This is a genomic window from Streptomyces sp. NPDC037288, assembly GCF_055603265.1.
The window spans coordinates 75,215-167,447 of the sequence record NZ_JBVJVY010000011.1; the positions used below are offsets into that span (position 1 = coordinate 75,215).

At 71.5% G+C, this 92,233-nt stretch carries 87 protein-coding genes and 3 pseudogenes (1 of these 90 only partly in view); 46 read left to right on the forward strand and 44 right to left on the reverse strand.

Annotation, left to right across the window (positions count from 1 at the left end):
- A protein-coding gene (locus tag ACZ7GZ_RS15730; protein ID WP_471024467.1) for a tetratricopeptide repeat protein crosses the window boundary here: on the forward strand, positions 1-585 show its final stretch. The gene continues 2,619 nt to the left of window position 1, outside the view; the window shows 585 of its 3,204 coding nt (coding positions 2,620-3,204); the start codon falls outside the window, past its left edge; the stop codon is at positions 583-585.
- Positions 586-594: 9 nt separating this feature from the next.
- Here ACZ7GZ_RS15730 and ACZ7GZ_RS15735 read toward each other — a convergent pair whose 3' ends face one another.
- Both ACZ7GZ_RS15735 and mca read right to left on the reverse strand, forming a co-directional pair.
- On the reverse strand, positions 595-840 hold the full coding sequence (locus ACZ7GZ_RS15735; RefSeq protein WP_471024469.1) for a hypothetical protein: 246 nt from the start codon (positions 838-840) through the stop codon (positions 595-597).
- Positions 833-1,714 carry a mycothiol conjugate amidase Mca gene (gene mca / locus ACZ7GZ_RS15740; protein WP_471024470.1) on the reverse strand — a complete coding sequence of 294 codons (882 nt, stop codon included), beginning with the start codon at positions 1,712-1,714 and terminating at the stop codon, positions 833-835. The genes ACZ7GZ_RS15735 and mca overlap by 8 nt, the downstream gene beginning before the upstream one ends.
- Positions 1,715-1,828: 114 nt before the next feature.
- On the opposite strand from mca, the gene ACZ7GZ_RS15745 reads away from it, so the two are divergent.
- Positions 1,829-2,227 (forward strand): DUF4307 domain-containing protein, encoded by a 399-nt coding sequence (locus ACZ7GZ_RS15745; protein ID WP_471024471.1) that lies wholly within the window; start codon positions 1,829-1,831, stop codon positions 2,225-2,227.
- A 189-nt stretch (positions 2,228-2,416) separates the two neighbouring features.
- Positions 2,417-2,917, forward strand: a complete 501-nt coding sequence (greA, locus tag ACZ7GZ_RS15750) for a transcription elongation factor GreA (RefSeq protein ID WP_471024473.1) — start codon at positions 2,417-2,419, stop codon at positions 2,915-2,917.
- Between the two features lie 80 nt (positions 2,918-2,997).
- Here the strand turns inward: greA and ACZ7GZ_RS15755 are convergent, their stop codons facing one another.
- The 3 genes from ACZ7GZ_RS15755 to ilvA all read right to left on the reverse strand — a co-directional run bounded on the left by ACZ7GZ_RS15755 (position 2,998) and on the right by ilvA (position 6,339).
- The gene (locus ACZ7GZ_RS15755) at positions 2,998-3,855 is read right to left on the reverse strand and encodes an ABC transporter permease (protein ID WP_471024474.1); all 858 of its coding nucleotides are present in this window, start codon (positions 3,853-3,855) and stop codon (positions 2,998-3,000) included.
- On the reverse strand, positions 3,852-4,850 hold the full coding sequence (locus ACZ7GZ_RS15760; protein WP_471024476.1) for an ATP-binding cassette domain-containing protein: 999 nt from the start codon (positions 4,848-4,850) through the stop codon (positions 3,852-3,854). The genes ACZ7GZ_RS15755 and ACZ7GZ_RS15760 overlap by 4 nt, the downstream gene beginning before the upstream one ends.
- A gap of 259 nt (positions 4,851-5,109) precedes the next feature.
- Positions 5,110-6,339 (reverse strand): threonine ammonia-lyase, encoded by a 1,230-nt coding sequence (gene ilvA, locus ACZ7GZ_RS15765; protein ID WP_471024477.1) that lies wholly within the window; start codon positions 6,337-6,339, stop codon positions 5,110-5,112.
- 162 nt (positions 6,340-6,501) lie between these two features.
- On the opposite strand from ilvA, the gene ACZ7GZ_RS15770 reads away from it, so the two are divergent.
- The 3 genes from ACZ7GZ_RS15770 to ACZ7GZ_RS15780 all read left to right on the forward strand — a co-directional run bounded on the left by ACZ7GZ_RS15770 (position 6,502) and on the right by ACZ7GZ_RS15780 (position 8,080).
- Positions 6,502-7,008, forward strand: coding sequence for a MarR family winged helix-turn-helix transcriptional regulator (locus tag ACZ7GZ_RS15770; protein WP_471024642.1), 507 nt, complete (start codon positions 6,502-6,504; stop codon positions 7,006-7,008).
- Positions 7,009-7,176: 168 nt separating this feature from the next.
- Positions 7,177-7,677 carry a sigma factor-like helix-turn-helix DNA-binding protein gene (locus tag ACZ7GZ_RS15775; RefSeq protein WP_471024479.1) on the forward strand — a complete coding sequence of 167 codons (501 nt, stop codon included), beginning with the start codon at positions 7,177-7,179 and terminating at the stop codon, positions 7,675-7,677.
- Positions 7,678-7,831: 154 nt separating this feature from the next.
- On the forward strand, positions 7,832-8,080 hold the full coding sequence (locus ACZ7GZ_RS15780) for a hypothetical protein (RefSeq protein ID WP_471024481.1): 249 nt from the start codon (positions 7,832-7,834) through the stop codon (positions 8,078-8,080).
- Between the two features lie 141 nt (positions 8,081-8,221).
- Here ACZ7GZ_RS15780 and ACZ7GZ_RS15785 read toward each other — a convergent pair whose 3' ends face one another.
- Positions 8,222-9,376 (reverse strand): cystathionine gamma-synthase, encoded by a 1,155-nt coding sequence (locus ACZ7GZ_RS15785; RefSeq protein WP_471024482.1) that lies wholly within the window; start codon positions 9,374-9,376, stop codon positions 8,222-8,224.
- Positions 9,377-9,663: 287 nt separating this feature from the next.
- Between ACZ7GZ_RS15785 and ACZ7GZ_RS15790 the strand changes: the two genes are divergently transcribed.
- The 4 genes from ACZ7GZ_RS15790 to ACZ7GZ_RS15805 all read left to right on the forward strand — a co-directional run bounded on the left by ACZ7GZ_RS15790 (position 9,664) and on the right by ACZ7GZ_RS15805 (position 14,272).
- A complete protein-coding gene (locus ACZ7GZ_RS15790; protein WP_471024483.1) occupies positions 9,664-10,782 on the forward strand; it encodes a hypothetical protein in 1,119 nt (372 codons plus the stop codon).
- Between the two features lie 405 nt (positions 10,783-11,187).
- Positions 11,188-11,850 carry a hypothetical protein gene (locus ACZ7GZ_RS15795; RefSeq protein ID WP_471024485.1) on the forward strand — a complete coding sequence of 221 codons (663 nt, stop codon included), beginning with the start codon at positions 11,188-11,190 and terminating at the stop codon, positions 11,848-11,850.
- 20 nt (positions 11,851-11,870) lie between these two features.
- Positions 11,871-13,460 (forward strand): hypothetical protein, encoded by a 1,590-nt coding sequence (locus ACZ7GZ_RS15800; protein ID WP_471024486.1) that lies wholly within the window; start codon positions 11,871-11,873, stop codon positions 13,458-13,460.
- Positions 13,457-14,272 (forward strand): TIR domain-containing protein, encoded by an 816-nt coding sequence (locus ACZ7GZ_RS15805; RefSeq protein WP_471024488.1) that lies wholly within the window; start codon positions 13,457-13,459, stop codon positions 14,270-14,272. The genes ACZ7GZ_RS15800 and ACZ7GZ_RS15805 overlap by 4 nt, the downstream gene beginning before the upstream one ends.
- A gap of 74 nt (positions 14,273-14,346) precedes the next feature.
- Here the strand turns inward: ACZ7GZ_RS15805 and ACZ7GZ_RS15810 are convergent, their stop codons facing one another.
- On the reverse strand, positions 14,347-15,285 hold the full coding sequence (locus ACZ7GZ_RS15810) for a macro domain-containing protein (RefSeq protein ID WP_471024489.1): 939 nt from the start codon (positions 15,283-15,285) through the stop codon (positions 14,347-14,349).
- 74 nt (positions 15,286-15,359) lie between these two features.
- On the opposite strand from ACZ7GZ_RS15810, the gene ACZ7GZ_RS15815 reads away from it, so the two are divergent.
- A complete protein-coding gene (locus tag ACZ7GZ_RS15815; RefSeq protein WP_471024491.1) occupies positions 15,360-16,748 on the forward strand; it encodes a macro domain-containing protein in 1,389 nt (462 codons plus the stop codon).
- Positions 16,749-16,906: 158 nt separating this feature from the next.
- A complete protein-coding gene (locus ACZ7GZ_RS15820; protein WP_471024492.1) occupies positions 16,907-17,650 on the forward strand; it encodes a hypothetical protein in 744 nt (247 codons plus the stop codon).
- Between the two features lie 29 nt (positions 17,651-17,679).
- Here the strand turns inward: ACZ7GZ_RS15820 and ACZ7GZ_RS15825 are convergent, their stop codons facing one another.
- A complete protein-coding gene (locus tag ACZ7GZ_RS15825) occupies positions 17,680-18,726 on the reverse strand; it encodes an NAD(P)-dependent alcohol dehydrogenase (RefSeq protein WP_471024493.1) in 1,047 nt (348 codons plus the stop codon).
- A gap of 168 nt (positions 18,727-18,894) precedes the next feature.
- Here ACZ7GZ_RS15825 and ACZ7GZ_RS15830 point away from each other — a divergent pair, with 168 nt between their 5' ends.
- A complete protein-coding gene (locus ACZ7GZ_RS15830) occupies positions 18,895-19,788 on the forward strand; it encodes a helix-turn-helix domain-containing protein (protein ID WP_471024495.1) in 894 nt (297 codons plus the stop codon).
- A gap of 62 nt (positions 19,789-19,850) precedes the next feature.
- Here ACZ7GZ_RS15830 and ACZ7GZ_RS15835 read toward each other — a convergent pair whose 3' ends face one another.
- From ACZ7GZ_RS15835 to ACZ7GZ_RS15850, 4 genes and pseudogenes are all read right to left on the reverse strand, one after another.
- Positions 19,851-23,090, reverse strand: a complete 3,240-nt coding sequence (locus ACZ7GZ_RS15835; protein WP_471024497.1) for a S8 family peptidase — start codon at positions 23,088-23,090, stop codon at positions 19,851-19,853.
- 194 nt (positions 23,091-23,284) lie between these two features.
- Positions 23,285-23,542: pseudogene (locus ACZ7GZ_RS15840) on the reverse strand (hypothetical protein); the annotation flags it as partial.
- Positions 23,543-23,728: 186 nt separating this feature from the next.
- Positions 23,729-24,976, reverse strand: coding sequence for a L,D-transpeptidase (locus tag ACZ7GZ_RS15845; RefSeq protein WP_471024498.1), 1,248 nt, complete (start codon positions 24,974-24,976; stop codon positions 23,729-23,731).
- Positions 24,977-25,203: 227 nt separating this feature from the next.
- Positions 25,204-25,548: a hypothetical protein gene (locus ACZ7GZ_RS15850; protein ID WP_471024499.1), complete on the reverse strand. Its 345-nt coding sequence runs from the start codon at positions 25,546-25,548 to the stop codon at positions 25,204-25,206.
- A 109-nt stretch (positions 25,549-25,657) separates the two neighbouring features.
- Here ACZ7GZ_RS15850 and ACZ7GZ_RS15855 point away from each other — a divergent pair, with 109 nt between their 5' ends.
- Positions 25,658-25,978, forward strand: coding sequence for an LAETG motif-containing sortase-dependent surface protein (locus ACZ7GZ_RS15855; RefSeq protein WP_471024500.1), 321 nt, complete (start codon positions 25,658-25,660; stop codon positions 25,976-25,978).
- A gap of 42 nt (positions 25,979-26,020) precedes the next feature.
- Positions 26,021-26,779, forward strand: coding sequence for a hypothetical protein (locus tag ACZ7GZ_RS15860; RefSeq protein ID WP_471024501.1), 759 nt, complete (start codon positions 26,021-26,023; stop codon positions 26,777-26,779).
- An 80-nt stretch (positions 26,780-26,859) separates the two neighbouring features.
- Here ACZ7GZ_RS15860 and hutH read toward each other — a convergent pair whose 3' ends face one another.
- The 3 genes from hutH to ACZ7GZ_RS15875 all read right to left on the reverse strand — a co-directional run bounded on the left by hutH (position 26,860) and on the right by ACZ7GZ_RS15875 (position 30,495).
- A complete protein-coding gene (gene hutH, locus ACZ7GZ_RS15865; protein ID WP_471024644.1) occupies positions 26,860-28,398 on the reverse strand; it encodes a histidine ammonia-lyase in 1,539 nt (512 codons plus the stop codon).
- A gap of 88 nt (positions 28,399-28,486) precedes the next feature.
- Positions 28,487-29,629, reverse strand: a complete 1,143-nt coding sequence (locus tag ACZ7GZ_RS15870; protein ID WP_471024502.1) for a GGDEF domain-containing protein — start codon at positions 29,627-29,629, stop codon at positions 28,487-28,489.
- A 71-nt stretch (positions 29,630-29,700) separates the two neighbouring features.
- Positions 29,701-30,495 carry an enoyl-CoA hydratase/isomerase family protein gene (locus tag ACZ7GZ_RS15875; RefSeq protein ID WP_471024504.1) on the reverse strand — a complete coding sequence of 265 codons (795 nt, stop codon included), beginning with the start codon at positions 30,493-30,495 and terminating at the stop codon, positions 29,701-29,703.
- Between the two features lie 196 nt (positions 30,496-30,691).
- Between ACZ7GZ_RS15875 and ACZ7GZ_RS15880 the strand changes: the two genes are divergently transcribed.
- A complete protein-coding gene (locus ACZ7GZ_RS15880; RefSeq protein WP_471024506.1) occupies positions 30,692-31,363 on the forward strand; it encodes a hypothetical protein in 672 nt (223 codons plus the stop codon).
- Here ACZ7GZ_RS15880 and ACZ7GZ_RS15885 read toward each other — a convergent pair.
- The gene (locus ACZ7GZ_RS15885; RefSeq protein ID WP_471024507.1) at positions 31,338-32,444 is read right to left on the reverse strand and encodes an adenylate/guanylate cyclase domain-containing protein; all 1,107 of its coding nucleotides are present in this window, start codon (positions 32,442-32,444) and stop codon (positions 31,338-31,340) included. The genes ACZ7GZ_RS15880 and ACZ7GZ_RS15885 overlap by 26 nt on opposite strands.
- A gap of 272 nt (positions 32,445-32,716) precedes the next feature.
- Positions 32,717-33,577 carry a biotin--[acetyl-CoA-carboxylase] ligase gene (locus ACZ7GZ_RS15890; protein WP_471024508.1) on the reverse strand — a complete coding sequence of 287 codons (861 nt, stop codon included), beginning with the start codon at positions 33,575-33,577 and terminating at the stop codon, positions 32,717-32,719.
- Positions 33,578-33,687: 110 nt separating this feature from the next.
- On the opposite strand from ACZ7GZ_RS15890, the gene ACZ7GZ_RS15895 reads away from it, so the two are divergent.
- The 4 genes from ACZ7GZ_RS15895 (at position 33,688) to ACZ7GZ_RS15910 (ending at position 36,343) form a co-directional block, all read left to right on the forward strand.
- On the forward strand, positions 33,688-35,271 hold the full coding sequence (locus ACZ7GZ_RS15895) for an acyl-CoA carboxylase subunit beta (protein ID WP_471024509.1): 1,584 nt from the start codon (positions 33,688-33,690) through the stop codon (positions 35,269-35,271).
- 9 nt (positions 35,272-35,280) lie between these two features.
- On the forward strand, positions 35,281-35,490 hold the full coding sequence (locus ACZ7GZ_RS15900) for an acyl-CoA carboxylase epsilon subunit (RefSeq protein ID WP_471024511.1): 210 nt from the start codon (positions 35,281-35,283) through the stop codon (positions 35,488-35,490).
- A 72-nt stretch (positions 35,491-35,562) separates the two neighbouring features.
- Entirely contained in the window at positions 35,563-35,691 is a 129-nt protein-coding gene (gene mmpB, locus ACZ7GZ_RS15905) for a morphogenic membrane protein MmpB (protein WP_351238713.1), read from the forward strand.
- Between the two features lie 34 nt (positions 35,692-35,725).
- Entirely contained in the window at positions 35,726-36,343 is a 618-nt protein-coding gene (locus ACZ7GZ_RS15910; RefSeq protein WP_471024513.1) for a Maf family protein, read from the forward strand.
- On the opposite strand, the gene ACZ7GZ_RS15915 is transcribed toward ACZ7GZ_RS15910, so the two are convergent.
- A complete protein-coding gene (locus ACZ7GZ_RS15915) occupies positions 36,315-36,911 on the reverse strand; it encodes a hypothetical protein (RefSeq protein WP_471024514.1) in 597 nt (198 codons plus the stop codon). The two genes, ACZ7GZ_RS15910 and ACZ7GZ_RS15915, sit on opposite strands and share 29 nt — an antisense overlap.
- A gap of 380 nt (positions 36,912-37,291) precedes the next feature.
- Between ACZ7GZ_RS15915 and ACZ7GZ_RS15920 the strand changes: the two genes are divergently transcribed.
- Entirely contained in the window at positions 37,292-39,064 is a 1,773-nt protein-coding gene (locus tag ACZ7GZ_RS15920; protein WP_471024516.1) for an acetyl/propionyl/methylcrotonyl-CoA carboxylase subunit alpha, read from the forward strand.
- 96 nt (positions 39,065-39,160) lie between these two features.
- Here the strand turns inward: ACZ7GZ_RS15920 and ACZ7GZ_RS15925 are convergent, their stop codons facing one another.
- A complete protein-coding gene (locus ACZ7GZ_RS15925; protein WP_471024517.1) occupies positions 39,161-40,096 on the reverse strand; it encodes a DeoR/GlpR family DNA-binding transcription regulator in 936 nt (311 codons plus the stop codon).
- A 166-nt stretch (positions 40,097-40,262) separates the two neighbouring features.
- The gene (locus tag ACZ7GZ_RS15930; RefSeq protein WP_471024518.1) at positions 40,263-41,711 is read right to left on the reverse strand and encodes an NAD(P)H-quinone dehydrogenase; all 1,449 of its coding nucleotides are present in this window, start codon (positions 41,709-41,711) and stop codon (positions 40,263-40,265) included.
- Positions 41,712-41,807: 96 nt separating this feature from the next.
- Between ACZ7GZ_RS15930 and ACZ7GZ_RS15935 the strand changes: the two genes are divergently transcribed.
- From ACZ7GZ_RS15935 to ACZ7GZ_RS15945, 3 genes are all read left to right on the forward strand, one after another.
- Entirely contained in the window at positions 41,808-42,245 is a 438-nt protein-coding gene (locus ACZ7GZ_RS15935) for a gamma-glutamylcyclotransferase family protein (protein WP_471024520.1), read from the forward strand.
- A gap of 122 nt (positions 42,246-42,367) precedes the next feature.
- The gene (locus tag ACZ7GZ_RS15940) at positions 42,368-43,192 is read left to right on the forward strand and encodes a purine-nucleoside phosphorylase (RefSeq protein ID WP_069779055.1); all 825 of its coding nucleotides are present in this window, start codon (positions 42,368-42,370) and stop codon (positions 43,190-43,192) included.
- A gap of 117 nt (positions 43,193-43,309) precedes the next feature.
- On the forward strand, positions 43,310-44,941 hold the full coding sequence (locus ACZ7GZ_RS15945) for a phospho-sugar mutase (RefSeq protein ID WP_471024522.1): 1,632 nt from the start codon (positions 43,310-43,312) through the stop codon (positions 44,939-44,941).
- Between the two features lie 125 nt (positions 44,942-45,066).
- Here the strand turns inward: ACZ7GZ_RS15945 and ACZ7GZ_RS15950 are convergent, their stop codons facing one another.
- Entirely contained in the window at positions 45,067-45,759 is a 693-nt protein-coding gene (locus ACZ7GZ_RS15950; protein WP_471024523.1) for a PH domain-containing protein, read from the reverse strand.
- Between the two features lie 147 nt (positions 45,760-45,906).
- Here ACZ7GZ_RS15950 and deoC point away from each other — a divergent pair, with 147 nt between their 5' ends.
- The 3 genes from deoC to ACZ7GZ_RS15965 are packed head-to-tail and all read left to right on the forward strand — an operon-like array spanning position 45,907 to position 49,209.
- A complete protein-coding gene (deoC, locus tag ACZ7GZ_RS15955; RefSeq protein ID WP_471024645.1) occupies positions 45,907-46,866 on the forward strand; it encodes a deoxyribose-phosphate aldolase in 960 nt (319 codons plus the stop codon).
- Between the two features lie 5 nt (positions 46,867-46,871).
- Positions 46,872-48,332 carry an aldehyde dehydrogenase family protein gene (locus ACZ7GZ_RS15960; protein WP_471024525.1) on the forward strand — a complete coding sequence of 487 codons (1,461 nt, stop codon included), beginning with the start codon at positions 46,872-46,874 and terminating at the stop codon, positions 48,330-48,332.
- Positions 48,325-49,209 carry an aldehyde dehydrogenase family protein gene (locus ACZ7GZ_RS15965; protein ID WP_471024527.1) on the forward strand — a complete coding sequence of 295 codons (885 nt, stop codon included), beginning with the start codon at positions 48,325-48,327 and terminating at the stop codon, positions 49,207-49,209. The genes ACZ7GZ_RS15960 and ACZ7GZ_RS15965 overlap by 8 nt, the downstream gene beginning before the upstream one ends.
- An 85-nt stretch (positions 49,210-49,294) precedes the next feature.
- On the opposite strand, the gene ACZ7GZ_RS15970 is transcribed toward ACZ7GZ_RS15965, so the two are convergent.
- Positions 49,295-49,684 carry a hypothetical protein gene (locus ACZ7GZ_RS15970; RefSeq protein ID WP_471024528.1) on the reverse strand — a complete coding sequence of 130 codons (390 nt, stop codon included), beginning with the start codon at positions 49,682-49,684 and terminating at the stop codon, positions 49,295-49,297.
- A gap of 126 nt (positions 49,685-49,810) precedes the next feature.
- On the opposite strand from ACZ7GZ_RS15970, the gene ACZ7GZ_RS15975 reads away from it, so the two are divergent.
- The gene (locus tag ACZ7GZ_RS15975) at positions 49,811-50,446 is read left to right on the forward strand and encodes a uridine kinase family protein (protein WP_471024529.1); all 636 of its coding nucleotides are present in this window, start codon (positions 49,811-49,813) and stop codon (positions 50,444-50,446) included.
- A gap of 167 nt (positions 50,447-50,613) precedes the next feature.
- Here ACZ7GZ_RS15975 and ACZ7GZ_RS15980 read toward each other — a convergent pair whose 3' ends face one another.
- Entirely contained in the window at positions 50,614-51,354 is a 741-nt protein-coding gene (locus ACZ7GZ_RS15980; protein WP_471024531.1) for a SigE family RNA polymerase sigma factor, read from the reverse strand.
- Between the two features lie 239 nt (positions 51,355-51,593).
- Between ACZ7GZ_RS15980 and afsQ1 the strand changes: the two genes are divergently transcribed.
- The 5 genes from afsQ1 to ACZ7GZ_RS16005 all read left to right on the forward strand — a co-directional run bounded on the left by afsQ1 (position 51,594) and on the right by ACZ7GZ_RS16005 (position 55,486).
- On the forward strand, positions 51,594-52,271 hold the full coding sequence (afsQ1, locus tag ACZ7GZ_RS15985; RefSeq protein ID WP_159399211.1) for a two-component system response regulator AfsQ1: 678 nt from the start codon (positions 51,594-51,596) through the stop codon (positions 52,269-52,271).
- On the forward strand, positions 52,268-53,860 hold the full coding sequence (locus ACZ7GZ_RS15990; RefSeq protein WP_471024532.1) for an ATP-binding protein: 1,593 nt from the start codon (positions 52,268-52,270) through the stop codon (positions 53,858-53,860). The genes afsQ1 and ACZ7GZ_RS15990 overlap by 4 nt, the downstream gene beginning before the upstream one ends.
- Positions 53,857-54,507 carry a hypothetical protein gene (locus ACZ7GZ_RS15995; protein WP_471024533.1) on the forward strand — a complete coding sequence of 217 codons (651 nt, stop codon included), beginning with the start codon at positions 53,857-53,859 and terminating at the stop codon, positions 54,505-54,507. Before ACZ7GZ_RS15990 ends, ACZ7GZ_RS15995 begins: the two co-directional genes overlap by 4 nt.
- Positions 54,508-54,636: 129 nt before the next feature.
- The gene (locus ACZ7GZ_RS16000; RefSeq protein ID WP_471024535.1) at positions 54,637-55,197 is read left to right on the forward strand and encodes a VanZ family protein; all 561 of its coding nucleotides are present in this window, start codon (positions 54,637-54,639) and stop codon (positions 55,195-55,197) included.
- 88 nt (positions 55,198-55,285) lie between these two features.
- Complete coding sequence (locus tag ACZ7GZ_RS16005) at positions 55,286-55,486, forward strand: PspC domain-containing protein (protein ID WP_450799047.1); 201 nt, start codon at positions 55,286-55,288, stop codon at positions 55,484-55,486.
- An 81-nt stretch (positions 55,487-55,567) separates the two neighbouring features.
- Here ACZ7GZ_RS16005 and ACZ7GZ_RS16010 read toward each other — a convergent pair whose 3' ends face one another.
- Positions 55,568-55,951, reverse strand: a complete 384-nt coding sequence (locus tag ACZ7GZ_RS16010) for an ATP-binding protein (protein WP_471024536.1) — start codon at positions 55,949-55,951, stop codon at positions 55,568-55,570.
- Positions 55,952-56,097: 146 nt separating this feature from the next.
- Positions 56,098-57,261 (reverse strand): adenosine deaminase, encoded by a 1,164-nt coding sequence (locus ACZ7GZ_RS16015; protein ID WP_471024538.1) that lies wholly within the window; start codon positions 57,259-57,261, stop codon positions 56,098-56,100.
- A gap of 145 nt (positions 57,262-57,406) precedes the next feature.
- Here ACZ7GZ_RS16015 and ACZ7GZ_RS16020 point away from each other — a divergent pair, with 145 nt between their 5' ends.
- A complete protein-coding gene (locus ACZ7GZ_RS16020; RefSeq protein WP_471024539.1) occupies positions 57,407-58,168 on the forward strand; it encodes an alpha/beta hydrolase family protein in 762 nt (253 codons plus the stop codon).
- Between the two features lie 23 nt (positions 58,169-58,191).
- Here the strand turns inward: ACZ7GZ_RS16020 and ACZ7GZ_RS16025 are convergent, their stop codons facing one another.
- The gene (locus ACZ7GZ_RS16025) at positions 58,192-59,154 is read right to left on the reverse strand and encodes a LysR family transcriptional regulator (RefSeq protein WP_471024541.1); all 963 of its coding nucleotides are present in this window, start codon (positions 59,152-59,154) and stop codon (positions 58,192-58,194) included.
- 63 nt (positions 59,155-59,217) lie between these two features.
- Between ACZ7GZ_RS16025 and ACZ7GZ_RS16030 the strand changes: the two genes are divergently transcribed.
- A complete protein-coding gene (locus ACZ7GZ_RS16030; protein WP_471024542.1) occupies positions 59,218-60,513 on the forward strand; it encodes an MFS transporter in 1,296 nt (431 codons plus the stop codon).
- A gap of 204 nt (positions 60,514-60,717) precedes the next feature.
- Complete coding sequence (locus ACZ7GZ_RS16035) at positions 60,718-61,731, forward strand: sigma-70 family RNA polymerase sigma factor (RefSeq protein ID WP_471024544.1); 1,014 nt, start codon at positions 60,718-60,720, stop codon at positions 61,729-61,731.
- Here ACZ7GZ_RS16035 and ACZ7GZ_RS16040 read toward each other — a convergent pair.
- Complete coding sequence (locus ACZ7GZ_RS16040; RefSeq protein WP_471024545.1) at positions 61,615-62,001, reverse strand: STAS domain-containing protein; 387 nt, start codon at positions 61,999-62,001, stop codon at positions 61,615-61,617. The genes ACZ7GZ_RS16035 and ACZ7GZ_RS16040 overlap by 117 nt on opposite strands.
- Positions 62,002-62,052: 51 nt before the next feature.
- On the opposite strand from ACZ7GZ_RS16040, the gene ACZ7GZ_RS16045 reads away from it, so the two are divergent.
- A complete protein-coding gene (locus tag ACZ7GZ_RS16045) occupies positions 62,053-62,973 on the forward strand; it encodes an AEC family transporter (protein WP_471024546.1) in 921 nt (306 codons plus the stop codon).
- 7 nt (positions 62,974-62,980) lie between these two features.
- Here ACZ7GZ_RS16045 and ACZ7GZ_RS16050 read toward each other — a convergent pair whose 3' ends face one another.
- From ACZ7GZ_RS16050 to ACZ7GZ_RS16085, 8 genes are all read right to left on the reverse strand, one after another.
- Positions 62,981-63,565 (reverse strand): Uma2 family endonuclease, encoded by a 585-nt coding sequence (locus ACZ7GZ_RS16050; RefSeq protein WP_471024547.1) that lies wholly within the window; start codon positions 63,563-63,565, stop codon positions 62,981-62,983.
- Between the two features lie 95 nt (positions 63,566-63,660).
- Complete coding sequence (locus ACZ7GZ_RS16055) at positions 63,661-64,938, reverse strand: thymidine phosphorylase (RefSeq protein WP_471024647.1); 1,278 nt, start codon at positions 64,936-64,938, stop codon at positions 63,661-63,663.
- A gap of 79 nt (positions 64,939-65,017) precedes the next feature.
- The gene (locus tag ACZ7GZ_RS16060; RefSeq protein WP_471024548.1) at positions 65,018-65,422 is read right to left on the reverse strand and encodes a cytidine deaminase; all 405 of its coding nucleotides are present in this window, start codon (positions 65,420-65,422) and stop codon (positions 65,018-65,020) included.
- A complete protein-coding gene (locus tag ACZ7GZ_RS16065; RefSeq protein WP_471024550.1) occupies positions 65,419-66,705 on the reverse strand; it encodes an ABC transporter permease in 1,287 nt (428 codons plus the stop codon). The genes ACZ7GZ_RS16060 and ACZ7GZ_RS16065 overlap by 4 nt, the downstream gene beginning before the upstream one ends.
- Positions 66,705-67,832, reverse strand: a complete 1,128-nt coding sequence (locus tag ACZ7GZ_RS16070; protein ID WP_471024551.1) for an ABC transporter permease — start codon at positions 67,830-67,832, stop codon at positions 66,705-66,707. Before ACZ7GZ_RS16070 ends, ACZ7GZ_RS16065 begins: the two co-directional genes overlap by 1 nt.
- Positions 67,829-69,355 carry an ABC transporter ATP-binding protein gene (locus ACZ7GZ_RS16075; protein WP_471024649.1) on the reverse strand — a complete coding sequence of 509 codons (1,527 nt, stop codon included), beginning with the start codon at positions 69,353-69,355 and terminating at the stop codon, positions 67,829-67,831. The genes ACZ7GZ_RS16070 and ACZ7GZ_RS16075 overlap by 4 nt, the downstream gene beginning before the upstream one ends.
- A 282-nt stretch (positions 69,356-69,637) precedes the next feature.
- Positions 69,638-70,696 (reverse strand): BMP family lipoprotein, encoded by a 1,059-nt coding sequence (locus ACZ7GZ_RS16080; protein ID WP_471024553.1) that lies wholly within the window; start codon positions 70,694-70,696, stop codon positions 69,638-69,640.
- Between the two features lie 277 nt (positions 70,697-70,973).
- Entirely contained in the window at positions 70,974-72,209 is a 1,236-nt protein-coding gene (locus ACZ7GZ_RS16085; protein ID WP_471024554.1) for an amidohydrolase, read from the reverse strand.
- A 234-nt stretch (positions 72,210-72,443) separates the two neighbouring features.
- On the opposite strand from ACZ7GZ_RS16085, the gene ACZ7GZ_RS16090 reads away from it, so the two are divergent.
- A complete protein-coding gene (locus tag ACZ7GZ_RS16090; protein WP_471024556.1) occupies positions 72,444-73,124 on the forward strand; it encodes a class I SAM-dependent DNA methyltransferase in 681 nt (226 codons plus the stop codon).
- Between the two features lie 1,238 nt (positions 73,125-74,362).
- Here ACZ7GZ_RS16090 and ACZ7GZ_RS16095 read toward each other — a convergent pair.
- Positions 74,363-75,631 (reverse strand): annotated as a pseudogene (locus ACZ7GZ_RS16095) (serine/threonine-protein kinase); the annotation flags it as partial.
- Positions 75,632-75,790: 159 nt separating this feature from the next.
- Here ACZ7GZ_RS16095 and ACZ7GZ_RS16100 point away from each other — a divergent pair.
- Entirely contained in the window at positions 75,791-76,243 is a 453-nt protein-coding gene (locus ACZ7GZ_RS16100; RefSeq protein ID WP_471024558.1) for an iron chaperone, read from the forward strand.
- Between the two features lie 152 nt (positions 76,244-76,395).
- Here the strand turns inward: ACZ7GZ_RS16100 and ACZ7GZ_RS16105 are convergent, their stop codons facing one another.
- Positions 76,396-76,857, reverse strand: coding sequence for a pyridoxamine 5'-phosphate oxidase family protein (locus tag ACZ7GZ_RS16105; protein ID WP_471024559.1), 462 nt, complete (start codon positions 76,855-76,857; stop codon positions 76,396-76,398).
- A gap of 287 nt (positions 76,858-77,144) precedes the next feature.
- Between ACZ7GZ_RS16105 and ACZ7GZ_RS16110 the strand changes: the two genes are divergently transcribed.
- Both ACZ7GZ_RS16110 and infA read left to right on the forward strand, forming a co-directional pair.
- On the forward strand, positions 77,145-77,942 hold the full coding sequence (locus ACZ7GZ_RS16110) for a GNAT family N-acetyltransferase (protein WP_471024561.1): 798 nt from the start codon (positions 77,145-77,147) through the stop codon (positions 77,940-77,942).
- Positions 77,943-78,048: 106 nt separating this feature from the next.
- Positions 78,049-78,273: a translation initiation factor IF-1 gene (gene infA / locus ACZ7GZ_RS16115; protein ID WP_471024563.1), complete on the forward strand. Its 225-nt coding sequence runs from the start codon at positions 78,049-78,051 to the stop codon at positions 78,271-78,273.
- 27 nt (positions 78,274-78,300) lie between these two features.
- Here the strand turns inward: infA and ACZ7GZ_RS16120 are convergent, their stop codons facing one another.
- From ACZ7GZ_RS16120 to ACZ7GZ_RS16135, 4 genes are read right to left on the reverse strand one after another with little or no spacing between them, the layout of a single operon-like run.
- On the reverse strand, positions 78,301-79,470 hold the full coding sequence (locus ACZ7GZ_RS16120) for a hypothetical protein (RefSeq protein WP_471024565.1): 1,170 nt from the start codon (positions 79,468-79,470) through the stop codon (positions 78,301-78,303).
- Between the two features lie 43 nt (positions 79,471-79,513).
- The gene (locus tag ACZ7GZ_RS16125; protein WP_471024566.1) at positions 79,514-80,452 is read right to left on the reverse strand and encodes an N-acetylneuraminate synthase family protein; all 939 of its coding nucleotides are present in this window, start codon (positions 80,450-80,452) and stop codon (positions 79,514-79,516) included.
- A 13-nt stretch (positions 80,453-80,465) separates the two neighbouring features.
- Positions 80,466-81,818: a cytidylyltransferase domain-containing protein gene (locus tag ACZ7GZ_RS16130; protein ID WP_471024567.1), complete on the reverse strand. Its 1,353-nt coding sequence runs from the start codon at positions 81,816-81,818 to the stop codon at positions 80,466-80,468.
- Between the two features lie 41 nt (positions 81,819-81,859).
- Positions 81,860-83,173 carry a DUF6716 putative glycosyltransferase gene (locus ACZ7GZ_RS16135; protein ID WP_471024569.1) on the reverse strand — a complete coding sequence of 438 codons (1,314 nt, stop codon included), beginning with the start codon at positions 83,171-83,173 and terminating at the stop codon, positions 81,860-81,862.
- A 198-nt stretch (positions 83,174-83,371) separates the two neighbouring features.
- Between ACZ7GZ_RS16135 and ACZ7GZ_RS16140 the strand changes: the two genes are divergently transcribed.
- The 3 genes from ACZ7GZ_RS16140 to ACZ7GZ_RS16150 all read left to right on the forward strand — a co-directional run bounded on the left by ACZ7GZ_RS16140 (position 83,372) and on the right by ACZ7GZ_RS16150 (position 86,929).
- Positions 83,372-84,349 (forward strand): glycosyltransferase family 2 protein, encoded by a 978-nt coding sequence (locus ACZ7GZ_RS16140; protein ID WP_471024571.1) that lies wholly within the window; start codon positions 83,372-83,374, stop codon positions 84,347-84,349.
- Positions 84,346-85,680 carry an alpha-2,8-polysialyltransferase family protein gene (locus ACZ7GZ_RS16145; RefSeq protein WP_471024572.1) on the forward strand — a complete coding sequence of 445 codons (1,335 nt, stop codon included), beginning with the start codon at positions 84,346-84,348 and terminating at the stop codon, positions 85,678-85,680. Before ACZ7GZ_RS16140 ends, ACZ7GZ_RS16145 begins: the two co-directional genes overlap by 4 nt.
- A gap of 82 nt (positions 85,681-85,762) precedes the next feature.
- Positions 85,763-86,929, forward strand: a complete 1,167-nt coding sequence (locus tag ACZ7GZ_RS16150; protein WP_471024573.1) for an acyltransferase family protein — start codon at positions 85,763-85,765, stop codon at positions 86,927-86,929.
- Between the two features lie 30 nt (positions 86,930-86,959).
- Here ACZ7GZ_RS16150 and ACZ7GZ_RS16155 read toward each other — a convergent pair whose 3' ends face one another.
- On the reverse strand, positions 86,960-87,610 hold the full coding sequence (locus ACZ7GZ_RS16155) for a TetR/AcrR family transcriptional regulator C-terminal domain-containing protein (RefSeq protein WP_471024575.1): 651 nt from the start codon (positions 87,608-87,610) through the stop codon (positions 86,960-86,962).
- A gap of 71 nt (positions 87,611-87,681) precedes the next feature.
- On the opposite strand from ACZ7GZ_RS16155, the gene ACZ7GZ_RS16160 reads away from it, so the two are divergent.
- Complete coding sequence (locus ACZ7GZ_RS16160) at positions 87,682-89,052, forward strand: FAD-dependent monooxygenase (RefSeq protein ID WP_471024576.1); 1,371 nt, start codon at positions 87,682-87,684, stop codon at positions 89,050-89,052.
- 157 nt (positions 89,053-89,209) lie between these two features.
- On the opposite strand, the pseudogene ACZ7GZ_RS16165 reads toward ACZ7GZ_RS16160, so the two are convergent.
- A pseudogene (locus tag ACZ7GZ_RS16165) lies at positions 89,210-89,454 on the reverse strand (LysE family transporter); the annotation flags it as partial.
- A 59-nt stretch (positions 89,455-89,513) separates the two neighbouring features.
- Positions 89,514-91,094, reverse strand: coding sequence for an acyl-CoA mutase large subunit family protein (locus ACZ7GZ_RS16170; RefSeq protein ID WP_471024577.1), 1,581 nt, complete (start codon positions 91,092-91,094; stop codon positions 89,514-89,516).
- A gap of 79 nt (positions 91,095-91,173) precedes the next feature.
- On the opposite strand from ACZ7GZ_RS16170, the gene ACZ7GZ_RS16175 reads away from it, so the two are divergent.
- A complete protein-coding gene (locus ACZ7GZ_RS16175; RefSeq protein WP_471024579.1) occupies positions 91,174-92,106 on the forward strand; it encodes a L,D-transpeptidase family protein in 933 nt (310 codons plus the stop codon).
- Positions 92,107-92,233 lie beyond the last annotated feature (127 nt).

A 92,233-nucleotide genomic window follows, 5' to 3' on the forward strand; every position in this document is an offset into this window, starting at 1 on the left:
CGGTCCCGGACGATGTTCTCCCGGATGCGGGACGTCTACGGCCTGGCCTGCGCCCGGCACCACTCGGCCCGGGTCACCCGCGACCAGCGGGCCGCGCAGACCGGCTCGCTGCGCAACTCCGGCTTCGCCCGGCAGCTCCTCGTGGACGCCCGAGCCGACTTCCAGCGCATCGGCGTCGCCCACGGCGAGGCGTGGACCTGCCTGGAGCTGGCGGTGGTCGACGCCGGCAATGCCCGTACACAGGCGGCGCTGGCCCTGTGCGACGAGGCGCTGGACCTGTTCGCCTCCTACGGCGACCGGCGCGGCGAGGACTGGGCCCGCTTCCTGCGCTGCACCCTGCTGCCGTACGCGGCGCCGGGCGGGGTGGAGGTGGGCACGGCGGTCGCCCAGGAGGAGCTGGCCCAGCTGGCCCGTGCCGACCACGCCCTGCGGGACGAGAAACTCGCCGACTACGTCTCGGCGTACGCCCTGCTGCTGGAACGCGGCGTCAGCCTGGAGGACGGCTGGCAGGCCTGGCGCCTGCGCATGACTCCGGACCGCCACGCCCGGGAGGTGATGGGGGTGGCGGTACCGGCGTGGCGCTGAGGCTCGGCGTCAGCCCTGTCGTGCCGTGGAGTCGGCCTTCTCGGCCTGCTTCTCGCCGGGCTCCGGGGCCTCCTTGAAGTCGACCTTCCGCATGTGCTTGCTCATCGACTTCATCAGGCCCCACACCGCCAGGGCCATCACCGCGAAGACGATGAAGCCGAGGACACCGGGGGTGACCTTGTTCTGGTCGACCTCCTTGGCGAGGGGGACGAGGTGCGTCACTGCCAGGCTCACGCTTGCGCTCATGTCAGGCATTGTCGCGGATGCCCGCGAAGAGGTCGTCCTCGGGGAGGGAGGTATCGACGAGGGACTTCGCCAGCTCGTACTCCTCCGTCGGCCAGACCTCCTTCTGCAGCTCCATCGGCACCTTGAACCAGCCGCCGTCGGGGTCGATCTGCGTGGCGTGCGCGATCAGCGCCTTGTCGCGGATCTCGAAGAAGTCCGCGCACGGGATGTGGGTGGTCAGCGTGCGCTCGGTGCGCTCGAACTCCTTCCAGCGCTTGAGCCACTCCCCGTACGGCGACTCCATGCCGCGCTCCAGCAGGGCGTTGTGCAGGGCCTCGGTGCGGGGCCGGTTGAAGCCCTGGTTGTAGTACAGCTTCAGCGGCTGGTAGGCGGGGCCGAACTCGGCCTCCGGGTACTTCTCGGTGTCCGCCGCGCCCTCGAACGCCACCATGGAGATCTTGTGGGTCATGATGTGGTCGGGGTGCGGGTATCCGCCGTTCTCGTCGTAGGTGGTGATCACCTGCGGGCGGAAGGAACGGATCTTGCGCACCAGCTCGCCGGCCGCCTTGTCGACGTCCTCCAGGGCGAAGCAGCCCTCGGGCAGCGGCGGCAGCGGGTCGCCCTCGGGCAGGCCCGAGTCGACGAAGCCGAGCCACTCCTGCCCCACGCCGAGGATCTCCCGGGCCTCGTCCATCTCCTTCTTGCGTACCTCGTGGATGTGCTCCTCGATGTACGCGTCGCCCTGCAGCTTGGGATTGAGGATGGACCCGCGCTCTCCGCCGGTGCAGGTCACCACCAGCACGTCCACCCCCTCGGACACGTACTTCGCCATGGTGGCCGCGCCCTTGCTCGACTCGTCGTCGGGGTGCGCGTGAACGGCCATCAGTCGCAACTGGTCAGTCAAGACTCAATCCTCGGTAAGTCGGCGCCCCATGTCTCCGGCGCGATCGCAGGCTTCTATAGTGACCGAATCGGGGGGCGAATAATTCCGGGTTCGGTTCCTGCCGAGAGGACGATCATGAGTACGGCGAGCGCACGGCTGCCCGAGGGCCGCTACGGCCGTTCCTCGGACGAGCGTGCCGACCGCAAGCTCAGGGTCGCCGGTGCGGTGCTCGGCGCGGTGCTGCTCGCACTGGTCGGTTACTTCGCCTACCACTACGTCGTCCAGGCCAGGATCAGCGCCCAGGTGATCACCTTCGACGCCACGGACAACGCCGTCGAGGTGCATCTGGAGGTCCACAAGGACTCCGGCACCTCGGGCTACTGCACCCTGCGCTCCCAGTCGGCGGACGGCGCCGAGGTGGGCCGGGCCGACTTCCGCTTCACCGGATCCGCCACGCGTATCGACCGGGTCGTCACGCTGCGTACGACGGCGAAGGGCACGACGGCCGAGCTGCTCGGCTGCCACACCGGCTGACGGCCGCCGGACACCCCAGCCGTCACCTGGAATACGTGCACGCTGACCTGCGTTGATGCAATTCTGATGGCTTATGTCCTCCCCCTTCCGGCCTTGAATTGTTAGGCTCGTGGTTTCGCCCATCCGAGAGGGAACATGCTTCTGGGTAGGGCGATGCTTTGTATTCCCAGTACCGACGAGGAGCACCCTGTGACCCAGACCAGCGAGAACGTCACCTGGCTGACCCAGGAGGCGTACAACAAGCTCAAGGTCGAGCTTGAGTACCTTACTGGTCCTGCGCGCACGGAGATCGCCGCCAAGATCGCGGCCGCGCGCGAGGAGGGCGACCTGCGCGAGAACGGCGGGTACCACGCGGCCAAGGAGGAGCAGGGCAAGCAGGAGCTGCGCGTGCGGCAGCTGACCCAGCTTCTCGAGAACGCCAAGGTGGGCGAGGCTCCGGCCTCCGCCGACGGCGCCGTCGCGCCCGGTATGGTCGTCACGATCGCCTTCGACGGTGACGAGGACGACACACTGACGTTCCTGCTCGCCTCCCGCGAGTACGCGAGCGCGGAGATCGAGACGTACTCGCCGCAGTCCCCGCTCGGCGCCGGCGTCATCGGCCACAAGGTCGGCGAGGACGCGGAGTACGAGCTGCCGAACGGCAAGAAGGCCTCGGTGAAGATCCTGAAGGCCGAGCCGTACTCGGGCTGATCCTTCCCCGACAGGACCGCCAGCCCCCGGTGTCCGCCGGATTCCGCCGGACGCCGGGGGCTTCACCGTGCCCGCAGCCGTCAGGCGGTGGCCGAGCGGTACTTGCGGACCGCGAGGGTGCGGAATATCGCGGTGATCAGGACGGAGTAGAGCAGCGAGGCCAGGACCGGGTGCTGCATGGGCCAGGCCCCTGAGGTCGACTGGCCGGGGCTGCCCATCAGGACCCGGGCCGCCTGCACGGTGGCGCTGAACGGGTTCCACTCCGCGATGTGCCGTAGCCACGGGGTCATGTTGCTGGTGTCAACGAACGCGTTGGACAGGAAGGTCACCGGGAAGAGCCAGATCAGGCCGCCGGACGTGGCCGCCTCCGGGGTGCGCACGCTCAGGCCGATCAGCGCGCCGATCCAGGTGAACGCGTAGCCGAGCAGAAGCAGCAGGCCGAAGGCCGCGAGGACCTTGCCGGCGTTGGTGTCGTGGAAGGTTCCGACCCGCCAGCCGACCAGCAGCGCGACCACGGCCAGGACGAGCAGGGTCAGCGCCGTCTGGACCAGGTCGGCCAGCGTACGGCCGGTGAGCACCGCGCCGCGCGCCATGGGCAGCGAGCGGAAGCGGTCGATGAGGCCCTTGTGCATGTCGTCGGCGATGCCCGCGCCGGAGCTGGCGGTGGCGAAGGTGACGGTCTGCGCGAAGATGCCGGCCATGAGGAAGTTCTTGTAGCCTTCGGCACTGGTGCTGCCGTCGATCTTCATGGAGCCGCCGAAGACGTAGGTGAACAGCACCACGAACATGATCGGCTGGATGAGCCCGAAGATGACCATCTCCGGGATGCGGGACATCCGGATCAGATTGCGCTTGCCGACGATCAGCGAGTCCCGGACCGACCGGGTGAGCGCGTTGCCCGGCGCCGCGATGCGCACGGTTTCCCTGACGGCACTCATTTCACGGCCTCCTTGCCGTTCGCCTCGGCCTGGTCGGCCGTCTCGGCCACGTGCCCCGTCAGCGACAGGAAGACGTCGTCGAGGGTGGGGCGGCGCAGCCCGATGTCGTCTATCTCGATCCCGCGGGTGTCCAGCTCGCGGATGATCTCGGCGAGCAGCTTGGCGCCGCCGGTGACGGGGACCGTGAGCTTGCGGGTGTGCTCCTCGACCGTGACGTCGCCCTTGCCGACGCCGCGCAGGCTGTATCGGTCCAGGAGAGCGGCGGCGTCGGCGATGTGGTCGCGCTCGTGCACCACGACCTCGACGCGCTCGCCGCCTGTCTGGGCCTTGAGCTGGTCGGAGGTGCCCTGGGCGATGACGCGGCCGTGGTCGACCACCGCTATGTCGTGGGCGAGGTGGTCGGCCTCCTCCAGATACTGCGTGGTGAGCAGCAGGGTCGTACCGCTGGAGACGAGCTGTTTGATGACCTCCCACAGCTGCTGGCGGTTGCGCGGGTCGAGGCCGGTGGTCGGCTCGTCCATGAACATCACCGGCGGCGAGACCACGAGGGCCGCGGCGAGGTCGAGCCGGCGGCGCATGCCTCCGGAGTAGGTCTTGGCGGGGCGGTCGGCGGCGTCCGCGAGGTTGAACTGCTCCAGGAGCTCGGATGCGCGCTGCTTGGCCGCCTTGGACTTCATCTGGTAAAGCTGCCCGACCATCTGCAGGTTCTCGCGGCCGGTCAGGTATTCGTCCACCGCCGCGAACTGGCCGGACAGGCCGATGGAGCGGCGCACGGCGTCGGGGTGCTTCAGCACGTCCACGCCCGCGACGACCGCCTTGCCGCTGTCGGGGCGCAGCAGGGTCGTCAGGCAGCGGACGGTCGTCGTCTTGCCGGCGCCGTTCGGCCCCAGGAGGCCGAGGACGGTGCCCTCGGGCACGTCCAGGTCTACGCCGTCGAGAGCCTTTACGTCGCCGAAGGTTTTCACCAGGCCTTCGGCATGGATGGCGCCTGGCATGTCTGTCTCCACGTCATCGGGGATGTCCGGCGGGGTTTTTCGCAGCGGGTGGAAGCTGTTCGCATCGGGCGGCAGAGGAGCTGTTCGCAAAGGCTAGATTTGATCGGCCGGTTGCGCCCGCCCTTTTCCGGTACGACAGGACGACCCGGACCGCCACAGTCACACCATAACGCGATGTATCGCGTTGCACAATGCACGCCACCCGGACGGGTGGCGCGTCGGGCTTGGCGGCGCGGGCCGCCGCAGCCGTTGGCCAGGATCAGCCGATGACCGTGTAACCAGCGTCCCGCAGGGCCTGGCCGACCTCGGCGCAGTGGGCCGGGCCCTTCGTCTCCAGGTGCAGCTCGACGTCCGCCTCCGTGAGTCCGAGCCGGGGGTCGGTACGTACGTGACTCACATCGAGGACGTTGGCGTCCACCGCCGGCAACACCCCGAGGAGGGTGGCGAGGGCGCCCGGCCGGTCGGTCAGCCGTACCCGGACGGCCAGGTAGCGGCCCTGCGCGGCCATGCCGTGGCGCAGTACGCGCTGCATCAGCACCGGGTCCACGTTCCCGCCGGAGAGCACCGCGACGACCGGGCCCTCGAAGGCGTCCGGCGCGGCCAGCAGCGCCGCGACCGGGCTCGCCCCGGCCGGCTCCACGACCAGTTTGGCCCGCTCCAGACACAGCAGCAGCGCCGCCGACAACTGGTCCTCGCTGACCGTGCGCACCTCGTCGACCAGGTCCGCGATGATCCCGAACGGGACCAGGCCCGGCCGCCCCACCTTGATGCCGTCGGCCATCGTCGCCGGGTTCCGCACCGACACCGGGTGCCCGACGGCCAGCGAGGGCGGATAGGCCGCCGCGCCCTCCGCCTGCACACCGACGATCCTGACGTCCGGCCGTATCGCCTTCACCGCGACCGCGATCCCGGCCGCGAGTCCGCCGCCACCGACACCGACGACGATCGTGCGCACCTCCGGGCACTGCTCCAGGATCTCCAGGCCGACCGTGCCCTGGCCTGCGATGATGTCCGGGTGGTCGAAGGGGTGGATGAACACCGCGCCCGTGGCGGCGGCGTACTCCTCGGCGGCGGCCAGCGTCTCGTCGACCACCTGGCCGTGCAGGCGCACCTCGGCGCCGTAGTCCCGGGTCGCGCTGACCTTCGGCAGCGGGGCGCCCTTCGGCATGAACACCGTGGAGTGCACACCGAGCAGTGCGGAGGCCAGCGCCACGCCCTGTGCGTGGTTGCCGGCGCTCGCGGCCACCACACCGGCCGCCCGCTCCTCCGGCAGCAGCCCGGCGATCCGCACATAGGCGCCGCGCAGCTTGAACGAACCGGTGCGCTGGAGGTTCTCGCACTTCAGGTGCACCGGTGCGCCGATCAGCTGGGACAGGTGCCGACTGCCCTCCATCGCCGTCACCCGTGCTACGCCCGAGAGCATCTTCTGGGCGCCGCGCACATCGTCGAGGGTGACGGAACGCAAGGTGTCAGCCGTGCGGTAGCTCATGACTCCAGCATCGCAGTTCGCGCTAGTACACGACTTGGGTGACCAAGCTCCGAGACCGGTTTGCGCAGGGCCGGTACGGCCCGGCGCCGGGCCGCGTACCCTGTCCCCCAACCCAGCAGCCCTTCATGAAGCGAGCCTCCGGCCATGCCCACAACACCTGAAATGTCGATGGACATGACGACCGTCGGTGACACCGGTCTCCTCGACACCCTCCAGCACGAGGTGGCGGTGTTCGCCCGCCGTGCCGAACAGACGCGGCTCGGCGGTGTCGGGCAGGTGCGCAACTCCATGGACCGCGCGGCGTATCTGCTGCTCAACCGCCTCGACAAGGAAGGCCCGATGGGCGTCAAGGCGCTCGCCGCGAGCATGGGCATCGACTCCTCCACGGTCACCCGGCAGGTGGCTCCGCTGGTCGACACCGGGCTCGTCAAGCGCACCTCGCACCCGGAGGACGGGCGTGCGGTGGTGCTCCAGCTGTCCCCGCGCGGGGTCGCCCGGCTCGAGGAGGTGCGCTCCTCCAGACGTCAGCTGATGGCAGAGCTGACACACGACTGGGCACCGGAGGAGCGCGAGGAGTTCTGCACGCTCCTGACCCGCTTCAACACCGCGCTGTCCACGCGGATGACGGTGCAGGGGGCCGGGCCGGTGGAACCGTCGCCGGCGTCCTGACGGCCGTGGGCCACCGCGACAGCGGGCCACCGGGCCCCCGCCGGGACCGGTCGGTTCCGGAGCCTTGACCCCGGGCCGCCGCTGGCCTCATATGAGACCGGGTCCTGTGTCGTACGCGGTTCACCTGTCCCGTACCGGGCAGCGGGGCCCCCACTGGGGGGAGGCGCGGTGCGTGATCGGCAGGTGTCCCGAGGGGCCCGCCGGGCCCGGGAGTTCGAGGCGTTCGTCGCGGGCGCGGCCGGGCGTCTGCTGCATGCCGCCACCCTGCTCACGGCGGAGGCGCCGCACGCCAACCCGCGCGCACGGCGCCTTCTGACGCTCGCGCTCGCCCACACCTACGCGCGCTGGGACCGGCTGCACGGTGAGGATCCGTACGACTGCGCCCGCCAGTACCTCGCCACCCGGTTCGCGCGCGCGACCTGGCACCGGTACGGCGCCCTCGGCCGCGCCCGCCCCGATCCGAGCAGCCCGCTCGCCGCGCTCACCCCGCAGGAGCGGCTGATCCTCGTACTGCGCCTCTACGAAGGCGTCGCCGAAGAACAGGCAGCGGCCCTGCTGGGGCTCCCCAAGGAACGTGTCCACAGCATCTGCGACCGGGCGACCGCCACGCTGCTCCATCCGTCCCGCCCTACGGGCCCTCCTGCGGCGGGCCGAAAGGTGGTGCCGTGATGAGGGGCTGCGGGGAAGGGAGCGGGCGGGGCGGGGGGAGCGTGGCGGTCGGCCGGGGCGGGGGCCGCCTTCAGGGACGGGACAGCGCTGGGGGCACCCGGCGGCGGAGACCCCCTCCGGGCACGGACATCCCTCCGCGCGAGGGGAGGGTGTGGTGAACCGGACCGAGCGGGAGGCCGCCGCACGGCGGATCATGGAGCAGGTTCCGGCGCCGGTGCCGCCGGATCTGTGCGCGGACGCGGTACGCCGTGGCGAGCGCCTGCTGCGGCGCAGGCTGATCGTCCGCCGGGTGCTGTGGCTGCTGGCGTGTGCCGCGACCGTCGCGTTCAGCGTGTGGGCGGCCCGGGTGCACCCGTGGACGGAGCCGCCCTCGCAGACGACTCCGCCGATCACGGGCTGGTGAGCGACCGGTCCACGACGGCGGGACCCGTCGCAGACCTCGGACCGGCGGCCGTACGACCGCGGACCGAGGGCAGCTACGGCGACCCGCCGCGCACCGGCGAGCCCGCCCCGTCACCCGGCCCGAGCCGGCTGTCCGGTTCGGCTAGCCCAGGGCCTGCTGCAGATCTGCCACCAGGTCGTCGACGTTTTCGATACCCACGGACAGACGTACCAGGTCGGCGGGGACCTCCAGTGCGGAACCGGCCGCGGAGGCGTGCGTCATCCGGCCGGGGTGCTCGATCAGGGACTCGACGCCGCCGAGCGACTCGCCGAGGGTGAACACCTTGGCCCGGTCGCACACCTCGACCGCGGCCTCCTCGCCGCCCTCGACGCGGAAGGACACCATGCCGCCGAACGCCCGCATCTGCTTCGCGGCGACCTCGTGGCCGGGGTGCTCGGGCAGGCCCGGGTAGAGCACGCTGGTCACGCGCGCGTGCCGGGTCAGCATGTCGGCGATCTTCGTGGCGTTCTCGCTGTGCCGGTCCATCCGCACCGCGAGGGTCTTGGTGCCGCGCAGCACCAGCCAGGAGTCGAAGGGACCGGCGACGGCGCCCATCGCGTTCTGGTGGTAGGCCAGCTCCTCGCCGAGCCCCGGGTCGGAGACGATCAGCGCGCCGCCGACCACGTCCGAGTGACCGCCCATGTACTTGGTCAGGGAGTGGACGACGACGTCCGCGCCGAGCGACAGCGGCTGCTGGAGGTAGGGCGTGGCAAAGGTGTTGTCGACGACGAGCTTCGCGCCCGCGTCGTGCGCGACCTGAGCGAGGGCGGCGATGTCGGTGATGCCGAGCAGCGGGTTGGAGGGGGTCTCCACCCAGACGGCCTTGGTCTTCGGAGTGATCGCGTCCCGTACGGCGGCCGGGTCGCTGGTGTCGGCGACGGACCACTCCACACCCCAGCGCGTGGCGACCTTGGCGAAGAGCCGGAACGTGCCGCCGTAGGCGTCGTTCGGGATCACCACGTGGTCACCGGGGGTGAGCAGCGTGCGCAGCAGGGTGTCCTCGGCCGCCAGGCCGGACGCGAAGGCGAGGCCGCGACGGCCGCCCTCCAGCGCGGCGAGGTTCTCCTCCAGGGCGGTACGGGTGGGGTTGGCGCTGCGGCTGTACTCGTAGCCGCCGCGCAGCCCGCCGACACCGTCCTGCTTGTAGGTGGAGACCTGGTAGATGGGCGGGACCACCGCGCCGGTGAGGGGATCCGCCGTGTTGCCCGCGTGGATCGCGAGGGTCTCGAAGTGCTCACTGATGTGCCTGTCGCTCATGTCCACCGAGCGTAGTGCGCTCGGCCGGATGCTGACGCCCGCGAAGCTCGAGCACGGCTGAACCGAGGGATTTCCCGCATCTGCCCGCCACCCCGCGCGCCGCCCCACCGCGGGCCGGCCCCACACACCGCCCCACCGCGGACCGGCCCCACGCCCTCTGCCTGCCGCGGACCTCAGTGGCCCGTCACCGACCCGCCCGGAGGGTCCTGTCATGCACGGGACCAGACTTTTCCACAGCTCGGCGGTGGGGTTGGCCAATTGTCGGCGGCGTCTGGTTCGCTTGAGGCATGTCGATTCTCTGGCTGCTGATGGCGCTGCTCATGCTGAGCTTCGTGCTGCTCCCGCTCATGCGGCGCAGGCGCGGGGTGATCGAGCAGGTTCCCCCGGGGCACCCGGACGCCGCCGACCCGGCGGCCTACGGCTTCGTGCGCCAGGAGGAGCTGGACGTGCGCATGCCCGGCCCCGACCAGGACCTGCTGGACGTCCTGGAGTTGGTGCAGCGCACGCAGGACTATCGTGCGGCCTCCCAACTGCTGGCCGGCACCGGGACCGAGGACGAGCAGCGCTGGCAGCGGGTGCAGGCCTTCGCGGGCGCCGCCGCGCTGGAGCTGCAGCAGCGCCCCGGCGGGGTGCACGAGACGCCGGGCGGTCAGTGGCTGCGGGTGTGGCGGGCCGAGCAGCCCAAGGACGCGGGCGGCGCCGCCGTCTACGCGGAGTTCCTGGTGCAGCAGGCCTGGCGGACGTCGACGCCGGGCACGGACGACTTCCGGATCATCATGGAGGAGGCCCGGGACGCGTGCGGGCAGGCGGCCCTGCTCGCCCCCGGTGACCCGGTGCCGTACATCATCGAGCTGTCCATCGCCCGCGGACTCGCCTATGCGCAGGCCGAGTTCGACCAGCTGTGGCTGAAGATCCTCGACCGCGTCCCGCATCACATGGGCGCGCATCTGGCCGCGCTGCACTACTGGTGCGAGAAGTGGCACGGCTCGCGCGAGGAGGCGTACTCCTTCGCCGAGGCCGCCGCGGCCCGCGCCCCGCGGGGTTCGCTGCTCGCCGCGCTGCCCCTGTTCGCGGTCTTCGAGCACCTCCCCGAGGTGAACCTGGTGGCGGGCTTCTACCAGAGCGAGGTCGTCACCAAGGCGATGCACGGCGCCCTGCACGCGGTGCACTCGGCCCGCCCCGACGACCCGATGCTCGCGCACGTCCGCCATCTGCTGATCTTCTTCCTGGTGCGCGCCGAGCGCTGGCAGGAGGCCATGCACCAGCTGATACACGTCGACGGGCACATCGGCGCACTGCCCTGGACGCTGTCCGCCGACCCGTCCGGTGAGTTCGCCGTCTACCGCGCCCTGGCGGTGGCCGGTTACGAGGCCAACGGCGGCAGCCCGGCCACCCTCCCCGGCTGAACCGACAGCCCCCCGCCACCGGACCGCCCCGCCGCACAACCAGCACCCGCACCGTGTGCAGTCGGTCTCCGTCCAGCCAGCCGGGCCCCGCATCGAATCCGGACGAGGCCACGGAAGTGGGACGGAGCCACAAGCCGTTGCAGCGGCCCGGTGCCGCCCGTCGCATCCTCGTTGCGCCGCGGGCGTTCCGGAGGGGCAGCGTCCGGGTGGGCACCGACAGAAGGCTGATCATGGGGCAGACAGGTGGTTGGGGCCGGCTGGGACAGCCCGCTCGCCGGGCCCGGATCGGAAGCGTATCGGAAGCGCGAAACCGGCTCCCACCCGTCGGATGTCGGGCAAGGTGACTCTCGCCACGCCGTTGGAACGAGCCAGACCCCGACTGTCCGCCGGGAGTTACGAGGGCCCATGAACCACACCTACGAGCCGCCGAGTCTGATACCCACCGCGGGTCAGGAACGGACGTACGCGCTCGTCATCGCCGGTGTCCCCCTTCTGATGATCTTACTGATGGCGGTCCTGCCGCTGGTCGCCCCGGGTGGCGGAAACGCATCCGGGGCCACCTCGGTGGACGGCACGGGCGGCTACAACTACGCACCGCCGCCGACGGACTCGCCGGCACCGGACACCTCCACGGCGTACGGCACGGACCCGTCGACGCCCCTCAGCGGCGACGACGGCACGGCCCTGTCCCCGACCCCGCTGTACAGCGAGAGCACGCAGAGCACAGAGGGCACAGACGGAACGGACGGCACGGACGGCACGGGCAGCGCGGACAGCAGCACCGGTCCGGGCAAGACCGTCAACGACTTCTTCGACGCCATCAACCGTCGCGACTACAAGACCGCCTGGGCGCTGGGCGGCAAGAACCTCGACATGGACTACGACTCCTTCGTCGCGGGCTTCGACACCACCGAGCACGACGACGTCACCGTCGAGTCCGTCGACGGCGACACGGTCTCCGTGGACCTGAACGCCCAGCAGACCGACGGCACGCAGAAGTCGTACACCGGTCAGTACACCGTGGTCGACGGGGTCATCACCCACGCCTCGATGACCTCGGCCGGCTGAAGAGAGCGGAGAACACAGCCATGGCGAGTGCATTCCTTTCCGTTCCCGCTCCGCCGCCGGGGTCCGGCGGGCCGGTCTCGGCCCGCCCGTCCGCGGACGCCACCAGCGACGCCACCCGGCTGCTGTGCGCGGGCACCTATCTGGATCCGGTGTACCGCGCCACCGTCATCCGCGAGCTGCTGACCCACCGGTTCCGGGTGGTGGCGCCCTCGTACGGGTACGACGCGGTTCCCGTGCTCGCGCACGCCCTGGCGGCGCGCCGGCTGCACCGGGCCCGGCTGGCCGTCCTGTTCACGGGCCTGCTCGTCACCTGCGTCCTCATGGCCGCCGGTGTCCTGAACGGGTTCACCGGGCTGCTGGCGGTGGCGTGGCTGCTGTGGGTCACCGCGTTTCTGCGGCGCGTCGTCACCCTCCAGCTGCTGACCTCCCGGCTGGGGCTGCGCACCGGTGCGGCGCGCCGGGCCAGCGGGTTCGACGGCTCCTACCCCAGACATCCGCAGCTGACGGGTGAACTGGTGGCCAAGATCAACCGCGAGCAGACCTCGGACGGCAGTCTGATCTGCTACGGCGGCTACAAGCCGTTCGTCGGCGCGGGTCAGCAGGTGCGGCGCTGGTCCACGGCCGAGCTGCTGATCGGCGCACCCGTCACCGTGTTCGAGGGCCGGCGGGAGGCGGGCCTGCCCGGTGTGCCCGGCGTGAATGGCCACGCGACCGGCGAGGAGCCCAAGCGGAAGGACATCATCCCCTTCACCGTCGAGGACCTCTCCGCCTATGTCTCCGCCCGTATGACGTCCGGGCTGCGCGACCACGCGAGCCGGTTGGCGCGGATCGAGGGGCTCGCCGTCGAGCGGAGCACGTTCACCACGGCCGTGACGACCCTCCCCGGCGCGTGGGCGGCGATCCCGGAGCAGACCGACGGACGCTGGCAGGACGCCTACGGCTCGGGGCGCGCGTACCTGTGCGTCCGGGTGGGCTCATGGAACCAGGAGCTGGTCACCACGGCGTTCGTGGGCTTCGACCTCAAGGGGAACACCCTGCACACCGAGTTCTACTCGTATGTGCTGGGGCCGATCCAGGCGAGTTTCCACCTGGTGGACCGGCTCCCCGCGGCACTCGACGCCGTCACCCTGGCCAGGGTCGGCTGGCACACCGTGCGGGCAGCGCCCCAGGCGGCGCTGCGGCCCGTCCTCTCCCGGGCCCGCTCGGCGCTGTCCGGCCTGCTGCCGTGGGCCAGGAACACCGTCCTGCTGCCGCAGCCGGCCGACACCAGTGAGTTCGGGCTCGGTCGCTACGCGGACACCCTGGTGAACCGCGGGGCGCTCACCAGCATCCGGGAGATGGCGACCAGCGACGACTTCCACGTCTTCTTCCAGGAGACGGACACGATCAAGTACACCCAGATCGTGGAGCGCCAACTCCTGCAGTTCGTCCGGGAGTTCCTGCAGGAGCACAACGTGGACCTCGCGGAGCACGAGGCCCGCCAGACGAACATCCTCAACGACTACGGGAACCACAACAACTTCGTGAACGGCGACAACAACACCACCAACTCGGGCACGCAGAACCACTACGGCGCCTCCGACGGTGGCCGGGGGACGGGATCGGCATGACGGACAGCTCCACGGGCGCGGGCTCGGGCACCGGCCCGGGCTCCGGCAACAGCAGCCACTACGGAAGCGGAAACACCTTCGGCAGCGGCAACAGCTTCGTCACCGGCAACGGCAACAGCACCAACTCGGGCACGCAGAACTTCTACGCCGGCGCCCCCGACGGCGCCCACCGGGTCCGCGGGGACGACGACCGCCTCGGACCCTCCCAGGACCGCCTCGAACCCTCCCAGGACCGTCCCGGCCCGTCCCGGGACCGCAGCCGCAACGTCTTCGTCGTCCACGGGCGGGACGAGGAGGTCCGGACGAAGATGTTCGGCCTGCTGCGCAAGCTCGATCTGCGTCCGCTGGAATGGGAGGACCTGGTCAGGGCCACCGGCAAGACGGCGCCTTTCCTCGGCGAGGTCGTCGCGAAGGCTCCCGAGCAGGCCCAGGCGGCCCTCGTGCTGCTCACTCCGGACGACATCGTCCAGCTGCACCCGGAGCTGCGGGGTGCGAACGAGCCGCCGTACGAGACCGAGCCGACCGGGCAGCCCCGGCCGAACGTGCTGATCGAACTGGGCATGGTCCTGATGGCCTACCCGGAGCGCACGCTGATGGTGGAGGTCGGTGAGCTGCGCACGATCGCCGACATCGCGGGCCGCAACGTCATCCGGTTCGACGGCTCGGAGGCCGCCCTGAGCAAGATCGTGCAGCGGTTGAAGGTCGCCGGCTGCACGGTCGACGACACCGGCTCCGAATGGCGCCAGACCTGGCCGTACAGCCATCTGTCGGCGTACGGACGGACCGGCCGGCAGCTGCCGCCGGCCCGCTGAGCCGCGGTACGGGCCCAGTGGCCGTTCGGCCACGCTCCGGGGGAGGGCCCGTACCGCCCCTGGGGCGCCCGGTGTCAGACATGGCGCCGGGCGCCCGCCGCCAGACCCGCCAGGAACGCGCCGGTCTCCGGCAGGTCGATCCGCCTCAGTTCGCCGGGGCGGATCACCACGTGCAGCTCACGGCAGACCGGCCGCTCCCACGCGTGCACCACGAACGACAGCAGGATCAGCCGCAGCAGGCTGTCCTCGTCGAGGTCGTGCAGCCGGGCGAGCCCCGCACCGGTCAGCGGCATGGTGACGCGTTCCAGCTGGCCGTGCCGGTGGACGGCGTCCCACAGCCGGTCCAGGCCGAGCCACAGCTCCTGCACCCCGGAGGAGGCGACGCAGTCGTTGCCCATCCGGCTGTAGGCGACGGCGAAGACCAGCTGTGGGCGGCTGCCGAGAACGGCCACGGTCCCGACCGGGTACCGGGCGCGCTTGCCGCGCGGCTTGTCCCGCACACTCTCCCGCACCACCGGGGCCACCCCGTCCAGCGCGGCGGCCAGCTCCGCGTCCAGCCGCTGGGCGTCCCCCGCGTAGCGGCGGGCGAGCAGCTGTCCCTGGGCGCTGTCGTCGTTGATGACGACGCCGTCGTCCACCAGGGTGTCGAAGGTGTCGGTGAACCCCACCACCAGATGGCCGGGCTGCTCGAAGAGATCGCCCTCCTCGACCACCACGGTCATGTGCGGACGGGTGAACTCCTGCCGTACGGCGGCCTGCGGACGCGCCCGGGCCAGCCCCCAGACCAGGCACAGGGCCACGGAGCCGGCCAGCACCGGACCGGGCCGGGACACGACGCGCGGGAACAGCTGGCCGGCGAACTGCACGACGGCCGACACCCCGCCGAAGGCCGCCAGCACATTGCCCAGGAACACCCGCCACCCGCGCCAGGACCGCGGCAGCCGGGATCGCGCGGGGCGCGGCAGCGATCGCACGGGGCGGGACGACGACGGGTCCGGGACGGTCGATCGCATGCGTCACTCCGAGTCATCTTGATAGGCTGAAAGCCCTGTTGACGGGCCGTCATGCGGCTGAGGGGGCGAGGCGCGTGCAGAGCCGCACACCGTCCGTACGCGTGCACGTGCTGGGCCCCGTCCGGCTGGAAGTGGACGGCGCTCCGGTCCGCCTGACCCCGCTGACCGCGCGTCTGCTGCTGCGCCTGGTCGCCGCCGACGGCGAGGCCGTGACCGCCCGCCGGCTGTACCGGGACGTCTGGCAGCAGACCGTGGAACTGCCGCACCAGGGCCTGCGCAACCGCAACGAGGTGCAGAAGCGGATCCTGGAGCTGCGGCGCGCGTTCGACCGCGCCGGACCGGGTACGGGCAACAGGATCGTACGGACCGGACAGCTGCCGACCGCTCACGGCGCCGAGGGTACCTACCAACTCGACCTGTCGGTCGAGGAGTTGGACAGTACGCAGTTCACGGGCCTGGTGGGCGACGCCCTGCGCGCGGCACCGGCCTCGGCCGTCCGGCTGCTCGCGGACGCCCTGCGGCTCTGGCACGGCCGGCCGCTGGCCGAGGTGGCGGACGAGGAGTTCGCGACCGTGCCGGTGCGACGGCTGACCCAGCTCAGGGAGACCGCACTGCGGGAACTGGTCGCCGGACACACCGCCCTGGGCCGCTACGACCTCGCCCTGCCGGTGGCCGAACAGACGGCCCGGGAACGACCGGACGACCCGGAGGCCGCCGCGGTCCTGGCCCGGCTGAACGCCCGGCTGCGCGAGCGGCACGGCGACGAACTGCTGCGGCACACCCTGCGCGGGCTGCGGGTGGACGTCGTCGTGCTCCGCGGCGACCTGTTCGAGCAGGAGGACGCCAACCTGGTCGTGGGGTTCTGCGACACCTTCGACACCTTCCCCGACGACGTGGTGATCAGCCGGGAGAGCGTGCAGGGCCAGTTGGTCGACCGGCTCTTCGAGGGCCGGTACCGGCTGCTCGACGACCGGCTGCGCCGGGGGCTGAAGGAGTTCACCCCGCTGGCCACGGAGAGCGTCCAGGCGAAGCGGCGCGGCCGGCGCACCCGGTTTCCGATCGGCACGGCGGTCGCGGTCCCGGCCGGCAGGCGCAAGGTCTTCGCCCTCGCCTACTCCCGGCTGGGCAACGACCTGCGTGCCCGGTCCGCCCCGGCGGACCTGCGGCTGAGCCTGGAACGCCTGTGGCCGGCGGTCGCCCGGCACGGCCTGTTCAAACCGGTGGCGATCCCGCTGATCGGCGCGGGCCTGTCCCGCATCGTGGAACTCGACCGCACGCAGCTGCTGTTGCTGATCGTCGGGACCTTCATCCGGAGCCTGCGCCAGGACCCGGCCGTCTCCCCCGAGTTGCGCATCGTCATCCGCGCCGACGAGCTGGAGCGGACCGACCTGTCGGCGGTCGAGGCGTTCCTGCGCAGTGCGGACGAGCAGGGGCCGGCGCTTCCGCCGACCGCTGCCGGCTGACCTCTTCACACATCCAGCAAAGATCCGCCGCCGCTTCGGCCGACAGTCACCGCCCGCTTCCGGAGCGCTTCGGGAGCGCTTCCGGTAATTGCGGCGACGGGAACAACACCTCCGCCGTACATTCGCCGTTCGTGAGCGGACAAGGGGAGGCAGCGGGGATGAGCACGTTTCTGATCGGCGGCGGCTGGGACACGGCCGAGGTGTACGAGCCGTTCGTCCGGGCGGTCGGCGGAGAGCGGCGCATCGGGTGTGTGATCGTCGACGAGGGGGACGGGGCGGCGCAGTTCGAGCGGTATGCCGAGGTGCTGCGGAAGGCGGGGCCGTGCACGCCCGTGCCGCTGCTCGTGCCGCTCGGCGGCCGGTTCGAGCCGGAACACGCGTGGGACGAAAACGACGGTCTGCTGGTGTGCGGTGGGCTGACCCCCGCCTACCAGGAGGCGCTCGAGGACGGTCTGGAGCGGTTGCCGGCGCTGCTCGCCGGGCGCGGGATGCCGTACGCGGGCTTCTCGGCGGGTGCCGCCGTGGCCGCGCGGCGGGCCGTGGTCGGCGGATGGCTGGTGGACGGCGTACCGGTGTGCCCGGAGGAGACCGGGGAGGATCTGGCGGAGGTCGAGGTGCGCGCGGGGCTGGGGCTGGTGCCGTTCGCGGTGGACGTCCATGCCGCCCAGTGGGGAACGCTCGCGCGGCTGGTCGCGGTGGTCGGGCGGGGTGCGGCGCCGTACGGGGTCGCCGTGGACGAGAACACCCTGCTGGAGGTGGCGGACGGAGAGGTCCGGGTGGCGGGGCTGGGGCGTGCGCATGTCGTACGGCCGGGCGGGGGCGGGGGTGTGCTCGTGCGGGCCTACAGACCCGGAGAGCGCTTCCCCCTCGCCCAGGGGGCGGGCGGCACACCGATCAAGTAGCCCGCAGCCCGCACCCCGCCGCTCAAGACTCAGATCGTCGCCGTGTCGATCACGAAGCGGTAGCGGACGTCGCTGTTCACGACCCGCTCGTAGGCCTCGTTGATCTGGTCGGCGCGGATCAGTTCGATCTCGGCGCCCAGCTGGTGCTCGGCGCAGAAGTCGAGCATCTCCTGGGTCTCGGGGATGCCGCCGATGCCGGAGCTGCTGATGCTGCGGCGGTGGCCGAACACCGAGGAGAGCAGGATGTTCACCGGCTCCTCGGGGATGCCGACGTTGACCATCGCGCCGTCCGTGCGCAGCAGGGACAGGTAGGCGTCGAAGTCGAGCGGCGCCGACACCGTGTTGAGGATGATGTCGAAGGTGCCCTTGAGGTCCTCGAAGGTCTTCGGGTCGCTGGTGGCGTAGTAGTGCGTGGCGCCCAGCTTCAGCCCGTCGTCCTTCTTGCGCAGGGACTGGGAGAGGACCGTGACCTCCGCGCCGAGGGCGGCGGCGATCCTCACTCCCATGTGCCCGAGGCCGCCCAGGCCGACGACCGCGACCTTCTTGCCGGGGCCGGCGTTCCAGTGCTTCAGGGGCGAGTAGGTGGTGATGCCGGCGCACAGCAGCGGGGCGGCCACGTCGAGGGAGAGGCCGTCGGGGATGCGGACGACGTAGTTCTCGTCGACGACGACCTTCTGCGCATAGCCGCCGTAGGTGGGCTGCCCGTCCTTGCCGACGGAGTTGTACGTCCAGGTGGGGCCGCCGCCGGTGCAGTACTGCTGCAGACCGGCCTTGCAGTTGTCGCACTCCCGGCAGGAGTCGACCATGCAGCCGACGCCCACACGGTCGCCGACGGCGTACTTCGTGACACCCGGGCCGACCTCGGAGACGACGCCCGCGATCTCGTGACCGGGCACCATCGGGAAGATCGCGGTGCCCCAGCCCTCCCGGGCCTGGTGGATGTCGGAGTGGCAGATACCGGCGAACTCGATGTCGATCAGGACGTCGGACTCGCCGACCGCGCGCCGCTCGATCGTGGTCCGCTCCAGCGGGGCCTTCGCGGCGGGCGCGGCGTAAGCAGCAACAGTGGTGGTCATGCCGGGGTTCTCCTAGCGATGTGATCGTGCCCGGCTGCCTTCCGCCGGGCACGCGACCAGCCTCTCCCACGCTACGACGACCACCCAGACCACGCTTCTGCGTACGACTGCCGTGCCTACCACTGGCGGGGTCAGGTTCCTGTGCGTACGACCGTGAATACTGGTTGTATGGAAAACCAGCCCCTGCCCTCCTCCCCGCCTCTGGACCGGCGGGCCGAACTGAGCGAGTTCCTGCGCAGTCGGCGGGCCCGGCTGAAGCCGGAGGACGTGGGACTGCCCGACTTCGGCCGGCACCGGCGGGTGCCGGGGCTGCGCCGCGAGGAGCTGGCACAGCTGGCCGGGGTGTCGGTGGCGTACTACACCCGCCTGGAACAGGGCAACGGGCGCAACGTCTCGGCGGAGGTCCTGGACGCGATCGCCCGGGCGCTCAGGCTGACGGACGCCGAGCACGCGCACCTCACGCATCTGGCCAAGCCGAAGTCGCACAAGAAGAAGCCGGCGGCGCGCCAGCAGCAGGTCCGCTCCTCGCTGCGGCAGCTGCTGGACACGATGGACGGCGTGCCGGCGTATGTCGTCGGGCGCCGCTCGGAGATCCTCGCCTGGAACCGGATGGCGGCGGCGCTCTTCGGCGACTGGGCGGAGCTGCCGCCTGCCGAGCGCAACTGGGCCCGCCTGGTGTTTCTGCGCCCGGACTACCGCGATCTGTTCGTCGACTGGGAGCAGAAGGCGATCGACATCGTCTGCGCCCTGCGCATGGACGCGGGCTGCTATCCGGACGACCCGCGGCTGTCGGCGCTCGTCGGGGAGCTCTCGGTCAAGAGCGAGGAGTTCCGCCGGCTGTGGGCGACGCACGACGTGAAGGAGAAGAGCCACGGCGTCAAGCGGCTGCACCATCCGCTGGTGGGTGACCTGTCCCTGAACTTCGAGTCCTTCCGCCTGACGGACGACACGGACCAGTCCCTGCTGACCTACCACGCCGAACCGGGCTCCCCGTCCGCCGACTCGCTGCGGCTCCTGGCCAGCTGGGGCACGGACGCGACGCAAGCGGTGCCTTCGGCCTGAGCCTTCCCGCGGCGAGGGGCACCCGTAGCCCGTGCTCCGGGTGCCCCTCGGCTGCGGACCGGCTACTTGCCGAAGTACGCGTCGTAGATAGTGATCTGCGACGTGTTGCCCTTCTTGTCGGTGATCTCCGAGCGGAGGGAGAGGGACCTGCCCTTCGCCGGGTTCTTGACGGTGACCCTGCCTCCCCGGACGTCGGCCTTCGTGAAGGTCCTGCCGTCGTAGGAGACGTACACGGCCAGGGACTTCAGGTTGCCGCCCGCCGCCGAGCCCTCGACGGTGACCGGGAAGGTGACCGTCCGGCCGGCCGCGACCCGGCTGTCCAGGCCGGTCGTGACGCCGTAGTGCAGGACGGAGGCGGGGAGCTGGACGACGGTGCCGGAGACCTTCTTGGAGCGGAAGGTCCAGGTCGCGTCGATCCGGGAGGAGGCCCGGGCGACCTTCGCCGAGCGCTTGACCGAGGTGGTCAGCCGGTAGGCGGCGTCACCGGCCGGCACCGTGAAGGTGGCGTCCCCGAACAGCGGGTCGTCGGTGGAGCCGACCTTGGCGCCGTCGCGGTACAGGGTCGTGTTCACCGTGGTGAAGGCCGAGTACCCGGCGTGCCTGGCGGAGTCGGCGAACAGCGGCAGCGAACCGTAGATCTCGTCGCCGGAGCGATAGAGGCCGAGGTCCTTGTCGACGTGCGGGCCGAAGACGGCGGTGTTGACCGTCCTCGTGTAGCTCTTGCCGGCCTTGAAGGAGGACTCGCCGAGGGCGTACGCGGCGTCGGACAGCGGGAACCCGTCCTGGTCGACCCCGCCGTACTGGGTGAAGTGCAGGTCCCACAGGACCCCGCCGCCGGCGGACAGGTGCAGGGTGCGGGTGCCGGGCAGCCGCTGCGGCACGTCGATGGACGAGGCGCCCACGCTGCCGGGCAGCCAGCCGGTGGCGCCGACCGAGCCGGTCCTGCCGCTCGCGGACGCACCCAGCCGGGCCTTGACGGTGGCCAGCTCACCCGCCCTGTAGTGCTTGGTGTAGCCGGTGGCGAGCCGGGTGACCGGGCCGCCGGTGGTGACGTCGTACTGCTCGCTCGTCCCCTTGGTCCAGTGGCCGTCCCACTGCTGGAACAGCCGTCCTGCGGGGAGCTTCGGGCCCAGATGGGCGGTGCGGAAGTCCTTGTAGGTGTCCAGGAACCAGCTGTAGCCGTACTCGTTGTCGCCGATCGTGAGGGTGTACCCCGGCGAGGCGAACCGCGACCTGACGCCCGAGGCCGGGACGGTGATGTCGACCGGCTTGGTCTTGCGCGCGTCGATCGTGACGGTCTGCTTCCTGGCGACGGTCAGCTTCGGCTGGGCGATCCAGTCGGTGCCGTGGGTGCCGTTCCGGTCCCCGAAGACGGCGGAGTTGAGGAGGTACGTGCCCTTGGGCACGCGTACCTTCACCGTGCCGGACGGGTCGTACGGGGTCAGCTCCGTGCCGCTCGCCAGGCCGCCCACGCCGCTGAGGCCGGCGTTGTAGTACGTGGCCGGCTTGCCGTCACGGCCGGTGAACTTCAGCGTGACGTCGTAGGACTCGACCTCGCGCTGTACCGCGGCGGCCGTACGGACGCTCTGGCCGGCGCCGGTCGCGGTCACGTACGCGGAGTAGGCGCCGTCGAGGGTGCCGCCCAGCTTCGTGTCGGCGGTGAGGCCGACGGAGGCCTTGCCGTGCGCCGGGACCGTCAGCCGCGTCGCGCCCAGCGTGAAGAAGCCCGACGGGGCCGCGTGGCCCTCGGGGTCGGTGGCGGTGCTGCTGAGGGTGAGCGTGACGTCCTGGTCGCCGAGGTTGCGGTACGTCACCTTCTTGGTGACCGCCTTGTCGTCGGTGTGCGGCCACCGCTGCACACCGAAGCTCAGCGAGACCGGGTCGGCGATCACGGTCTGCCGGTAGGCCCGGTCCACGGCGATACGGCCCGAACCCTGCTGGAACGGCGTGTACGCGCCGCCCTTGGCGGAGCCGGTCAGCGCGCCCTTCAGCTCGGCGTAGCCCCAGTCGGGGTGCTCCTGCTTCAGGATCGCGGCGGCGCCCGCGACATGCGGGGTGGCCATCGAGGTGCCGGAGAGGGTCAGGTAGCCCGCGGGCTTCTCGCCGACCTCCTTGTCGATGACGCTGCCCCCGGCCGCGGCGGCGGTGATGTCCACGCCCGGCGCGGTGACGTCCGGCTTGATGGCGCCGTCGCCGATGCGCGGGCCGGTGGAGGAGAAGTCGGCGAGCCTGTCCTTCTTGTCGACGGCGCCGACGGTGAGCGCGGCGTCCGCGCTGCCCGGCGAACCGATCGAGTGGGGGCCGTCGTTGCCCGCGGCGATCGCGAACAGGATGCCCTTGGTGGCGGCGAGCTTGTTGACCTCGGCCTCCAGGGGGTCGGTGCCGGGGCTGTCGTAGCCGCCGAGGCTGAGGTTGACGACGGAGGCGCCCTGGGAGGCCGCCCACTCCATGCCGGCGAGGATGCCGGAGTCGTCTCCGGAGCCGGTGTCGTCCAGGACCTTGCCGCTCAGGATCTCGGCGTCCGGTGCGACACCCCGGTACCTGCCATCCGACGTGGCGCCGGTGCCCGCCACGATGGAGGCGACGTGGGTGCCGTGGCCGAAGTGGTCGGAGGCGTCGGCCGCGGAGGTGAAGTTCCTGGACGCGATCACCTGGTCCTTGAGGTCCGGGTGGCCGGTGTCCACCCCGGTGTCCAGGACGGCGACCTTCACGCCCTTGCCGGTGTATCCGGCCTTCCACGCGACGGGGGCGCCGATCTGCGGCACGGACTTGTCGAGCGAGGCCCTGCGGACGCCGTCGAGCCAGACGTGCGCGATGCCGGCGGCGGCCCGGTCGCCGTCGGTGACGGCGTGCCACAGCCCGGCGGTGTCCTTGACCTGCGTCTGCACGGCGTCGGCGTCGAGGGCGCCGAGGCTGCGGCGCAGGTGGCTCGCGTCCCGGACGTCCGCCTTGGCCGCGGCGGCGGAACCGCGGTAGCCGACGATGACCTTCAGGCCGTTCTTCTGGGCCCTGCGGGTGGCGGCCTTGTTCAGCTCGGTGACGTCGAACAGGCGCTGGTCCAGCGTGCCGGAGGACACCAGGCGGGCCGCGTCGACCGGGACGACCAGGGTGTGGCCCTTGGTCCTGCGGACCTGGAAGGGTATGTGCTCGCGGCCCCCGGCCCGCCGCAGGCCGACGATCCGGCCCTTGGCGTCGAGGTCGACGCGGTCACCGGTGATGAGGGTGACGTGGGTCCTCGCGGTGAGCGCGGAGGCGGTGGTCGGGGTGCGCTCCACGGGTCTCGCCGACGCCGGGCTGGTCATGCCCGCTGCGACGGCGACGGCTGCGGCTGTGGCGACACCGGCGGCAGCAGCTCTTTTCACTTGTCTGCGCAAGTTCTCCCCCAGGAGACGGAGTACCGGGCGAATTCCCCGTTCACCCGGCCACGCAGTATGCCGGGGGGTGTTCAGCGGGCTCAACGGTTGAGAGGAGGGTAAGAGGGAGCGACGGGAAACTGTTACGCCGTGGGCGGGACACCGTTACAGACCGGCGAACTGCCGTTCTGCTTCACCGTGATCCTGCCCTCGCGTGATGGTGGCCGGCCGCGGGACCTTCTGTGCGATCGCGGAGTCGTGGGTGCCACAGGCGTTTCGAGTACGTCCATGATCTCGTCCCGCATTCCCTCGTCGAGGTTGCCGGCCGGTTCGTCGGCGAGCAGCACCTTGGGTTTCTTGACGACCAGGCCGACGGAGTGCAGTGCCTCGGCGGCGAGTTCGCTGGTCCGGAGCTGCCGGCGGTCGGCGTGGCCGCCTTGGTGACCGTCATGTCCGCACCCAGTCCGTACAGCGACTGCAGGACCTTGTCCTGGGCCTTCCGAGAAGGCTGCGGTCCGCCCGTGAAGGGCTCGGAAACGCCGGTGCCGCCCCCGACGGGGGGCGGCACCGGTGGGGTTGAGGGGGTGTCAGGCGGCCGAACCGGCCTTCCACTGGGCCCAGCTCATGTTCCAGCCGTTGAGGCCGTTGTCCGGCGCGACCGTCTTGTCGCCGGTGTTCTGGACGACCACGACGTCACCGACCAGGGAGTTGCCGTAGAACCAGGCGGCCGGTGTGTTCGCGTCGCCTGCGCCCTTGACGTCCTGCAGGCCGATGCAGCCGTGGCTGGTGTTGACGCTGCCGAAGACGGACGGCGCACCCCAGTAGTTGCCATGGATGAAGGTGCCGGAGTTGGTCAGGCGCATGGCGTGCGGTACGTCCTTGATGTCGTACTCGCCCTTGCCGTCGGAGTCCTTGAAGCCGACCGTCGCGCCGTTCATACGGGTCTGCTTGAACTTCTCCGAGATCACCATCTGGCCCTCGTACGTGGTGTGGTCGGGGGCGCCGGCGGAGATCGGGATCGTCTTGACGACCTTGCCGTCCTGCGTGACCTTCATCTGCTTGGTCTTCGCGTCGACGTAGGAGACCTGGTTGCGGCCGATGTGGAAGGTGACCGTCTTCTGCTGGATGCCGGTGATGCCGGGCGCGCCCTCGACGCCGTCGAGCGCGAGCTTCAGAGTGACGGTGGAGCCCGCCTTCCAGTACTGCTCCGGACGGCAGTCCATGCGGTTGGCGTTGAACCAGTGGCAGGCGACCTCCTGGCCGCTGCTGGAGGTGACCGTGATGCCCTTCTGCACGGCCGCCTTGTTGGTGATCGCCTTGTCGAAGTTGACCGAGACCGGCATGCCGACGCCGACGGTCGCGCCGTTGTCCGGGGTGAAGGTGCCGATGAAGCTGTGGGCCGGGGCGACCGTGGTGAAGGAGGCGTTCTCGTTGGCTATGCGGCCCTGGGCGTCCTTGGCCTCTGCGGCGATCTTGTAGGTGGTCGAGCGCTGCAGCTGGACGGTCGGCTTCCAGCTGGTCCTGTCGGCGGAGAGCTGACCGGCGACGGCCTTGCCGTCCTGGGTGGTCATCGTGACGCCGGTGAGCGTGCCCTTGGCGACCTTCACGCCGGCCGAGTTGTTGATGGATGCGTTGTCGGAGCCGTCCTTGGGTGTGATGGTGATCTGGGCCTCGGACGACTTCTTGGCCGCTGCCTCGTCGGCCTTCGCCTGCGAGTTCTTGCCGCCGTCGGTCGCCTTGGCGTTGCCGCCGCCGGAACAGCCCGCGAGTGCCAGCACCCCACCGAGCAGTGCGGACGCGACCGTCAGGCCCTTGCGCCGCTTACTGTCCGTCATCACACGCTTCTCCATCGTTGCCGAATTCGTGAAACCCCGAGGCCCCCGTGGCGAACCATCCACGCTACGGGCGGTCCGTCCCTTTCCACATGGTTCGCATGTGTTAGGCGCACCACGCTCGCCACGGTCGCCCGAGGCCGGTGGTGCGGAAGTCGTCCGTGCGCCCCCTGAGACGACGAAACCCCGGACGGCGGTTGCCGTCCGGGGTCATGGGTGCCCCGGGACGCTCAGCCGATGCCGTCCTCTTCTTCGTCGTCCTGCCCATCATCCTCGTCGAGGTCCCAGTCGGGCGAGTCAGGGTCGTAGTCGATCCGCTCACTGGACCAGGACGCCTGCTGGAGCTCCACCCCGGGCACCTCGCTGACCAGGTCGAACGGGTCCACGAGATACGCGAGGGCCTCCGCGGTGTCGTCCGTCACAGCCCCCTCGGCCTGGGCCCGCTCCGACTCCGGAAGATCCGTGTCCCGGGCGAGCCGGCGCAGCGCGGCCTTGGTCACCTCGTCCTCGTCCTGCACCTCGAGGACCAGCTCCACCCGAAGACGTACAAAACGTGATGTCTCTTCAGCGCTCATGGCGCGAGCGTACGATCGAAACCTCCCGTGACTTTCCTGTGACCCGCGACTTTCACTAACATCACCCCACACGGCCAATTCGCCAGCGTCACAAGGGGATCGATATTCCGTGTCATTCGCTCGCCGCCCGCTGCTGACCGCCACCGCCGCGGGGACCCTCCTGTGCGCGCTGTGGTTCGTCCCGTCCGCGAAGGCCTCGCAGGACCCGGCCAGAGCGAACACGGAAACCGCCACGACTCATGTGACACAGCAGGCCAGGGCGATGTCGCAGGCGGCCGCGGACAGCGCACGGGACGCGGCGGACGACACCGAACTCGCCGACACCGGAAGCCGCGACACCACTCCGTACATCGTCGGCGGCACTCTTTTCCTCGGCGTCGGTGCCGGGTTCGTGGTGTATTCGGTGCGCCGCGAACGCATGGGTTTTTAATTTCCCTTGACGGTTCTTTGACAGCGCACACATAGTTCGCCCATGAAGAGATCATCGGGCGTGCGACGGTGCGCCACCGCGGTGGTGGGTGCGCTGTCGCTCGCCCTTGTCACGGGCTGCTCCGGCGAGGACGCGGCGAAGCCGGCCGTGCAGGCGCGGAGCGCCGCGGAGTTGGAGAAGCTGGTCATCGCCGAGGGCGAGGTGCCGGGATACAAGGTGGGCCCGGTGCCGGCCGCCCGCGCCAAGCCGATCACGACCGACAACGCGCCGTGCCGGCCGCTGGTCCGCGTGATGAGCGGGCTTCCGCCGGCCGAGGCGGCGGCGAAGACCGACCGGCTCGCCACGGAGAACCCGAAGAAGGCTCCCTCGGCCAAGCCGACCTCGCTGGACGGCCTCGACGAGAAGAAGTTCGAGGAAGCGATGCACAAGTCCCTGGACCGGGACGTCACCACGGTCACCCTGGCTTCGTACGCCGGAGACGGCGCCGAGAAGGCCCTCGCGTCGGTCTCCGCCGCCGTGAAGGCCTGCGCGAGCGGCTTCTCCGGCAAGCAGGCGGGGACGAAGATGACGTTCACCGAGATCGCCGGGGAGAAGCCCACGGGCACCGGGGACGGGGCGGTGGCGTTCGCCGCGACCACGGACACGGACGACGGGGACGCGGCGCCGGTCCACGCCCAGGTCGTCCGGGCCGGGAACACCCTGTCGGTCTACTTCACGATGAACCTGGGCGCGATGATGGACAAGAAGGCGTACGCGGTCTCGCCGGAGGTCGTCAAGGCCCAGCAGGCCAAGCTGAAGTGACGTGGCGACAAGCGACACGGGAACACACGTAGGAGCAGGGGCCCTGCACGCGGCAGGGCCCCTGGTCTCGTGCGGGAACCTTACTGCAGCGGGCCGGTGACCGACTCCGCCGCGGTGACGAGGTGGCCGCCGCGCACGAACGCGTCGGCGGCGGCCAGGTCGGGCGCCAGGAACCGGTCCGGGCCCGGGCCCTGCACACCGGCGGCGCGCACCGCCTCGATGACGGCCCGGGAGGCCGGCGCCGGGGTGAGGCCCTCGCGCAGCTCGATGGCGCGGGTGGCCGCGTACAGCTCGACGGCGATGATCCGGGTGAGGTTGCCGACGGCGGTGCGCAGCTTGCGCGCGGCCGACCAGCCCATGGACACGTGGTCCTCCTGCATCGCGGAGGACGGGATGGAGTCCGCGGAGGCCGGTACGGCGAGCCGCTTCATCTCACTCACCAGGGCGGCCTGCGTGTACTGGGCGATCATGAGCCCGGAGTCGACACCCGCGTCATCGGCGAGGAACGGCGGCAGCCCGTGGCTGCGGTTCTTGTCCAGCAGCCGGTCGGTGCGGCGCTCGGCGATGGAGCCGAGGTCCGCGGCGGCGACGGCGAGGAAGTCCAGGACGTAGGCGACCGGGGCGCCGTGGAAGTTGCCGTTGGACTCCACCCGGCCGTCGGGCAGCACCACCGGGTTGTCGACGGCGGAGGCCAGCTCGCGCTCGGCGACCAGGCGGGCGTGCGCCATGGTGTCGCGTCCGGCACCGGCGACCTGCGGGGCACAGCGCACCGAGTAGGCGTCCTGGACGCGGGGCGCGTCGTCCTGGTGGTGCCCGGTGAGCTGGGAACCCTTCAGCACGGCGAGCATGTTGGCGGCGGAGGCGCCCTGCCCGGGGTGCGGCCGGATGGCGTGCAGCTCGGGCGCGAGCACCTTGTCCGTGCCGAGGAGTGCCTCCAGGCTGAGGGCGGCGGTGACGTCGGCGGACTTGTAGAGGGTGTCGAGGTCGGCGAGGGCCATGATCAGCATGCCGAGCATGCCGTCGGTGCCGTTGAGAAGGGCGAGCCCCTCCTTCTCGCGCAGTTCGACGGGCCGGATCCCGTGCGCGGCGAGCAGCTCACCGGCGGGCCGTACGACACCGTCGGGACCCTCGGCCTCTCCCTCGCCCATGAGGGTCAGGGCGCAGTGGGACAGCGGGGCCAGGTCGCCGGAGCAGCCGAGGGAGCCGTACTCGTGCACCACCGGGGTGATCCCGGCGTTCAGCACGTCGGCCATGGTCTGCGCGACCTCGGGCCGCACACCGGTGTGCCCGGAGCAGACCGTCTTGAGCCGCAGGAACATCAGGGCCCGTACGACCTCACGCTCCACCCTCGGCCCCATCCCGGCGGCGTGCGAGCGGACGATGTTGCGCTGCAGCTGGGCGCGCAGTTCCTGGCTGATGTGCCGGGTCGCCAGGGCTCCGAAGCCGGTGGAGACGCCGTAGACCGGTTCCGGTTTGGCCGCCAGGGCGTCCACGATCTCGCGGGCCGCGGCCAGCGCCGCCACCGCCTCGGCCGACAGCTCGATGCGGGCACCGCCGCGCGCCACGGCGAGAACGTCGGACGCCGTGACACCGGACGTCCCCACCACCACAGTGTGCATATCCATATTCAGGAGCGTACGCATTGAATGCAGGGATGTCACTAGTGGGGAACGGGAGCACCCCTTACCGATCCGTGTGGGCTTCGCCTCACGGCAGGCGCCCCCTGAACCGGCGCCGCTCGGCCTGCGAGGGCGGCGGCTCGTCCGCCAGCCGTACGACCGGATCCTGCGGCCCCTCCCGCCCCGCGACCACCGGCCGGTCGACACGCAGGGCCTTGGCCCGGTACTGGGCGGCGTCGGCGAGCCGGAACAGCCGCCGGGCGTCGTGCACCTCCCCGATCGGGTCCTCGGTCGAGGCGACCCCGCACGCCACACCCTCCCCGAGCTCCAACTCCCCTGACCTGCGGCACAGTTCGTCGGCGGCCTTGACCACGTCGTCGGCGGGCGACCCGACCGCCAGCAGGCAGAACTCGTCCCCGCCGAGCCGCGCCACGAGCGCACCCGGCACCATCGCACCGCACAGCGACAGCACCGAACCGAAGCGCTCCAGGAGCCGGTCGCCGACGGCGTGCCCGAGGGTGTCGTTGACCCGCTTCAGCCCGTTGAGATCACAGACGACGAGGCTGACGGCCGCGCCCTCCGTACGGTGCCGCTCGACGGCCTCTTCCAGGCGTACGTCCACGGCGCGGCGGTTGGCGAGTCCGGTGAGGGCGTCGGTGTACGCGAGCCGGCGGGCCTCCTCCAGCCGCTCGGTCTGCGCGAGCCCGGCCGCGACGACGGCGGCCAGCACGGTGGCGAAGTCGGCGTCGCCCCGGTCGAACACGGGGGCGTCGACGGGGCGGGCGACGTACAACTCGCCCCAGGCTCTGCCGTGCAGCACGACCGGCGCGACGACACAGCAGCCGCGCCCTCTGCGGCGCAGGGCGGCGACGCGCTGATGGAAGTAACCGGGGGTGCCGGCGGCGGTCCCCTCTGCGGTCTCCACCCAGGCGTTGGGGCCGCCTCCGCCGGCCCACCGCTCGTGCAGGAACTCGGTGATCTCCGGGAACTGGTGCACCGGGTAGGCCTCGGACTCGGGGAACTCATCCTCGTCCGGGCGCCGGTCCCCCACGTTCACGAGGACGCGCAGGCGGCCCAGCTCCCGCTCCCACACCGACAGCGCAGCGAAGCCGCCGTCCAGCGCCCGGCATGCACCGAGCGCTGCGGCCTGCCACGAGTCCCGCGGGGTGTGGGCCGCCGCCATCCCCTGCGCCAGCGCCACGACCGCGGCCAGCCGCCTGTCCTCGCCCATTACTCCAGGTTAGGTAGTGTTTGGGGGATTCGGGACATTGGTGCGGCGATCAGGTGGACCGTGCGGCCCGCCTACTCCCCCGGCCATGCGGGCGCCCGCTTCTCGTTGAACGCCGCCACCCCCTCCGCCCGGTCCCCCGAGAACGCCACCGAGCGCCACGCGGCGTCCTCGACCTCCAGGCCCGCCCGCAGGTCCAGCCCATGTCCGAGGCGCAGCGCCCGCTTGGCGGCCCGCAGCCCGACCGGCGAGTTGCCGGCGATACGGGCGGCCAGCGCGAGGGCCTCCTCACGATCGCGCCCCGCGTCCACGACCTGGTCGACCAGCCCCAGCCCGGCCGCCTCGGCCGCCTCCACCCGCCGCGCCGAGAAGATCAGCTCGGCCGCGCGCGCCGCCCCGACCCGCCGCGGCAGCAACTGCGTACCGCCACCGCCCGGAATCACCCCCACGGACACCTCCGGCAGCCCCACCACCGCCGTACGGTCGGCCACGATCAGGTCGCAGGACAGAGCCAGCTCGAAGCCCCCGCCCAGCGCGAACCCGTGCACCGCCGCGATCGTCGGCATCGGCAGCTCCAGCACCCCGGTGTACGCCCCGCGCGCCACCGGCCGCTGCCGCAGCAGATCCGCGTCGCTGAAGGAGTTCCGCTCCTTCAGGTCCGCCCCGACGCAGAACGCCCGCTCATGGGACGAGGTCAGGACCACCACCCGCGCGTCCCGGTCGGCGGTCAGCGCCGTGCACGCGCCGGCGAGGGAGCGGGCCATCTCCGTCGAGACGGCGTTCATGGCCTTGGGCCGGTCCAGCACCAGCTCCGCGACGAACCCGTGCCGCCGCACCAGCACGAACTCCCCGAACCGCTCCTCGCTCATGACACCCTCCGGCTCACGTGTTAACGCGGGTTAACCACTGTCGGCCCGATCATCGCAGCCGTACCCGGCCTCGGAAAAGCCCAGGGGGCTACGCCCGTTCGAGTGACATCCCGGCCGTCTCACCCCACATCGCCCACAGGAACGCATAGCGTGCGTCCGCCATGGCATACGGGGGTGCGCGGCGGGGAGGGGAACCATGTCACCGATACGTGCGCAGTCCCGTACGGAAGAGGAGCCGGAGCGGCAGCGGGAGCCGCGGGACCAGGGCGAGCCGGTCGGCGCGTCCGCCGTACGACGCGGACGGCACCGCAAGCCGCGCCCCCGCAAAGTGCTGCTCGCCGCCGGCGGACTCGCCCTGGCCGCGGGCGTGCTCAGCCTGGTCCGGGTCGCGTCGGACGCCGGCGTCGGCGTCCCGGGCACGGCGGAGGCCGAGCCGCGCCCCGACGCGGGCGGCGGCGCCACGGAACCCGCGGCGCACACCGCCGCCACGGTCGCCGCCACCCCCACCGCGCTGCCCTCGGCGACCTCCGTCATGGGCGGCCGCAGCCTCCCGGAGACGACCCCCCGTCCGGCCGGGGCCGGCCCCCACACGGCCGCACCCACGGCGCCGCCTGGCAGCACCACCGCTCCGAGCGCCGCCCCCGGCGGACCGGCCGCCACCCACGGCAACCCGTCGCGGCCCCCGGCGACGCCCTCCGCCCCGCCTCCTGCCCCGACCGCCTCGCGGTCCACACCGACCAGCCCGGCGCCCACCCACAGCACGGCGGGCCCGGCTCCGGGCGGGCCGGGCGGGCTGTGCGTGCCGGTGCTCGGCCTGTGCGTGGATCGAGGGGGTGAGGGGGCTACGCCTGGCCGTCGCGGCGGGTGAGCAGCCAGGGCTCGACCACGCCGAGCCCGCGGACCGGGCGCTGCCACATGGGCTGGAGCGCGAAGCGGTACACCGGCGGCTCCTCGCCCTCCTTCTCGGCCGCCGCCGCGGCCTCGGCCGCCTCCGCCTCGGATGCGGGCGCCTCGCCGGTGCGGATCAGCTCCTCGGCGAAGGCGCTGTCCATCAGCACGGCGTCCCGCGGCGCTATCGAGGTCAGCCGGGAGGCCAGGTTCACCGTCGTACCGAAGACATCACCCATACGAGTGGTGACCGTGCCGAACGCCATGCCGACCCGCAGCTCCGGCATGGTCTCGTCGTTCGAGAGCGTCTCGACCAGCCGCAGCGCGATGTCCGCGGCGATCCCGGCGTCGTCCGCCGCGTACAGCACCTCGTCGCCGAGGGTCTTGATCAGCCTGCCGCCGCGCGCGGCCACCAGGTCGGCGGCGGTCGTCTCGAACGCCTCGACCAGCTCGCCCAGCTCCTCCTCCTCCATCCGGCGGGTCAGCCGCGTGAACCCCACAAGGTCGGCGAAGCCGACGGCGAGCCGCCGGTCGACCATCTCCTCGTCGTCGGCCGACTGCACGACCCGTCCGGCCGAGGCGGCGAGCTGGCGGCGCCAGACGTAGACCAGGAACTCCTCCAGCTCGGGCAGGAGCAGCTCGACGATCGGGTACGTCACCTCGGTGCGGGTCATTCCCGGCTCGGGCGGCTCGGTCAGGCCCTCCAGGAAGGAATCCATCTGCCACTCGGCCAACCGGGCGGTGGTCTGCCCGGTGGACCGGGCCACCTGCACCGCCATGGCCTCGCTGAGCAGCCCCGCCTCGACCAGACCGGCCAGGCGGCGCAGGGCCAGTACGTCGGCCTCGGTGAGCGCCTTGGCCTGGCCGATGTCGGCGAAGCCCATGGCCCGCCAGAACCGTGACGCCAGCTCCATGGAGACGCCGGCGCTACGGGCCGCCTGGAACGGGGTGTAGCGGCGCTCGGCGCCCAGGATGAGCTGTTCGAGGCGCAGGGCCAGCGGATCCTCGCCGGGGTCGGCGGCGTCCGCGCCCGCGCCGGAGCCCGTGTCGTCGACGGTCACGCCTGCTGCCCTTCCGATCTGCCGCGGTCACGTTTCGACCGGCCTCAACTCTACGGCAGGTGTGCGCCAGCTCACTCCGTCGGGTTCGGCCGACGGTACGCCTCCCGGCGCCGCGTGCGCCGGGAGGCGTTGCCGCTGGCCTACCCCGGGGCCGCGCCCCCGGACCCGCGCGTCGGGGCGTGTCCGGGGGTGCCCTCACCGTCGCCGAGTCGGACCGTGCACGGCTGGTCGCGCACCCCGCACGGCGCGGGGCACCGCCGGCGCCGCACCCCCTACGCGGGACGCAGATGCACGATGTCCCCCGCCCCCACAGGTTCCCGCACCCCGGCCTCCGTCGCGATGACCAGCCGGCCGTCCCCGTCGACCGCCACCGCCTCACCCACGAGCGCGCGATCCCCGGGCAACTCCGCCCGCACCGTGCGCCCCAACGTCGCGCACCCGGCCGCATACATCTCCTGCAGCCCGCTCACCGCGGCGTCACCACCGGCGCGCCGCCACCGCCCGTACCAGTCCTCCAGCGACCGCAGCACCGCCCGCAGCAGCGGATCCCGGTCCGTGGTCACCGCCCCGGCCAGCGCCAGCGACCCCGCCTGGGGCACCGGCAGCTCCTGCGCCCGCAGCGTGACGTTGATGCCGACGCCGATGACCACACCGTCCTCTCCGGCCCGCTCGGCGAGGATGCCGCCGGCCTTGCGCTCCTCCCCGCCCACGGTCACCAGCAGGTCGTTGGGCCACTTCAGCGCCGTGTCCACGCCCGCCGCCCGGGACAGCCCGGTCGACACGGCGACACCCGTGAGCAGCGGCAGCCAGCCCCACCGCACCACCGGGACCTCGACGGGCCGCAGGAACACGGAGAAGAACAGGCCCGAGCGCGCCGGTGCCGTCCAGCGGCGGTCCAGGCGCCCCTTGCCCGCCGTCTGCTCCTCCGCCACCAGCACGGCGCCTTCCTCGGCCTTGCCGGCGGCGGCCCGGGCGACCAGGTCGGAGTTGGTGGAGCCGGTGCGCTGCACCACGTCCAGTGCGCTGTACAGGCCCCCCTCCCGGACCAGTGCGCGCCGCAGTGCCGCGGCGTTCAGGGGCGGACGGTCCAGATCGGACCAGCGACTGTCGTCTGATGCATTGTGCGGCGTCATGCAAGTCACCCTAGGTGTGGGAAACGCCGCACTGCCGACCCGCAGGCCCAGCACTACTCTACGGATGAGTAACCGTCCCCCCTTTTGAGCAGGCAGGGAGCCGCATCCCGATGTCCGAGCCGGAAGAGATCGACATCCACACGACCGCTGGCAAGCTGGCGGATCTCCAGCGCCGCATCCACGAGGCGACGCACGCCGGCTCGGAACGCGCCGTCGAGAAGCAGCATGCCAAGGGCAAACTGACGGCCCGTGAGCGCGTCGAACTCCTCCTCGACGAGGGCTCCTTCGTCGAGCTGGACGAGTTCGCCCGCCACCGCTCCACCAACTTCGGACTCGACAGGAACCGCCCCTACGGCGACGGTGTCGTGACCGGGTACGGGACCGTCGACGGACGTCCCGTCGCCGTGTTCTCGCAGGACTTCACCGTCTTCGGCGGGGCGCTGGGCGAGGTCTACGGGCAGAAGATCGTCAAGGTCATGGACTTCGCCCTCAAGACCGGCTGCCCGGTCATCGGCATCAACGACTCCGGCGGCGCCCGCATCCAGGAAGGCGTCGCCTCCCTCGGCGCCTACGGTGAGATCTTCCGCCGCAACACCCACGCCAGCGGCGTGATCCCGCAGATCAGCCTGGTCGTCGGCCCCTGTGCCGGCGGAGCCGTGTACTCCCCGGCCATCACCGACTTCACGGTCATGGTCGACCAGACCTCGCACATGTTCATCACCGGCCCGGACGTCATCAAGACCGTCACCGGCGAGGACGTCGGCTTCGAGGAGCTGGGCGGGGCCAGGACCCACAACACGGCGTCCGGTGTGGCGCATCACATGGCCGGCGACGAGAAGGACGCCGTCGAGTACGTCAAGCAGCTGCTGTCGTACCTGCCGTCCAACAACCTCTCCGAGCCCCCGGTCTTCCCCGAGGAGGCCGATCTCGCCGTCAGCGACGAGGACCGCGAGCTGGACACCGTCGTGCCCGACAGCGCGAACCAGCCGTACGACATGCACACCGTGATCGAACACATCCTGGACGACGGCGAGTTCTTCGAGACGCAGTCCCTGTTCGCGCCGAACATCCTCACCGGGTTCGGGCGGGTCGAGGGCTTCCCGGTCGGCATCGTCGCCAACCAGCCCATGCAGTTCGCCGGCTGCCTGGACATCGACGCGTCCGAGAAGGCCGCCCGGTTCGTGCGCACCTGCGACGCCTTCAACATCCCCGTGCTGACCTTCGTGGACGTGCCGGGCTTCCTGCCGGGCGTCGACCAGGAGCACACCGGCATCATCCGGCGCGGCGCCAAGCTGATCTTCGCCTACGCGGAGGCGACGGTCCCGCTGATCACCGTCATCACCCGCAAGGCCTTCGGCGGGGCGTACGACGTCATGGGCTCCAAGCACCTCGGCGCCGACCTCAACCTGGCCTGGCCCACCGCCCAGATCGCCGTCATGGGCGCCCAGGGCGCGGTCAACATCCTGCACCGCCGCACCATCGCCGAGGCCGACGACGTCGAGGGCACCCGGGCCCGGCTGATCCAGGAGTACGAGGACACCCTCCTCAACCCCTACGTGGCGGCCGAGCGCGGCTACGTCGACGCGGTGATCATGCCCTCCGACACCCGCGCCCACATCGTCCGCGGCCTGCGTCAGCTGCGCACCAAGCGGGAATCCCTGCCTCCGAAGAAGCACGGCAACATCCCCCTGTAAGGAGCCGCTGTGACGATCAAAGTCGTACGGGGCAACCCGACCCCGGAGGAGCTGGCCGCCGCCCTGGCGGTGGTCCGCGCCCGCGCCGCGGCGGCAGCGGCGACGCCGCCCGGCGCGGACGGCCCCAGGGACGCCTGGTCCGACCCGGGCAGGATCGCCTCCGCCCGCTTCCCCAAGCCGGGCCCGGCGTCGTGGACGCGCACCTACTGGCCGGGCTAGGAGCGAGACGGGGCGCCAAGTTGAGTACGTCTACTCAGGCGCCCCCCACGGCCGACGCCCCACGCTGGAGGCATGCTGTGGTCAGACCCTGAAGACGAGCCGCCGAAGGAACTGCGCGACGCGCAGGACATGATGCGGCGGCTCGGTCTCTTCATGGCCCTGGCCATGATCCTGGCCATGCTCGTCATCGGCCTGAGGTGAGCCGAACGACACCACACCTGACTAACCTGGCCGCATGACTGCCACGCCACGCCGCCGCCTGATCCTCGCCTCCGCCTCCCCCGCCCGGCTGGGCCTGCTGAGGCAGGCCGGCCTCTCACCCGAGGTGATCGTCAGCGGCGTCGACGAGGACGCCGTCACCGCGCCCACCCCGGCGGAGCTGGCGCTCGCCCTGGCCGAGGCCAAGGCCTCGGTCGTGGCGGCGAAGCCGGAGGTGCGGGGCGCCCTGGTGATCGGCTGCGACTCGGTGCTGGAGCTGGACGGGCAGGCCCTGGGCAAGCCCGCCGACGCCGAGGAGGCGACCGCCCGCTGGAAGGCGATGCGCGGGCGGGCCGGCACCCTCCAGACGGGGCACTGCATCTGGGACACGGCGGCCAAGCGGTACGTGTCCGGGACCGCGTCCACCGTCGTCCGTTTCGGTGAGCCCAGCGACGAGGAGATCGCGGCGTACGTGGCGTCCGGCGAGCCCCTCTACGTCGCCGGGGCCTTCACCCTGGACGGCCGTTCGGCGCCGTTCATCGAGGGCATCGAGGGCGACCACGGCAACGTGATCGGCATCAGCCTGCCCCTGGTGCGCAAGCTGCTGGCCGAACTGAACGTCCGGATCACGGAGTTGTGGTCGCCGGACGAGTGACCTGGGCGGGCACGGAGTCCCGCGGTTCGCCGTGCCCGTCGTCCCCGCGCTGCGGCGCCTCCGTACGGGGCCCCGGTACGGCCGCCGGGCCCGCTCCCGGGGCCGGAGCCGTGCCCGAGGCCGGCTCGGCCTCCGTCTTCCCGTCGCCGTCCTGCCCCGCTCCCCCTCCGGAGGCACCCCGTTGCGGGCCGGCGTCACGGTCGTACGTCATCAGGAGCAGGACGACGAGCCCCAGTACGACCACCATGAACAGGAACGCCGTCCAGCCGACCAGGCCCCAGGCGAAGGCGCCCAGCAGGCCGTGGACGACCGCCACGCTGATCAGCAGGACGCGTCCGAACCCCGCGGGGGCGCGGTCGCGTATCGCGACCAGGACGGCCACCAGCGCGCACAGCGCGAAGTAGAGCCCGAAGACGACGCCGCCGACCTTCGAGGACGTCGCCATCGTCGACGGGTCGAGGCCGGCCAGGGACATGTCCTGGCGGTCGACCACCACTCCGAGGAACCAGTTCAGCGCGGCGATGAAGACGCCCTCCGCCAGAAGGACGACCGCCACGACCCATGCCACCGGTCTGCGCACCACCGGTCCCCACCCACTCTCGAGCCAGCTGCTTGTTACCCCAGGTACGTTCGAGCCATAGCGAACGCTACTAACGGGTAAACCCCGGGACAAGGGTTCGTGCGCCGGCAAAGAATCATTGGGCCATTCGTAGGGACTCGACAAAGAAACTGAGTGGGCCGCAGCACGCTCTCACAGAGACCTTGACCACATGGCGGGGCTAGGGTTTCCGCGAGGAGTCCTGCGTATCCAAGGTGCGACAAGGCTTTTCGCGGGTCGAGCGAGCCTCGGATCACGCTCCGTGTGGGCAAGCTCACCATTGGGGACGGGTCGAAGTGCCGTGTCGGCAGTCCCTAAACTCGGCTTGTTTCAAGGAGGGAGCCTCAATCGTGCGCAAGGTGCTCATCGCCAACCGTGGCGAAATCGCTGTCCGCGTGGCCCGGGCCTGTCGGGACGCCGGGATCGCGAGCGTGGCCGTATACGCCGACCCGGACCGGGACGCTCTGCATGTCCGCGCCGCGGATGAGGCGTTTGCCCTGGGCGGTGACACCCCGGCCACCAGCTACCTGGTCATCGACAAGATCCTGAACGCGGCGCGCGAGTCCGGCGCGGACGCCGTCCATCCGGGGTACGGATTCCTCTCGGAGAACGCCGAGTTCGCGCAGGCGGTCCTGGACGCCGGTCTGATCTGGATCGGCCCGCCGCCGCACGCGATCCGCGATCTGGGTGACAAGGTCGCCGCCCGGCACATCGCCCAGCGCGCCGGTGCCCCGCTGGTGGCCGGTACACCCGATCCGGTGAGCGGCGCCGGGGAGGTCGTGGCCTTCGCGGAGGAGCACGGCCTGCCGATCGCGATCAAGGCCGCCTTCGGTGGCGGTGGCCGCGGTCTGAAGGTCGCCCGGACCCTCGAGGAGGTCCCCGAGCTGTACGAGTCGGCGGTGCGCGAGGCGGTCGCCGCCTTCGGCCGCGGCGAGTGCTTCGTCGAGCGCTACCTGGACCGTCCGCGGCACGTCGAGACCCAGTGCCTGGCCGACAAACACGGCAACGTGGTCGTCGTCTCCACCCGTGACTGCTCCCTGCAGCGCCGCCACCAGAAGCTGGTCGAGGAGGCCCCCGCGCCGTTCCTGTCCGACGAGCAGGTCGCCGAGCTGTACCGGGCCTCGAAGGCCATCCTGAAGGAGGCCGGCTACGAGGGAGCCGGCACCTGTGAGTTCCTGGTCGGCCAGGACGGCACGATCTCCTTCCTGGAGGTGAACACCCGCCTCCAGGTGGAGCACCCGGTGACCGAGGAGGTCGCCGGCATCGACCTGGTCCGCGAGATGTTCCGCATCGCCGACGGCGAGGAGCTGGGTTACGACGACCCGGTGCTGCGCGGTCACTCGTTCGAGTTCCGCATCAACGGCGAGGACCCGGGCCGCAACTTCCTCCCGGCCCCCGGCACGGTCACCACGTTCGCCCCGCCGTCCGGCCCCGGTGTCCGCCTGGACGCGGGCGTGGAGTCCGGCTCGGTCATCGGCCCGGCGTGGGACTCACTGCTCGCCAAGCTGATCGTGACCGGCCGCACCCGCAAGGAGGCCCTGGAGCGGGCCGCCCGCGCGCTGGACGAGTTCCAGGTCGAGGGCATGGCGACGGCGATCCCCTTCCACCGCGTGGTGGTCAGGGACCCGGCGTTCGCTCCCGAGCTGACCGGCTCCACCGACCCGTTCACGGTCCACACCCGCTGGATCGAGACCGAGTTCGTCAACGAGATCAAGGCCTTCGCCGCCCCCGCCGACACCGAGGCGGAGGAGGACGCGGGCCGCGAGACGGTCGTCGTCGAGGTCGGCGGCAAGCGCCTGGAGGTCTCCCTGCCCTCGTCCCTCGGCATGTCCCTGGCCCGCACCGGCCTCGCGGCCGGCGCCAAGCCGAAGCGCCGCGCGGCCAAGAAGTCCGGCCCCGTCGCCTCCGGCGACACCCTCGCCTCCCCGATGCAGGGCACGATCGTCAAGGTCGCGGTCGAGGAGGGCCAGGAGGTCAAGGAGGGCGACCTGGTCGTGGTCCTGGAGGCCATGAAGATGGAACAGCCCCTGAACGCCCACAAGGCGGGCACCATCAAGGGCCTGAACGCCGAGGTCGGCGCCTCCGTCACCTCCGGCGCGGTGATCTGCGAGATCAAGGACTGACGCAGGCTTCACAGTGACGCCCGGTGGACCGACTGGTTCGGTCCACCGGGCGTCGCCCTTTTCAACTGCCGCAGGTCCTACGGCGATGAGGCACCCTCAGCGCCTGCGAAGGTCGGCCACTCGGCCCCGCTCAGCCCCCGTCGGCTCCCCGAACCCCGCCCCCGACCGAAGCCCCATCCCCCTGCGCGGCCCCGGCAGCGGAGCACGACGCGCCGGGGCCTGTTCACCCCCCGAAGGGGCTCCCGCTCCGCTCGCCCCCGCCACGGCGATCTGCACCCCCTGGTCGGCGAGAGCCTGCAACTCCATGCCGGCTCGGTCGTCGTTCGCGGGCGGCTCGTCGGTGACCAGGCGGGTGATGACGTCGGTCGGCACGGTCTGGAACATCGTGTCCGTGCCGAGCTTGGTGTGGTCGGCGAGGACCACGACCTCCGCGGCGGCCTGCACCAGCGCCCGGTCGACGGACGCCGAGAGCATGTTGGACGTGGACAGCCCGCGCTCGGCGGTGAGCCCACTGCCGGACAGGAAGGCCTTCGACACGCGCAGCCCCTGCAGGGACTGCTCCGCGCCGGAGCCGACGAGGGCGTAGTTGGAGCCGCGCAGGGTGCCGCCGGTCATCACGACCTCCACCCGGTTGGCATGGGCCAACGCCTGGGCCACCAGCAACGAGTTGGTGACGACGGTCAGGCCGGGCACCCGCGCGAGCCGGCGGGCCAGCTCCTGCGTGGTGGTACCCGCGCCGACCACGATGGCCTCGCCCTCTTCGACGAGGCCCGCCGCGAGGTCGGCGATGGCCGTCTTCTCGGCGGTCGCGAGATGGGACTTCTGCGGGAAGCCGGATTCTCGCGTGAACCCGCCCGGTAGTACCGCACCGCCATGTCGGCGGTCGAGGAGTCCTTCTGCCTCCAGTGCCCGCACGTCCCGCCGTACGGTCACTTCGGAGGTCTGGACGACGCGGGCGAGCTCACGGAGCGACACGGCACCGTTCGCTCGCACCATTTCGAGGATCAATTGGCGACGTTCAGCAGCGAACACGAAACTGACAGTAACCCCAGCGACCGTCTGGTTTCAGCAGTTTGCGCCGAATAACAGAAGTTGTTCGCATGGTGGGGCGGGAAGTGGTATAGGACCTACCCGCCCCGACTATGCCGTACGCACACGCGGCAACTCCCCGTGACCAGCGGGAAGTCGGATCCGGCCGTCAGGCCTCCGCGCCCGCCTTGCGGGTGTGCAGCTGCCGGGCCACCTCGGCGATCGACCCCGAAAGGGAGGGGTACACCGTGAACGCGTTCGCGATCTGTTCGACCGTCAGATTGTTGTCGACGGCGATCGAGATGGGGTGGATCAGTTCCGAGGCGCGGGGCGCGACGACCACACCGCCGACGACGATGCCCGTACCCGGCCGGCAGAAGATCTTCACGAAGCCGTCCCGGATGCCCTGCATCTTGGCGCGCGGGTTGCGCAGCAGGGGCAGCTTGACGACCCGGGCGTCGATCTTGCCCCCGTCCACGTCCGCCTGGCTGTAGCCGACGGTGGCGATCTCGGGGTCGGTGAAGACGTTGGAGGAGACCGTCTTCAGGTTCAGCGGGGCCACCGCGTCGCCGAGGAAGTGGTACATGGCGATACGTCCCTGCATGGCGGCGACGGACGCGAGGGCGAAGACACCGGTCACGTCACCGGCCGCATAGACGCCCGGAGCGGTCGTCCTGGACACCTTGTCGGTCCAGATGTGCCCAGACTCGCGCAGCTTGACACCGGCCTCCTCCAGGCCGAGCCCCGCACTGTTCGGAATGGCGCCGACGGCCATCAGACAGTGTGTGCCGCTGATGACACGCCCGTCGGCCAGCGCCACCTCGACCCGGTCGCCGACGCGCTTGGCGGACTGCGCACGGGAACGGGCCATGACGTTCATGCCGCGGCGCCGGAAGACGTCCTCCAGCACGGCGGCGGCGTCCGGGTCCTCGCCCGGCAGCACACGGTCCCGGGACGACACGAGGGTGACCTTGGACCCGAGGGCCTGGTAGGCACCGGCGAACTCGGCACCGGTCACACCGGAGCCGACCACGATCAGCTCTTCCGGCAACTCGGTGAGGTCGTAGACCTGGGTCCAGTTCAGGATGCGCTCGCCGTCGGGCTGGGCGTCGGGCAGCTCGCGCGGGTGACCACCGGTGGCGATGAGGACGGCGTCGGCGGTGAGGGTCTCCTCGGTGCCGTCGGCGGCGGTGACGACGACCTTCCGGGACCCGTCGAGGGCCTGCATGCCGTCCAGCCGGCCGCGGCCGCGCATGACCCGGGCGCCGGCACGCGTGACGGAGGCGGTGATGTCGTGGGACTGGGCGAGGGCCAGCCGCTTCACACGGCGGTTGACCTTCCCCAGATCCACCCCGACCACCCGGGCGGCCTGCTCCAGCGGCGGCGTGTCGTCGGCGACGATGATCCCCAGCTCTTCGTACGACGAATCGAAGGTGGTCATCACCTCGGCCGTAGCGATGAGCGTCTTCGACGGCACGCAGTCGGTCAGCACCGACGCTCCGCCCAGACCGTCGCAGTCGACGACGGTCACCTCCGCACCGAGCTGGGCGGCCACCAGGGCCGCTTCGTATCCGCCGGGTCCGCCACCGATGATCACGATCCGAGTCACGTACTCCATTGTCCCGCACCCTTCAAGGTGCTACTGCCCCGGGGCGCACGGAAGCTTCGGCTGGGACACGGGTGACCGGCGTTTCCCCTGCCGTACCCTCTCTCCATGTCGCTCTATGCCGCGTACGCCGGCAACCTCGACGCGGGCCTGATGTCCTTCCGCGCCCCGCACTCCCCACTGCGCGCCACGGGCTGGCTGAACGGCTGGCGGCTGACGTTCGGCGGCGAGCAGCCGGGCGGGGAGGGCGCGCTGGCGACGATCGTCGAGGACCCGCTCGCGCAGGTCTTCGTCGGCCTGTACGACATCGCACCCATGGACGAGGAGCCCCTCGACCGGTGGGAAGGCGTGGAAGACGACCTCTACCGCCGTATGCGGGTGCGCGTGCACACCCTCGACGGCGAGGAGGCGGCGTGGACGTACGTCCTCAACGGCTACGAGGGCGGCCTGCCCTCGGCGCACTACCTGGGCGAGATCGCCGACGCGGCGGAGTCCGCCGGGGCACCCCACGACTACGTGATGGAACTCCGCAAGCGCCCCTGCTGACGCCCCTCCGGTGGCTTCCCGCCGGTTTGCCTGCTGTTTGTGGAAAACGACAAGGCAACGATTCCAATCCCGTGAGCTCCGTCATCTACGCGCGTAGGCGAAGACGAGCTACCCTCGTCGGCGTGAACGCATCTCTTCTTCCGGACGACATCCAGGGCGACCCCTACGCCGCCGCCGACGCCGCCGCCGCGCGCCTGCGCGAACTCACCGGCGCCGAGACCCACGACGTCGCCCTCGTGATGGGCTCCGGCTGGGCTCCGGCCGTCGACGCCCTGGGCGCACCCGACGCCGAGTTCCAGGTCACCGAGCTGCCCGGCTTCCCGCCGCCGGCCGTCGCGGGGCACGGCGGCAAGGTCCGCTCGTACTCCTTCGGTGACAAGCGCGCGCTGGTCTTCCTGGGCCGCACCCACTACTACGAGGGCCGTGGCGTGGCCGCCGTGGCCCACGGCGTCCGCACCGCCGTGGCGGCCGGCTGCAAGACGGTGGTCCTCACCAACGGCTGCGGCGGCCTGCGCGAGGGCATGCGCCCCGGCCAGCCGGTCCTGATCAGCGACCACATCAACCTCACGGCCACGTCCCCGATCGTCGGCGCCAACTTCGTCGACCTGACGGACCTGTACTCCCCGCGCCTGCGCGCCCTGTGCAAGGAGATCGACCCCTCCCTGGAGGAGGGCGTCTACGCGCAGTTCCCCGGCCCGCACTACGAGACCCCGGCCGAGATCCGCATGGCCCGTGTCATCGGCGCGGACCTGGTCGGCATGTCCACCGTCCTGGAGGCCATCGCCGCCCGCGAGGCCGGCGCCGAGGTGCTGGGCATCTCCCTGGTCACCAACCTGGCGGCCGGCATGACCGGCGAGCCCCTCAACCACGAGGAGGTCCTCCAGGCGGGCCGCGACTCGGCCGCACGCATGGGCGAGCTGCTGGGCCAGGTGCTGGGCAAGCTGTAAGCGCCGCCAAGCCCGTCCGCCCGCCTGCCGGCCGACGGTTTCGGGCGGGCGGACGGGAAACGGGGCTGGGGGCGGAACCCCAGTGGACCAGGCAAACACGGAGAGGTTGATCCCAAGGTGCACGACGATCTCATCGCCCGGGCCAAGGCCTGGCTCGCCGAGGATCCCGACCAGGAGACTCGCGACGAACTGGCCAAGCTGATCGAGGCCGGCGACGCAGCGGAGCTGACCGCCCGCTTCAGCGGCACGCTGCAATTCGGCACCGCCGGCCTGCGAGGCGAGCTGGGCGCGGGCCCGATGCGCATGAACCGCTCGGTCGTCATCCGCGCCGCGGCCGGCCTCGCCGCGTACCTGAAGAACAAGGGCCAGACCGACGGAGTCGTCGTCATCGGCTACGACGCCCGCCACAAGTCCGCCGACTTCGCCCGGGACACCGCCGCCGTCATGACCGGCGCCGGCCTGCGCGCGGCCGTGCTCCCCCGCCCCCTCCCCACCCCCGTCCTGGCCTTCGCCATAAGGCACCTCGGCGCGGTCGCGGGCGTCGAGGTCACCGCCAGCCACAACCCGCCCCGGGACAACGGTTACAAGGTCTACCTCGGCGACGGCTCCCAGATCGTGCCGCCGGCCGACGCGGAGATCGCCGCCGAGATCGACGCGATCGCCTCCCTGAACGACGTCCCCCGCCCGGAGGCCGGCTGGGAGACCCTGGACGACACGGTCCTGGAGGCCTACCTCGCCCGCACGGACGCCGTACTGTCCCCCGCCTCCCCCCGCACCGCCCGCACCGTCTACACGGCCATGCACGGCGTCGGCAAGGACGTCCTGCTCGCCGCGTTCGCCCGCGCCGGCTTCCCCGGTCCGGTGCTGGTCGCCGAGCAGGCCGAGCCGGACCCCGACTTCCCGACGGTGGCGTTCCCCAACCCGGAGGAGCCGGGCGCGATGGACCTCGCCTTCGCCCAGGCCCGCGCGACCGACCCGGACCTGATCATCGCCAACGACCCCGACGCGGACCGCTGCGCCGTGGCCGTCAAGGACGGCGGCGACTGGCGCATGCTGCGCGGCGACGAGGTCGGGGCGCTCCTCGCCGCCCACCTGGTCCGGCGCGGGGCGCAGGGCACCTTCGCGGAGTCGATCGTCTCCTCCTCCCTCCTCGGCCGCATCGCGGAGAAGGCGAACCTCCCCTACGAGGAGACGCTGACCGGCTTCAAGTGGATCGCCCGCGTGGACGGCCTGCGCTACGGCTACGAGGAGGCCCTCGGCTACTGCGTGGACCCCGAGGGCGTACGCGACAAGGACGGCATCACGGCGGCCCTGCTGATCACCGAGCTGGCCTCGCAGCTGAAGTCGGAGAACCGCACCCTCCTCGACCTCCTCGACGACCTCGCCGTGGAACACGGCCTGCACGCCACCGACCAGCTCTCGGTCCGCGTCCAGGACCTCTCCCTCATCGCCGACGCGATGCGCCGCCTGCGCGAGCAGCCGCCGACCGAGCTGGCCGGCCTGCCCATCACCCGCGCCGAGGACCTGACCCGGGGCACCGACAGACTGCCCCCCACGGACGGCCTGCGCTACACCCTCGACGGCGCCCGCGTGATCGTCCGCCCGAGCGGCACCGAGCCGAAGCTGAAGTGCTACCTGGAGGTCGTCGTACCGGTCGCCGCCCACACCGGCCTGCCGGCCGCCCGGGCCCGCGCGACGGAACTCCTGACCACGATCAAGCGGGACCTGTCGGCGGCGGCCGGCATCTGACCCGGACACCGAAAACGGGGTGCCCCGACTCGGGGCACCCCGTTTTTCCGTTCCTCGCCGGGCTCGTCCGGCGTGCGCACGAGGCGCGACCGCGTCCCCGGCCCTCGCCCCTCCTGCCGGAACCCTCAGCCCGTGGCCAGCAGAATCGCGAACAGAACCGCCCCCGCCAGCGCCGGTGCGATCACCTCGTACGCCCACCGCACGGTGACCTCTCCCTGTGCGGACTCCGCCTCGCCCCGCCGGTCCAGCAGTTCCCGCAGCTCGTCCATGACCTGGTCGGTCTCCGCGCGGGTCGGTCCGGTCGTGGCACCGGTGCGGCCGGCACCGCCGAGGGCGCCCAGGCCGCCGGTTCCCCGGCTCGCCGCCCCCGCGCCGCTCGCCGCCTCCGCCGCCGCCCGCGCCTTGCGCGCCTCCGCCTTCTTGCGGGCCCGCAGCGAGACGGGAATGGACCACAGCTGGTACTTGGTGCCGGACCTGGCGACGACCTCGTTGGAGTAGCCGGAGCGCAGCGAGGCGACCTCGCCCCAGGGCAGGTTGATCACCCGGAACGGGTTGCGGATCCGCAGCCGGTCCTCGCCCGCGAAGACCGCCGGGCGGAGGGTGAAGGCGATCACCAGCGGCACCGCCAGGATCATTCCGGCGAGCGCCAGCCACGGGGTGCGGCCGTGGCCCTGGAACAGCGCGTCGAAGCCGAGCCAGCCGACGACGAGGAGCAGCAGCACGCCGCCCGCGAGCGCCATGGGCGAGCGATAGATCCGGTCCTGGTGGGTGGGCACCGGAGGCTGTGACGCGGGTGACTGGTGGTCCGGGGTCGTCATGGTCCCGATTCTGCACGACGCCGCCGCCGGTGCCTCCACGCGGCCCGGCACCGGCGCTCATCCGTGATCTTCAGGTGGAAGATGAGCGCCGACCGCGCCCCGGGGCTATACATTCGCTACGCGCGTAGATATGCTCGTCTGGTGACCATGCCCACTACCGCACCCACAGCTCACGTTCTCTCGGATGTCACCGCGTCCGACAGCACGCTGCGCCGCTTCCTGCACGGGCTGCCCGGCGTCGACGCGGTCGGCCTGGAGGCGCGCGCCGCATCTCTCGGCACCCGTTCCATCAAGACCACCGCGAAGGCGTACGCCATCGACCTCGCCATCTCGATGGTCGACCTGACGACGCTGGAAGGCGCGGACACCCCGGGCAAGGTCCGGGCGCTCGGCGCCAAGGCGGTCCACCCCGACCCGACGGACCGTACGACCCCGACCACGGCCGCGGTCTGCGTGTACCCCGACATGGTGGCCGCCGCCAAGGAGGCCGTCGCCGGCTCCGGCGTGAAGGTCGCCTCGGTCGCCACCGCCTTCCCGGCCGGCCGCGCCGCCCTCGACATCAAGCTGGCCGACGTCCGTGACGCCGTCGCCGCGGGCGCCGACGAGATCGACATGGTCATCGACCGGGGCGCGTTCCTGGCCGGCAAGTACCTGAAGGTGTACGACGAGATCGTCGCCGTGAAGGAGGCCTGCGGCGACAGCGCCCGCCTGAAGGTCATCTTCGAGACCGGCGAGCTGTCGACGTACGACAACATCCGGCGCGCCTCCTGGCTCGGCATGCTCGCCGGTGCCGACTTCATCAAGACCTCGACCGGCAAGGTGGCCGTCAACGCCACCCCCGCGAACACGCTCCTCATGCTGGAGGCGGTACGGGACTTCCGCGCCCAGACCGGCGTCCAGGTCGGCGTGAAGCCCGCGGGCGGCATCCGCACCTCCAAGGACGCCATCAAGTTCCTCGTCCTCGTCAACGAGACGGCCGGCGCGGACTGGCTGGACAACCACTGGTTCCGCTTCGGCGCCTCCTCGCTCCTGAACGACCTGCTGATGCAGCGTCAGAAGCTGGCTACCGGCCGCTACTCCGGCCCTGACTACGTGACGGTGGACTGATCACCATGACCGAAAAGATCACGGAAAAGCGGTCTTCCGCATTCGAGTACGCGCCGGCGCCCGAGTCCCGCTCGGTCGTCGACATCGCCCCCTCCTACGGCCTGTTCATCGACGGCGAGTTCGCCGACGCGGCCGACGGCAAGGTCTTCAAGACCGTCTCGCCGTCGACGGAGGAGGTCCTCTCGGAGGTCGCCCAGGCCGGTTCCGAGGACGTCGACCGTGCGGTGAAGGCCGCCCGCAGGGCCTTCGAGAAGTGGTCCGCGCTGCCCGGCTCCGAGCGCGCCAAGTACCTCTTCCGCATCGCCCGCATCATCCAGGAGCGCAGCCGCGAGCTGGCCGTCCTGGAGACGCTGGACAACGGCAAGCCGATCAAGGAGACGCGCGACGCCGACCTGCCGCTCGTGGCCGCGCACTTCTTCTACTACGCGGGCTGGGCCGACAAGCTCGACCACGCCGGCTACGGCGCGAACCCGCGTCCGCTGGGCGTGGCCGGCCAGGTCATCCCCTGGAACTTCCCGCTCCTGATGCTGGCCTGGAAGATCGCCCCGGCCCTGGCGACCGGCAACACGGTCGTCCTGAAGCCCGCCGAGACGACGCCCCTCTCCGCCCTGTTCTTCGCGGACATCTGCCGCCAGGCCGGCCTGCCCAGGGGTGTCGTCAACATCCTCCCGGGCTACGGCGACACGGGCGCCGCGCTGGTCGCGCACCCGGACGTGAACAAGGTGGCCTTCACCGGCTCCACGGCCGTGGGCAAGGCGATCGCGCGGACCGTCGCGGGCACCCGCAAGAAGCTCACCCTCGAACTGGGCGGCAAGGGCGCCAACATCGTCTTCGACGACGCCCCGATCGACCAGGCGGTGGAAGGGATCGTCAACGGGATCTTCTTCAACCAGGGCCAGGTCTGCTGCGCGGGCAGCCGCCTGCTCGTCCAGGAGTCGATCCAGGACGAGCTGCTGGAGTCCCTGAAGCGCAGGCTCTCCACCCTCCGCCTCGGCGACCCGCTGGACAAGAACACCGACATCGGTGCGATCAACTCCGCCGAGCAGCTGGCCCGGATCACCACGCTGGCCGAGCGGGGCGAGGCGGAGGGCGCCGAGCGCTGGTCCCCGGCCTGCGAGCTGCCGGCCTCCGGCTACTGGTTCGCCCCGACGCTGTTCACGAACGTCACCCAGGCGCACACCATCGCCCGCGACGAGATCTTCGGCCCGGTGCTGTCGGTCCTGACCTTCCGCACGCCCGACGAGGCCGTCGCCAAGGCCAACAACACCCAGTACGGCCTTTCCGCCGGCATCTGGACCGAGAAGGGCTCCCGGATCCTGGCCGTCGCGAACAAGCTGCGCGCCGGCGTCGTCTGGTCCAACACGTTCAACAAGTTCGACCCGACCTCGCCGTTCGGCGGCTACAAGGAGTCGGGCTTCGGCCGCGAGGGCGGCCGCCACGGCCTGGAGGCGTACCTCGATGTCTGACCGTTTGAGCGTCTTCAAGACCTACAAGCTGTACGTCGGCGGGAAGTTCCCGCGTTCCGAGAGCGGCCGGGTGTACGAGGTGAGCGACTCGAAGGGCAACTGGCTGGCGAACGCCCCCCTGTCCTCCCGCAAGGACGCCCGGGACGCGGTCGTGGCCGCGCGCAAGGCGTTCGGCGGCTGGTCCGGCGCGACCGCCTACAACCGCGGCCAGGTCCTCTACCGCGTCGCGGAGATGCTGGAGGGCCGCCGGGAGCAGTTCGTGCGCGAGGTCGCGGACGCCGAGGGCCTGTCGAAGTCGAAGGCCGCCGCGGTCGTGGACGCGACCATCGACCGCTGGGTCTGGTACGCGGGCTGGACCGACAAGATCGCCCAGGTGATCGGCGGCGCCAACCCGGTCGCGGGCCCGTACTTCAACCTCTCCTCGCCCGAGCCGACCGGCGTGGTCGCCGTCCTGGCCCCGCAGGACTCGTCCTTCCTGGGCCTGGTGTCGGTCGTGGCCCCCGTGATCGCCACCGGCAACACGGCGGTCGTGGTCGCCTCGGAGAAGGCCCCGCTGCCCGCCCTCTCCCTGGGCGAGGTCCTGGCCACCTCCGACGTCCCGGGCGGCGTGGTCAACGTCCTGTCCGGCCGTACGGCGGAGATCGCGGCGCCGCTGGCCGCGCACCAGGACGTCAACGCGATCGACCTCGCGGGCGCCGGCGAGGAGCTGGCGAAGGAGCTGGAGATCGCGGCGGCGGACAACCTGAAGCGCGTACTGCGTCCACAGCCTGTGGATTACCTCGAGACGCCGGGCATCGACCGGATGACGGCGTTCCTGGAGACCAAGACGGTCTGGCACCCGACGGGTTCGCTGGGCGCTTCCGGCTCGTCGTACTGAGCCGCATCCGCGGCCCCCACGGCCGAGAGCCGCGTCTTCCCTCCGTCCGGGGGAGACGCGGCTCTCTCGTGTGCCGCCGGCCGGCTCAGGCCCCGCCGCCGCCCAGCAGTCCGCCGACCGTCCGTTCCAGCGTCGGTACGACGCCGACCGTCCCGGTCTCGACGAGCGGGCCGGTGTATCCGGAGACGTCGCCGTCGTCCGCCGGGCCGGCGGCGACACTGCCGACCGGGGTGTACTGGAGGGCCTGGACGGGCACGGTGGCGTACTGCAGGCCACTGGTCGCGCCCTGCACGGCGGCCTGCGGGGCCATCGTCCCGAAGGTGGCGGCGGGCCGCCAGGGCACCTCCGCGAGGCGAGCGGCGTCCGTGCCCGCGGACGCCGTCACCGCGGCCGCGCCCAGCGCCGCCGAGGCGGTCGCGAGGACGATCAGGGCCCGCTTCGCGGTGTGGTTGAGGGGGAACGCGTGTCGTGCCATCCAGGGGCCGCCTTCGGTTGCGTGAGGTAACGGGTTCGACACGAAGAGTAGTTGAGGCGGGAGTCACGCTCAAAAGCCGACCCGCGGGGTCGGCAGGCGGCCCCCCATGCGTCAAACTGGTGTTCCGTGAGCCTTCATCTCCCGTCCCCCGCCCGTGTCGTCCTGCTGTGCGGCCCCTCGGGCTCGGGCAAGTCCCTCGTCGCCGCCCGCTCCGGGCTCCCCGTGCTGCGCCTCGACGACTTCTACAAGGAAGGCGACGACCCGACTCTGCCGCAGGTGGCGGGGAGTTCGGACATCGACTGGGACCACCCCGGGTCGTGGGACGCGGACGTCGCCGTCGAGGCCATCGCCCGCCTGTGCGCCACCGGGTCGACGCCGGTACCGGTGTACGACATCGCACGCAGTGCCCGTACGGGCGAGGAGACGCTGAGCATCGGCCGTACCCGGCTGTTCATCGCGGAGGGCATCTTCGCCGCGGAGATCGTCGAGCGCTGCCGCGAGCTGGGGCTGCTGGCGGACGCACTGTGCCTGACCCGGGGCGCCGTCACCACCTTCCGCCGCCGCTTCCTGCGCGACCTGAGGGAGGGGCGCAAGTCGGTGCCGTTCCTGCTGCGCCGCGGCTGGCGGCTGATGCGCGCGGAGCGGTCGATCGTCGCCCGCCAGGTGTCCCTGGGCGCGCATCCGTGCGACCGGGACGAGGCCCTCGGCCGGCTGGCGGCGGCAACAGCGGGACGGCAGGTGCGCCGCCAGACGGTGGCGTGACCGGCGTACGGACGGCCCTACCGGCGTACGCAACGCGAAACGGGACTGGTCGGACCCCCCGGCCCACCAGTCCCGTTCCCCTTGCTCCCCCGTGCCCCTCCCCCAGTGGTTCCCCCGTTTCTCCCCCGTGTTTCCCCCTCAGGTCACCCCCCAGTGACCCCTGGCCTTCAGGCGACGAGTTCGCCGAAGGCGTCCTCCTGGTCACGGCCGAAGCTGAGGACCTCGTCCTCGCGCAGCCGGCGGAGCGACCGCCAGATGCTGGACTTCACCGTGCCGACACTGATGTCGAGGATCTCCGCGATCTCCGGGTCCGTGCGGCCCTCGTAGTAACGCAGGACCAGCATGGTGCGCTGGAGCTCGGGCAGCCGGGCCAGCGCCTGCCACAGGACCGCGCGCAGCTCGGTGCCGCGCATCGCGTCCGTGTCGGAGGGCGTCTCCGGCAGTTCCTCGGTCGGGTACTCGTTGAGCTTGCGGCGCCGCCAGGCGCTGATGTGCAGGTTGGTCATGGTGCGGCGGAGATAGCCGCCGACCGCCGCCTTGTCGCTGATCCGGTCCCACGCCCTGTACGTCGAGAACAGCGCGCTCTGCAGCAGGTCCTCGGCCTCGAAGCGGTCACCGGTCAGGTGGTAGGCGGTGGCGTACAGGGAGGCGCGGCGCTCCTGGACGTAGGCGGTGAACTCCGCCTCCGTCAGCGAACGGCGCTGCTCCCCCGAGTCCTCCCTGTACGCGGTTCCCCCGTGCGTTTCCCCCGTGTGCGCGTCAACCACCGACATGTATGCCGGGTGCTGACGCCCGGTGCCGCGAGCGCACCCCCGCCCGCTCACGGCACCGGACTTCTCGGACCCCCGGTGCACGTCGTGCAGACGCGTGACTACGGCGCTGGTGCTGATGCTGTGCAGCGTGTTCATCTCGCGCTCCCCGTCGTGGACTTGCGGTGGTTCGGTCGTGCGCGGGCCGGTTCGGATGACCGCCCTGCCCGTGCCCAAAAGACTGCCGGGGTGACTTCATGGACGTGTCCGCCGACTGTCACAGACCTGTCACAGGGGTCCGGCCCAGGCCCGTCACAGGAAGTGCACACTGCGTGGCGGCGGGGAGGGCCTGGTGCGCGCAGGTCGTACGAACCCCGTCCATGGGCCAGAATGAGCCCGTGCCTTCCCTGTTGCTGATCGAGGACGACGACGCCATCCGTACGGCCCTGGAGCTCTCTCTGACGCGCCAGGGACACCGGGTGGCCACCGCTGCCAGCGGTGAGGACGGTCTGAAGCTGCTGCGCGAACAGCGGCCAGACCTGATCGTGCTGGACGTGATGCTGCCCGGCATCGACGGTTTCGAGGTGTGCCGGCGCATCCGGCGCACCGACCAGCTGCCGATCATCCTGCTGACCGCGCGCAACGACGACATCGACGTCGTGGTCGGGCTGGAGTCCGGCGCCGACGACTATGTCGTCAAGCCGGTCCAGGGCCGGGTGCTGGACGCCCGGATCCGGGCCGTACTGCGGCGCGGCGAGCGCGAGTCCAGCGATTCGGCGACCTTCGGCAGCCTGGTCATCGACCGCTCGGCGATGACCGTGACGAAGAACGGCGAGGATCTGCAGCTGACCCCGACCGAGCTCAGGCTGCTGCTGGAGCTGAGCCGGCGGCCCGGTCAGGCGCTGTCCCGGCAGCAGCTGCTGCGGCTGGTGTGGGAGCACGACTACCTCGGTGACTCGCGGCTCGTGGACGCCTGTGTGCAGCGGCTGCGCGCGAAGGTCGAGGACGTGCCCTCGTCCCCGACCCTGATCCGTACCGTCCGTGGCGTCGGCTACCGCCTGGACGTCCCTCAGTGACCGACGGGCAAGGGGGGCTGCGCGGGTGGTCCGCGCGGCGCAAGGGAAGTCTGTCGCGGCTCAGGTTCACCAGTCTCAGGCTGCGCCTGGTCGTGGTTTTCGCACTGGTCGCGCTCACCGCGGCGGTGTCCGCGTCCGGCATCGCCTACTGGCTGAACCGGGAGGCGGTGCTCACCCGCGCCCAGGACGCGGTGCTGCGCGACTTCCGGCAGGAGATGCAGAACCGCGCGGGCGCGCTGCCGGAACACCCCACGCAGGACCAGCTCCAGCGCGCGGCGGGCCAGATGGCGGCCGGCAGCCAGCACTTCAGCGTGCTGCTGGTGGCCCAGGACGCCGACGGCAAGACGGTGTACGGCAACTCGGGCGGCATCAACGTCTTCGCGCTGGAGGACGTGCCGAAGTCGCTGCGCACGGCCGTGGCCAAGCGGCAGAAGGTGACCGACGCCAACCGGGAGCCGTACCACCTGTACTGGCAGCGGGTCGTGGACCACGGCACGCCCTATCTGGTGGCCGGCACGCGCGTCATAGGCGGCGGTCCGACCGGCTACATGGCGAAGTCCCTGGAGCCGGAGGCCAAGGACCTCAACTCGCTGGCCTGGTCGCTGGGCATCGCCACCGGGCTGGCGCTGATCGGTGCGGCGCTGCTCGCGCAGGCCGCCGCCACGACCGTGCTGAAGCCGGTGCACCGGCTCGGCGTGGCCGCCCGGCGGCTCGGTGAGGGCAGGCTGGACACGCGGCTGCGGGTGTCCGGCACGGACGAACTCGCGGATCTGTCCCGGACGTTCAACAACGCGGCCGAGGCCCTGGAACAGCGGGTCGCGGAGATGGCCGCGCGGGACGAGGCCTCGCGGCGCTTCGTCGCCGACATGAGCCATGAGCTGCGGACGCCGCTGACCGCCATCACCGCCGTGACGGAGGTGCTGGAGGAGGAGCTGGAGTTCGAGTCGGGGAGCATCGACCCGATGATCGAGCCCGCGGTACGGCTGGTGGTCAGCGAGACCCGCCGGCTGAACGACCTGGTCGAGAACCTGATGGAGGTCACCCGCTTCGACGCGGGCACCGCCCGGCTGGTCCTGGACGACGTCGACGTTGCCGACCAGATCACCGCCTGCATCGACGCCCGGGCCTGGCTGGACGCGGTCGACCTGGACGCCGAACGCGGTATCCACTCCCGCCTCGATCCGCGCCGGCTGGACGTCATCCTCGCCAACCTGATCGGCAACGCCCTCAAGCACGGCGGATCGCCGGTGCGGGTGTCGGTGCGGGAGTCGGACGACTCGATGGTGATCGAGGTCCGCGACCACGGACCCGGCATCCCCGAGGACGTCCTGCCGCACGTCTTCGACCGCTTCTACAAGGCGAGCGCCTCCCGGCCGCGCTCCGAGGGCAGCGGCCTGGGCCTGTCCATCGCCATGGAGAACGCCCACATCCACGGCGGCGAGATCACCGCCGCCAACTCGCCCGACGGCGGCGCGGTGTTCACCCTCACGCTGCCACGGGACGCCTCCCGGCTGACGGAGGAGGCGGAGGGGGGCCCTCAACAGGACAAGCAGGAAACCGACGACAGTTCAGGAGAGGAGGGGTCATGACCGCGCGGACCGAGAGACGACGCCGGACCGTGGGACGACGCCAGGCCGTGAGACGACGCCTGGTGGGGCTGCCCCTCCTGGGTCTGCTGCTCGCCGGCTGCGGCATCCGGGCCACCCAGGTGCCGACCGACTTCGGCGCGGCGCCCTCCCGGGTGCCGTGCTCGCTGGCCGGGCCGAACCCGTCCACGCAGTCCTCGCAGGGGGTGCCCGTGCAGGTCTTCCTGCTGTGCGGGGCCTCCCTGGTGACCGTCGACCGGACGGTACGCGTCCCCGAGGGGACCCCGGACGCGCGGCGCCGGGTCATAGTGGCGCAGGGGCTGCTGGACCAGCTCGCCGCGGCGCCCTCCGCCGCGGAGCGCTCCGCGGGCTATGCGACGTACGTGCCGGGCGGTCTCAGCGTGAGCGGGCCCGGCCCGGGGAACCCCGAGGACACGCTCCGGCTGAGCACGGCACCGTCGCGTCTGACCTCCTACGCCCTGGCCCAGCTGGTGTGCACCCTGTCCGACTCGGCGGCGACGGAGGGCGACGGCTCGGTCATCCTGGGCGGCCCGGCCAACGACAGGCTGCGCCGCTACGAATGCACGGGCGAGGTCCGCGACCGCCCCGGAAGCGTCCAGCCCCCCTCCAGCGAGGTCGGACGCACATAGCGGCTCCCGCCGTCGGGGCCGCCCGTCGCGGGCGCGGAGGGGCGGCACGGGTGGGCACGGGGGTGGGCAAGGTGCACCGGATGGTTGCGGTGCGGAACCGTTCGTACCCGGGGCTGCGTCTTGGGGGGCGTGCAGCGTCAAGGCTCCAGCGGCGGCAGCGCCGCGATCCGTATCCGGGTGACAGGGGGTGTCCTCCTCGTCGCCCACCTCGCCCTCGTGGCCTGGCTGATGCTGCGACCCCTGGACGTGCCCTGGGTGACACCCCCCAACCTGCACCCACTCGCCGGCATCCGGGCCGATCTGGCCCTGGGCTGGCCGCGGGCCGCGAGACCCCTCGGCGAGGGACTGGCACTGCTCGCCCCGCTCGGCGTGCTGGTGCCGATGGCCCACGGCAGGCTCGTCGTCTCCCCGCTCGCCTCCCTGATCCGTACGGCCGCCGCGGGCGCCCTGATCTCTCTCGGGATCGCCCTGCTGCAGACCGGCGTACCCGGCAGGGTCGTGGACGTCGACTCGCTGCTCCTCAACACCACCGGTGTGGTCCTGGCCCACCTGCTCGTCGTGCCCGCGGGCCGCGCCCGGCTGCGCAGGCAGGAGACGCACGAGCGCGCCGGGACCGAGCCCGTCACCGTCCAGGAGGAGCTGTCTCAGGGGCGTACCCCGACGATTCCCAGGGTCGGAATAGCTCCGTAGAGTGACGCTTCGCCCGCTTCGTCTCCGTACCGTCGAAGACAGCTGAAGACACCTGACGACAGCGAACCGACGACCCGGAGGAGTCGACATGAGCGCCCTTGTCCGTCCCACCCACGGCCGCGTGCTCGGCGGAGTGTGCGCAGCGCTGGCACGGCGCTTCGGCACCTCCGCGACGACGATGCGCGTGATCTTCCTGCTGTCCTGTCTGCTGCCCGGCCCGCAGTTCCTGCTCTACATAGCGCTGTGGATCCTGCTGCCGGCGGAGGACAGGACGCGTACCGCCTGGTGACCGACCGCCGTACGCGAAACGCCGTCGGGGCGCTCCCGGATCTGACCGGGGCGCCCCGACGGCGTCGTACGGCAGTCGGCGTCAGCCGAGCGACACCCCGTCGACCGGCAGGCCGTGCGTGGGCAGGCCGCGCGTGGGCAGGCCGCGCGTGGGCAGGTTCTGCACCGGCAGTTCGCCGAGGCGGCTGTGTACCGGCGCGGTCGTCCCCTGCCTCAGCGCGCTCTCGACGGCCGGCTGCGCGGCGGCCACGCCGGCCCCCAGGGCGTCCTGCCCCCGGGTGAGGGCGTCGGCGGCACCCGGCTGCGCCGTGCCGACGTTCTCGGCCGGCAGCGTCCTGGTGACGCCGTCCAGCGCCGGGGCGGTGTCCGGCACCGCCGGGGCCGCGTGGGCCGCGCCCGCGCCGACGGCGGCGAAGGCGGCACCGAGAGCGGCGACACCGAGGGTCCTGACAGCAGAGTGCTTCATGGGAAATGCGTCCTTGCCATGAGGGGACGGAACAAAAACGATGAACGGTCCACGACCGTAAACACGCCCGATCGCCCGCCGCAAACACCGAAATGCGGACGGCTTGTGAACCCCCGTTCACAAGCCGCGCCCCCAGCGAGCCGCCCTTATCCCGCCGAGCCGGCAGAACCCCTGGTGGAGGGCGTTTGCTGAAACAGCCATTCGGATTTCAGTTCCGCATATCCGGGCTTGACGACGTCATTGATCATCGCAAGTCGTTCATCGAAAGGAATGAACGCCGATTTCATTGCATTGACCGAGAACCACTGAACATCGTCGAGCGTGTAGCCGAACACCCCGACGAGACGCTCGAATTCCTGGCTCATACTCGTGTGCGACATCAGCCGGTTGTCGGTGTTCACCGTGGCCCTGAAGTGGAGCCGGCGCAGCAGCCCGATCGGGTGCTCGGCGTAGGAGGGCGCCGCCCCGGTCTGCAGATTGGAGCTGGGGCACAGCTCCAGGGGGATCCGCTTGTCGCGGACGTACGACGCCAGCCGGCCGAGCCGCACCGAGCCGTCCTCGCGGACCTCGATGTCGTCGATGATCCGTACGCCGTGCCCGAGCCGGTCGGCGCCGCACCACTGCAGGGCCTGCCAGATGGAGGGCAGCCCGAAGGCTTCGCCGGCATGGATGGTGAAGTGGTTGTTCTCGCGCTTGAGGTACTCGAACGCGTCGAGGTGCCGGGTGGGCGGATAGCCGGCCTCCGCACCGGCGATGTCGAAGCCGACCACCCCCAGGTCCCGGTAGCGGTTGGCCAGTTCGGCGATCTCCAGGGAGCGGGCCGCGTGCCGCATGGCGGTCAGCAGGGCGCCGACCCGGATGCGCCGGCCGCTCTCCCGGGCGATCCGCTCGCCCTGCCGGAACCCCTCGTTGACGGCCTCGACCACCTCCTCCAGGGTCAGCCCGCCGTCCAGGTGCTGCTCGGGGGCGTACCGCACCTCGGCGTAGACGACCCCGTCCTCGGCGAGGTCCTCCGCGCACTCGCGGGCGACCCGGACGAGCGCCTCCCGGGTCTGCATCACGCCGACGGTGTGCTTGAAGGTCTCCAGATACCGTTCCAGCGAGCCGGAGTCGGCGGCCTCGCGGAACCAGATGCCCAGCTTGTCCGGATCGGCCTCGGGAAGCTCCGAGTAGCCGGTCGCGTGGGCGAGTTCGACGACGGTGCCGGGGCGGAGCCCGCCGTCGAGATGATCGTGCAGCAGTACCTTGGGTGCCCGGCGGATCTGGTCCGGCGTCGGAACGGCCCCACTTGGCGCAGTCTGGCTCGTCATTTCCGCACTGTAACGCCTACGCGCGTAGAGGACCCGGTGAACGCGACGGCTCTTTCACAGCACTTTCCCGGCGCTTTCCCGTCGATACGCAACGGTGACCGCACATACGGGTTTCGCACACCGCCCCTTCTGACACTGTTCTGTCATGGGACAGCAAGCGACACCGGTCCGAACGGCCGGGCTGGGAAAGGCGATCGGCCCGGTGCCGACGGGGGTGAGCGGAGCGGTGCTGCTGCTCCCCGGCGGGGAGGAGGTCTCCGCCCGCAGGCCGTCCCCCGTGCGGGCGACGATCGCGCTGCGCTCGCTGGGCCGGCGTATCGCACGGGCCGGCCGGGACGAGGGACTGGCCGTGCACACCGTGCGGTATCGCTACCGGGGCTGGAACGGGAGCGAGGCGCACCTGGCGATGGACGCCGAGTGGGGCACCGACGAGGTCGTACGGCGGTACGGCGACGTCCCCGTGTGTCTGGTCGGGGTGGACATGGGCGGACGGGCGGCGTTGCGGGCGGGCGGGCACGAAGCGGTCAACTCCGTCGTGGCGCTGGCCCCCTGGCTGCCGGAGGAGGATGTGGCCGCCCCCGCCGAGCCGGTGAGGCAGCTGGTGGGGCGGCGGGTGCTGATCGTGCACGGCACGAACGACGAACGGACCGACCCCGAACTGTCGTTCCGGTTCGCCGCGCGGGCGAAGAAGACCAACCGGGAGGTGTGCCGGTTCGAAGTGCATTCCGACGGGCACGGGTTGCATGGGCATCGGGACGAGGTCGCCTGTCTGGCCGTTGATTTCATGATGGGGGCCTTGTTCGGGCACTCCGTGTCCCGCCCCGTCGAGGATGCGCTTGCCGCTCCGCCGCCGATCGGTCTGAGGATGCCGTTGGCTGTGGGGTTCGGCCGGTCGTTGAAGCGGTAGGACTCCGGGGCCTTCGGCGCCCCTCACGTCGGCAGCAAGTTGCCCCTTCTTGAGAGCAGGAACTTCTTGAACGCCGCCACCGGTGGGGTGTCCGGTCGGCCGGCCAGCCAGGCGACGCCGATCTCGCGGACCGCCCTCGGGGCCGTGACCGTCAGCTCCACCACCCCCGGACGCGCAACGGTCGGCGGGGGCAGCAGTGCGACCCCCAGACCCGCCGCCACCAGACCCCGCAGGGTCTCCGCCTCCTCGCCCTCGAAGGCGACTTTCGGGCGGAAGCCGGCCTCGCGGCACAGGGTGTCGAAGATGCGGCGCAGGCCATAGCCGGGCTCCAGGGTGACGAAGGTTTCCTCGGCCGCCTCGGCGAGACGGACGCGGCGGCGGCCGGCCAGACGGTGGTCGGCGGGGACGACCAGGCGGAGTTTCTGCTCGTCCAGGCGACGGGCCACCAGGTCGGGGGCGTCGGGGACGGGTGAGGTGAGGCAGAGGTCCAGCTCGCCGGCGCGCAGGCGTTCCAGCATGGCCTCGCCGTAGTTCTGGACCAGGCTGAAGCGGACGCGCGGGTGGTCGGCGCGGAAGGCGTGCAGGAGGCCGGGTACGGTCTCCGCGCCCATGGTGTGCAGGAAGCCGAAGGCGACCTTGCCGGTGGCGGGGTCGGCGTCGGCGCGCACCTCCTCGGCGGCTCGTTCTATCTCGGCGAGGGCCCGTTCGACGGAGGTGAGGAAGGTGCGGCCGGCGGGGGTCAGGGAGACCGTACGGCCGTGGCGGGCGAACAGGTCGACGCCGAGGTCCTGCTCCAGGCGGACCATCGCGCGGGAGAGGGTGGACTGGGGGACGTTCATCTCGTGGGCGGCCCGGGTGACGTGCTCGGTGCGGGCCACGCCGGCGAAGTACGCGAGGCGCGGGGCGAGCACCCGCGACATCTCAGACATGTCTTCTGTGTCACCGGATGGTGACAGACGGGCCTGTGAGCTCTGCTGATGCGTCATGGGAATGATTATGGCGAATTCATGCATTGGACGGATGAGACAGGCCCTCCTACGGTCGAGGACATGTCTCCCGCCAGTACCGGGGCGTCCACCACCCTGGACGCCGCAACGCACGTCCCTTCCGTCGACCCCACCGACGCCGACTCCCGTATGACCCCGGGCGGCCCCGGCTACCGCCGGATGAGTCTCGCCCTCTTCCTCGCCGGAGTCGCGACGTTCGCCCTCCTCTACTCCACGCAGGCCCTGCTGCCGCTGATCTCCGGCGAGTTCGGGGTCGCGGCGAGCGAGGCGAGCTGGACCGTGGCGGCCGCGACCGGCGGACTGGCGCTGTTCGTGCTGCCCATGAGCGCCCTGTCCGAGCGTTTCGGGCGCCGTGCGGTGATGACGGGCTCGCTGGCCGTCGCGGTCACGGTCGGCCTGCTGGTGCCGTTCGCGCCGTCGATCGGCGCGCTGGTGGCCATGCGGGCGGTGCAGGGCGCGGCCCTGGCCGGTCTGCCGGCCTCGGCGCAGGCCTATCTGGCCGAGGAGGTCCGGCCGAAGGCGCTGGTCACGGCGATCGGCCTGTTCGTCGCGGGGAACAGCGTCGGCGGCATGAGCGGCCGGGTGATCACCGGCTGGGTGGCCCAGGAGTGGGGGTGGCGGGTCTCGGTCGGTGTGATCGGCGCGGTCGCCGTGGCGTGCGCGGTGGCGTTCCGGCTGCTGCTGCCGGCCCCCAAGCACTTCAAGGCGGGCTCGCTGCGGCCCCGCGTGCTGCTCGGCACGGTCCGCGACCACCTCGCCAACCCGCTGCTGCGGCGCCTGTACGCGATCGGTGCGCTGTTCATGACGGTGTTCGGCGGTGTCTACACGGTGATCGGCTACCGGCTCACGGAGGCGCCGTTCGGGCTGCCGCAGGGCATCGTCGGCTCGATCTTCCTGGTCTACCTGGTGGGCACGGTGTCGGCGTCCACGGCGGGCCGTCTGGTGGGCCGGCTCGGCCGCCGGGGCGCGCTGTACCTGGCGGGCGGTACGACGGCGGCGGGCCTGCTGCTCTCGGTGGCGCCCTCGCTGCCGCTGGTCCTGCTGGGGCTGGTGCTGATCACGGCGGGGTTCTTCGCGGGCCACGCGGTGGCGTCCTCGGCGGTCAGCAAGACGGCCACGCACGGCCGCGCGCAGGCCTCGGCGCTCTACCAGTCGGCGTACTACATCGGCTCCAGCGTCGGCAGCACGGTCGGCGCGACGGCGTTCCACGCGGACGGCTGGGGCGGCACGGTGGGGGTGGGCCTGCTGGCCGTCGTCGGGGTCGTCACCATCACGGTGCTGGGTACGCGGGCGGCGCGGGTCGAGGCCCGACGCTCGCTGGTGGCCAACGCCCACTGAGACGCCGCGTGAGAGGCGCGGGGAACTGCGCGAGTACCCGCGACGAACTCGCAGCCGCCCGCGAACCGCACCACCCGAGTTCGTGGGCGCACCGCCTCTCACCTGCACTTCTCCCAACTCGGCACGCCGTTGTCAGTCCCCTGCGGTAGCTTCCCAAGTGGCGCGAAGGTGCGCCGCAGGGACGGCCACAGGGGTGGGTGGACGATGGGCGACAGCACGGCGACGGCGGATCTCGACGTCGCACTGGAGAAGCACCGGACCGAGCTGACCGGGTACTGCTACCGGATGCTCGGCTCCTCCTTCGAGGCCGAGGACGCGGTGCAGGACACCCTGGTCCGGGCCTGGCGGAGCTACGACAAGTTCGAGGGCCGCTCCTCGCTGCGCTCGTGGCTGTACCGGATCGCGACGAACGTGTGCCTGGACATGCTGACGGCGGGCAACAAGCGGGCGCGGCCGATGGACCTCACCGAGTCGACCCCGCTCGCCCAGGCGGCCCTGTCCCCCCGGCCGGACCACACGTGGCTGGAGCCGATGCCGGACGCGCGGGTGCTGCCGACGGTCGAGGACCCGGCGGAGGCCGCCGTCGCGAAGGAGTCGATCCGGCTGGCCTTCATGGCGGCCCTCCAGCAACTGCCGCCCAAGCAGCGGGCGGTGCTGATCCTTCGCGAGGTGCTGGCCTGGAAGGCGAGCGAGGTCGCCGAGCTGCTGGGCACCACGGTCGCCTCGGTCAACAGCGCGCTGCAGCGGGCGCGGGCCACGCTCGCCGAGCGCGCGGACGCGGGCCCCGAGGGCGCGGTGTCCGACCCGCTCGACGAGGAGCAGCAGAGACTCCTTGAGCGCTATGTGAAGGCCTTCGAGGGGTACGACATGACGGCGCTGACGGCGTTGCTCCACGAGGACGCCGTCATGACGATGCCCCCGTTCGACCTGTGGCTGCGCGGCCCGGCCGACATCACCGGCTTCATGACCACCCTCGGTGCCTCCTGCGCCGACTCCCGTCTGGTGCCGGTCCAGGTCAACGGCCTGCCCGGGTTCGCGCACTACAAGCCGGACCCGGAGAACGGCGGGTTCAGCCCGTGGGCGGTGCAGGTGCTGGAGCTGTCAGACGGCCGGATCACCGGTTTCCACTGCTTCCTCGACACCACGCGCTGGTTCCCGCTCTTCGGCCTGCCCCTCCGTCTGGAAGCGAAGGCCGACGAGGTCGAGCAGGGCGGGTAGCGCGGGATCGGGGTCCCGCAGACGGATCCGCCCGCCGGACCGGCGGGCGGCCAGCTCCAGGCGCGCCAGCAGGTCCACGACGGCCAGCCCCGGCGGCCCGAGCCCGCCCACATCGCACACGACGACGCGGTCCCGGCTGCCCGCCAGCAGCTCCTGCACCTGGGCGCACAGCCCCGCGACCTCGTCACGGGCGACGGGGCCGGGCAGCGCGAGCACAGCGGGTTCCTTGGCCTTCACATGCGGTAGACCCGCGGGGCGGGCGTAACTCATCGGCACAGATCACATTGACCGGTCCCCCCGTCGACTCGGAGGGTTGGCCCTGTGACGGGGGTACTGAGCGGGTTCGCGGTGATCGCGGTCGTCATCGGGGTGGGCTATGTGCTCGGGCGGCGCGGGACGCTCGGCGCGCAGGGCGGCGAGGTGCTGACCCGGCTGGCCTTCACGGTGGCGGGCCCCGCGCTCCTGTTCACGACCCTCGCGCGGGCCGATCTGTCGGTGCTGTTCTCCGCCCGGCTGCTGGTGACGGCGCTCAGTACGGCCGCCGTGTCCGGGATCTTCGTGGTGGTCGGCGTGCTGCGGCGCTGGGGGGTGGGCCGTACGACCATCGGCGCCCTGTGCTCCGGTTACGTCAACTCGGGCAACCTCGGCATCCCGATCGCCGCGTACGTCCTGGGTGACGCGTCCCTGGTGGCACCGGTGCTGCTCTTCCAGGTCGTCCTGGTGACCCCGGTCGCGCTGACCGTCCTGGACCTCTCCGGGATGGGCGAGAAGGGCACGGTGTGGCGGCGTCTGCTGACACCGCTGCGGAATCCGATAGCGGTGGGCTCCCTGTCGGGGGTGGTGGTGTCGGCGGCGGGCTGGGCGGTGCCCGGTCCGCTGATGAACCCCCTCACGCTGATCGGCAACATGTCCGTCCCGGCGGCGCTGTTGGCCTTCGGCATGTCCCTGCACGGCAGTCCGGCCCCGGGCCGAGGCAGGGACCGCCAACCGGTCCTGCTGTCGGCGGCGTTGAAGTCACTGGGCCAGCCGCTCGTGGCCTGGGCCCTGGCCACGACGCTCTTCGGCCTGCACGGCGCGCCCCTGCTGGACGTGGTGGTGACCTCGGCCCTCCCGGCCGCGCAGAACCTGTTCACGTACGCCAGCCGCTACCGCGTGGCCGAGGGCCTGGCCCGCGAGTCGATCCTGCTGTCGACGGCGGTGTCGGTGCCGGTACTGGTGGGGGTGGCGGCGGTGCTGGGCTGACGCCCGGTCAGTCGACGGGGAACTCTCCCGTGTCGATCGTCAGGTCGAAGGGCGCCGGGAGCTTGATGGGATCGCCGAACTTCACTGCGCTGAGGACCCGGTAGACGTCGCCCTTCGGCTCGCCGTGGAGGGTCGCGGTGGGGCCTCCGGGGGCCCAGCGGTCGATGAGGAGGTAGAGCGGGATACCGGCGGTGGCGTAGGCGGCGGCCTTGCTGACGCGGTCGTGGCGGGCGTTGGACTTGGAGGTCACCTCGACGACGAGTTCGGCGAGGGCGGCGGGGAGGTAGGAGTCCGTCTCCGGGCGCTCCTGCACCGGGACCACCAGCAGGTCCGGGATGAGCATGCCCAGCCGTGACGGTACGGCGATCGACTGGGTCTGGAAGATTTCCCAGTCCTCGGGGATCACGGAGTAGAGGCGGCGCTGGACGCGGGCCGCGATCACGTTGTGGCGGAACGCGGGAGAAGGGGACACGGTGATGATCCCCTCGATGATCTCCACCTTGCTGCCCTCGGGCCATTCCATCTCCTCCCAGTACCGGACGAGGTCGTCCCAGTTCTGGTCGGGGTCCTGGCTCACGGTGAGTGCGCTCATGGCGGTCTCCTATCCGTGCGTCACCGATCCCAGCATGCCGAACGGGATCGGCGGAGGTCCACCGATCCCGTTCACCCGCACGATGAATGACCTGGTCAGGCGATACGTTCCAGCACCACCGGCGTCGCCGTGAAGTCCGTGCCCGGCGCCGCGATGTCGTACGAACCCTCGACGGCCTGGAGGGCGTACTCGAAGCGCTCCGGGGTGTCCGTGTGCAGGGTCAGCAGCGGCTGGCCCTCCGTCACCGGGTCGCCCGGCTTGGCGTGCATCTCGACGCCGGCGCCCGCCTGCACGGGGTCCTCCTTGCGGGCACGCCCCGCGCCCAGGCGCCAGGCGGCGACGCCGACGCCGTAGGCGTCCAGGCGGGTCAGGACACCCGACGACGGGGCCTTGATGACGTGCTGTTCCTTCGACGTGGGCAGCTCCGCGTCCGGGTCGCCGCCCTGGGCCTGGATCATCCGGCGCCACACGTCCATCGCCGAGCCGTCGGCCAGGGCCTTCGCCGGGTCGGCGTCCTTGATGCCGGCCGCGTCGAGCATCTCGCGGGCCAGGGCGACGGTCAGTTCCACGACGTCCGCCGGGCCGCCGCCCGCCAGGACCTCCACCGACTCGCGGACCTCCAGGGCGTTGCCCGCCGTCAGGCCGAGCGGGGTCGACATGTCCGTCAGGAGCGCCACCGTCTTCACACCGTGGTCGGTGCCCAGGCCGACCATCGTCGAAGCAAGCTCACGGGCGTCCTCGATCGTCTTCATGAAGGCGCCCGTGCCGACCTTGACGTCCAGCACCAGGGAGCCCGTCCCCTCGGCGATCTTCTTCGACATGATCGAGGAGGCGATCAGGGGGATGGCCTCGACCGTTCCGGTGACGTCGCGGAGCGCGTACAGCTTCTTGTCCGCCGGGGCCAGGCCGTCGCCCGCCGCGCAGATCACCGCGCCCGTCGTGTCCAGGACGTGCAGCATCTCCTCGTTCGACAGCAGGGCGCGCCAGCCGGGGATCGACTCCAGCTTGTCCAGGGTGCCGCCGGTGTGGCCGAGGCCGCGGCCCGAGAGCTGCGGGACGGCCGCGCCGCAGGCCGCGACGAGAGGGGCCAGGGGCAGGGTGATCTTGTCGCCGACGCCGCCCGTGGAGTGCTTGTCGGCCGTCGGGCGGGACAGGGCCGAGAAGTCCATGCGCTCACCGGAGGCGATCATGGCCGCCGTCCAGCGGGCGATCTCGCGGCGGTTCATCCCGTTGAGCAGGATCGCCATGTTGAGCGCGGCCATCTGGTAGTCGGCGACCTCGCCGCGGGTGTAGGCGTCGATGACCCAGTCGATCTGTTCGTCGGTCAGCTCGCCGCGGTCCCGCTTGGTGCGGATCACGGAGATGGCGTCCATGGCCATGGCTGGTGGCTTCCTTCCGGGAGGTGCGAAGCGCACGGCCCCCCTGCGAGCGGGGCAGGGGGGCCGTACGGCGTTACTTGGTGAGATGGTCCGGGCCGAAGGCCTGGGGCAGCATCTCGGACAGCGTCAGGACGCCCGCGGGGGTGTCCAGGAGGAGGTCCGGACCGCCGAACTCGTACAGCAGCTGACGGCAGCGACCGCACGGGACCAGCAGGGCGCCCCCGCCGTCCACACAGGTGAAGTGGGTCAGGCGGCCGCCGCCGGTGCGCTGGAGGTCCGAGACCAGGCCGCACTCGGCGCACAGCCCGAGGCCGTAGGAGGCGTTCTCCACGTTGCACCCGGTGACCGTGCGGCCGTCGTCGACCAGGGCCGCCACGCCGACCGGGAAGCCGGAGTAGGGGGCGTACGCGTGGCTCATCGCCTCCCGCGCCACCTCCCGCAGCGCCTCCCAGTCGAAGCCGGCGGCTTGCCTCGTCACTTGCCCTGGCCCTTCCGGTAGCGCATGCCGTCCGCCTTCGGCATCCGCAGGCGCTGCGCCGACAGGGACAGCACCAGCAGGGTGACGACGTACGGGGTGGCGCCCACGAAGTCGCTCGGGACCTCGTCGGTGAGCAGGTACCAGACCAGGACCAGCGCGGCCACGATGAGGCTGATCGCGCCCTGCCACAGCGAGGTGCGGTACAGCCTCCAGCCTGCCATGAGGACGAGCAGGACGACCAGCACGAGCAGCAGGGCGTGGACGGTCGTACCGCCGTTGCGCAGCTGCAGCGCGTCGGAGTAGCCGAACAGGCCGGCGCCCATCGCCAGGCCGCCCGGACGCCAGTTGCCGAAGATCATCGCGGCGAGGCCGATGTAACCGCGCCCGCCGGTCTGGCCCTCGAGGTAGGTGTGCGAGGTGACCAGCGCCAGGAAGGCGCCGCCGAGGCCGGCGAGGCCGCCGGAGACGGCGACGGCCGCGTACTTGTAGGTGTAGACGTTGACGCCGAGGGACTCGGCGGCGGTCGGGTTCTCGCCGCACGAGCGCAGCCGCAGGCCGAACGGGGTGCGCCACAGGATCCACCAGCTGCCGACGAAGAGCACCGCGGCCAGGACCGTGATCACGGACAGGTGGGTGATCAGGCCGCCGAGGATGCCGGCGAGGTCGGAGACCAGGAACCAGTGGTGGTTCTCGATCGAGTGCAGGCCGTCGGAGAGGCCGGGCACGGTGACGTCGGGCAGCGGGTCCACCGGCGGGGACTGCTTGGGGTTGCCGCCCGCGTTGGCCGCGGCGCCGCCGGCGAAGAACAGCTTGGCGAGGTACTGGGTGGCGCCGAGCGCCAGCAGGTTGATCGCGACACCGGAGACGATGTGGTCGACGCCGAAGGTGACGGTGGCGACGGCGTGCAGCAGGCCGCCGAGGACGCCGAAGCCGACGCCGGCCAGCAGACCGAGCCAGGGGCTGGACTGCCAGCCGACCCAGCCCGCGCCGAAGGTGCCGAGGATCATCATGCCCTCGAGGCCGATGTTGACCACACCGGCGCGCTCCGACCACAGACCGGCGAGACCGGCGAGACCGATCGGCACGGCGAGGCCGAGGGCGGCACCGACCTGCCCGGCCGAGTCGAGGTCCTGCGAGCCGGTGATCATACGGATCGCGGCCAGGAGCAGCAGCGCACCCGCGACGAGCAGGAGGATCTGGCCCCGGGAGCGGCCCGAGCGCTGCGGCGCGCCCGCCGCCCTGGGCGCCGCGGGCGGCGGCGCGTCGGTCATCGTGGCAGTCATCACGCCACCTCCTGCTTCTTCGTCGTGGCGGCGGCCTGGGCGGCGAGTTCGGCGCCGACCTTCTGCTGCTGGCGCTTGAGGCCGTAGCGGCGTACGACCTCGTAGGCGATGACGACGCACAGGACGATGACGCCCTGGATGACGCCGAGGATCTCCTTGTCGTAGCCCTGGAACTCCAGGTGGTTGGTGGTGCGCTCCAGGAAGCCCCAGAGCAGGGCGCCGAGCGCGATGCCGACCGGGTTGTTGCGGCCGAGCAGCGCGATGGCGATGCCGGTGAAGCCGATGCCCGCCGGGAAGTCGCTGCTGAACTGGTAGCTGTCGTTGAGCAGGGTCGGCATACCGATCAGGCCGGCCACCGCACCCGAGATGATCATGCTGGTGACGACCATCTTCTTGACCGACACACCGCTCGCGGTGGCCGCGCTCTCGGACTGGCCGACGGTACGCAGGTCGTAGCCGAACCGGGTGCGGCCGAGCACGAACCAGTACGCGATGCCGACGATCACGGCGACGAAGATGAAGCCCCACAGCACGCCGGCCGGGCCGGTGTCGATGTCGAAGAAGTGCGAGGCCGACGGCAGCGGCTTGGTGGCGACGACGGTGCCGCCCTGCTGGAGCTGGGCCAGCTTTCCGGGCTGCAGCAGGTAGGCGATGATCGCGGTGGCGATCGAGTTCAGCATGATCGTCGAGATGACCTCGCTGACGCCGCGGGTCACCTTGAGCACACCGGCGATGGCCGCCCACAGGGCACCGGTCGCCATCGCGCAGATGAGGATCAGGAGGATGGAGAGCCAGCCGGGCAGGGTCAGCGCACCGCCGAGGACGGCGGCGAAGAACGCGGCGAGCCGGTACTGGCCGTCGACGCCGATGTTGAACAGGTTCATCCGGAAGCCGATGGCCACCGAGACGCCCGCGAGGTAGTACGTGGTCGCCTTGTTGAGGATGTAGACCTGGCTGTCGCTGGCGAAGCCGTAGGTCAGCATGTCGTTGAAGGCGGGACCGGGGTTCTTGCCGGTCGCGAGGATCACCAGGGCGGTGACGACGAGCGCGGCGACGACCGCCAGCACCGGCGCGGCGATGCCGAGGAACAGCCGCTCCTTGTCGATCCGTGAGGTCAGCTTGTTCATCGCTCGTCGTCCTCTGTGTGCTCCAGGTGGCCGGTGGCCGCACCCGTCATGGCGGAGCCCAGCTCTTCGGGGGTGATGGTGGCGGGGTCGGCGTCGGCGACCAGTCGGCCGCGGTACATCACCCGCAGGGTGTCGGAGAGGCCGATCAGCTCGTCCAGGTCGGCGGAGATCAGCAGTACGGCCAGGCCCTCGCGGCGGGCCTCGCGGATGTAGTCCCAGATGGCCGCCTGGGCGCCGACGTCCACACCGCGGGTGGGGTGGGCGGCGATGAGCAGCTTGGGGTTGTGGCTCATCTCGCGGCCGACGATCAGCTTCTGCTGGTTGCCGCCGGACAGCGAGGCCGCGGTCACGTCGATGCCGGGGGTGCGGACGTCGTACGCCTCAACGATCCGCTCGGTGTCGGCGCGGGCCGCCTTGATGTCGATCAGCCCGCCGCGCGAGTTGGGCTTCTCGGTGACGTGGCCGAGGATGCGGTTCTCCCACAGCGGGGCCTCGAGGAGCAGGCCGTGGCGGTGGCGGTCCTCGGGGATGTAGCCGATGCCGGCCTCGCGGCGGTGGCGGGTGGCGGCGTGGGAGATGTCGGCGGTGTCGAGGGTGATCACGCCGGCGTCCGGGTGGCGCATGCCCATGATCGCCTCGACCAGTTCGGACTGGCCGTTGCCCTCCACTCCGGCGATGCCGAGGACCTCGCCCCGGTGGATGGTGAAGGAGATCTGGTCCAGGATGATCCGCTCGATGCCCTCCAGGTCGGTCTGCGCGAGGTGCAGGCCTTCGACCTCCAGCATCGGGACGTCCGTGACGGTGGACTCCGCGGTCTCCGGGGTGGGCAGTTCGCTGCCGACCATCATCTCGGCGAGCTGCTTGGGGGTGGTGTGGGACGGCTCGGCCGTACCGACCGTCGTACCGCGCCGGATGACGGTGATCTCGTCGGCGACGGAGAGCACCTCGCCCAGCTTGTGGGAGATGAAGATGACGGTGAGGCCCTCGGCCTTGAGCTCGCGCAGGTTGTCGAAGAGGGCGCCGACCTCCTGCGGTACGAGGACGGCGGTGGGCTCGTCCAGGATGAGGGTCTTGGCGCCGCGGTAGAGGACCTTGAGGATCTCCACGCGCTGGCGGTCGGCGACGCCCAGCTCCTCCACGAGGACGTCGGGGCGGACGTTCAGGTGGTACGCGTCGGAGATCTCCTTGATCTTCGCGCGGGCCTTGCCGCCGATGCCGTACAGCTTCTCCGCGCCGAGGACGACGTTCTCCAGCACGGTGAGGTTGTCGGCGAGCATGAAGTGCTGGTGCACCATGCCGATGCCGCGGGCGATGGCGTCGCCGGGGTTGTGGAAGACGACCTGTTCGCCGTTGACGGTGATCGTGCCCTCGTCCGGCTGCTGCATGCCGTAGAGGATCTTCATCAGGGTGGACTTGCCGGCGCCGTTCTCACCGCACAGGGCGTGGACGGTGCCCGTGCGGACCGTGATGTCGATGTCGCGGTTGGCGACGACGCCGGGGAAGCGCTTGGTGATGCCGCGCAGTTCGACGGCAGCGGGAGGGCTGGACGCGTTGATGGCGCACTCTCCTCGGGGAAAGGGGCTGCATAGGGGAGGTGGCAGGCGTCGGCGACGCTAGCGCGGCAACTCCGCGCTACACGCGTAGAGTTGACACATTGTTATGGCTCGGCGAGGGGCCGTTGGGACGGCGTTCCCTCGCCGAGCCGAGGTCCGACGGGCCGATCGGATCCGTCAGCCTGGACCGACCGGATCCGTCAACCGGGACCGATCGGATCCGGCCGGTCAGGACCGAACGGATCCGTCAGGTCACGGGGTGGTCTTGACCTTGATCTGGCCGTCGACGATCTTCTTCTTCGCGGCGTCCAGCTTGGGCTGGATGTCCTTGATGAAGCCACCGCTCGTGGCGAGCGAGACACCGCCCTTGGCGAGCGAGTAGACGTTGTTGCCGGTCAGCGGCTTGCCGTCCTTGACGGACTTGATGAAGTCGTACACACCGACGTCGACGTTCTTGACCATGGAGGTCAGGAACGAGCTCTTGTACTGGGCCAGACCCGGGATGTTGTACTGGTCGGAGTCCACGCCGATGCCCCAGGCGCCCTTGACGCCGTGCACGGCCTCGATCGCGCCGTTGCCGGAGGAGCCGGCGGCCGTGTAGATGACGTCGGCACCCTTGTCCAGCATGCCCTGCGCGGCCTGCTGGCCCTTGTCCGGGCTGGAGAAGCCGGAGAAGTCCTGGCCGTGGGACAGGTACTGGACGTCGACCTTGACCTTGGGCTTGGTGTCGTGCACGCCCTGGACGTAACCCGCCTCGAACTTCTTGATCAGCGGGTTGTCGACACCGCCGATGAAGCCGACGTGGTCCTTCTTGGTCTTCAGCGCGGCGGCGACACCGGCCAGGTAGGAGCCCTGCTCCTCGGTGAACGTGATGCTGTTGACGTTCGCGCCCTTGACGACCGAGTCGACGATGCCGAAGTTGGTCTTCGGGTACTTCGCGGCGATCTTGGTCACGGCGGGGGCGTAGGAGAAGCCGACGGCGACGATCGGGTTGTAGCCCGCGTCCGCCAGGTCCGACAGACGCTGCTCACGGTCGGCCTCGGTGTCCGAGGTCTTCGCGGTCAGCTCCTTGACGGAACCGTCGAAGTCCTTCACGGCCTTGTCGGCACCGCGCGCGGCGGAGTCGTTGAAGGAACGGTCACCACGGCCGCCGACGTCGTAGGCGAGACCGATCTTGACACCCTTGCCGCCGCCGGAGGAGGCGGACGACCCGGTGTTGTTGTCGGAGGAGGTGCTGCCACAGGCTGTGGCAGTCACGGCGAGAGCTGCGGTCGCGATACACGCAGCGGAAAGCTTGGCTACCCGGCGCACGGGAAGGCTCCTTCACCTGACCTGAGCGCCGTGACGGCGCTTGATGTGAGCACCATGCCAGTGCTCGGGCCGGAACGCCCCGTCGGCGTTGGCTTCGCGGCATCGTAACGCGCGTAGATGTCGCAAAAAACCCCCTCTCGAAGCCGTTATCGATTCGAGGCAAACAGCATCTGAACTCGGGCTCTCGGCCCTCTCATGCCGTTGTCGCGCGCTGTGTATGAATGGCTTGGGAGCGTGTTGCGCCGGCCAGGGGAAGGCCCCCGCAGGGGCCGGAAGATCAGCCCTGCGCCCCGTTCGGCTCAAGGAAGGCCGCCGCCGTGAACATGTCCACACCGACCGTGATCGCGTCCTCGTCGGCGTCGAAGTCGCCCTGGTGGAGATCGCGCACCGTGCGCTCGCCGGGCCGGCGCACCCCGAGGCGGGCCATGGCGCCGGGCACGCGCTCCAGATACCAGGAGAAGTCCTCGCCCCCGAGGCTCTGCTCGGTGCTCTCCACGGCGTCCCGGCCGCGCCGCGCGGCCATCGCCCGGCGCAGCAGCTCGGTGGACTCGCGGTCGTTGACGACCGGCGGCACCCCGCGCACATAGGTGATCTCGGACTTGGCCCGGTGCAGGGTGGCGACCTCGTCGATGGCGGCGTGCACCATGTCCGGGGCCTGCCGCCAGGCCTCCAGGTCCAGGCAGCGCACGGTCCCGGACAGCTCGGCGTGCTGCGGGATGACGTTCGGCGCGTGGCCGGACTCGATCCGCCCCCAGGTCAGCGCCAGACCGGCCCGGGTGTCCACGCGGCGGGCGATCAGCGCCGGCACGTCGACGGCGACCCGCGCCGCGGCGGTGACGAGATCGGTGGTCAGGTGTGGCCGGGCGGTGTGTCCGCCGGGCCCGTCAAGGGCGATCTCCAGCCGGTCGCACGCACTGGTGATCGCCCCGTGCCGCAGCCCGATCTTCCCGGCGTCGACCCGGGGGTCGCAGTGCACGGCGAGGATCCGCCCGACCCCCTTCAGCACCCCGTCCTCGATGGCGTCCAGGGCGCCGCCGGGCATGACCTCCTCGGCGGACTGGAAGAGCAGCCGCACCGGGCGGGGCAGCAGCCCCTTGGCGTGCAGGTCGGCGAGCACCAGGCCCGTCCCGAGCACCACGGTCGTGTGCACGTCATGACCGCAGGCATGCGCCCGGTCGGGCACGGTCGACCGGTACGGGCAGTCGGTCTTGGTGTCCGGGATGGGCAGGGCGTCGATGTCCGCGCGCAGTGCGAGCAGCGGTAGGGCCGAGCGCTCACCCTCCGCGAGTCCGATGTCACACACGAGTCCGGTTCCCTTGGCGAGCACCCGTGGCCGAAGCCCCGCCTGCTCCAGCCGTTCCTTGATCGCGGCGGTCGTACGGAACTCCTGATTGCCCAGCTCAGGGTGCATGTGCAAGTCGCGACGGAACGCGACGAGTTCGGCGTGCAGGGCTTCGCTCAGCGCGCCGGGGAGCACATCCCCCGCGAGGCCGGCCTCGGACTCTAGGGACATCAATTGCTTCACCCTCTGAAGGGTAGGACGCCCGGCTGGTCAACTACCCCTCGATCAACAAAAGTTCAGCCCGTTAGGGGAAGAAAATCTGACCGGCGGACGCATGGCGGCGGACTCTGATGGGTAAAACCTCTGTTTCCTCCTTCCACGGATACCACGCCTCGGCACAGTCACGCTCGTCATGTCCACGAACCGGACCCCAGCGCGACCCGCGTGCCGCTAGGGTGCGCACACGTGACCGACACGACCGAGGCCTTCCTGCGGACGACCCGCACCTCCTACGACGCGATCGCCAAGGACTACGCGGCCCGGTTCCCGGCCGGTGACCGGCATCCGCTGGACCGCGCCCTGATCACCGCCTTCGCCGAACTGGTCACGCAGGCCGGCCCGGCCCCCGTGGCCGACCTGGGCAGCGGCCCCGGCCACGTCACCGCGCTCCTGGCCGAGCTGGGCGTCCCGGCCTTCGGTGTCGACCTCTCCCCCGCGATGGTGGCCCTGGCCCGCGACACCTATCCCCAACTGCGCTTCCACATCGGCTCGATGACGTCCCTGGACCTGCCGGGCGCCACCCTGGGCGGCATCCTCGCCCTGTACTCGACGATCCACGTCCCCGACGCCCACCTGCCGGCGGCCTTCGCGGAATTCCACCGCACCCTGGTCCCCGGCGGCCACGCCCTCCTGGCCTTCCAGACCGGCGCGGACCCCGGCCACCTGCACCTGCCGGAGCGCTTCGGCCACGAGATCGACCTCGACTACTACTGGCGCACCCCCGACCAGATCACCGGCCTGCTGACGGAGGCGGGCCTGGACCTGGTGGCGACGGTACGCCGGGAGCCGTCGGGGGAGGAGACACGCGCCCGGGGGTTCGTGCTGGCCCGCAAGCCCGGCGGCGGGGTCCAGGGTCCGCCCGGCTAGCCGTTCGGCGGCGGTACGGCGTCGCGCCAGAGGGTGACGTCCAGGGTGACGTACCGGCTGGCGCTGGTACTCGGGGACTGTCCCTGGTAGGTCACGAGGGCGATGGTGCCGTCCGGAGTGGTCAGGCACAGCTGCCTGCCCCGGCTCAGGCGGCCGACGGAGACGCCGTCGCCCTCGGGGAGGTAACGGGTCTCGTGTCGGCACGTGTCCAGCGAGCCCTGTTCGCCCTGGTCGAGCAGGGCGAGCTCGTCGCCGACGGTGCTGAGGGAGCAGGTGCCGGAGCCGCACAGCAGGTCGAGGTCCTGGTAGCCGTCGTGGCGCGGTGTCAGCGGCCGGTCGGCGAGCTTCAGGGTGTAGTCGTCGGGGAGGTTGATCCTCTTGTACGTCTCGGGCGCGGGCGTGCCGCCGGTGGAGGCGGTGGGGTGCCCGCTCGCCGACGGGCCGGTGCTCTTGGGGGCGCCGGCCGTGGCGGGCGAACCGGAGGCTTCGGCCTGGTCACCGTGGTCGGAGCCGCCGCTCCGGGCGAGATAGCCGATGACTCCGACAGCGAGCACGAGGGCTCCGGCGACACAGCCGAGGAGGACGGCGGTCCCACGGCGCCGGGCACCGGGCGGCGGCTGCACGTGCTGCCCGGTCACCGGCTGTGTGGGCCGGGCGGTCTGCGTCGGGGCCTGGTGCACCCCGGGCAGCTGCCGGGGCACCGGCGCCTGCGGTACGGCGGCCGCCGGGGAGTAGGGAGGGGCGGCCGTGACCGTCGGCGGATGCGGGAACGCCGCAGACGCGGACGCCGGAAGCTGCGGGGGCGGCGCGGGCGCTGCCGCCGGGGGCTGAGAGGACGCCACGGGCGCGGACGCCGGGACCTGCGGGGACGCCGTGGGTGCTGCCGCCGCGGGCTGCGGAGACGCCACGGGCGCTGTCGCCGGGGGCTGAGGGGGCGGCGCGGACGCGGACGCCGGGGGCTGCTGAAGCGACGCGGACGCCGGAAGCTGCGAGCGCGCCGCAGGCGCGGACGCCGGGACCTGCGGGGACGCCGTGGGTGCTGTCGCCGCGGGCTGCGGAGACGCCACGGGCGCTGTCGCCGGGGGCTGAGGGGGCGGCGCGGACGCGGACGCCGGGGGCTGCTGGAGCGACGCGGACGCCGGAAGCTGCGAGCGCGCCGCAGGCGCGGACGCCGGGACCTGCGGGGACGCCGTGGGTGCTGCCGCCGCGGGCTGCGGAGACGTCACGGGCGCTGTCGCCGGGGGCTGAGGGGGCGGCGCGGACGCCGGAAGCTGCGAGGGCGCCGCAGGCGCGAACGCCGGGACCTGCGGAGACGCCGCAGGCGCGGACGACCGGACCTGCGGGGACGCCGTGGGTGCTGTCGCCGCGGGCTGCGGAGACGCCACGGGCGCGGACGCCGAGAGCTGCGGAGACACCGCAGGCGCGGACGCCGGAAGCTGCGGGGGCGCCACGGGCGCGGAGGCCAGGGGCTGTGGGGACGCCACGGGCTCGGACGCCGGAAGCTGCGCAGACGCCGCAGGCGCGGACGTCGGGGGCTGCTGGAGTGGGGGGGTCATGGGGGCCGGGGGCTGTTCTTGCGGGGGCGGCGGCGGGAGGGTGGCCTTGTAGCGTTCAGTGATCGTCGCGGTCACCGCACTCGGCAGCCAGTCCTCATGCCGGCGCAGCTGCGTGGCGCCGGATGCGGCGTTGCAGAGGGCCAGGACCCCGGCGAGGGACGGGCGCGCCTCCGGGGCCTTGGCCAGGCAGCGGCGTACGAGGTCGGTCAGCTCCGCGGGCAGGCCGGTGAGGTCCGGTTCCTCGTGCACGATCCGGTAGAGCACGGCATGGGAGGGGCCGTCGCCGTGCGCGGACCTGCCCAGCGCCGCGAAGGCCGCGATCTGTCCGAGGGCGAACACGTCCGTCGGCGGGCCCACGGTCCGGCCCGCCGCCTGCTCCGGCGACATGAACGCGGGCGTGCCGACCGTGACCCCGCTGCCGGTCAGCGCGGTGCTGTCGGCGGCGCGGGCGATGCCGAAGTCGATGACGCGCGGGCCGTCGGCGGCCAGCAGGACGTTGGACGGCTTCAGGTCGCGGTGCACGATGCCGGCGCCGTGCACCACCTGGAGTGCCTCGGCCACCCCGGCGGTGAGCAGCAGGACGGCCGGGGCGGGCAGCGGTCCGTGCTCGGCGACCGCCGCGGCAAGGCTGGGTCCGGAGACGTACGCCGTAGCGAGCCAGGGCTGCGGCCCCTCGGTGTCGCTGTCGATCACCGGGGCCGTGTAGAGGCCCTGCACCCGTTCGGCCGCGCGCACCTCCTGGGCGAACCGCCGCCGGAACTCCGGGTCTTCGGCGAACTCGGGCCGGATCACCTTGATCGCGACGGGGCGTCCGCCCGGCGTGTGGGAGAGGTAGACCTTGCCCATCCCGCCCGCGCCGAGCCGGGCGGCCAGCCGATACCCGGCGATGCTCCGGGGCTCCTCGGCCGTCAGCGGCTGAAACGTCCCCTCGAACATGCCTGCGCCGTTCATCGACTCCCCCGAAGTCCAAGTCTGATCCGCAGCAGGGACCTTACGCCCTGGAAGTGCTCGGCATCGGACGCGTCGTGCCGTTCCCCGTGCCGTTGTCAGTGGCTCCCGCTAGAGTCCCGTTCCAAGATCCTTGCAGCGAGATCCGAGGGGGAATCCGCCATGGCCGACACCGACAGCACCGCGTACGAGGGTTTCACGGCTGAGGAGCGGGCCGCGATGAAGGAGCATGCCCGGGAGCTGAAGACGGCGGCCCGGCGCAGCTCGCGGGCGGAGAAGGCGGCGCAGGCGGAGCAGGACGTGCTCGCGAAGATCGCCGAGATGCGGGACTCGGACCGGGTCATGGCGGAGCGCGTCCACGCCGTGATCACCGCCAACGCCCCGGGACTCGCGCCCAAGCTCTGGTACGGGATGCCGGCCTACGCGCTGGACGGCAAGGTCGTCTGCTTCTTCCAGAGCGCCGAGAAGTTCAAGTCGCGCTACGCGACCCTCGGCTTCAGCGACCAGGCGAAGCTGGACGAGGGCACGATGTGGGCGGCCGGTTTCGCCCTGACCGAGGTGACTGCGGAGGTGGAGGAGCGGATAGCGGCCCTCGTGAAGCGGGCCGTGGGCTGAGACACGTCCGGCCGCCGGAGGGCGTACGGCTTGACCCCAGGCGCGGTCGACGGACGAGAGCCGGCCGGTGTCTTCGGTGACGAGCGGGATGCCGGCCGCCGACACGGGGAGCGCAGGAGCGAGCGGCCGGGCGACTCGCCGCGGGACGGCCGTCAATCCGACCATGTCCCGTCGCGCATGATGACCCTGCCGCGCAGTTCGGGCTCGCCGCGCCAGGCGCGCACCGTCTTCGGCACCACGCGTACGTACACGAAAGCGCCCTCCTCCGCGCGCGGGTCCCACCCGAACTTGGCGGCGAACGCTTCCGCCGCGTCTCCGGGCACCTTCTGGTCCGAGAAGCACTCCGCCTCGCCCTGGATGAGCACCACGTCGAAGGTGTCCGGCAGCGCCAGGCGTACACGCGGCTCTTCACGGAGGTTCCGCACGGTCGCGGAGGTGGCACCGGTGCACAACCACACGGCTTGTCCGTCCCACAGGAACCACAACGGCACCTGGTGCGGCCCGTGAGCGGGGTGGGCCGTCGAAACCCATAGGTCCCGTTCGCTGACGAGCCGTTCCAGAGTGTCTCGCCTGCGTTCTGCCGGCTGGCGACGAGTGATCCCCGTGGTCTGCATGAGCGCCGACCCTAGCCAGGATTCCCACAGCGCGCATGGGGCGACGGACCTACTCCCGGCGCCCGATGAACACCTCGGCCTCCGCACGCCCCGCTCGCCCCCGCTGTAAACGGGTTGGCCCGGCCGGCCCCCGCTGATACCGTCTGGGCAGCCGTGAGAGAACGCGAGGAGGTGACACCCATGAAGGCTGTATCCCTGTGGGTGCTCCCCCTTTTCGTCACGGTGGGCGGTTGACGTAGGTGTCGCCGGGAGCGCCGAGGACGAGGCACTCCGGAGAGGCAACACCTATGAACTCTGTGCATTTCACTTCAGGCGCGCGTGACCACGCGGTCGTGGTCACGCGGATCTCGGACACACTGTGGCACGCCGTCGAGGACGACCGGACGGTCGGCCGCGGCGACGCCTCGCGCCGACCCGACGGGCGGCTCTTCATCAGCATCGACGCGTGGCACGGCGCGGTCTTCGACCGCATCGCCGACACGATGCTGGAGGACCTGCCCACACCGCTGTACACCGTGGTCGACGAGGCCGACCAGGACGCGACGTCCGCCTGGGAGCGGGCCGGTTTCACCGCGGCACGCCGCGAGTGGGGCTATCTCGTGCCGACCGGCCCGCGGGTCACCGGACTCGGCTCGGTGCGGCCCCCGTCCGGTGTGACGATCGTGCCCGCCGGCGAGGCGGAGGAGGGCCCGCTGCGCGCCCTGGACAGGGTCATCCGCGACGAGGTCGAGGCCGCCGCCGGATGGCAGACGATGCCGGCCGAGGTGCTGCCCCGCCCGGCGGGGACCACCGTGCTCGACCCGTCGAAGTACGCGGTGGCGCGGCACCTGGACCAGTACGTGAGACTGGTCCGGGTGGCACCGCTGATCCGGCAGCCACGGATCGGGCTGATCGCTGTCCGGGCCGACCGGCACCGCCGCGGCATCGCCCGGGCGCTGCTGGCTCACACGCTGGGCTCGCTGCACCGCTCCGGGACCGCCGCGGCATGGGCCGAGGTGGACGAGTCCAACGCGGCGGCCACGGCCCTGTTCGAGAGCATCGGTGCCCGGCGCACGGCCGGCACCCTGGAGCTCGTCCGCCGGTGACGCTCCGCCACACCGCACCGAACGGCCGGACCGCGCCCGAAGCAGGCGCGCACCGCATTCGTTTCCTCCCGAACACCCCGTCCCAGAACGGGAGAAGTGAGAGACCATGACAAAATCAGCAGGGGGCGTGGAAGTCGAAGGCACCGTCATCGAGTGCCTGCGCAATGCCACCTTCAAGGTGGAGCTCGAGAACGGGCACACGGTGCTGGCCCACATCAGCGGGAAGATCCGGAAGAACTACATCAAGATCCTCCCGTACGACCGGGTGCTCGTGGAACTCAGCCCCTACGACCTCACCCGCGGCCGGATCCGCTACCGGTACAGGGCGTAGCGGAAGGAGCCGGCCGGGCCGGCCGGCCTAGGCCAGGCTGGTGACCGCCGCCAGCCGGTGCACGTCCCGGGCCGTGCCCGTCACCCCGGACAGGAAGCCCTGTGCTCGCGGGGACGCGTTCTGAGTGAGCCAGGTCGGGTCGATGTCGCACACCGCCACTCGCACGCCGGTGCCCGTCAGCGCCAGCGGCAGGGTGTGGACGACGGTCGACGGGAAGCTCAGGATCGTACGGCCGATCGGGCCCCGGCGGGCGATCAGCTCCAGGGGGAGGTCCGGGCGGACTATCTGCAGGCCCGTCTCGGCGGCCAGGCGGTGGAGTTTGTCCGCGCTCTCGCGGCGGTGTGCGAAGTACCGGGTCGCGCCGTGGGCCTTGGCCAGGTTGCGGACCGCGTCCAGGTAGCGGTCGCCGTCCACGACCCCCGTCTCCACCAGGGACGTGCCGACCATGTCCGCGCTCTTGGTGATCCGCGGCGGCCCGAAGCGGGCGCGGGTCCAGGAGAAGTCGTTGGCGGTGACCCGTACTCCCTGCGGTGTCTCCGTCACCGGCATGGAGGAGAAGACCTCGACCCGGCGGCGGGCGCTGGGCGTGAGCCGGCGGCGGGCCGAGGAGGACACCGGGGCGAAGAGCAGGTCGCGCACCCCGGGCCGGCCGCCCTTGCGGTGCCAGCGGACAAGCCGCTCGCCCCGGGCCAGCTGGGCGACGAACTCCATCGTCGCCGTGCCGTCGTCCACCACGACCAGGTCATGGGCCCGGGTGATGGTCAGCAGCAGTTGGACATAGCGGGAGAAGGGGTCTCCCATGACGATGCGGTCCGCCCGCCTCAGGGCCGCCGCGAGGCCGCCGATCGTCTGGAACGGGGCCGCCGGGCCGCCCCGCGCCTCCTCCCAGCGCACCCGGTACCCCTCGTCCCTGGCCAGATCCGCCATGCGGCGCAGCTGGCCCCGGGTCATCGGGTCGGTCGGGGACAGGACGACGACCGTGAGATCCGCGCCGGCCTGTGGCGAGTCACCGGCCACGGTCCGCCTCACCTGCGCGGGCACGGACGGAAGCGGGTCCGTGCCCGGCAGCGGGTCCGGCTCCGCGCCGCGCAGGCCCTGCAGATGCGCCCACTCCAGCACGTTCAGCAGCTGGACCGGGCTCTCCACGAAGGCGAGCGTGCGCGGAGGGTGGCCGGCGTGACCGGCGCGGGGGCTCATCGGCGTACGACCGTCCCGTCGTAAGGGGCTCAAGGGTCAGGGATCAGACCGTGACCGGCTCGCCGGCCGCCGCCGCGATCTCCGCCTCGGCGACGACGCCGGCGACGCGGCGCAGCTTCTTCATCGGGCCCAGCTCGGAGTCGTAGACCTTCTTGACGCCGTCGCCGAGGGAGGCCTCGATGGTGCGGATGTCGCGGACGAGGCGGGTGAGGCCCTGCGGCTCGACGGAGGCGGCCTGGTCGGAGCCCCACATGGCGCGGTCGAGGGTGATGTGACGCTCGACGAACACAGCACCCAGCGCCACCGCCGCGAGCGTGGTCTGCAGGCCGGTCTCGTGGCCGGAGTAGCCGATCGGGACGTTCGGGTACTCCATCTCCAGCGTGTTGATCACGCGGAGGTTCAGCTCCTCGGCCTTCGCCGGGTAGGTCGAGGTGGCGTGGCACATGAGGATGTTGTCCGAGCCGAGGACCTCGACCGCGTGGCGGATCTGCTTCGGGGTCGACATGCCGGTCGACAGGATGACCGACCGGCCCGTGGCGCGCAGGGAGCGCAGCAGCTCGTCGTCGGTCAGGGACGCGCTCGCCACCTTGTGGGCGGGCACGTCGAACTTCTCCAGAAAGGCGACGGCCTCGGTGTCCCACGGGGAGGCGAACCAGTCGATCCCCTTCTCCTTGCAGTACTCGTCGATCTGGCGGTACTCGTCCTCACCGAACTCCACGCGGTGGCGGTAGTCGATGTAGGTCATCCGGCCCCAGGGGGTGTCCCGCTCGATGTCCCACTGGTCGCGCGGGGTGCAGATCTCCGGGGTGCGCTTCTGGAACTTGACCGCGTCGCAGCCGGCCTCGGCGGCCACGTCGATCAGCTTGAAGGCGTTCTCCAGCTCACCGTTGTGGTTGATGCCGATCTCGCCGCAGATGTAGACGGGACGGCCGGGGCCGACGTCGCGCGAACCGAACGTGCGGATGCGGGAGTTGCTGCTCATGGGGGAGATTTCCTTACTTGGGGAGGGAATCGAGAGAGGGGCCGAGGATCCAGCTGGCGATCTCTCGGATCGCGCCGTCACCGCCGGGGACGGTGGTGACCGCGCGTGCGGCGCCGCGTACGACGTCGTGGGCGCTCGCGACCGCCACGGGCCAGCCCACGAGGGCGAAGCACGGCAGGTCGTTGACGTCGTTGCCGACGTAGAGCACGCGCTCCGGCGCGATGCCCTGCTCCTCGCACCACTGCTTGAGGGCGAGGTCCTTGCGGTCGATGCCGTGCAGCACCGGGAGCTTCAGCTTCCGGGCTCGGGCGGCGACCACAGGGTTCTGTTCCGTGGACAGGATCAGCATCTTCAGGCCGCTGCGCCGCAGGGCCGCGATGCCGAGTCCGTCGCCGCGGTGCACGGAGACGAACTCCCGTCCGTCGGAGTCGATCAGCACCCGGTCGTCGGTCTGGGTGCCGTCGAAGTCGAGGACTACGGCGTCGATGTCGTCGTAGGCGGGGAGCGAACCGGGGCGGTCCGCGTCGAACAGCGGGGCCAGGGCCCGCGCCCGCGCCAGGTCGTGCGGGTCGTCGATCTCCAGCACGCGCGCGGGGTCGGTGCGGACGAGTTCGGTACGGCCGAAGAAGCGGTGCCGGTGCCCCCGGAAGCCGGCCGCGTCCATCGCGTAGGCGGCGCCGGTCTCCAGGAAGTCCTGGGGGCGGTCCTGGCGGCGCGGGCGGTAGGACTTGTCGTGGTTGACGCCGTGGCCCGAGGTGGTCGGCGCGGGAACGGCGTGGCCGCCGCCCGCCACCGCGGCCACCGAGGCCGTGCCGGGCCCGGCGGCCGGGCGCGCCGTGCCGGTGACGTCTTCCGTGGCCGACGGCTCGCCGTGCGCGGCGAGTTCGTCGACCGCGTCCCGCCAGACGAAGCCATGGAACGGCGCGACGGTCAGCGCGGTGTCCGCACCCCCTTCGATCACCGCCGACGCGACACCGTCGATGTCCTCGCGGACGATGAACGGGCTGGTGCACTGCACGAGCAGGACCACGTCGACCGCCGCGCCGTGCAGTGCCTCATGGGCGTCCATGGCGTGCAGGACCGCGGCCTCGGAGGTCGCCGTGTCCCCGGCGATGGCGGCGGGCCGCAGCACGACCTCGGCGCCGGCCGCCCGGGCGGCGGCGGCGATGGCCTGGTCGTCGGTGGAGACGACGACGTCGGTCACCAGCCGGGTCGCCCGGCACTCGCGCACCGCGCGCGCCACCAGGGGGACACCGCCGACGGGCGCGAGGTTCTTCGCGGGCACGCCCTTGGAGCCGCCGCGTGCGGGGATCACCGCGAGCACCCGGCGCACCGAAGCGCCCTGGCCCGCTTCCGGGTTGGACATGGGGTCTCCTTGGAAGGTCCCTTGGAAGCCTTGGAGGGTCGTCACAGCTCCCCCATCCGGCGGATCACCGGGGCGACCCGCTGCACACCGTGGCGGTAGGCGCCACGCGCGGCGCGGCGCACGATCTGGCGGACCGGTCCGGGCTCCTTGTCGGCTGCGGGCGCGCCGGGCAGCGGGACGCCGTCGGGGCCGAGGTGGTGCCGGGCGAGGATGCCGGGCAGATAGCCGGGCGCGGTCTCGGGGGTGTAGTAGGGGTTCAGGGGCGGCAGGCCCCCGGGGCGGTCCAGCAGCCCGGCGATGCGTGCGCGGGCGGTGTCGAAGGCCGTGCCGTACGTCCCGTCGGCCGCGACGCCCTGCCGGGCCACCCACTCCTCGTCGGCCGCCGGCCGGTGTCCGGCGTCGAGCTGGTCCCAGGAGGCGAGACAGCCGGAGCCGGTGAAGTGGTGGTTGCCGAGCACCTCGCGCACGCCCAGGTCGGTCAGGATCACCGTGGGGATACGGCGGTGCAGGGCCTCCAGCGCGGCCGTGGAGCTGACCGTGACCAGCAGGTCGGTGCGGTCCAGCACCTCGCCCATGTGGCCGTACACCAGACGGAAGTTGTTGGGCAGGTCCTTGCCCTGCGCCAGCTTCTGGTACGGCAACTCCTCGATGTGGGTGGTGTGTTCGCCCGGCTTGGAGCGCAGCTTCAGCAGGACTTCGCGCTCGGGGTGCCTGCGGGCGTGGCCGATGAGCCGGTTCAGCAGGTAGGTACGGTCCTCGCGGCGGTCCGGGACGGACGGCTGGGCCGCGAACACCACGGTGTAGGGCTCGTGTTCACCGGTGTACGGCGCCCCGCCGAGGAAGGGCAGCGCGACCTCGGTGACCGAGGAGGCGTCGGCGCCCACGCCCTCGTACACGGCCCGGAACCGGTCCGCGTCATGGCGGGAGTTGGCGAGGACGAGGTCCGCGCCGTGCCGCAGCAGCAGCCCGTCGGCGAGCTTCTCGTAGACGACACCGACGTACCCGGTGACGACGACGGGACGCTTGCCGGCGCCCGTCCAGACGGCGCGCAGCCCGTGCAGCATCGCCTGCACCCCGCCGCCGACCAGCGCGAGGACGAGGACGTCGTACGACGAGGCGTCCATGGCGCGCAGGAACTCGACGCCGGTGACCTCGCGGAGGGAGTCCGCCCGGACGCCGACCTCCTTCAGCTGGCGGGCCGTCGGGGTGGCGCGTCCCCGCAGGAGGTAGCCGTCGAGCCGGATCTCGGCATCGGCGGGGGCGAGGCGCTGCGCGGTGAGCGCGCCCCACTTCCACCGGGTGTCGGAATCGGCGAGGACCGCGACCCGCAGGGACTTCGTAGCACTTGCTGGCACGCCGAAGACGCTAGGAAGCCATTCCGAGGTTCCGCCCAACCTGAACGCAACAAACGGTTAACAGCACATCGCCGAATGGCGAATCGAGTCGCGAAGGTGCGCGGAAAAGGCCTGGTTCACAGCTTCGCCACGTGCCGTTCACCCGGCATCAAGCAGACGGTCAAGACGAATGACGGGCTTCCCCCTAACGTCCCTGACGTGGTCAAGCTCTCCGTCATCGTGCCGTTCTACAACGTGCAGCAATACGCGCCCGACACGCTCAGGAGCCTGAAGGTGAACGCGCGTGAGGACTTCGAATTCATTCTCGTCGACGACTGTTCCCGCGACGGGACACCAGAGATTCTCGCGCGCGCGGAGCGCGAGCTGCCCGGGGCCGTCTACGTCCGGCACGAGCGGAACGGAGGTCTGGCGACCGCCCGCAACACCGGTATCGACCGGGCGCGCGGCGCGTACCTGACCTTCCTGGACGGCGACGACTGGCTCGCCCCCGGCTACTTCCCGCAAGCGGTTTCAGCCATGGAGGAGTTGGGCTGTGACTTCATCCGCACCGACCATGTGCAGTGCACCGCGAGGGCGCGTCAGGTGAACCGGGTGCCGGTCGGCCGGCGGAACGTGGTGATGGACCCGCGGGAGGCGATCCTGCCCGCCGACCGGTCGACGTCCGTGGACTACGCGTACGCGTGGGCGGGTTTCTACCACCGCCGGCTCGTGGACAAGGGGCTGCTGCACTTCACCGACGGGCTGCGCACGGCCGAGGACCGGCCATGGATCTGGAAGTTGCACCGGGAGGCGGAATCCTTCGCCGCGGTGAGTCTGCTCGGCGTGTTCTACCGGCGCGGAGTCGCCTCCTCACTCACCCAGATCGGTGATGTCCGGCAGCTCGATTTCATTCGCGCGTTCGATCAGGTCGTCGCGGAAACCGCCGAGGACCGGGACGCCGACCAGCTGTTGCCGAAGGCCGTCCGTACCTATTGCGCCATCATTTCCCATCATCTGGGATCCATCGAAAGGTTCGAGCCCGCGGTGGCGAAGAAACTGAAATCCATGAGTGCCGCCGCCCTGCGGCGCATGCCGCAGGACGTGCTGGACGAGGCGCTGGACTCCATGGACCTCCCGCGCGCCACCAAGCTGCGCCGGCTGCGCCGCCGTCCCGCTCCCGCGGGGGCCGCCGCGTGACCACCCAGATCTTCCAGGCGTCGACGCTGTACGGCACGGCCACGCTCGCCGCCGCCCTGGACTCCGGCGCCTTCCGCCCGGCCGGCCGGCGGATCCTGCTGGTCTGCAACAACGCGGCCACGCCCGAGACCACGCCCGCGCTGGACGAGGCGCCCGGCTTCGAGAAACTGCGCGACCGCTTCGACGACGTGATCTCGTACAACGAGACCCTCTTCCCGTTCCACCCGGGCGGCTGGGCCCCCCGCGGGGACGATCTGCCGCTCTGGGAGCGGTTCCTGCGCCACGAGTGGCAACTCGGCACCGACGACGTCGAGTTGGCGGTCGAGTCGATCCAGGTCAACCCGTCGCTGGCGCTCGCGCAGATCTTCACCGGCGCCCCGGTCACGGTCTACACCGACGGCCTGATGAGCTACGGCCCCACCCGCAACAAGATCGACCCGCTGGTGGGCACCCGCGTGGACCGGGTGCTGCACCTGGACCTGGTGCCGGGCCTGAAGCCGCTGCTGCTCACCGAGTTCGGCGTGCCGGGCGAGATCGTGCCGACGGCCGCCTTCACCAAGGTGCTCGCCGGACTCGCGCCCTCGGGAGACGGGTTGCCGGAGATCGAGGAGCCCGCGCTGCTGCTCGGCCAGTACCTCTCGGCCCTGGACATCCTCACCGCCGAGCAGGAGGAGGACCTGCACGTGCGGATGCTGAAGGGCGCGGTGGCGCTCGGCCACACCACGGTGGTGTTCAAGCCGCACCCGTCCGCCCCGGCCCGCTTCACCCGCTCGCTGGAGCAGGAGGCGGAGAAGCTGAAGGTCGAGCTGACCGTGCTCGACACGCCGGTCCTCGCCGAGGTGCTGTACCAGCGGATGCGTCCCGCGCTGGTCGTCGGCTGCTTCTCCACCGCCCTGCTCACGGCGCAGGCGCTGTACGGCCTGCCGGTCGCCCGGATCGGCACCGAGGTGCTGCTGGAGCGGCTGACGCCGTACGAGAACAGCAACCGCGTCCCGGTCACCATCGTGGACGCGCTGCTGCCCGACCTCGGCGACCGTGCCGCGGTCACCGGGCAGCGCACGGGCATGGACGTCGAGAGGCTCGGCGCGCTGATCCGCGCGGTGGGCTTCGCGATGCAGCCGAAGATCTACCCGCGGCTGCGCCCCGAGGTCGAGACCTGGCTCGCGCGGCACCTGAACCCGCACACCGTGCGCTACTTCAAGCGCCGGCGCCTGTCCTCGCTGGCCCTGCCCGGCGGGGTGCCCGCCCAGCTGGCGTTCATCCCGCGCAACGCGACGGTCCGCCGGGTGGCCCGCAAGGCGCGCAGCCTGCGCCGGTCGGCGCGCGGTTGACCACCGGGGGCGGGGCGGCACGCGCCGCCGGGGAGCCGTCAGCAGCTGGACCTTGCGACCGAACCAGGAGGGAACACCACACATGGCTGCCTCACGCCCCGGCCTTACCGCCGAACCCGGTCCCCTGATATCCCGGGTCATATCCCGGGCGGCCCCCGTCCCGCCGGCCTCCGGCGGGCGCCAGAGCCGTCTGCTCGCCCTGGACGGTCTGCGGCTCGTCGCGGCTCTGATGGTCTGCCTCTACCACTACGCCGGTCGCGGCGGCCCGGTCTCCGCGTCCTGGCACGGGAGCCCGGCCCAGCTCTTCCCGACCTTGTCCCGGGCGGCCGTCTACGGCAATTTCGGCGTGCAGTTCTTCTTCGTGATCAGCGGTTTCGTGATCTGCATGAGCAGTTGGGGCCGCACCCTCGGCGACTTCTTCCGCTCCCGCATCGCGCGTCTGTACCCCGCGTACTGGGTCGCGCTGGCCCTGATCACGGGGGCGTCCCTCGCGCTGCCCGTCGTGGTCCACCCGGTCCGGCTGGACGAGTTCCTCGTCAACCTCACCATGCTGCAACAGCCGATGGGCGCGGCCCGCGTCCTCGGCGTGTGCTGGACGCTCTGGGTGGAGGTGCGCTTCTACGCCCTCTTCGCCCTGCTCGTCGTCATGCGCGGGGTCACCTACCGCCGGGTCGTGCTGTTCTGCGGCGTGTGGACCACGGCGGCGGTGATGTGCAGTACGTCGGGCAACGCGCTCCTGCGACAGGTGCTCATGCCCGAGTACGCCCCCTTCTTCGTCGGCGGCCTGGCGCTGTACCTGATCCACCGCTTCGGCAGCGACCTGCTCGCGTGGGGCATCGTCGCGATGTCCTGGCTGCTCGCACAGAGCGAGGCCACCCGCGGCCTGTGGGGCCCGCACCCGCACCGTGACCCCTACGTCGTCATCCTGATCGTCACCGTCGCCTTCGCGGCCGTCGCCGCGGTGGCGGTGGGCTGGACGCGGTGGGCCTCCTGGCGCTGGCTGGTCACGGCCGGCGCGCTGACGTACCCGTTCTACCTGGTCCACGAGCACCTGGGCTGGTTCGTCATCCGGGTGCTGCACCGGGGCCTGGGCCTGCCCGCGTGGCCGACGCTGGGCGTGACCGTCCTGGGCATGCTGCTGCTGGCGTGGCTGATCCACCGGTTCGTGGAGAAGCCGTTCGGGCCACGGCTGAAGAGGGCACTGAAGGGGCGCAAGCCGGACGGCCGTTCACCTGGCTTCGGGGTGTGAACCGGCCGGCCGCTCAGCCGTTCCGTTCCGTCAGCTGATCCCGTACCGCGCCCCGATGCCCGCGACCACCAGTGCCAGCCCCTCCTCGAACTGCTCGTCATAGCCGTCGAAGAGCAGCTGTCCGACCTGCGCGGCGAGCGGGTACTCGGCCATCCGCCGGGCGCGTTCCTCGATGTCGTACCCCTCCCGGCGCTCGCCCGGGAGGGGCCTGACGCCCTGCTCCTCGGTGACGAAGCCGATGGTGTACACGTTCGCCGTACGGCCGGCGTGGACCGCCTGGACGAGGGTGAAGCCGGCGTCCGTCAGCAGCCGCAGGTTCGCCTCCAGCTCGCCGGCGTGGTCCGTGCCGGTGAAGCGTGAACCGCTGAACACCTTCGCCCCGTCGCGGTAGCCGAGCAGCGCGGCCCGCAGTCCGCGGTTCGCCTTCAGCAGTCGCTCCTGCCAGGTGTCGGCGGGATCGAGCGCGGCACCGGCGACCATCCGCCGGTACATCTCCGTCGCCATCTCGTCCAGCAGCGCCTGCTTGTCCTTGAAGTGCCAGTACAGCGCGGGCGCCTTGACGTCCAGCTCCCTGGCGATGGCACGCAGGGTCAGGCCGTCCAGGCCGACCTCGTTCAGCAGGCTCAGCGCGGTGTCGGCGACGCGTCGGCGATCCAGGGGGGCGCGTTTCTCGGGGCTCACACTTGACAGCTTAACAGCGTTAAGGGCACCCTCATGGACGACGGCACTTAACGACGTTAAGGAGACTCGTGATGGATGTCCTGATCGTGGGCGCGGGCCCGACCGGTCTGGCCCTCGGCATCGACCTCGCACGGCGCGGAGTGGAGGCACGGGTGGTGGAGCGGGCCGGGGGCCTGTTCCCCGGCTCACGCGGCAAGGGGCTCCAGCCGCGCACCCTGGAGGTCTTCGACGACCTGGGCGTGCTGGAGGCGATCCGGGCGGCCGGCGGTCCGTACCCGGCCCGGATGATCTGGAAGGACGGCGAGCGGGTCGGCGCGCAGCCGCTGTTCGAGCCGGTGGAGGCGGACGAGGGTGCGCCGTCCACCGAGCCGCTGATGGTCGCGCAGTGGCGGACCCAGGAAGTCCTGTACGCGCGGCTGGCCGAACTGGGGGGCGAGGTCGCCTTCGGGCGGGAGGTGACAGGCCTGGAGCAGGACGCGGACGGAGTGACCGTGCGGTTCGCCGACGGTGCGTCCGCCCGTGCGCGGTACGTCGTCGCCGCCGACGGCGGCCGGTCGGTCGTCCGGCGTGCGCTGGGCGTCGGCATGGCCGGAAAGACGGTCGACCCGGCGCCGTTCATGGTGGCGGACGTGCGGGTGAGGGGGCTCGACCGCGACTACTGGCACACCTTCCCCAAGGACGACGGCAGCGCCGTGGCCCTGTGCCCGCTGGCCGGCACCGACACCTTCCAGATGCAGGCGCGGCTTGCCGAGGGCACGGAACCCGACCTGTCCCTGGACGGCATCCGCAAGCTGGTCGCCGCCTACACGCACCTCGGCGCCGAGGACCTCACCGAGCTGCGCTGGGCCTCGGACTTCCGGCCGCGTACGGCGCTGGCGGACCGCTTCCGGGTCGGCCGGGTCTTCCTCGCGGGCGACGCGGCGCACATCCACTCACCGGCCGGCGGGCAGGGCCTGAACACCAGTGTCCAGGACGCCTACAACCTCGGCTGGAAGCTGGGGGCGGTACTGGGCGACGGGGCGCCGGAGGCGTTGCTGGACACCTACGAGGAGGAGCGCCGGGCGAGCGCGGCGGCCATGCTGGACCTGACGACCGGCGTGCACCACGGCGAGGTGCGGCGCGGAAGGGCGACCGTGCAGCTCGGGCTGGGCTACCGGGAGTCGTCCCTCAGCGTGGAGACGAGGAGGAACCCGACCGGGATCCAGGCGGGCGACCGCGCCGCGGACGGCACGGTGTCCGGCGTCCGCCTCTTCGACGCGTTCCGGGGCCCGCACTGGACGCTCCTGGGCGCGAAGACCCCCACCGCCGGCGTGCGGGCGTTGCCGACGGCGCCGGAGTCATACGGCCCGGGTGTCTTCCTGGTCCGTCCGGACGGGTACGTGGGCTGGGCGGGCGACTCGTCGGACGGGGTCGAGGCCTACCTGGCCGGGGTCGGCGCCTGACCGGCCCCCGCCGTGCTCCTGCCCTACGCGCTGGCCAGTGTCAGCTTCACCGCGGACCCCAGGAACAGCGCCCCGGCCGCCGAAGTGGCCGTGGCCGACAGCACCTTGGCGGCTGGACCGGGAGATGCTCTCCGACGGTCTGGTCCGGCCGGTCGGCACCGGCACCGGCGTACTTCACGATCCCGAACAGCACGGCGTTGGCCTTGAGCAGCGAGGCGACCCCGGCGGCGGACAGCGTCATCAGCACGGTGTCCCCGCACCACACCCCGGCGGCGGCGGTGTACCGGTCCGCACCCCGCGCCGGGCGGCGACCGAGAGCACGTACAGCGAGTTGGGCCCGGGCAGCAGGACGATCAGGATCAGGCCCGCGAGGTAGGTGGGGAGGCCGATGACGCCGAACACGGGAAGGAGTGTCGCACGGGGGTACGACACTCCGGTTCGGGGCGGGCCAGTCGTCTTGCTCAGAACACCTCCGAAGGCTCATAAGCCCCCCACACCCCGCGGAGCGCCCCGCACACCTCCCCCACCGTCGCCCGCCCCCGCAGCGCCTCCCTCATCGGATACAGGACGTTGTCCTCCCCCTCCGCCGCCTTCCGCAACGCGTCCAGCGCCGCATCCACCGCCCCCTGGTCCCGCTCGGCCCGCAGCTTCTCCAGGCGCTCCGCCTGCCGGGCCTCGATGGCCGGATCCACCCGCAGCGGCTCGTACGGTTCCTCCTCGTCCAGCTGGAAGCGGTTGACGCCCACCACCACCCGCTCCCCGGAGTCCGTCTCCTGGGCGATCCGGTACGCGTTCCGCTCGATCTCGGCCTTCTGGAAGCCCCGTTCGATCGCCGCGACCGCCCCGCCCAGGTCCTCGACCCGCCGCATCAGGTCGACGGCAGCCTCCTCGACGTCGTCCGTCATCCGCTCCACGGCGAACGAACCCGCGAACGGATCCACCGTCGCGGTCACGTCCGTCTCGTGTGCCAGCACCTGCTGGGTCCGCAGTGCCAGCCGCGCGCTCTTGTCCGTCGGCAGCGCGATCGCCTCGTCGAAGGAGTTGGTGTGCAGGGACTGGGTGCCGCCGAGGACCGCGGCCAGGGCCTGGACGGCGACCCGGACCAGGTTCACCTCCGGCTGCTGCGCCGTCAGCTGGACCCCGGCCGTCTGCGTGTGGAAGCGGAGCATCAGGGACTTCGGGTTCCGGGCGCCGAACTCCTCCCGCATCACCCGTGCCCAGATCCTGCGCGCCGCGCGGAACTTGGCGACCTCCTCCAGCAGCGTCGTACGGGCCACGAAGAAGAAGGACAGGCGGGGCGCGAAGTCGTCCACGGACATCCCGGCCGCCACCGCCGTACGGACGTACTCGATGCCGTCCGCCAGGGTGAAGGCGATCTCCTGGACGGGTGACGCTCCCGCCTCGGCCATGTGGTAGCCGGAGATCGAGATCGTGTTCCACTTCGGGATCTCGGCGGTGCAGTACTTGAAGATGTCCGCGGTCAGGCGCAGGGAGGGCTTCGGCGGGAAGATGTACGTCCCGCGCGCGATGTACTCCTTCAGCACATCGTTCTGGATCGTGCCCGTGAGCTGATCGGCCCGTACGCCCTGTTCCTCCGCCACCAGCTGGTACAGCAGGAGCAGCAGAGCCGCCGGCGCGTTGATCGTCATCGATGTCGAGACCTGGCCGAGCGGGATGCCGTCGAACAGCACCCGCATGTCCTCGATCGAGTCGATGGCCACACCCACCTTGCCGACCTCGCCGTGCGCGAGGGGCGCGTCGGAGTCGTGGCCCATCTGGGTGGGCAGGTCGAAGGCGACCGAGAGGCCCGTGGTGCCGTGGGCGATCAGCTGCCGGTAGCGGGCGTTGGACTCGGCGGCCGTACCGAAGCCGGCGTACTGGCGCATGGTCCAGGGACGTCCGGTGTACATGGTCGGGTAGACCCCGCGGGTGAACGGGTACCTGCCCGGTTCGCCCAGTTTCCCGGCCGGATCCCAGCCCTGGAGGGCCTGCGGCCCGTAGACCGGCTCGACCGGCAGTCCCGACTCCGACTCACGCGCCATGGATGCCTCCGCAGTACGTCCTGTCCCCCTCACCATGCCCCGTCGTTCGGCGGCGGTCACGCGGGGAAGCATCCCCGGCATGAGGATCTCGCGAAGACCGGCCGCCGTACTCACCTCGGCCGCCGCCCTTACCGCACTCACCGCCCTGTGCGGGTGCACCGTGCAGCCCACCGACACCGACGGCAAACCCCGGGCACCGGTGCACGTCCGGCCTCCGGAACAGACATCCGCACACACCTCCGGACAGACGTCGGGACTGACATCGGGACTGACATCGGGACAGACGTCCGGGCAGACACCCGGACAGCCGCCTGTGAGTCGCCCGGCGAATCCCACCCGGACGGCCCAGCAGTCACCGGCCGCGCCGGCCGCGCCGCCGCCCCGGGTGCTGTGGTCGCGCGGCGACAGCGGGCCGGGCGTGCGGGAGCTGCAGGCGCGGCTGCGCCAGACGGAGTGGCTGTTCGACGGGCCGACGGGGTCGTACGACGATCTGACCGAGCAGGCCGTCAGAGGCTTCCAGGGCAAGCGCGGTCTGCCGCAGACCGGGCGGACGGACTCCGTCACCTGGGAGCGGCTGGTGCGGATGACCCACACGCCCGGCACCTGGGAGCTGTATCTGATGGGCGGCCAGCCGGCCGGTGCGCCCGACCCGCGCTGCATGACCGGACGCGTCCTGTGCATCGACAAGACGACGCGGACGCTGCGCTGGATGGTCGGTGGCCGGACCCTGTCGACGACGGCGGTGCGGTTCGGGGCGCAGTACACGCCGACCCGGGAGGGTGTCTTCCACGTCTACTGGAAGGCACGGCACTGGGTGTCCACGCTCTACCACTCGCCGATGCCGTACGCGATGTTCTTCAGCGGCGGCCAGGCCGTGCACTACTCGTACGACTTCGCGGCGCACGGATACGCGGGCGGCTCGCACGGGTGCGTGAACGTCCGGGACGAGACGGCGATCGCCCAGTTGTTCGCGCAGGTGCGGGTGGGCGACAAGGTCGTCATCCACTGGTGACGACCGGCGGTGGGGCGGGATGCGGGGCGGGGGGGGGGGGGGGGGGGGGGGGGGGGGGGGTGCGGGGGGGGGGGGGGGGGGGGGGGGGGGGGGGGGGGGGGGGGGTGTGGGGGGGGGGGGGAGGACG

Excerpts from the sequence above, each read along its gene's own strand:
- ACZ7GZ_RS16160 (WP_471024576.1), top strand. The coding sequence starts at position 87,682 with ATGGATGTCCTGATCGTGGGCGCGGGCCCGACCGGTCTGGCCCTCGGC.
- ACZ7GZ_RS15930 (WP_471024518.1), bottom strand. The coding sequence starts at position 41,711 with ATGGAGTACGTGACTCGGATCGTGATCATCGGTGGCGGACCCGGCGGA.
- ACZ7GZ_RS15830 (WP_471024495.1), top strand. The coding sequence starts at position 18,895 with ATGGAAAACCAGCCCCTGCCCTCCTCCCCGCCTCTGGACCGGCGGGCC.
- ACZ7GZ_RS16010 (WP_471024536.1), bottom strand. The coding sequence starts at position 55,951 with ATGAAGCACTCTGCTGTCAGGACCCTCGGTGTCGCCGCTCTCGGTGCC.
- ACZ7GZ_RS15745 (WP_471024471.1), top strand. The coding sequence starts at position 1,829 with ATGAGTACGGCGAGCGCACGGCTGCCCGAGGGCCGCTACGGCCGTTCC.
- ACZ7GZ_RS15810 (WP_471024489.1), bottom strand. The coding sequence starts at position 15,285 with ATGCGATCGACCGTCCCGGACCCGTCGTCGTCCCGCCCCGTGCGATCG.
- ACZ7GZ_RS16050 (WP_471024547.1), bottom strand. The coding sequence starts at position 63,565 with ATGAGCGCACTCACCGTGAGCCAGGACCCCGACCAGAACTGGGACGAC.
- ACZ7GZ_RS15860 (WP_471024501.1), top strand. The coding sequence starts at position 26,021 with ATGAAGAGATCATCGGGCGTGCGACGGTGCGCCACCGCGGTGGTGGGT.
- ACZ7GZ_RS16120 (WP_471024565.1), bottom strand. The coding sequence starts at position 79,470 with ATGAGCCCCCGCGCCGGTCACGCCGGCCACCCTCCGCGCACGCTCGCC.
- ACZ7GZ_RS15760 (WP_471024476.1), bottom strand. The coding sequence starts at position 4,850 with ATGCCAGGCGCCATCCATGCCGAAGGCCTGGTGAAAACCTTCGGCGAC.
- ACZ7GZ_RS15845 (WP_471024498.1), bottom strand. The coding sequence starts at position 24,976 with ATGACGGACAGTAAGCGGCGCAAGGGCCTGACGGTCGCGTCCGCACTG.
- ACZ7GZ_RS15755 (WP_471024474.1), bottom strand. The coding sequence starts at position 3,855 with ATGAGTGCCGTCAGGGAAACCGTGCGCATCGCGGCGCCGGGCAACGCG.
- ACZ7GZ_RS16175 (WP_471024579.1), top strand. The coding sequence starts at position 91,174 with ATGAGGATCTCGCGAAGACCGGCCGCCGTACTCACCTCGGCCGCCGCC.
- ACZ7GZ_RS16085 (WP_471024554.1), bottom strand. The coding sequence starts at position 72,209 with ATGTCCCTAGAGTCCGAGGCCGGCCTCGCGGGGGATGTGCTCCCCGGC.
- ACZ7GZ_RS16020 (WP_471024539.1), top strand. The coding sequence starts at position 57,407 with ATGGGACAGCAAGCGACACCGGTCCGAACGGCCGGGCTGGGAAAGGCG.
- ACZ7GZ_RS15805 (WP_471024488.1), top strand. The coding sequence starts at position 13,457 with ATGACGGACAGCTCCACGGGCGCGGGCTCGGGCACCGGCCCGGGCTCC.
- ACZ7GZ_RS15820 (WP_471024492.1), top strand. The coding sequence starts at position 16,907 with ATGAGCACGTTTCTGATCGGCGGCGGCTGGGACACGGCCGAGGTGTAC.
- ACZ7GZ_RS16170 (WP_471024577.1), bottom strand. The coding sequence starts at position 91,094 with ATGGCGCGTGAGTCGGAGTCGGGACTGCCGGTCGAGCCGGTCTACGGG.
- ACZ7GZ_RS16055 (WP_471024647.1), bottom strand. The coding sequence starts at position 64,938 with ATGGACGCCATCTCCGTGATCCGCACCAAGCGGGACCGCGGCGAGCTG.
- ACZ7GZ_RS15795 (WP_471024485.1), top strand. The coding sequence starts at position 11,188 with ATGAACCACACCTACGAGCCGCCGAGTCTGATACCCACCGCGGGTCAG.
- ACZ7GZ_RS16015 (WP_471024538.1), bottom strand. The coding sequence starts at position 57,261 with ATGACGAGCCAGACTGCGCCAAGTGGGGCCGTTCCGACGCCGGACCAG.
- ACZ7GZ_RS15895 (WP_471024509.1), top strand. The coding sequence starts at position 33,688 with ATGTCCGAGCCGGAAGAGATCGACATCCACACGACCGCTGGCAAGCTG.
- ACZ7GZ_RS15980 (WP_471024531.1), bottom strand. The coding sequence starts at position 51,354 with ATGAACACGCTGCACAGCATCAGCACCAGCGCCGTAGTCACGCGTCTG.
- ACZ7GZ_RS16025 (WP_471024541.1), bottom strand. The coding sequence starts at position 59,154 with ATGACGCATCAGCAGAGCTCACAGGCCCGTCTGTCACCATCCGGTGAC.
- deoC (WP_471024645.1), top strand. The coding sequence starts at position 45,907 with ATGCCCACTACCGCACCCACAGCTCACGTTCTCTCGGATGTCACCGCG.
- ACZ7GZ_RS15970 (WP_471024528.1), bottom strand. The coding sequence starts at position 49,684 with ATGGCACGACACGCGTTCCCCCTCAACCACACCGCGAAGCGGGCCCTG.
- ACZ7GZ_RS16065 (WP_471024550.1), bottom strand. The coding sequence starts at position 66,705 with ATGACTGCCACGATGACCGACGCGCCGCCGCCCGCGGCGCCCAGGGCG.
- mmpB (WP_351238713.1), top strand. The coding sequence starts at position 35,563 with ATGCTGTGGTCAGACCCTGAAGACGAGCCGCCGAAGGAACTGCGCGAC.
- ACZ7GZ_RS16040 (WP_471024545.1), bottom strand. The coding sequence starts at position 62,001 with ATGAGTTACGCCCGCCCCGCGGGTCTACCGCATGTGAAGGCCAAGGAA.
- ilvA (WP_471024477.1), bottom strand. The coding sequence starts at position 6,339 with ATGAGCTACCGCACGGCTGACACCTTGCGTTCCGTCACCCTCGACGAT.
- hutH (WP_471024644.1), bottom strand. The coding sequence starts at position 28,398 with ATGCACACTGTGGTGGTGGGGACGTCCGGTGTCACGGCGTCCGACGTT.
- ACZ7GZ_RS15960 (WP_471024525.1), top strand. The coding sequence starts at position 46,872 with ATGACCGAAAAGATCACGGAAAAGCGGTCTTCCGCATTCGAGTACGCG.
- ACZ7GZ_RS16030 (WP_471024542.1), top strand. The coding sequence starts at position 59,218 with ATGTCTCCCGCCAGTACCGGGGCGTCCACCACCCTGGACGCCGCAACG.
- ACZ7GZ_RS15850 (WP_471024499.1), bottom strand. The coding sequence starts at position 25,548 with ATGAGCGCTGAAGAGACATCACGTTTTGTACGTCTTCGGGTGGAGCTG.
- ACZ7GZ_RS16110 (WP_471024561.1), top strand. The coding sequence starts at position 77,145 with ATGAACTCTGTGCATTTCACTTCAGGCGCGCGTGACCACGCGGTCGTG.
- ACZ7GZ_RS16035 (WP_471024544.1), top strand. The coding sequence starts at position 60,718 with ATGGGCGACAGCACGGCGACGGCGGATCTCGACGTCGCACTGGAGAAG.
- ACZ7GZ_RS15935 (WP_471024520.1), top strand. The coding sequence starts at position 41,808 with ATGTCGCTCTATGCCGCGTACGCCGGCAACCTCGACGCGGGCCTGATG.
- ACZ7GZ_RS15800 (WP_471024486.1), top strand. The coding sequence starts at position 11,871 with ATGGCGAGTGCATTCCTTTCCGTTCCCGCTCCGCCGCCGGGGTCCGGC.
- ACZ7GZ_RS15880 (WP_471024506.1), top strand. The coding sequence starts at position 30,692 with ATGTCACCGATACGTGCGCAGTCCCGTACGGAAGAGGAGCCGGAGCGG.
- ACZ7GZ_RS16105 (WP_471024559.1), bottom strand. The coding sequence starts at position 76,857 with ATGCAGACCACGGGGATCACTCGTCGCCAGCCGGCAGAACGCAGGCGA.
- ACZ7GZ_RS16125 (WP_471024566.1), bottom strand. The coding sequence starts at position 80,452 with ATGAGCAGCAACTCCCGCATCCGCACGTTCGGTTCGCGCGACGTCGGC.
- ACZ7GZ_RS15825 (WP_471024493.1), bottom strand. The coding sequence starts at position 18,726 with ATGACCACCACTGTTGCTGCTTACGCCGCGCCCGCCGCGAAGGCCCCG.
- ACZ7GZ_RS15735 (WP_471024469.1), bottom strand. The coding sequence starts at position 840 with ATGCCTGACATGAGCGCAAGCGTGAGCCTGGCAGTGACGCACCTCGTC.
- ACZ7GZ_RS15785 (WP_471024482.1), bottom strand. The coding sequence starts at position 9,376 with ATGAGCGACAGGCACATCAGTGAGCACTTCGAGACCCTCGCGATCCAC.
- ACZ7GZ_RS16100 (WP_471024558.1), top strand. The coding sequence starts at position 75,791 with ATGGCCGACACCGACAGCACCGCGTACGAGGGTTTCACGGCTGAGGAG.
- ACZ7GZ_RS15790 (WP_471024483.1), top strand. The coding sequence starts at position 9,664 with ATGTCGATTCTCTGGCTGCTGATGGCGCTGCTCATGCTGAGCTTCGTG.
- ACZ7GZ_RS15995 (WP_471024533.1), top strand. The coding sequence starts at position 53,857 with ATGACCGCGCGGACCGAGAGACGACGCCGGACCGTGGGACGACGCCAG.
- ACZ7GZ_RS16070 (WP_471024551.1), bottom strand. The coding sequence starts at position 67,832 with ATGAACAAGCTGACCTCACGGATCGACAAGGAGCGGCTGTTCCTCGGC.
- ACZ7GZ_RS15770 (WP_471024642.1), top strand. The coding sequence starts at position 6,502 with ATGTCGATGGACATGACGACCGTCGGTGACACCGGTCTCCTCGACACC.
- ACZ7GZ_RS15910 (WP_471024513.1), top strand. The coding sequence starts at position 35,726 with ATGACTGCCACGCCACGCCGCCGCCTGATCCTCGCCTCCGCCTCCCCC.
- ACZ7GZ_RS15835 (WP_471024497.1), bottom strand. The coding sequence starts at position 23,090 with ATGACCAGCCCGGCGTCGGCGAGACCCGTGGAGCGCACCCCGACCACC.
- ACZ7GZ_RS15875 (WP_471024504.1), bottom strand. The coding sequence starts at position 30,495 with ATGAGCGAGGAGCGGTTCGGGGAGTTCGTGCTGGTGCGGCGGCACGGG.
- ACZ7GZ_RS15950 (WP_471024523.1), bottom strand. The coding sequence starts at position 45,759 with ATGACGACCCCGGACCACCAGTCACCCGCGTCACAGCCTCCGGTGCCC.
- ACZ7GZ_RS16130 (WP_471024567.1), bottom strand. The coding sequence starts at position 81,818 with ATGTCCAACCCGGAAGCGGGCCAGGGCGCTTCGGTGCGCCGGGTGCTC.
- ACZ7GZ_RS15965 (WP_471024527.1), top strand. The coding sequence starts at position 48,325 with ATGTCTGACCGTTTGAGCGTCTTCAAGACCTACAAGCTGTACGTCGGC.
- ACZ7GZ_RS16150 (WP_471024573.1), top strand. The coding sequence starts at position 85,763 with ATGGCTGCCTCACGCCCCGGCCTTACCGCCGAACCCGGTCCCCTGATA.
- ACZ7GZ_RS15870 (WP_471024502.1), bottom strand. The coding sequence starts at position 29,629 with ATGGGCGAGGACAGGCGGCTGGCCGCGGTCGTGGCGCTGGCGCAGGGG.
- infA (WP_471024563.1), top strand. The coding sequence starts at position 78,049 with ATGACAAAATCAGCAGGGGGCGTGGAAGTCGAAGGCACCGTCATCGAG.
- ACZ7GZ_RS16005 (WP_450799047.1), top strand. The coding sequence starts at position 55,286 with ATGAGCGCCCTTGTCCGTCCCACCCACGGCCGCGTGCTCGGCGGAGTG.
- ACZ7GZ_RS15890 (WP_471024508.1), bottom strand. The coding sequence starts at position 33,577 with ATGACGCCGCACAATGCATCAGACGACAGTCGCTGGTCCGATCTGGAC.